The organism is Paenochrobactrum sp. BZR 201-1, from assembly GCF_044987585.2.
Classification (GTDB): Bacteria; Pseudomonadota; Alphaproteobacteria; order Rhizobiales; family Rhizobiaceae; genus Paenochrobactrum; species Paenochrobactrum pullorum.
The window spans coordinates 1-115,343 of record NZ_JBJDRZ020000018.1; the positions used below are offsets into that span (position 1 = coordinate 1).

General features: G+C 48.4%; 99 protein-coding genes and 1 pseudogene (1 of these 100 running past the window's edge). 44 read left to right on the top strand and 56 right to left on the bottom strand.

The annotated features are described in order from the left end of the window. A pseudogene (locus ACI0FR_RS11210) lies at nucleotides 1-151 on the top strand (DDE-type integrase/transposase/recombinase); the annotation flags it as partial. Here ACI0FR_RS11210 and ACI0FR_RS11215 read toward each other — a convergent pair. Then, the gene (locus tag ACI0FR_RS11215; protein WP_374832481.1) at nucleotides 142-864 is read right to left on the bottom strand and encodes an MFS transporter; all 723 of its coding nucleotides are present in this window, start codon (nucleotides 862-864) and stop codon (nucleotides 142-144) included. The pseudogene ACI0FR_RS11210 and the gene ACI0FR_RS11215 overlap by 10 nt on opposite strands. Nucleotides 865-996: 132 nt before the next feature. Between ACI0FR_RS11215 and ACI0FR_RS11220 the strand changes: the two genes are divergently transcribed. Then, nucleotides 997-1,905: a LysR family transcriptional regulator gene (locus ACI0FR_RS11220; protein ID WP_404907527.1), complete on the top strand. Its 909-nt coding sequence runs from the start codon at nucleotides 997-999 to the stop codon at nucleotides 1,903-1,905. Between the two features lie 17 nt (nucleotides 1,906-1,922). Here ACI0FR_RS11220 and ACI0FR_RS11225 read toward each other — a convergent pair whose 3' ends face one another. Continuing rightward, nucleotides 1,923-2,312: an amino acid-binding ACT domain-containing protein gene (locus tag ACI0FR_RS11225; RefSeq protein WP_374832725.1), complete on the bottom strand. Its 390-nt coding sequence runs from the start codon at nucleotides 2,310-2,312 to the stop codon at nucleotides 1,923-1,925. 1 nt (nucleotide 2,313) lies between these two features. Then, nucleotides 2,314-2,667 carry an antibiotic biosynthesis monooxygenase family protein gene (locus ACI0FR_RS11230; protein ID WP_374832485.1) on the bottom strand — a complete coding sequence of 118 codons (354 nt, stop codon included), beginning with the start codon at nucleotides 2,665-2,667 and terminating at the stop codon, nucleotides 2,314-2,316. Between the two features lie 71 nt (nucleotides 2,668-2,738). On the opposite strand from ACI0FR_RS11230, the gene ACI0FR_RS11235 reads away from it, so the two are divergent. After that, nucleotides 2,739-3,419 carry an ArsR/SmtB family transcription factor gene (locus ACI0FR_RS11235; protein WP_404907530.1) on the top strand — a complete coding sequence of 227 codons (681 nt, stop codon included), beginning with the start codon at nucleotides 2,739-2,741 and terminating at the stop codon, nucleotides 3,417-3,419. Between the two features lie 30 nt (nucleotides 3,420-3,449). Here ACI0FR_RS11235 and ACI0FR_RS11240 read toward each other — a convergent pair whose 3' ends face one another. The 11 genes from ACI0FR_RS11240 to ACI0FR_RS11290 all read right to left on the bottom strand — a co-directional run bounded on the left by ACI0FR_RS11240 (nucleotide 3,450) and on the right by ACI0FR_RS11290 (nucleotide 21,333). Further along, a complete protein-coding gene (locus ACI0FR_RS11240; protein WP_404907531.1) occupies nucleotides 3,450-6,935 on the bottom strand; it encodes an AAA family ATPase in 3,486 nt (1,161 codons plus the stop codon). Between the two features lie 3 nt (nucleotides 6,936-6,938). Next, nucleotides 6,939-8,207, bottom strand: a complete 1,269-nt coding sequence (locus ACI0FR_RS11245; RefSeq protein WP_404907533.1) for a metallophosphoesterase family protein — start codon at nucleotides 8,205-8,207, stop codon at nucleotides 6,939-6,941. A gap of 231 nt (nucleotides 8,208-8,438) precedes the next feature. Then, a complete protein-coding gene (locus ACI0FR_RS11250) occupies nucleotides 8,439-9,566 on the bottom strand; it encodes an LLM class flavin-dependent oxidoreductase (protein WP_374832493.1) in 1,128 nt (375 codons plus the stop codon). Between the two features lie 261 nt (nucleotides 9,567-9,827). Continuing rightward, a complete protein-coding gene (locus ACI0FR_RS11255) occupies nucleotides 9,828-12,164 on the bottom strand; it encodes a penicillin acylase family protein (RefSeq protein WP_404907535.1) in 2,337 nt (778 codons plus the stop codon). Between the two features lie 92 nt (nucleotides 12,165-12,256). After that, a complete protein-coding gene (locus tag ACI0FR_RS11260; protein ID WP_404907537.1) occupies nucleotides 12,257-13,390 on the bottom strand; it encodes a M20/M25/M40 family metallo-hydrolase in 1,134 nt (377 codons plus the stop codon). Next, nucleotides 13,387-14,568, bottom strand: a complete 1,182-nt coding sequence (locus tag ACI0FR_RS11265) for a M20 aminoacylase family protein (RefSeq protein ID WP_404907539.1) — start codon at nucleotides 14,566-14,568, stop codon at nucleotides 13,387-13,389. Before ACI0FR_RS11265 ends, ACI0FR_RS11260 begins: the two co-directional genes overlap by 4 nt. A 68-nt stretch (nucleotides 14,569-14,636) precedes the next feature. Then, on the bottom strand, nucleotides 14,637-16,283 hold the full coding sequence (locus ACI0FR_RS11270) for an ABC transporter ATP-binding protein (protein WP_404907541.1): 1,647 nt from the start codon (nucleotides 16,281-16,283) through the stop codon (nucleotides 14,637-14,639). Nucleotide 16,284: 1 nt separating this feature from the next. Next, complete coding sequence (locus tag ACI0FR_RS11275) at nucleotides 16,285-17,166, bottom strand: ABC transporter permease (RefSeq protein WP_374832503.1); 882 nt, start codon at nucleotides 17,164-17,166, stop codon at nucleotides 16,285-16,287. Next, complete coding sequence (locus tag ACI0FR_RS11280; protein ID WP_374832505.1) at nucleotides 17,166-18,107, bottom strand: ABC transporter permease; 942 nt, start codon at nucleotides 18,105-18,107, stop codon at nucleotides 17,166-17,168. The genes ACI0FR_RS11275 and ACI0FR_RS11280 overlap by 1 nt, the downstream gene beginning before the upstream one ends. Nucleotides 18,108-18,199: 92 nt before the next feature. Continuing rightward, nucleotides 18,200-19,807 carry an ABC transporter substrate-binding protein gene (locus ACI0FR_RS11285; protein WP_404907544.1) on the bottom strand — a complete coding sequence of 536 codons (1,608 nt, stop codon included), beginning with the start codon at nucleotides 19,805-19,807 and terminating at the stop codon, nucleotides 18,200-18,202. A 26-nt stretch (nucleotides 19,808-19,833) separates the two neighbouring features. Next, a complete protein-coding gene (locus tag ACI0FR_RS11290) occupies nucleotides 19,834-21,333 on the bottom strand; it encodes a M81 family metallopeptidase (RefSeq protein WP_404907546.1) in 1,500 nt (499 codons plus the stop codon). A gap of 136 nt (nucleotides 21,334-21,469) precedes the next feature. Here ACI0FR_RS11290 and ACI0FR_RS11295 point away from each other — a divergent pair, with 136 nt between their 5' ends. Further along, on the top strand, nucleotides 21,470-22,291 hold the full coding sequence (locus ACI0FR_RS11295; protein ID WP_404909767.1) for an IclR family transcriptional regulator: 822 nt from the start codon (nucleotides 21,470-21,472) through the stop codon (nucleotides 22,289-22,291). 66 nt (nucleotides 22,292-22,357) lie between these two features. Here ACI0FR_RS11295 and ACI0FR_RS11300 read toward each other — a convergent pair whose 3' ends face one another. The 11 genes from ACI0FR_RS11300 to ACI0FR_RS11350 form a co-directional block, all read right to left on the bottom strand. Further along, nucleotides 22,358-23,644 (bottom strand): acyl-CoA thioesterase/bile acid-CoA:amino acid N-acyltransferase family protein, encoded by a 1,287-nt coding sequence (locus ACI0FR_RS11300; protein WP_404907551.1) that lies wholly within the window; start codon nucleotides 23,642-23,644, stop codon nucleotides 22,358-22,360. An 11-nt stretch (nucleotides 23,645-23,655) separates the two neighbouring features. Next, complete coding sequence (locus tag ACI0FR_RS11305) at nucleotides 23,656-25,224, bottom strand: ABC transporter substrate-binding protein (RefSeq protein ID WP_374832515.1); 1,569 nt, start codon at nucleotides 25,222-25,224, stop codon at nucleotides 23,656-23,658. Further along, nucleotides 25,221-26,279: an ABC transporter ATP-binding protein gene (locus ACI0FR_RS11310; protein WP_374832517.1), complete on the bottom strand. Its 1,059-nt coding sequence runs from the start codon at nucleotides 26,277-26,279 to the stop codon at nucleotides 25,221-25,223. The genes ACI0FR_RS11305 and ACI0FR_RS11310 overlap by 4 nt, the downstream gene beginning before the upstream one ends. Then, nucleotides 26,276-27,280, bottom strand: a complete 1,005-nt coding sequence (locus ACI0FR_RS11315) for an ABC transporter ATP-binding protein (protein WP_374832519.1) — start codon at nucleotides 27,278-27,280, stop codon at nucleotides 26,276-26,278. Before ACI0FR_RS11315 ends, ACI0FR_RS11310 begins: the two co-directional genes overlap by 4 nt. Beyond that, nucleotides 27,277-28,176, bottom strand: a complete 900-nt coding sequence (locus tag ACI0FR_RS11320) for an ABC transporter permease (RefSeq protein ID WP_374832521.1) — start codon at nucleotides 28,174-28,176, stop codon at nucleotides 27,277-27,279. The genes ACI0FR_RS11315 and ACI0FR_RS11320 overlap by 4 nt, the downstream gene beginning before the upstream one ends. Next, nucleotides 28,173-29,153: an ABC transporter permease gene (locus ACI0FR_RS11325; protein ID WP_374832523.1), complete on the bottom strand. Its 981-nt coding sequence runs from the start codon at nucleotides 29,151-29,153 to the stop codon at nucleotides 28,173-28,175. The genes ACI0FR_RS11320 and ACI0FR_RS11325 overlap by 4 nt, the downstream gene beginning before the upstream one ends. Further along, nucleotides 29,150-30,607, bottom strand: a complete 1,458-nt coding sequence (locus ACI0FR_RS11330; protein WP_404907554.1) for an NAD(P)-binding domain-containing protein — start codon at nucleotides 30,605-30,607, stop codon at nucleotides 29,150-29,152. Before ACI0FR_RS11330 ends, ACI0FR_RS11325 begins: the two co-directional genes overlap by 4 nt. A gap of 2 nt (nucleotides 30,608-30,609) precedes the next feature. Then, entirely contained in the window at nucleotides 30,610-31,596 is a 987-nt protein-coding gene (locus ACI0FR_RS11335) for a LysR family transcriptional regulator (RefSeq protein ID WP_404907556.1), read from the bottom strand. Between the two features lie 63 nt (nucleotides 31,597-31,659). After that, entirely contained in the window at nucleotides 31,660-32,232 is a 573-nt protein-coding gene (locus tag ACI0FR_RS11340; protein WP_374832529.1) for a peroxidase-related enzyme, read from the bottom strand. Continuing rightward, nucleotides 32,232-32,726: a hypothetical protein gene (locus ACI0FR_RS11345; RefSeq protein WP_404907558.1), complete on the bottom strand. Its 495-nt coding sequence runs from the start codon at nucleotides 32,724-32,726 to the stop codon at nucleotides 32,232-32,234. Before ACI0FR_RS11345 ends, ACI0FR_RS11340 begins: the two co-directional genes overlap by 1 nt. 470 nt (nucleotides 32,727-33,196) lie before the next feature. Then, nucleotides 33,197-34,090: a LysR substrate-binding domain-containing protein gene (locus ACI0FR_RS11350; protein ID WP_374832533.1), complete on the bottom strand. Its 894-nt coding sequence runs from the start codon at nucleotides 34,088-34,090 to the stop codon at nucleotides 33,197-33,199. 189 nt (nucleotides 34,091-34,279) lie between these two features. Between ACI0FR_RS11350 and ACI0FR_RS11355 the strand changes: the two genes are divergently transcribed. The 8 genes from ACI0FR_RS11355 to ACI0FR_RS11390 all read left to right on the top strand — a co-directional run bounded on the left by ACI0FR_RS11355 (nucleotide 34,280) and on the right by ACI0FR_RS11390 (nucleotide 40,779). After that, complete coding sequence (locus ACI0FR_RS11355; protein ID WP_374832727.1) at nucleotides 34,280-34,975, top strand: ABC transporter permease; 696 nt, start codon at nucleotides 34,280-34,282, stop codon at nucleotides 34,973-34,975. Next, entirely contained in the window at nucleotides 34,972-35,715 is a 744-nt protein-coding gene (locus tag ACI0FR_RS11360) for an ABC transporter permease (RefSeq protein WP_404907562.1), read from the top strand. The genes ACI0FR_RS11355 and ACI0FR_RS11360 overlap by 4 nt, the downstream gene beginning before the upstream one ends. Then, on the top strand, nucleotides 35,705-36,487 hold the full coding sequence (locus ACI0FR_RS11365) for an ABC transporter ATP-binding protein (RefSeq protein ID WP_374832537.1): 783 nt from the start codon (nucleotides 35,705-35,707) through the stop codon (nucleotides 36,485-36,487). The genes ACI0FR_RS11360 and ACI0FR_RS11365 overlap by 11 nt, the downstream gene beginning before the upstream one ends. A gap of 62 nt (nucleotides 36,488-36,549) precedes the next feature. Then, nucleotides 36,550-37,389, top strand: a complete 840-nt coding sequence (locus tag ACI0FR_RS11370; RefSeq protein WP_374832539.1) for a lysine/arginine/ornithine ABC transporter substrate-binding protein — start codon at nucleotides 36,550-36,552, stop codon at nucleotides 37,387-37,389. Nucleotides 37,390-37,503: 114 nt separating this feature from the next. Then, nucleotides 37,504-38,628, top strand: a complete 1,125-nt coding sequence (locus ACI0FR_RS11375) for an NAD(P)/FAD-dependent oxidoreductase (RefSeq protein WP_404907565.1) — start codon at nucleotides 37,504-37,506, stop codon at nucleotides 38,626-38,628. After that, on the top strand, nucleotides 38,609-38,914 hold the full coding sequence (locus ACI0FR_RS11380; protein ID WP_374832543.1) for a (2Fe-2S)-binding protein: 306 nt from the start codon (nucleotides 38,609-38,611) through the stop codon (nucleotides 38,912-38,914). Before ACI0FR_RS11375 ends, ACI0FR_RS11380 begins: the two co-directional genes overlap by 20 nt. Next, the gene (locus tag ACI0FR_RS11385) at nucleotides 38,911-40,416 is read left to right on the top strand and encodes an FAD-dependent oxidoreductase (protein ID WP_404907567.1); all 1,506 of its coding nucleotides are present in this window, start codon (nucleotides 38,911-38,913) and stop codon (nucleotides 40,414-40,416) included. The genes ACI0FR_RS11380 and ACI0FR_RS11385 overlap by 4 nt, the downstream gene beginning before the upstream one ends. Nucleotides 40,417-40,434: 18 nt before the next feature. Beyond that, nucleotides 40,435-40,779 carry a RidA family protein gene (locus ACI0FR_RS11390; protein WP_374832547.1) on the top strand — a complete coding sequence of 115 codons (345 nt, stop codon included), beginning with the start codon at nucleotides 40,435-40,437 and terminating at the stop codon, nucleotides 40,777-40,779. 137 nt (nucleotides 40,780-40,916) lie between these two features. On the opposite strand, the gene phnN is transcribed toward ACI0FR_RS11390, so the two are convergent. Beyond that, nucleotides 40,917-41,489 carry a phosphonate metabolism protein/1,5-bisphosphokinase (PRPP-forming) PhnN gene (phnN, locus tag ACI0FR_RS11395; protein ID WP_404907569.1) on the bottom strand — a complete coding sequence of 191 codons (573 nt, stop codon included), beginning with the start codon at nucleotides 41,487-41,489 and terminating at the stop codon, nucleotides 40,917-40,919. A gap of 439 nt (nucleotides 41,490-41,928) precedes the next feature. Between phnN and ACI0FR_RS11400 the strand changes: the two genes are divergently transcribed. Beyond that, nucleotides 41,929-42,540 carry a hypothetical protein gene (locus ACI0FR_RS11400; protein ID WP_374832729.1) on the top strand — a complete coding sequence of 204 codons (612 nt, stop codon included), beginning with the start codon at nucleotides 41,929-41,931 and terminating at the stop codon, nucleotides 42,538-42,540. An 8-nt stretch (nucleotides 42,541-42,548) separates the two neighbouring features. On the opposite strand, the gene ACI0FR_RS11405 is transcribed toward ACI0FR_RS11400, so the two are convergent. Beyond that, nucleotides 42,549-43,970, bottom strand: coding sequence for a helix-turn-helix domain-containing protein (locus ACI0FR_RS11405; protein WP_374832551.1), 1,422 nt, complete (start codon nucleotides 43,968-43,970; stop codon nucleotides 42,549-42,551). A 129-nt stretch (nucleotides 43,971-44,099) separates the two neighbouring features. Here ACI0FR_RS11405 and ACI0FR_RS11410 point away from each other — a divergent pair, with 129 nt between their 5' ends. The 3 genes from ACI0FR_RS11410 to scpA are packed head-to-tail and all read left to right on the top strand — an operon-like array spanning nucleotide 44,100 to nucleotide 49,824. Then, nucleotides 44,100-45,632, top strand: coding sequence for an acyl-CoA carboxylase subunit beta (locus tag ACI0FR_RS11410; protein ID WP_404907571.1), 1,533 nt, complete (start codon nucleotides 44,100-44,102; stop codon nucleotides 45,630-45,632). 44 nt (nucleotides 45,633-45,676) lie between these two features. Next, on the top strand, nucleotides 45,677-47,680 hold the full coding sequence (locus tag ACI0FR_RS11415) for an acetyl-CoA carboxylase biotin carboxylase subunit (RefSeq protein WP_404907573.1): 2,004 nt from the start codon (nucleotides 45,677-45,679) through the stop codon (nucleotides 47,678-47,680). Beyond that, nucleotides 47,680-49,824, top strand: coding sequence for a methylmalonyl-CoA mutase (scpA, locus tag ACI0FR_RS11420; RefSeq protein ID WP_404907575.1), 2,145 nt, complete (start codon nucleotides 47,680-47,682; stop codon nucleotides 49,822-49,824). The genes ACI0FR_RS11415 and scpA overlap by 1 nt, the downstream gene beginning before the upstream one ends. Before the next feature lie 47 nt (nucleotides 49,825-49,871). On the opposite strand, the gene ACI0FR_RS11425 is transcribed toward scpA, so the two are convergent. The 8 genes from ACI0FR_RS11425 to dctP all read right to left on the bottom strand — a co-directional run bounded on the left by ACI0FR_RS11425 (nucleotide 49,872) and on the right by dctP (nucleotide 58,356). Then, entirely contained in the window at nucleotides 49,872-50,639 is a 768-nt protein-coding gene (locus tag ACI0FR_RS11425) for a TSUP family transporter (protein ID WP_374832559.1), read from the bottom strand. 166 nt (nucleotides 50,640-50,805) lie between these two features. Continuing rightward, on the bottom strand, nucleotides 50,806-52,434 hold the full coding sequence (locus ACI0FR_RS11430) for an NTP transferase domain-containing protein (RefSeq protein WP_404907576.1): 1,629 nt from the start codon (nucleotides 52,432-52,434) through the stop codon (nucleotides 50,806-50,808). A 4-nt stretch (nucleotides 52,435-52,438) separates the two neighbouring features. Continuing rightward, nucleotides 52,439-53,443, bottom strand: a complete 1,005-nt coding sequence (locus ACI0FR_RS11435; protein WP_404907577.1) for an XdhC family protein — start codon at nucleotides 53,441-53,443, stop codon at nucleotides 52,439-52,441. Nucleotides 53,444-53,475: 32 nt separating this feature from the next. Next, nucleotides 53,476-54,093 carry an SRPBCC family protein gene (locus tag ACI0FR_RS11440; RefSeq protein ID WP_404907579.1) on the bottom strand — a complete coding sequence of 206 codons (618 nt, stop codon included), beginning with the start codon at nucleotides 54,091-54,093 and terminating at the stop codon, nucleotides 53,476-53,478. 13 nt (nucleotides 54,094-54,106) lie between these two features. Then, the gene (locus ACI0FR_RS11445) at nucleotides 54,107-55,378 is read right to left on the bottom strand and encodes an ArgE/DapE family deacylase (protein ID WP_404907581.1); all 1,272 of its coding nucleotides are present in this window, start codon (nucleotides 55,376-55,378) and stop codon (nucleotides 54,107-54,109) included. A 68-nt stretch (nucleotides 55,379-55,446) separates the two neighbouring features. After that, nucleotides 55,447-56,760: a TRAP transporter large permease gene (locus ACI0FR_RS11450; RefSeq protein ID WP_374832569.1), complete on the bottom strand. Its 1,314-nt coding sequence runs from the start codon at nucleotides 56,758-56,760 to the stop codon at nucleotides 55,447-55,449. A gap of 1 nt (nucleotide 56,761) precedes the next feature. Further along, nucleotides 56,762-57,274 (bottom strand): TRAP transporter small permease, encoded by a 513-nt coding sequence (locus ACI0FR_RS11455; protein WP_404907583.1) that lies wholly within the window; start codon nucleotides 57,272-57,274, stop codon nucleotides 56,762-56,764. 71 nt (nucleotides 57,275-57,345) lie between these two features. Beyond that, nucleotides 57,346-58,356, bottom strand: a complete 1,011-nt coding sequence (gene dctP, locus ACI0FR_RS11460) for a TRAP transporter substrate-binding protein DctP (protein ID WP_404907585.1) — start codon at nucleotides 58,354-58,356, stop codon at nucleotides 57,346-57,348. 230 nt (nucleotides 58,357-58,586) lie between these two features. Here dctP and ACI0FR_RS11465 point away from each other — a divergent pair, with 230 nt between their 5' ends. Genes ACI0FR_RS11465 through ACI0FR_RS11475 form a run of 3 tightly spaced genes read left to right on the top strand, consistent with a single transcriptional unit; the run spans nucleotide 58,587 to nucleotide 62,292 of the window. Then, entirely contained in the window at nucleotides 58,587-59,456 is an 870-nt protein-coding gene (locus ACI0FR_RS11465) for an FAD binding domain-containing protein (RefSeq protein ID WP_374832575.1), read from the top strand. Next, the gene (locus ACI0FR_RS11470; protein ID WP_404907587.1) at nucleotides 59,453-59,956 is read left to right on the top strand and encodes a (2Fe-2S)-binding protein; all 504 of its coding nucleotides are present in this window, start codon (nucleotides 59,453-59,455) and stop codon (nucleotides 59,954-59,956) included. The genes ACI0FR_RS11465 and ACI0FR_RS11470 overlap by 4 nt, the downstream gene beginning before the upstream one ends. A 2-nt stretch (nucleotides 59,957-59,958) precedes the next feature. Further along, nucleotides 59,959-62,292 carry a xanthine dehydrogenase family protein molybdopterin-binding subunit gene (locus ACI0FR_RS11475; RefSeq protein ID WP_404907589.1) on the top strand — a complete coding sequence of 778 codons (2,334 nt, stop codon included), beginning with the start codon at nucleotides 59,959-59,961 and terminating at the stop codon, nucleotides 62,290-62,292. Between the two features lie 61 nt (nucleotides 62,293-62,353). Here ACI0FR_RS11475 and pyc read toward each other — a convergent pair whose 3' ends face one another. From pyc to ACI0FR_RS11505, 6 genes are all read right to left on the bottom strand, one after another. Further along, complete coding sequence (gene pyc, locus ACI0FR_RS11480) at nucleotides 62,354-65,809, bottom strand: pyruvate carboxylase (RefSeq protein ID WP_404907590.1); 3,456 nt, start codon at nucleotides 65,807-65,809, stop codon at nucleotides 62,354-62,356. Nucleotides 65,810-66,182: 373 nt separating this feature from the next. Next, a complete protein-coding gene (locus ACI0FR_RS11485) occupies nucleotides 66,183-67,361 on the bottom strand; it encodes a diaminopropionate ammonia-lyase (RefSeq protein ID WP_404907592.1) in 1,179 nt (392 codons plus the stop codon). A gap of 170 nt (nucleotides 67,362-67,531) precedes the next feature. Further along, the gene (locus ACI0FR_RS11490) at nucleotides 67,532-68,212 is read right to left on the bottom strand and encodes a GntR family transcriptional regulator (RefSeq protein WP_404907594.1); all 681 of its coding nucleotides are present in this window, start codon (nucleotides 68,210-68,212) and stop codon (nucleotides 67,532-67,534) included. Nucleotides 68,213-68,288: 76 nt separating this feature from the next. Further along, nucleotides 68,289-68,621, bottom strand: coding sequence for a cupin domain-containing protein (locus ACI0FR_RS11495; RefSeq protein ID WP_374832587.1), 333 nt, complete (start codon nucleotides 68,619-68,621; stop codon nucleotides 68,289-68,291). A gap of 92 nt (nucleotides 68,622-68,713) precedes the next feature. Beyond that, nucleotides 68,714-70,366, bottom strand: a complete 1,653-nt coding sequence (locus ACI0FR_RS11500) for a thiamine pyrophosphate-binding protein (RefSeq protein ID WP_374832589.1) — start codon at nucleotides 70,364-70,366, stop codon at nucleotides 68,714-68,716. Nucleotides 70,367-70,376: 10 nt separating this feature from the next. Beyond that, on the bottom strand, nucleotides 70,377-71,165 hold the full coding sequence (locus ACI0FR_RS11505; protein WP_404907597.1) for an SDR family oxidoreductase: 789 nt from the start codon (nucleotides 71,163-71,165) through the stop codon (nucleotides 70,377-70,379). Between the two features lie 135 nt (nucleotides 71,166-71,300). On the opposite strand from ACI0FR_RS11505, the gene ACI0FR_RS11510 reads away from it, so the two are divergent. After that, the gene (locus tag ACI0FR_RS11510) at nucleotides 71,301-72,749 is read left to right on the top strand and encodes an aldehyde dehydrogenase family protein (protein ID WP_374832593.1); all 1,449 of its coding nucleotides are present in this window, start codon (nucleotides 71,301-71,303) and stop codon (nucleotides 72,747-72,749) included. A 58-nt stretch (nucleotides 72,750-72,807) separates the two neighbouring features. On the opposite strand, the gene ACI0FR_RS11515 is transcribed toward ACI0FR_RS11510, so the two are convergent. From ACI0FR_RS11515 to ACI0FR_RS11525, 3 genes are all read right to left on the bottom strand, one after another. Next, entirely contained in the window at nucleotides 72,808-73,533 is a 726-nt protein-coding gene (locus ACI0FR_RS11515; RefSeq protein WP_404907598.1) for an ABC transporter ATP-binding protein, read from the bottom strand. Next, the gene (locus ACI0FR_RS11520) at nucleotides 73,533-74,321 is read right to left on the bottom strand and encodes an ABC transporter permease (protein WP_374832597.1); all 789 of its coding nucleotides are present in this window, start codon (nucleotides 74,319-74,321) and stop codon (nucleotides 73,533-73,535) included. The genes ACI0FR_RS11515 and ACI0FR_RS11520 overlap by 1 nt, the downstream gene beginning before the upstream one ends. A 134-nt stretch (nucleotides 74,322-74,455) precedes the next feature. Further along, nucleotides 74,456-75,358: a LysR family transcriptional regulator gene (locus ACI0FR_RS11525; protein WP_374832599.1), complete on the bottom strand. Its 903-nt coding sequence runs from the start codon at nucleotides 75,356-75,358 to the stop codon at nucleotides 74,456-74,458. Nucleotides 75,359-75,528: 170 nt separating this feature from the next. On the opposite strand from ACI0FR_RS11525, the gene ACI0FR_RS11530 reads away from it, so the two are divergent. Genes ACI0FR_RS11530 through ACI0FR_RS11555 form a run of 6 tightly spaced genes read left to right on the top strand, consistent with a single transcriptional unit; the run spans nucleotide 75,529 to nucleotide 82,891 of the window. After that, nucleotides 75,529-76,497, top strand: coding sequence for an ABC transporter permease (locus ACI0FR_RS11530; protein WP_374832601.1), 969 nt, complete (start codon nucleotides 75,529-75,531; stop codon nucleotides 76,495-76,497). After that, the gene (locus tag ACI0FR_RS11535; RefSeq protein ID WP_404907600.1) at nucleotides 76,497-77,396 is read left to right on the top strand and encodes an ABC transporter permease; all 900 of its coding nucleotides are present in this window, start codon (nucleotides 76,497-76,499) and stop codon (nucleotides 77,394-77,396) included. The genes ACI0FR_RS11530 and ACI0FR_RS11535 overlap by 1 nt, the downstream gene beginning before the upstream one ends. Continuing rightward, complete coding sequence (locus tag ACI0FR_RS11540) at nucleotides 77,393-78,403, top strand: ABC transporter ATP-binding protein (protein ID WP_404907602.1); 1,011 nt, start codon at nucleotides 77,393-77,395, stop codon at nucleotides 78,401-78,403. Before ACI0FR_RS11535 ends, ACI0FR_RS11540 begins: the two co-directional genes overlap by 4 nt. Further along, a complete protein-coding gene (locus ACI0FR_RS11545) occupies nucleotides 78,400-79,446 on the top strand; it encodes an ABC transporter ATP-binding protein (RefSeq protein WP_404907604.1) in 1,047 nt (348 codons plus the stop codon). The genes ACI0FR_RS11540 and ACI0FR_RS11545 overlap by 4 nt, the downstream gene beginning before the upstream one ends. Continuing rightward, nucleotides 79,443-81,026, top strand: coding sequence for an ABC transporter substrate-binding protein (locus ACI0FR_RS11550; protein WP_404907605.1), 1,584 nt, complete (start codon nucleotides 79,443-79,445; stop codon nucleotides 81,024-81,026). The genes ACI0FR_RS11545 and ACI0FR_RS11550 overlap by 4 nt, the downstream gene beginning before the upstream one ends. Beyond that, nucleotides 81,023-82,891 (top strand): CocE/NonD family hydrolase, encoded by a 1,869-nt coding sequence (locus tag ACI0FR_RS11555; protein WP_374832611.1) that lies wholly within the window; start codon nucleotides 81,023-81,025, stop codon nucleotides 82,889-82,891. The genes ACI0FR_RS11550 and ACI0FR_RS11555 overlap by 4 nt, the downstream gene beginning before the upstream one ends. Nucleotides 82,892-82,958: 67 nt before the next feature. On the opposite strand, the gene ACI0FR_RS11560 is transcribed toward ACI0FR_RS11555, so the two are convergent. Both ACI0FR_RS11560 and ACI0FR_RS11565 read right to left on the bottom strand, forming a co-directional pair. Continuing rightward, the gene (locus ACI0FR_RS11560) at nucleotides 82,959-83,408 is read right to left on the bottom strand and encodes a GFA family protein (RefSeq protein ID WP_374832613.1); all 450 of its coding nucleotides are present in this window, start codon (nucleotides 83,406-83,408) and stop codon (nucleotides 82,959-82,961) included. Nucleotides 83,409-83,507: 99 nt separating this feature from the next. After that, entirely contained in the window at nucleotides 83,508-84,068 is a 561-nt protein-coding gene (locus tag ACI0FR_RS11565; RefSeq protein WP_404907608.1) for an invasion associated locus B family protein, read from the bottom strand. Between the two features lie 450 nt (nucleotides 84,069-84,518). Between ACI0FR_RS11565 and ACI0FR_RS11570 the strand changes: the two genes are divergently transcribed. Together ACI0FR_RS11570 and ACI0FR_RS11575 are read left to right on the top strand one after the other, a co-directional pair. Beyond that, the gene (locus tag ACI0FR_RS11570) at nucleotides 84,519-85,127 is read left to right on the top strand and encodes a hypothetical protein (RefSeq protein ID WP_374832617.1); all 609 of its coding nucleotides are present in this window, start codon (nucleotides 84,519-84,521) and stop codon (nucleotides 85,125-85,127) included. Between the two features lie 113 nt (nucleotides 85,128-85,240). Continuing rightward, on the top strand, nucleotides 85,241-86,230 hold the full coding sequence (locus ACI0FR_RS11575) for a DMT family transporter (RefSeq protein WP_374832619.1): 990 nt from the start codon (nucleotides 85,241-85,243) through the stop codon (nucleotides 86,228-86,230). On the opposite strand, the gene ACI0FR_RS11580 is transcribed toward ACI0FR_RS11575, so the two are convergent. Then, entirely contained in the window at nucleotides 86,210-87,061 is an 852-nt protein-coding gene (locus tag ACI0FR_RS11580) for a sulfite exporter TauE/SafE family protein (protein ID WP_404907611.1), read from the bottom strand. The genes ACI0FR_RS11575 and ACI0FR_RS11580 overlap by 21 nt on opposite strands. Before the next feature lie 368 nt (nucleotides 87,062-87,429). Here ACI0FR_RS11580 and ACI0FR_RS11585 point away from each other — a divergent pair, with 368 nt between their 5' ends. From ACI0FR_RS11585 to ACI0FR_RS11595, 3 genes are read left to right on the top strand one after another with little or no spacing between them, the layout of a single operon-like run. Next, nucleotides 87,430-87,816, top strand: a complete 387-nt coding sequence (locus tag ACI0FR_RS11585; protein ID WP_374832623.1) for a response regulator transcription factor — start codon at nucleotides 87,430-87,432, stop codon at nucleotides 87,814-87,816. A gap of 1 nt (nucleotide 87,817) precedes the next feature. Continuing rightward, nucleotides 87,818-88,132, top strand: a complete 315-nt coding sequence (locus ACI0FR_RS11590; protein WP_374832625.1) for a hypothetical protein — start codon at nucleotides 87,818-87,820, stop codon at nucleotides 88,130-88,132. Further along, complete coding sequence (locus ACI0FR_RS11595) at nucleotides 88,132-90,843, top strand: ATP-binding protein (protein ID WP_404907614.1); 2,712 nt, start codon at nucleotides 88,132-88,134, stop codon at nucleotides 90,841-90,843. The genes ACI0FR_RS11590 and ACI0FR_RS11595 overlap by 1 nt, the downstream gene beginning before the upstream one ends. Nucleotides 90,844-90,846: 3 nt before the next feature. Here ACI0FR_RS11595 and ACI0FR_RS11600 read toward each other — a convergent pair whose 3' ends face one another. Next, the gene (locus ACI0FR_RS11600; RefSeq protein ID WP_374832629.1) at nucleotides 90,847-92,388 is read right to left on the bottom strand and encodes a helix-turn-helix domain-containing protein; all 1,542 of its coding nucleotides are present in this window, start codon (nucleotides 92,386-92,388) and stop codon (nucleotides 90,847-90,849) included. A gap of 178 nt (nucleotides 92,389-92,566) precedes the next feature. Here ACI0FR_RS11600 and ACI0FR_RS11605 point away from each other — a divergent pair, with 178 nt between their 5' ends. The 5 genes from ACI0FR_RS11605 to ACI0FR_RS11625 all read left to right on the top strand — a co-directional run bounded on the left by ACI0FR_RS11605 (nucleotide 92,567) and on the right by ACI0FR_RS11625 (nucleotide 97,723). Then, nucleotides 92,567-93,910: a substrate-binding protein gene (locus tag ACI0FR_RS11605; protein ID WP_374832631.1), complete on the top strand. Its 1,344-nt coding sequence runs from the start codon at nucleotides 92,567-92,569 to the stop codon at nucleotides 93,908-93,910. Between the two features lie 91 nt (nucleotides 93,911-94,001). Further along, nucleotides 94,002-95,030, top strand: coding sequence for a branched-chain amino acid ABC transporter permease (locus ACI0FR_RS11610; protein WP_374832633.1), 1,029 nt, complete (start codon nucleotides 94,002-94,004; stop codon nucleotides 95,028-95,030). Nucleotides 95,031-95,036: 6 nt separating this feature from the next. Further along, entirely contained in the window at nucleotides 95,037-96,176 is a 1,140-nt protein-coding gene (locus ACI0FR_RS11615) for a branched-chain amino acid ABC transporter permease (protein ID WP_404907616.1), read from the top strand. Between the two features lie 12 nt (nucleotides 96,177-96,188). Next, nucleotides 96,189-96,962, top strand: a complete 774-nt coding sequence (locus ACI0FR_RS11620) for an ABC transporter ATP-binding protein (protein WP_374832637.1) — start codon at nucleotides 96,189-96,191, stop codon at nucleotides 96,960-96,962. A gap of 11 nt (nucleotides 96,963-96,973) precedes the next feature. Beyond that, nucleotides 96,974-97,723: an ABC transporter ATP-binding protein gene (locus ACI0FR_RS11625; protein ID WP_374832731.1), complete on the top strand. Its 750-nt coding sequence runs from the start codon at nucleotides 96,974-96,976 to the stop codon at nucleotides 97,721-97,723. 68 nt (nucleotides 97,724-97,791) lie between these two features. Here the strand turns inward: ACI0FR_RS11625 and ACI0FR_RS11630 are convergent, their stop codons facing one another. The 7 genes from ACI0FR_RS11630 to ACI0FR_RS11660 form a co-directional block, all read right to left on the bottom strand. Continuing rightward, the gene (locus ACI0FR_RS11630) at nucleotides 97,792-99,564 is read right to left on the bottom strand and encodes an SLC13 family permease (RefSeq protein WP_374832639.1); all 1,773 of its coding nucleotides are present in this window, start codon (nucleotides 99,562-99,564) and stop codon (nucleotides 97,792-97,794) included. 181 nt (nucleotides 99,565-99,745) lie between these two features. Continuing rightward, nucleotides 99,746-100,429 (bottom strand): ABC transporter ATP-binding protein, encoded by a 684-nt coding sequence (locus ACI0FR_RS11635; RefSeq protein ID WP_374832641.1) that lies wholly within the window; start codon nucleotides 100,427-100,429, stop codon nucleotides 99,746-99,748. After that, complete coding sequence (locus ACI0FR_RS11640; RefSeq protein WP_374832643.1) at nucleotides 100,430-101,179, bottom strand: ABC transporter ATP-binding protein; 750 nt, start codon at nucleotides 101,177-101,179, stop codon at nucleotides 100,430-100,432. Next, nucleotides 101,172-102,152 (bottom strand): branched-chain amino acid ABC transporter permease, encoded by a 981-nt coding sequence (locus ACI0FR_RS11645; protein ID WP_374832645.1) that lies wholly within the window; start codon nucleotides 102,150-102,152, stop codon nucleotides 101,172-101,174. Before ACI0FR_RS11645 ends, ACI0FR_RS11640 begins: the two co-directional genes overlap by 8 nt. Before the next feature lie 9 nt (nucleotides 102,153-102,161). Continuing rightward, the gene (locus tag ACI0FR_RS11650; protein ID WP_374832647.1) at nucleotides 102,162-103,082 is read right to left on the bottom strand and encodes a branched-chain amino acid ABC transporter permease; all 921 of its coding nucleotides are present in this window, start codon (nucleotides 103,080-103,082) and stop codon (nucleotides 102,162-102,164) included. Between the two features lie 164 nt (nucleotides 103,083-103,246). Continuing rightward, nucleotides 103,247-104,383: an ABC transporter substrate-binding protein gene (locus tag ACI0FR_RS11655; RefSeq protein ID WP_404907620.1), complete on the bottom strand. Its 1,137-nt coding sequence runs from the start codon at nucleotides 104,381-104,383 to the stop codon at nucleotides 103,247-103,249. 54 nt (nucleotides 104,384-104,437) lie between these two features. Continuing rightward, complete coding sequence (locus ACI0FR_RS11660; protein ID WP_404907622.1) at nucleotides 104,438-105,283, bottom strand: alpha/beta hydrolase; 846 nt, start codon at nucleotides 105,281-105,283, stop codon at nucleotides 104,438-104,440. A 348-nt stretch (nucleotides 105,284-105,631) separates the two neighbouring features. Here ACI0FR_RS11660 and ACI0FR_RS11665 point away from each other — a divergent pair, with 348 nt between their 5' ends. From ACI0FR_RS11665 to repC, 5 genes are all read left to right on the top strand, one after another. Further along, nucleotides 105,632-106,009 (top strand): MarR family winged helix-turn-helix transcriptional regulator, encoded by a 378-nt coding sequence (locus ACI0FR_RS11665; protein ID WP_404909769.1) that lies wholly within the window; start codon nucleotides 105,632-105,634, stop codon nucleotides 106,007-106,009. 65 nt (nucleotides 106,010-106,074) lie between these two features. Continuing rightward, nucleotides 106,075-107,694 (top strand): AMP-binding protein, encoded by a 1,620-nt coding sequence (locus tag ACI0FR_RS11670; RefSeq protein WP_404907626.1) that lies wholly within the window; start codon nucleotides 106,075-106,077, stop codon nucleotides 107,692-107,694. Between the two features lie 407 nt (nucleotides 107,695-108,101). Then, entirely contained in the window at nucleotides 108,102-109,307 is a 1,206-nt protein-coding gene (gene repA, locus ACI0FR_RS11675) for a plasmid partitioning protein RepA (protein ID WP_374832657.1), read from the top strand. A 3-nt stretch (nucleotides 109,308-109,310) separates the two neighbouring features. After that, nucleotides 109,311-110,333 carry a plasmid partitioning protein RepB gene (gene repB / locus ACI0FR_RS11680; protein WP_404907628.1) on the top strand — a complete coding sequence of 341 codons (1,023 nt, stop codon included), beginning with the start codon at nucleotides 109,311-109,313 and terminating at the stop codon, nucleotides 110,331-110,333. Nucleotides 110,334-110,500: 167 nt separating this feature from the next. Then, nucleotides 110,501-111,700, top strand: a complete 1,200-nt coding sequence (gene repC / locus ACI0FR_RS11685) for a plasmid replication protein RepC (RefSeq protein WP_404907630.1) — start codon at nucleotides 110,501-110,503, stop codon at nucleotides 111,698-111,700. A gap of 70 nt (nucleotides 111,701-111,770) precedes the next feature. Here repC and ACI0FR_RS11690 read toward each other — a convergent pair whose 3' ends face one another. After that, nucleotides 111,771-112,715, bottom strand: coding sequence for a LysR family transcriptional regulator (locus tag ACI0FR_RS11690; protein ID WP_374832663.1), 945 nt, complete (start codon nucleotides 112,713-112,715; stop codon nucleotides 111,771-111,773). A gap of 319 nt (nucleotides 112,716-113,034) precedes the next feature. Here ACI0FR_RS11690 and ACI0FR_RS11695 point away from each other — a divergent pair, with 319 nt between their 5' ends. From ACI0FR_RS11695 to ACI0FR_RS11705, 3 genes are all read left to right on the top strand, one after another. Continuing rightward, entirely contained in the window at nucleotides 113,035-113,835 is an 801-nt protein-coding gene (locus ACI0FR_RS11695) for a transporter substrate-binding domain-containing protein (protein ID WP_374832665.1), read from the top strand. A gap of 136 nt (nucleotides 113,836-113,971) precedes the next feature. After that, the gene (locus tag ACI0FR_RS11700) at nucleotides 113,972-114,667 is read left to right on the top strand and encodes an ABC transporter permease (RefSeq protein WP_374832667.1); all 696 of its coding nucleotides are present in this window, start codon (nucleotides 113,972-113,974) and stop codon (nucleotides 114,665-114,667) included. Nucleotides 114,668-114,672: 5 nt separating this feature from the next. Beyond that, on the top strand, nucleotides 114,673-115,343 hold the 5' portion of the coding sequence (locus tag ACI0FR_RS11705) for an ABC transporter permease (protein WP_374832669.1). It continues 28 nt past the right edge of the window; the window shows 671 of its 699 coding nt (coding positions 1-671); its start codon is at nucleotides 114,673-114,675; its stop codon lies off the right edge, out of view.

Genomic DNA, 115,343 nt, shown 5'->3' on the forward strand with positions numbered 1-115,343 from the left:
TAAGCAGGGCAATTGCTCTTCGCAGACCACCTCCTGGCTTGATCCATCATTCGGATCGCGGCAGTCAATATTGCTCATATGACTATCAAACGTTATTGGGTAAGCACCACACCCTCATATCATGAGCGGTAAAGGTAATTGTTATGACAATGTCATGGCAAGCGAATAGGCCGCCAAAGTTGCTGCAAGCAGAACAGTTCCTGTCCAGTCAAAATTGCGTAGTGATGCTGATTGCTTGGGCGCATCAACTGAGGCAGGCAGATAAGCATGCACCAGAAAATATGCCAGCACGCATAGCGGGATATTGATCCAGAACATCGCCTGCCAACCAATACTGGCCAGCAAAAATGCACCCAAAGAAGGCCCAAGCGCAATGCCGAATGAAACCATGGTTGATAAAACGCCCATCGCAAAACCAGTGCGGTTTTTCGGGAAAACCTCCCCGACAAAAGCGAAAGACAAAGCTATCAAAATGGCTCCGCCAACGCCTTGAAGTGCACGGCCGACAATCAGCATTGGCAAATTTACAGAGAGAGCACAAATGGCAGAAGCCATCATAAAAATACCAAGCCCCCAAAGGTAAAGGCGCTTTTTGCCAAGCTGATCACCAAAACGACCAACACCGACGATTAAGGCCGTCACGACCAGCAGATAACTGACCACCACCCATTGAATGGCACCGAAAGTTGTATCAAATTCACTGACCAACTGCGGCAATGCAACATTGATAATATTCGTGCCTAATTGCGACAAGAGAATTGCCAGAGAAAGCCCCGTCAGTACCATGCCTGAACGTATCGGCTGAATTGGTGACTCGCTTGGTGGCTCGCTTGGCAAAATTCCTGTTTGAGAAATTTGTGTCATTATATTTTTTCCGTTTCAAAAGCCTTGGGAGAAGGCTCTTCTGGGAAAAAACATAAACCTGCAATTGAATTGTTTACAGTGCAATGATGGAATTATATAATTGCACCAAATGCAATCTGGATTATAATTCACATGTCGGACAAACGCCTTTCGCAAATCGATATGAATCTGCTCATCACGCTCGATGCCCTGCTGTCTGAAGGCAGCGTCGCAGGTGCGGCACAACGCATGAATCTCAGCGCACCGGCAATGAGTCGCCAGCTGACACGTATCCGCGAATTATTTGACGATCCCATTCTTGTGCGAGCCGGCCGTGGCCTTGTGCCAACACCAAGGGCAGAAGAATTGCGTGAACGTTTGCGCCAATTTGTGCTTAGCGCGGAAATGTTGGTGCGTGGTGAGGGCGACATTGACCCGCAGCAATTGGAGCGCACTTTTACAGTGCGTTCCAATGATGGTTTTGTCGGTGCTTATGGTGCCGCCATTGCCCAAGCCGTTTTTAAGGAAGCCGCCAAAGTCCGGCTTTATTTTGCCCCGCAGGGCAATGAAGATGTAGAAGCCTTGCGTGAAGGCAAGGTTGATCTTGATATTGGCGTTATTGGCGCAATGGGCCCTGAAGTGCGGTTGCAGGCTTTATTTCATGACCGGTTTATAGGTGTTGTGCGTCACGATCACCCAATAGCCAAGGCGGGCGCATCTTTAGAAAATTTTGTCGCTTATCCGCATGTATCCGTCTCGCGGCGCGGACGTTTTGATGGCCCAATCGACAAAGCACTGGCGACACATGGCATGAGCCGCACTGTCAGTCTGGCGGTTGCCAGCTTTTCCGAGAGTTTGGAGATTGTTCGCCGCAGTGATTATATCGCGGCGATGCCTGATCACCTCACTTATAATGCCAGACGCGATTTGTTTTCATTTCCTCTGCCGGTGGATGCGGATGCCCTTGCGATATCGCAAGCCTGGCATCCGCGCATTGACGCAGATCCGGCACATCGCTGGCTCAGAGCCCTCATCCGACGAATTTGCACGGTGCCGGTTTGAGAGAGTATCATTATACTTTAAACGGCAATCGCCCATTCGCGCGTGGCAATATCGGCCTTTTCAAAATCGTCACAAATGAGTATCAGGCGATTATAATGGTCTGAATATTGCGTTAAAATCTCAACGCTTTGTTGACGCAGCGCTCTGGCAATCGCACCTAACTGACCAGGCGTACCTTGTTTTAGCTTTCGGATTAACGGGCGTTTTATTGCAACAGCACGAATATTGGCAGCCTTTGCTGCTGCCCAGGCACCCTCACCGTCTTTAAACAGAAAATGAGCCGTTATTTTATCACCACTCTTAAAAACACCCCCACCCTCAAACGGAATAGCAGCACGTCCCATCGCTTCGCCAAGCCTTGCCAAACCATCGGGATCGTTGGTTAAATCAAACTCGATATCAAACACTTTATACAACCTTTTCATGAACTCTACGGCTGTCGGACGGCGCTTCATCCCGTTCATTCATGCCGTAATCACGCAAAACACATGCAACGCGTAGGCGGTAATGATTGAAAACATGATCACGCCCCGCTGCCTGCACCTGACGATGCAGCGAAAGGTTACGCCAGTTCTTAACCGCCTCTTCATCGCGCCAAAAAGACAAAGATAAAACCTTATCAGGTATAGTCAGACTCCGGAAACGCTCAATTGAAATAAAGCCCTCAATATCATTCAAAAGCGGGCGCAATTGTGCAGCCAAGTCCAGATATTCATTTTGTTTATCTTGCGACATCTCCACCTCAAAAATAACGGCAATCATGGATTTTCCTTTCTCGTTGTAAGTCAGTTTAGCCAATTGACCAATAAAGATGGTTCGATTAACGTCGAATTATGACCGAAGGCCCCAACATTGCCCGTATTGCTGCCCTTGTGGCTGATCCTGCCCGCAGTTCCATGCTGCTGGGGCTAATGGATGGGCGTGCGTTAACTGCGACAGAACTTGCGCACATTGCCGGCGTTACAAAGCAAACAGCAAGTAGCCATCTTGCCAAGTTGGTTGAAGGAGGCGTGGTCACTGTCGAAGCGCAAGGTCGCCATCGCTATTTCAGATTAACGGGTGAACATGTCGCTACCCTGCTTGAAGCTTTAATGGTTTTTACGCATGAAAATACTGCGCTAAAACCTGCTCGAACCATACGAACCGGCCCCAGTGATTTAAGTCTACGTAAGGCACGTATTTGTTATGATCACTTGGCTGGTGAAATGGGTGTCACACTCTATGATCATATGATTGCACAAAACTGGCTCAATGAAGATTTGACTATATCTCCAAAGGGCTGGGAAAAGCTTGCCATCATAGGCATCCATGAAAGCGCCCTGCCTCCGAGTAACAGGTCGCTATGCCGTGCTTGTCTGGACTGGAGCCAGCGGCGCCATCATCTGGCAGGCCGGATCGGAAAATCAATATTGGAGCGTTTGATTGCCCTGACATGGGCAAGGCGTTTGCCTCAATCCCGCATCATCAGCTTCTCGCCTGAAGGCGAAAGACGGTTTTTAGCTTGGTTACAATAAAACCTGCAAATACTGTTCACCAGATAATGCTCATCCTTGCAGATTATGCAAACTAACCGACGGACAAATATCTTTGGCTATTTCGCATAAATGACGGTGATGGGTCAGATATATTACCTGCCCCGCCTCAGCCATTTGGGAAAAAATTCGTAAAGTCTCTTCGGCGCGGAAATCATCAAAGCTTTCCATAATATCATCCGCAATAAATGGCAGCGCCGGACGCTCACGCACAAATTCATAGTAACCGGCCACTCGTAATGCCAGATAAAGCTGGAAGCGCGTACCTTTTGATAATTCCTGTGCTTCGCGTGAACTGCCATCGGCAGCGCGCGCGATCAAAATTTCACCCTCTTTACCCGGTTGAGTTGCAAGTCCTGAATAATCGCCACGGCTGATCGTACTGAAAGCTTCAGATGCTCGCTCCATCATCGAAGAGCGATGCTTGTCACGATAAGCTTTCAAACCTTCTTCAGCAGCGGCTATACCAATACGCAATTGCAGATAATTGCGCGCCCCCTCTTCAATTTCCAATAAAATGGTGCGACGCCGCTCTTCAATGGCAGCAATCTTGTTATCGCCGCCAACAGCTGCAATTTTATCTTCTGCTTGATTTTTAGCGAGATAAAGTTCCTGACAACGCCCATCAATGTCTTCACTTTTCGCTCTTAATTCCGTCAATTCTGCTTCAACGATATCACGCACCAACAACTCAAGTTGTTGTTCAGCAGCTTGTGCATTTTCACAACCAAGCATCGAAATCAGCTCGGATTCAGCATCCTCAATATAGGATTTAAGCTCCGCACGCTCTTGCACTTGTGCAAGCTTTTCCAATAATGCTTCCAGCGTCTCGACATGAAAGACTTTTGTTTTTTCAACCTTGGTCGCCAATAGAATAGCTTGGGAGGACGAAATTTCCCTCTCTCGCTGCGCCGCTTCTTCTAATGCTTCCAACAATTTTCGCCGACGTTCATCGGCATTCACGGCCGTTTTATTGGCTTCTTGCAATTGGTGCGCGAGATCGAGCGGTTCAAAATTTTCATCGTCAAATCCAGCCTGAAGGCTCAAATTTTGTACCTGCAAGCGGAATTGTTTTTGATCTTCTTCCATCTTGTCGATGCGGTCAGCAAGCGAAGATTGCTTTTCCAGCACGGCTTCCAGATCACGCATCAGCGGCAGTATTTCACGCACAAATGCCAGTTCAACCGGGTCACCATTCTGCTCCAACCAACAGGATGCACATGTCTCAAGCCATTGTTTTTGCCACGCCTGATCATCTTGCTGCGCTAGATTTAATGCCTGCACGCGGCGGTGTAACTCTTCTTCCGATTTGCTGCGCGCAAGTTGCAGTTTTTGCCACTCACTTTCGCGTTCAATCAGAACGGAGGCGCGCGCAATCAAATTTTGCAATGACAGATTTTCAGCGCTATCGAAGGAAAGTCCAGCCTGTGCCAGGACGTTTTTCATCCGCTCAACAGCTTCGATTTCTTCGTCATTCACAGCCTTTAGCTTGCGCTCCGCAGTCAATAGCTGCGTGTGGGTTTCCAAAGCCTGTTCTCTCTTTGCCAACCAATCATCAAGATTATCAATCGTTAAATATCCAACAAGCTGTGGCGACATTTTTTCAAGCAGAACATCCATCCATTGCTGAAGCGAGCCAAACTCTTTTCCCGCTGTTTGAAGTGTACTTTCTGCGCGTTTTAATTCGTCATCGGTAAGTTTATGATCATGGGTTAATTGCTGTAGCCTCGTCAAATCGCTGATCTGCGAAATCCGGCTTGATTGAACCTGATCATCTTGGCGTAAAACATGCTCAAACTTGTCCGCAGAGACCTGATCCAATTGCCGGCGATGGTTTGCCCATGCCTCTTCTCTTTCGCGCCGGATTGCAAGTGCCACATGATCATCGACCAAGCCCTGTGCGAGCCTCAGCGCATCTTTTTCACTTTGCAACTGCGCCAAACGACTATTCAAGCGGGCAACATCCTGTTTACATTGCTTGATATGATCTTTTTGCGCCGATATTTCTGCTTTATGGCGCTGCACAACTGCCCTATCAGGCACAATCATAACCGCTAAGTGCTCGGCTCCCTCGTCATAAGGGCGAAGCCGATCAAGACGCGATAGAAGCGCCGCTTGTAATTCGGCTAAATTTTCTTTTAAATTTTGCTGACGCACATGATGATCGGACAATCGTGATCGCGCCACCAAATCTTGCAATTCATGCAGCACCGAGCTATCAAATTCAAATGTCTGATCGTCATCCAAACCGTCTTTATGTTGTATCTTTAAAAGCTTTGCCTGCTGCTCGGCATTCACCAGTTCTGACTGTGCAGCTTTCAATGCAATATCAAGGCCGGAGCGCGCCTCAAGCAGAGTGCTGAATTGACCTGCGACACGAGCAGAAAGCACCAGATTTTGCGGGTTTTTCTCATTTTCACGATCTAAGCGTCGTAAAATTCCCTGCAATATGCCTTGCAATTCCCGCGCTTCCAAGCGTCGTTCAGGCAGATCTTTGACCGCGGTTAAAAAGCGCGCCCGTAAATCTTCCAGTGCCTCAAGGCGTCCTGTCAATTGCAGCGCATTCTCATCCACTTCGATTGCTTCGATCTGACTGCGCAAACGCTCCATTTCACCAGTTAAAGATTGCATCTGCACACGCAACTCAATCTCTTGCCGGTGCAATTGCTGCACATCTGCCGTCCAGTCTTGTGGTGGTTGCGGCAAATCTTGCAACGGTGCCAAACGTTCACGCAAACGTTTTAAGCTCGCCAATCGCGGCAAAGCATTAAGCTGTTTTTCGAGCGCTGCAATACGCAATCGGATCGTATTGCGCTCAGCATTCACCTCTTGATATTGATTGGTTGCCTGATCACGGTTTTTGATCAGTTGCGCAAAATCAGCAGCAAAAACATCAAATTGCTCACGCTCGGCTTTTAAATCAGCCAACTGTGCTTTCAATGCCTGCAATTGGCTGTTGCGACCACGAAATTTATAAAACAAATCCGCTTCACTGCGCAGTTCCGTCAGTCTATTGCTTAATTGTGCCAAGCCTGCACTGGCAGAGAAAAGCAACTCGCCCAGATCACCTTTACTGGCCAGAATATTCTCGCCGCCTTGCTCCAGCGTTTCATCATTCAATGAAAACATTGTACGGTAACTGTCGCGTTCAATTGCGCCAATATCAGCGCGTATCGCACTTTCCGGCAATGGCCGGCCTTGCGCGTCCAGCAAACTATTATTCGGCCGCTTGATACGGACAAACTCTTTTGTCTCACCATTAACCTCAAGCAACCCGCCAAGTTGCATCGTGTTATAGGGATGAATAAAATTATAAGAACTTTGCGCGCCTATACCGAAAATCAGATCCAGCAGACCGGAAAAAAGCGTTGATTTTCCTGCTTCATTCGGCCCGTAAATGATGTGAAAGTCCGGTTTTTTGTCTGTTTTTGTACCAAATTCAATCTGTTTATCAGTAAATTTGCCATAACGGGTGAGGTCAAAACGTTGTAATCGCATTTTTTAAGCCTCACTCTCATCAGATTGAAGCCGTGCGATAACATTTTCCGCACCCACTTTAACCAGACCATCAATGATGGCTTGAAACTCCCCCTCGTCCTGCCCGAATATGTCTCGACATTCCGGTGGCAATTGCGCTTTCAGTTCATCCGCCATTTTTTGTGCATTGAGCTGAAAAGAAGGCGTTGTTAAAATATCCTGCTTCACGAGTTGATAAAGATCATACAACGGGTCGCTATTATCCTTTGTATGATCTTTTAACGGCTGGCAGGCAACTTCCAGTTTTTCAACCCATGTCCTTCCAATAGAAGCCGCTTTCGCTTCCAATTCCGCCAACAGCAAATCCGCATCACGGCGTATGCGCCATGCTAAAGCCGTGTGGCCGGTCAAATACACACGAAACACGCCATGTTCAGCCTGTACTTGTGCCGTTTTTTTATGTAGCTCATCACCGATAAATTGAACCAGTTGTGGCCATTCAGACAAGTCACTAACATTGACATCTAACCGCTCAAACTGTGCAATACTGGTAACATGCTCAACAATTTCAACAGAGCGATCATTGTTGACGGTTACGAGGCTTACCGATTTTGCACCAGCCTCATTAATGTCACGTCCCTGCGGCATGCCGGGCATCACGATTGCACAAGCACCTTCAACAAGACTGCGCTTATGAATATGCCCTAAAGCCCAATATTGAAAACCGCTTTCCTGCAAATCCTTGATACTGCATGGCGCATAAAGATCATGACCTTCGCTTCCGGCCAAACTTGTATGTAAAAGCCCGATATTAAATGCGCCAATCTGCGGCTGCTTATATTTAGGAAGCAGACTATCCGGCGCATGAGCCTGCGCAAAACTCAAGCCATGAATGCAAATCGGAAAAGACGTTCCATCATGGTCAATTTCCACCATTTCCGCACGTCCGCCAAAGAGTTTTACACTCTCAGGCAGCACCAATTCTTTGGTGATACGCGACAAAGCATCATGATTGCCACGAATAATGAAAGTGCTGATTTGAGCATCATTCAGCCGTCTTAATTGTTCATGCAAAAAACGCGCGGTTTTCATCGATGTCTGATCGCCGTCATAAAGATCACCGGCAATCAGCAATGCATCTACTTGTTGTTCAAGACATAGATCAATTATGCGTACAAAAGCCTGCCGCGTTGCATTACCGATCAGTTCTGCCAATTCGCTATTGCGCAATGCAAGCGAGCGCAGCGGCGAATCCAAATGAATGTCGGCAGCATGTACAAAACGAAAAGTCACAACAATTCCAACACGTTCAAATTAATCAACGCCAGTGCAAAGATTGCGCCAGCGTCCCATTTTTTCTTATTCCTTTGGAGCAGAAAAAACACCATTTAGCAATGACGGCTTGTCGTTTGTCCAATCAGGCCAGCGGCTTTATTCCAAACCGCCAGCCTGACGGCTGAAATCACTTCAGACCTTTTCCTGCCCGTCACGATTAATATTGGAAGATTGATCTGTATCAGCCCATCAACCTGCTTTTTCGCTCGTTTCAACCGGAATAACCTTGCGGTGCTTTCCGTCAGGGCCTTGTGCCTTCAAACTGGCATGGCTTGGCGGATCACTTGGAATATGAGCCGGGCGGCGCGCCTCAAACTCTTTACGGAGCACCGGCACCACTTCCGTGCCCAAAAGTTCGATTTGCTCCAGCACCATTTCTTCCGGCAAACCAGCATGGTCCACAAGAAAAAGCTGACGCTGATAATGACCGGCATAATCGGCAAAGCTCAATGTCCGCTCAATCACCTGCTCCGGTGAGCCGACGGTCAGCGGGGTCATTTGCGTGAACTCTTCCAGCGAAGGGCCATGGCCATAGACCGGAGCCTTATCAAAGTAAGGACGGAATTTCGCAACCGCGTCCTGACTGTTTTTCTGCATAAACACATGACCACCCAGACCAACAATCGCCTGATCGGCACTGCCGTGGCCGTAATGTTCAAAACGCGAGCGATAAAGATTGATCATCTGCTCGGTATGTTCTTTGTTCCAGAAGATATTATTGGCGAAAAATCCATCGCCATAGAATGCAGCCTGTTCGGCAATTTCGGTGCTGCGGATAGAACCATGCCAGACAAATGGCGGCGTATCATCAAGCGGTGCCGGTGCCAGTGTAAAACCACGCAATGGCGTACGGAACTGACCTTCCCAATCCACAATCCTTTCCCGCCATAAACGGCGCAGCAAATGATAATTTTCAATGGCCATCGGAATACCCTGACGGATATCTTTGCCGAACCACGGATAAACCGGCCCCGTATTGCCGCGTCCCATCATCAGATCTACACGGCCATCGGCCAGATGCTGAAGTACTGAAAAATCTTCGGCAATTTTCACCGGATCATTGGTGGTAATCAGCGTTGTTGCGGTGGTCAGCTGAATCTTGCTGGTTTTAGCCGCAATCCAACCCAACATCGTTGTCGGCGATGAAGGCACAAATGGCGGATTATGATGTTCGCCGGTAGCGAACACATCCAAACCAACCTCTTCTGCCTTCAAAGCATATTTCATCATGGCCTTAAGGCGCTGATGCTCGGTTGGTGTATGATTGTTGGTTGGATCAGTTGTCAGATCACCGACAGTAAAAATTCCAAACTGCATAATAACACCCGTATAATTATAGCTGCGTCAACGCAGTCAAATATAAAGTAAGCGCCATAACGCTCTTGTCAGGTTCTATATAATGCAGTTGTCGGGGAATTAACCCATCAACGTTAGAGACAGATTGTCAACAAATCGGCATCGATGCAAAGCTTTTAAAATAAACATCGCCAATTAAGCGCCGCATGAACTATCAAAGTTTCAGGGGCAGCCTGAAAGATCATTTCAGCTGCCTCTGAATATCCGGAAATTATCTTTAATTTACTTGGAAACCAGCTTGATTTGCGTAGCAGTTACCTTTTCGACCGCAATTTGCGAATAAACAAGCGGAACATGTTTTGCCTGATGCCAGTTTTGTAACAGATCACCATAATGATCCGACATCGGCACACCAGATTGCCCCGGATTGTTCACAAATAAGCTATTATCCCATTCACCGACATCAATAACCATCCGAACCGAAGGACCGGATGTAACCGAAAAATCGCTCAAACGATAATTTGCCAAATTCAGCGTTGAACTAGAACCGCCTACAGGCACAGTTGCCATCGACCAATCTTTATCAGTCAATGATTGCAACGGATGACGCAGGCTTAAATTGTGGATTTTACCCCAGTTCCATTCATTGAGATCATTGCCCAGCAATTGGCGGCATTCTATCATCGCATCCGCCAGACTTTGCGCCAATTCTGTTGTGAGCTCATGTGTTACTTCGGCATTTTCCAGCCAAGCCACGACATTTTGCGAGTCAAACGGCATCAGCATGGCCATAATTTGTTCAGTCGCACCTGACTTTTGTGCAACCAGCTTGCCCAAATGCTTGCTGAACCAAACTTCAAAAAGTGCGGCTGCGCCCGAAGAAGCAGCCAAATTACCATCAAAATCATGCAAGATTTGCCATGCTTCATTGGCATTTTCTTCATTGAAAAATACTTGCAGACGTTTAATTGCACGCGCAGCTATCGGTGAAAAAGTCGACACCTGCAAATTGACGCAATCAGCCAATGAGATTGGTTTAGTGCGTGATAATTCACGATATAATGTATCCTGACGGCTGCTATCTGCCCATTCATAACCGATAGCCGGATTGTTGGCCGTCCATTCTGGCGGAATATTCAAAGCATTGGCTGTGGCGACGAAACCGCAGGACGGATTAACCGCAACAGGGCCAGCATCAGGCGCCAGATAACCATTCCACTCATATTGACCATTGCCAAGAACCGGCAGAAGGCCATCCCAATTGTCACGAATTGGTGTTGCTCCTGATGGTTTCCAGACAATTGTATTCGCCGTATCAGCATAAATATGATTGACCGACGGACAGCCCCATCCTTCAAGCGCCTTAAAATACTCCGGATAATTTTTGGCCTTCATCACCGAAAGGCTTGCCATATAAGGCGCCATACCGGCATCCATCCATACGGTTCGAAGGGCGAAGGCACGATTATTATCTTTATCCTGATAAAGAACTGGGCCATGACGGGTAAACTTAAATTCCACCTCCTGATCCGGATAACCCTTCACCGGAATGGTTTCTTTAATGGTGGTCATTTCTTCCCAACCATCAGCATATGCATATTGATCGGGCGCGTTTTCATGCGTGTCATAGACATAAATATCTTCTTGATCAGCACCGAAGATCGTCAGACCAAAGGCTGCGGTTCCGTTATGTCCCATGGAAATTCCAGGCACCATCGGTTCCCCTGCACCGATGACATCCAAGCCCGGCATAGTCAAATGAACCACATAACGGATCGACGGCAATACATGAGTGCGATGCGGATCAAGCGATAAAATCGGGCGACCAGTGCTGGTTTTATCCGCAGAAATTGCCCAATTGTTGGAGCCTTCTTCAAAAGGTGCACGATCAATTTCACCTGCAGGCGTCACAGCCGTCCAAAACCGTGCCTCATCAAGTGTTGCCTCAAGGCGCTCTTTGGAAAAATTAACCGGACTGACAGCCAGACGGAAATCACGTAATACCCTGTCTGTCACAACAGCCGGATCCAAGCCTTCAACCGGTTGCGGCACATTGCCAAGCACCAGTTGTTTGCGCAATAAATCAAGCTTCGCGCCAAGCTCTTTGCCGGCTGCGGCCATAATTTTTGCGCGCAATAATTCTGATGTCGCATTCATCACCAGCGAGTGACTGCGCACCCGCACGACATCTTCTGCTGCCCAATGATCGGGTTTGGTACCAAGCAGCTCAAATTCAGGCGGAAGCGCAATTTCACCGCTCAGACAGCCGTCAACATAAGCATTGATCCCTTTGGCAAAAGCTGTGCAGATTTCCTGTGAATCCTCACCGTAAGCCTGCCATTCAGGTTTCATATCTCCGCGATACAAAAACAAACGTGCGGCTTTATCCTGCTCCAGATAGCCGGGGCCAAAATCGCGCGCCAACAAACCAAGTCCGCGTTTTCGCGCCAGATCAACTTGCCATAAACGATCGCGTGCGGCATTCCATCCTTGTGCAAAAAACAAATCATGCAGATTTTCTGCTCTGATATGTGCAACACCCCAATGATCAATATTAATCGTGACGTCTTTTTCTAAACCCGTCACACGGGTTGCAGCTAAATTGATTGCCCCGGACATAGATATTCTCCAATTATTTCCAAGCAAGTCATTGTTCGAAATAGTAAAAAAACGGTTCGGATTTTCATAATCCGAACCGTTGTTATCAGACTTTATTCGAGGTTTAAAAACAAGCCCGCATGGAGACGCGCGCGTTCAACCAGACTATCTTCGAAAATATGCTCGCCCAATGTGTGTAACCCGGCACCACGCACACCGATGGAATCCAGTGTCGGCACGCCCAAAGCACCGGTGAAATTACCATCTGAGCCGCCGCCAAAGCTTTGATGGCTCATGGTGAACCCGATTTCTTTGGCAATTTCATTGGCAAAATGGAATAGCTTCATGTCCTGCGGTTGATCCGGTTCCCAAACCGGTCTTGTCACACCACGCGTAACAATCAATTCCACATCGTTTCGGGTGCCCGCCAAAGCCATGATACGGGCAACACCGTCATCGAGACTTTGCTGGGTTTTGGACATGCTCAATGCTTCAGCCTTGCAATTGGAAGAAACGCAGTTGACCCATTGTCCGGCGTGAATAACCCCGACCGAAAATGTGCAGTCGTCATTGGTCAGGTCTTCAATCTCCACGATCTTTTCAGCCATCAAACGTATGGCAGAACGGCCATCTTTCAAATAAGCACCGGCATGGTTCGGGCGACCGATCGTCTCCAAATTATAGCGTGCAATGGCATAACGACCAACAACTGCGCCGCCATCTTCACGCGCTGGCTCCGGCACCAATACATATTTATTTTTCAATGCCTCCTGTTCAATGAGATCACGCGTTGAAGGTGTTCCGACCTCTTCATCGGGTGTCAGCAAAAACGTCACCGGCAATTTGGTTGTTAATCCGCTTCTTGCAATCTGACGCATAGCTTCAAGTGCTACAAAATTACCGCCCTTCATATCCTGAATACCGGGACCGTAAATTTTGCCGCCTTCACGGCGATATGGGTTGATATCAATCACACCCAACGGGTGAACCGTATCCAGATGACCGGAAACCATAATGCCGGGCTTACCTTGATCGGAATGCGGAAATTTAGCCCGCAAAGAGCCGCCATACCCCATCCTTCCGGGAATAAATTCAATAGCCGCACCAGCAGCGGCAAAATCATAAGCTGCCGCTTCAACCATGCGATTAACCGCACTTGCATCGAAAGTCGGGCTTTCTGTTTCAATCCAAACCCGCAATCGGGCAATCATATCATCGAGATCAAATGTTAACTTACCGGCACTCATGCTGCTAATTCCTTGATGACTGGCAAACGTGTTTCGACAATGCGTGCATAGATGGAAGAGCCGATCGGCAAGGTTGCCGGATCGAGCATAAAGGCGGGATTATGCAAGGCTGCTTGTCCGGCATGCATCACATTGATGTAAGCGCCCGGCACTTGTGCCAGCATATCGGCAAAGTCTTCACTGCCCATAAATGCCGGACAATCATCGCTGACATTTTCCTCACCCAACACATCGCGTGCTGCCGCCAGATAAGCATCCGACAATTCATGATCGTTACGCAAAACATCAAAAACATTGCGAAGATCAACATCCACTTTAATACCGTAGCTAATTGCAACACCTGCGCAAAGTTCACGCATACGCTGCTCGGCAAGCGCGCAAACCTGCTTGTCAAAATAGCGGATTGTGCCGGTAATGGTGGCAACTTCCGGCACAATATTATAGGCACTGCCGGTATGAAACTGGGTGCAGGAAAGCACGCAAGCGTCCGTTGCCGAAATGTTGCGTGAAACAATGGTCTGCAATTGACCAATCAGATCAGCACCAATCACCAATACGTCACGCGCATTATGGGGCTGTGCTGCATGGCTGCCCTTGCCGGTCAGTTTAATGTCAAAAAAGCTGGCGCCAGCCATAGCCGCACCTTTACGAAGGGCGGCTTTGCCGAGTTGCCCCATTGGCTGATTATGCATACCGTAAATTTCATCGCATGGAAAACGTTGAAATAACCCTTCAGCAATCATACGACGCGCTCCGCCCAATCCCTCTTCGGCAGGCTGGAAAATAAAGACAACAGTACCTTCAAAATTGCGTGTTGCCGCCAAATATTGCGCAGCACCCAACAGCATTGTCGTGTGGCCATCATGGCCGCAAGCATGCATGCGCCCCGGATTTTGCGATGTATAAGAAACACCCGAAATTTCATCAATCGGCAATGCATCCATATCAGCACGCAAACCAATACGGCGATTGCTATGATGACGGCCTTTCAAAATACCGACAACGCCTGTCGCGGCAATATCGGTATGAACTTCATCAAAACCCCATTCTTCCAACAGTTTTTTGACCACACCTGCGGCATGTTGCTCTTCAAAACCGATTTGCGGATGGCGATGCAAATCCTCAAAAACCGCACGCATTTGGTCGGCTTTTTCTTCGATAAAAGGTATAATGCCCATAATTGCATTCCTGTCTGACAAAGGATGATAATTTCGATAAAGGCGCAGGATCCCCCTACGTCTTTACATCAGGCTGCAGGTCGTCCTGCTGCAAAATCCCAGAAACGTCCGGGCGCTGCCTCAATGAGGGAGCGTGTATATTCATGAGATGGACGACCAAGCACATCGGCGGCTTTGCCCTGCTCAACCACTTGACCACGCTGCATCACCAGCACTTCATCACAAATTTGTGCGGCGACCCGCAAATCATGGGTAATGAAAATAATGGCAATGCCCGTTTCTTTTTGCAGCTCCGCCAGCAAATCCAAGACTTGCGCCTGCACTGAAACATCCAGCGCCGAAACTGCTTCATCCGCCACCAGAATATCCGGCCTCAAGGCTACCGCCCGGGCAATGGCAATACGTTGGCGCTGACCACCGGAAAACTGATGCGGATAGCGCTTCAATGAATCTTCCGGCAGTGACACAATTTTCAACAGGCGCTTGGCTTCGCGGACTGCTTCATCATAAGGAACCCCGTAATTGAGCGGCCCTTCCGTCAAGCTTTGCTCGATTGTCCAGCGCGGATTGAGCGAACGGAACGGATCTTGAAACACCACTTGAAGCTTTTGGCGAAACGGTTTCATTTCGCGCCGGCCAAGATGTGCAATATTACGGCCATCAATGATAATTTCGCCTTCTGTCGGCTCAATCAACCGCATGATAGAACGGGCAACTGTTGTTTTGCCGGAACCGGATTCACCAACAATACCAAGTGTTTTTCCCGGTTGCAGATCAAAGCTGACATCACGAGAAGCTCGCGTTCCCGCTTTCATGCGAAACAGACCGCCAACCTTATAGGTCATGCCGAGATCACGTACCTTAATAACAGCTTCGCTTGTCACCTCTTCACGTGCTTCCCGCGGATTGAGGCTTGGCACCGAGGCAAGCAGATCTTTGGTATATTGTTGCTGCGGATTTGTTAAAACATCACGGATTGTCCCGTATTCAACAATTTCACCGCTTCGCATCACACAAACCCGATCAGCAATTTCGGCGACCACTCCCATATCATGGGTAATAAACAACACCGCCGTTCCGTGCTTTTCCTGCAATTCGGCAATCAGTGCCAGAATTTGCTTTTGTGTTGTTACATCCAATGCGGTTGTCGGTTCATCGGCAATCAGCACAGCAGGCTCCAGAATAAGCGCCATCGCGATCATGATACGTTGACGCTGGCCACCGGAAAGCTGGTGCGGATAGCTTTGATAAATACGCTCCACATCCGGCAGATGAACCTGCTCCATAATATTGATCACCTTCGCCCGCTTTTCGGCGGCCGAAAGATTGGTATGAACATCCAGCACTTCAGTGATCTGCTCACCGACCCTGATAACCGGATTAAGTGCTGTCATCGGCTCCTGAAAGATCATAGAAACGCGGGTCGCGCGCATTTTCTTCATCTCGGCAACCGATAGCTTCAAAAGATCGGTTCCATCCAGCTTGATCGCGCCACTTTTTACCAAAAGCGCGCCTTTCGGCAAAAGCCCCATCACGGTCAAGGATGTCACCGATTTGCCGGAACCGGATTCACCCACCAAACAAAGGGTTTCTCCTTTACGGATGTTAAAGCTCACACTGCCCAAAACAGGCGTGCCACTTGGAAGACCGATCATCAGATCTTCCACTTCCAGCACAACAGGCTCGCCGGAGAAATCACGATTTCTTAATTCCATGTCAGCCCTCCCGTTTTTTCAAACGCGGATCAAGCATATCGCGCGCGGTATCGCCCAACAGATTGATCGACAAAACACATAAAGTGAGCAGCAAACCCGGCCACAAAACAATAGATGGTTTGATGCGGAAAAACTGACGCCCTTCAGCCATAATATTGCCCCAGGTCGGAATTTCCGTGCTGATACCAGCGCCCAAAAAGGACAAAATCGCTTCAGTCAAAATCGCCGAGGCCACAATGTAAGTGCCCTGTACAATCAGCGGTGCCATAGTGTTTGGCAACAAATGACGAAACAAGATTTTCGGTGTACTGGAGCCAAGAGCAAGGGCGGCTTCCACATATGGCTCTTCGCGTGCTGTCAAAATGACCGCGCGCACCAAACGCACCACGCGCGGCACTTCCGGTATGGTAATAGCGACAATCACCGAACCGATTGAAGGGCCATTAAGCGCCACCAATGCGATAGCAATCAAAATGGACGGCATTGCCATCAAAGCATCCATCATGCGCATGATGATTGCATCTGCGGGGCGGAAAAACCCTGCAATCAGGCCGATAAAGGCACCTGCAATAATTGAAGCAACAGCTGCCAGAACACCAATCAAGAGCGATATGCGCCCGCCTAAAATCATACGGGAGAAAAGATCACGACCGTAATTATCCGTGCCGAGAATATACTCATCCGATGGCGGCTTAAGCCGCATCAAAGGGTTCATCGCCAGCGGGTCATGCGGTGCGATCCACGGCGAAATCAATGTTACAAAAATAATTGCAGCTAATAAGAAAGCGGCAATCAGCGGCCCGATACCAACGCGTGCGACGCGTGGCAACGAGAAAAAGCGCAGCATCCAATGCATGCCGGCTGATGTCTGTTCTGTACGCATCAATAACGGATCCTCGGGTCAAACAATGTGTATGAAAGGTCAATCAGCAGATTGACAAAAACATAAAGCGCGCTGGTTAAAAGGATCATCGCCTGAATAACCGGATAATCGCGTGCCAAAACGGCATCTACAGTCAAACGCCCAATACCCGGAATATTGAAGATGCTCTCCGTTACCACTACACCGGAAATCAACAGTGCAAAGCCGGTACCAACGATTGTGACGACTGGAACGGCTGCATTTTTCAAAGCATGCACAAAAAGAAGCCTGCGATCGCTTACACCTTTTGCCCGTGCGGTGCGGATATAATCCTCCCCCAGCACATCAAGCATGGCGGCACGGGTCATACGCGCAATCAACGCAATATAGATGGATGCAAGTGTCAGAGCCGGCAAAATAGCGCGCTCCAGAAAACCACCCAGCCCCGACGAAATCGGCCTGAACCCTTGCACCGGCAACCAGCCAAGATTGACCGAGAAAATCAATAGCAAGACATAACCGACCAAGAAAACGGGTACAGAAAAACCAAGGACTGAAAAGCTCATCACCAGATAATCAACCCATGTGCGGTGACGCCATGCAGCAATCACGCCCATTGGTATTGCAACTAGAATAGCAATGATGATGGTGAGGATGGCGATTGATATTGTTGGGCCAATACGCGATGAAACCATATCCAATACGGGAATACCAGAAATCAGCGATGTACCCAAATCGCCCTGGAAAATCTTGCCCATCCATGTGAAATATTGCGTCAAAATCGGCTCATTCAGCCCCATCGCTTCACGAATACGATCAAGCTGTTCGGTCGTTGCGGCATCGCCTGCCAAAATGGCAGCCGGGTCACCCGGGGTGAGACGCAGGAGAAGGAATACAAAAATCGATACCAGCAATAATACCGGTATGAGGGAGAGAATTCTTTTTAACAGATAAACAGCCATATGCGGATCCCGCTTGAGGCGAAGCCGGTTTAATCCGGCTTCGCATGGAACTGGAAATTATCGTTTTAAGAAAAACGAAACGCTAAGGCAGCTTATTCTTCCGCTTTCTTTAAATTCCAGAAAACCGGAACCGGTGCGCCAATCATGTCGACCACATTGGAGCGACGTGCCTGTGGCGGGTTATATTCACCGAGCGGAATATAGAGAACATTCGCAAATGTGTGATCTTGAATTTTCTCGATAATTGCTTTCTGTTCTTCCGGTGTTTTTGCTGCAATATACTCTTTTTTCAGCGCTTCGATCTTGTCATCCTGCGGCCAGCCAAACCAGCCCTGATCACCACGGCCATTGAGCATCACCGAATTCAAAGGTGTAGCAATTTCCGGAATCTGCCAATTGGTGAAGAACATGTTCCAACCACCCTTTGACGGCTCATCTTTGGAAGCGCGACGCCCGACCAAAGTCTGCCAATCCATCGGTTGCATATCCACTTTGAAACCAGCAGCGCGCAATTGCTGCGCAGCGACGACCGGCTGCGGGCTCAAACTGCTCACATCAGTCGGCTGCATCAAAACAACAGGCGTTCCATCATAACCGGCTTTTTCAAGAAGCTTTTTGGCTTCTTCAACATTACCGGCACCAACAAGGCTTTCAGAACCTATATCGGTTGCATTTGGTGTGCCGCATCCAAAAATTGCCCCGCATGTGTGGTAGTAATTAGGATCCGCCATCAAAGCAGCCAGAACAGGCTCTTGTGACATCGCCAATAAGGCTGCACGGCGAATATCGGGATTATCAAAAGGTGCATGTTTGAAATTCAAACGCCCCATTGTCTGATATCCAAGCGGATCACGCTGCTCGAGCACGACGCTGTCATCACCATCAAAGAGCGGCACCAGATCAACCGGCACCTGTTCGATATAATCGATCTCCCCGCTCATCAGTGCATTGGCCGCTGTTTGGGCGTCCGTCATTGTCACCCAACGTACCTTGTCGACATTGACAACTTTACCGCCTGCCATCCAGCTTGCCGGTTCTTCGCGCGGAACATAATCCTCAAACTTGGCATATGTGACACCGACGCCCGGCTGAAACTCTTCCGCCACAAATTTAAAAGGACCGGAACCGATATGTTCGGTAATGGCCGTATCGGCAGAGGTCGCAGCAATACGTGCAGGCATAATGAATGGCGGCAGTGCCGACTGCTTGGCCAATGTATCAAGGAAAGGTGCGAATGGTTCTTTCAGTGTCCAGACAATGGTTTTGTCATCACCAGCCTTCAAATTATCGGTGATATCCATCACCAGCTGACCACCGGAATCGCGCTTTGCCCAACGCTCCAAGGATGCAACCACATCTGCGGATGTCACCGGCGCACCATCATGGAACTTCAAACCGTCACGAAGGGTGAAAGTATAGATTTTCCCATCGTCTGAAACTTCCCAATCAGCCATCTGCGGCTGAGGTTTGAAGTTTTCATCGACAGCAACCAATACGTCATAAATCATATAGGCATGGTCGCGGGTAATATGCGCGGTCGTGATAACCGGATCAAGCATGCGCAAATCAGAATGCATAACAGCGGTCAGTGTTGTTTCCGACCATGCATGGCTCGCACTCAACGCAATAAAGGATGCGGCAAGACCATATTTAAACTTACGGAGAATAGGCCTAGATTGTGTTGGTTTAAAAAACTGCATCTATATGGTTCCCCTAAAGATTGTTATTATGACGTGAATTCTGCTCCCAGCGGCTCAAGGCGAAGGCCTGAACGTAGTTTTCTCCATGATAATTGTGCAGGACTGAGCGGCATGGCGCCCGGAGCTGTGCAAACCAGTAGTTTTTCTGCAATCGGCGCGAAATCTGCACGAAAATGCACCGAACTTTTATTGACCAAAATGGCCTGTTGTTCCGGCTCGATCCCGACCATGCGATAAAGTTCACGATCGGCCATCTGTGCCAGATTTGTGGTGACGACAATTCGGGTACCGCCCAGCCGCAAGCAGGCAGACAACCCCATATCCAGCCATGCCCCGCCGTAATAAGGGCCAGTTGCATGAGCTTTACCGTCTGATAATTTTTCGACAACAAAACGCGCTATGAAAGGCTCGTCACCTTCAATGCCCGATTTACCGCCGAGTGAAATTTCAATCTCTTCTCCTTCACCTGCTTCATGCGCAGCCTTTGCAGCAACTGCATCATGAATACAGCCAATGGCTGCTCGTTCCGCTCCGCATTGAACAAGTGCCCGCAACATGCCGGTTGTATCAGAACTGCCGCCCGCGCCCGGATTATCTTGCGTATCAGCAATCACAATAGGACGGCTGGCATTTTGAGCCAGTTCCATGGCTTTTTTAACGCCTTCCACCGGCTTATAGGCTGTACCTGCAAAAGCAGACTCGGCATCGACCAGTGCCTTGGCGATAATGTCTGCTTGTTGTTTGACGACTTGCTCATTCCAGCCATAAGCAAAAACGGAAGAACCGCATTCCGCAAAATCGGCTGCCGGAAAGCCCATAAAAAGCGAGGCCGTTTCCACGTCGCCAGGCAAATTGGCCGTCATGTTATAAAGATTTTTAGCAGGCTGTTCATCCGTACACTGCCATGCAATGGGTATCAGATAGTCGCCTTGCCGCATTGTTTTATGCCAGTTATTTTTGCCCTTCAGCATCAGTGCATCAAGCGCTTTTGCCGAACGATAACCTGTCTCGGCCATATCAATATGCGGATAGGTACGAAACCCCACCATCACATCCGCATGTTCAAACATTTTTTTGGTAATATTGCCATGAAGATCAAGCGCAACTGCAAGCGGTTCATGCGGACGCACCGCGCGTACACGCGCCAATAATTCGCCCTCACCATCATCAATATGCTCGGCAACCATTGCACCATGCAAATCAATGAAAATACCATCGAGATCGCCACAATCACGTAAGCCTTCGATAATTTCGGTCACGATCGTTTCATAGGCATCTTTTGTAACAGGCGCTGACGGAATAGCGCCCGCCCATAAAATCGGCACTACGTCCCAACTTGCCTCTTTGGCATATTTTAAAGCGCCAGCAATGCCGAGATTAATATCGACTGCATTTTTTAATATATCTTTCCCACGTGACAGCGGAATATATCCACCGCCCTGCTCAAACGCCGCCATATTTGCAGGATTAGCTGCAAATGTATTGGTTTCATGTAAGAAGCCGGCAACAGCAACGCGTTTGGACACGTATATTCCTCCGTTTTTTATAAGTGCCCCCTCAGGCACATGGTGTATCTCTTAGCGATACACTTGTATTGTTTTTAATCCTAAGTGATAATTTTGATACTTGTCAATCAATGAATCTGCATTAATGGTTTTGCACATGAACAGATTTAGAGACCTACGCGGTATATCGACATTCAGCCCCGAAGATGCGGATGCTTTCAAAGATGACCCATTGTTTTTGCGCTCGGTTGCAAGAACAGTGGCCGTTATGATGGCGTTTCAAAATGCCCGCCATCCTTTATCACTGTCTCAGGTGGCTGCTGAGGCAGGCATTGACCGCAGTGCAGCGCAACGCATTATTCACTCATTGATGAAACTCGACATGCTAAGCCGCGACCCTGAAGATCGCGGTTATCTGCCCGGCATGCGCGTGTTGGACATGACCCATGACCTCTTGCGCCTCAATCCCATGTTGCAACGGGCCAATCCGGTTCTATTGCAGCTTAGACGACGGGTCAGGGAGCGTGTGGATCTCTCGCTTTTTGATGATGTACGGGTGATTTATGCCTTGCGTATGCCATCCAAACACGAAACATTCAATGCGACCATCGTCGGCAATACAGTGCCGACCTATTGCACCGCGGGCGGCATCGCCGTGCTTGCCCGCTTGCCCGATGAAAAGATTGCAGACATTGTCGGCCGCTCTGACTTAACACCTTTTACCCAACATACTGTGCGTGATCTCGACGGTGTCATGCAGTATGTGAACGCAACACGAAAACGCGGTCATTCCATTTTATTGCGACAACTTTTAAACCACGAAATTGCTATGGGTGCAGCAATTACCGATGCCAAAGGAATACCCGTTGGCGCCATCCATGTGGCTGGTAATTTGCAGGAATGGACAGAAGAGGAATTCAGCAATAATTTCGGGCTGCTACTGCAAACAGCGGCCAAAACCATTTCCGAACACGCCTGAATGTCATGATTATTAACATTCAGGCCGTCTGTAACTTAAAAAAACGGCCTGAATGATTTTTTCCATTTAGTTTTTATCAGCCGTTGCTTGTTGCAGGAACTGTAATACTGCCTGCCATGAACCTTCATTGGCTTGTGCATTATGCTTGGCATCTCCGCCCATTGTCGTCAGATTGCCGTTGACCGGATGCGCGTGGACGATCTGTGTCGCAGGCACATAAGGAAACAGGATCGAATGGCCTGCTTCCGGCAGATTATACCATTCCACTGGAAAAGCATGTTGAGCGGCCAGCAAGCTCGATTGCACCAGCAGAGAATAATAATCTGACGGCCATGCGCCATCATCACCACCGGAAATCAGCATGACCGGGCCTGCAATTTTCTCAACCGGAATACGTGCAATACGCATTGCCTCCGGATCAGCCAATGCGGTGCGCATGGCAAGGCTGTTGCGGCGCGGCTGCTCGCCGTCATCATAAGGCTTCCAGCTGGCAAAACGGTTATTATCCCAGATATGGGTCAGCGGCTTGCCCTTATAAAGCCAGCATGGGCCGTCACGCCCCAAGGCAGGATCAGCTGCGGCCTGTCCGCCATGCACATAAGCACTTGGAACATAGCCAATAACAGCCGACACTTTTTCAGGAAAAGTTGCGCCCAACAACAGCACCAATTCGCCGCCGCGTGACTGGCCGCTGATCGCAACAAAATCATCCTTCGGTTTGACGGCTTCACGCAGCCAATCAAGACCTTTTTCAAAATATTCCAACGGGGTGTTGGAAATATATTTCGGCAAGCCTTCCGCACCAAAATAACCAAGTGCCAAAGCATGATAACCACGAGACGCATAAAGAGCTGCGCGTGGTTCATTAATGCCGCCGCCCGAGCCATTCATGATCATGACAGCAGGAGCTGGTTTGTCACCGGCCGCACGGTAAAGCGCGCCGACAAGGCCATTGACCCGTACCTCTTCGCGCGTGACACCGTCCGCCATTAATGTTTGAATGAGACGCGCATCAGCGCTTTCACCACCATCATATGCGCTGATTTTGGTTTCGAGCGGCTGCGAAAGATCTTTATTGAACTGCGGCAGCATGCCTTCGCGGCCATGATGCTGCGACCAGATCAGCCCCATCGCCGACACGCCCTGATAATCACCCGTAAGCGGTGCATCACGGGTGAGATCAACAGTGCCTTGCGCATCCGCTTCAAAAACGGCTTCGCTTGTCCAGTCAAAGCCTGCACGATTGGTCAGGCTCTGAACCGTGATTTTGGCCAGAGGCGTTGCGCCGGATATAATAATCCGGCGCTCCACATCAATCAGCGCAACCTCTGGTTCAACTGATATTTTCAACATTATGCTTTTCCTTAGTCAGCTTTGATTTTGCTGACCTGCATGGCAACGGTGCGGTCACTGTTCCAAGGCACAACATTGAGATCATCGCGCGCTGCCCAGATGTTTTTGTAGTGGAACAGCGGAATGATGCCGACATCTTTGGCCACGATTTTAACGGCGTCGCGAATGATTTCCTCACGTTTGGCATTGTCAAACTCTGAAGTGACATCAGCCAGTGCTTTGTCAAATTCAGCGCTGCTATAGTTACCCCAATTGGAAGCGCCCAAGCCTTTTTCTTTATCAGGTGTTGCCAGAATGGAGGTCATCGCATAGGTGCCTTCACCGGTACCATTGCCCCAACCAATCATGGTCATGGCATATTCGCCTTTATTGGCGCTGCCCGAGTAAACTGAAAAGGGTACAACTTCGACCTTTGTTTCAACGCCGACGCGTGTCCAGAACTGCGCCAAAGCCTGCGCGGTTTCAGGACCTTGCGGATAACGGTCGCTTGGCACGTGAATGGTCAGTTTGAAACCATCCGGATAGCCGGCTTCTGCCAATAATTCTTTGGCTTTTGCGGCATCGAACGGGATGTCTTTGGTGTCCGGATCATAGCCGAATGTACCTTCAGGCATCCACTGATTAGCCGCCGTTGCACCATTTTGCATGATGCGGCTGATGAGGCCATCACGATTGATTGCCACATTCAGTGCTTCACGCACTTTCTGGTTCAAAAGCGGATTTTCCTTCAAAGGATTACCGGCTTTGTCGGTGATATATTTTGAAGGCTCCGGATTAAAGCTTGGCTGCATGATCAGCGCGCGCAAGCCCGGATAAGCATAGACCTTAACGCCGTCTGATTTTTCCAGCTTGGCAATATCGGCAACTGATACTTTATCAATCACGTCCACATCTTTAGCAAGCAATGCAGCAGTACGTGCAGGGCCATTATTGATGAAGCGATAAGTGACATTTTCCCATTCAGGCTTGTCGCCCCAATAGGCATCATTGCGTTTCATCAACACGCGGTCACCCGGTGTGTAGCCTGCATAATTGTATGGCCCATTGGTCACCATCGCCTTGCCGCTGTTGTAATCTTCGGTGGTTGATTTTTCACCGACATGCTTACTGACGATATAAAGGCTGGAGAGTGTCACCGGTAGCAAAGGATCAGGCACAGTGGTCTTGATGATAAGGTGATGATCATCGACAATTTCCACTTTATCAACGGTGCGGATAAAACCTTTAACGGTTGCAACACTGCCCGGAACATCACGGGCGCGTTCATAGGAAAAAGCTACATCTTCCGCAACAATCGGCTGACCATCCGACCAAACGGCATTTTCATGCAATGTAAATTCCCATGTCAGCGGGTCGACATTGCGCCACGATTTAGCAACGCCTGGCTGCATATTGACCACGTCTTTACCGGTCAACGGATGCCAGAAATGCTGGGCAACAGAGTGATCACCCGCATGGTTGTTCAATTGCGGGTCAATCGAAGAAAGCGGATCGGCAAAACCGATGCGCAAATCTTCTGCCATTGCACTGGCAGAAAATAGAAAGGTCGTCATTGCAAGGGCACTGAACAAATTTTTCATGCGTTTAACTCCAGTTGAGCCATAGGACTAGGTGATTGGGGGGTATCATTGAGATGACAGGCGCTGACGTGCTTTTCGCCCACTGTTTGCAGTGCAGGACGCTCAACACGGCAACGGTCAAAAGCCATCGGACAGCGCGGATGGAAATGGCAGCCTTTCGGCGGGTTGATCGGGCTTGGAATTTCGCCCTTGATCGCCGAATAGGATTTGCTGCGCTGCGCCAGATCAGGCACTTCGGAAAGCAACATTTTGGTATAAGGATGGTTGGGACGGGCAAAGAATTCCTTCGCTGGTGCATCTTCCACCACCCGGCCCAGATACATTATCAATACACGGTCGCAAACATGGCGCACTGCACGCAAATCATGGCTGATAAATAGATAGGTCAAATCCAGTTCTTTGCGCAAATCCATAAACAGATTGAGGATTTGTGCCTGAATGGAAACATCCAGTGCAGCAATGGATTCATCACAAACCAAAAAACGCGGATTGAGCGACAATGCGCGCGCAATACTGATACGCTGACGCTGCCCGCCGGAAAACTGATGCGGAAAGCGCGTGCGAATAGCTGGATCAAGCCCGACACGCTGCAATTGCCGGCTGACATAATCATCAAATTCCGCGCGGCTGGTCAGACCATGCACCAGTGGTGCTTCGCCGATTGCTTTATCAATACGCTTGCGCGGATTGAGGCTTGCCTGCGGATCCTGAAAGATCATCTGCACATCAAGATGCGTTTTATTCTCGCGTGATGGTTCTTTGCCATAGACTTTGACCTCGCCGCTGCTCGGCCTCATCAAACCCGCAGCAATACGGCCAAGAGTGGATTTTCCAGAACCGGACTCACCCACCAGTCCAACAAATTCACCGGCGCGAATGGTTACATTCACCCCGTCCAACGCATGCACAACAGGACGCGGACGTGTGAGCCCCATCCGATCAGTCAAAGCAGAACCACCACCGCCAAAGCGTTTTTCAATATTCTGCATTTGCAGAACGATTGGTTGCTCGCTGCTGGAGATTTCAGGCGTTTTTGCATTCATGTTTTCACTCATGGCCGCAACTCCTGCATGCTGTTATTCATCGCAGGCACGCCACCAACCGGATGGAAGCAACGATAACGATGATGATCCGAGCCGGTAAATTCCGGCTGCACTTGGCAAGCCTCTGTCGCGTAGCCGCAACGTGCCGCAAATGCGCAACCCTTTGGCGGCTGGAACATATTCGGTGCCAAGCCCGGAATTTGCTGCAATCGTGTGCCCGGCTCCGCATTGCCCGGCAGACTACCGATCAGCCCGTGGGTATAAGGATGGCGCGGATCATCCAGCACATCGCCAACATTGCCGGTTTCAACAATGCGCCCAGCATACATGACAGATAATGTATCCGCTATGCCCGCAACGACAGACAAATCATGGGTAATCCAGATCAGCGCCATATTGGTGGCTTTAACGAGCCCTTGCACTTCAGCCAAAATTTGCGACTGGATCGACACATCAAGAGCCGTTGTCGGCTCATCGGCAATAATCAAATCCGGCTTGTTGAGCATTGCAATGGCGAGTGCCACACGCTGGCGCATACCGCCCGACAATTGATGCGGATAGGCATCCAGACGGCTTTCAGGGCTTGGAACCCCTGTAGCACCCAACACATCACGCGCACGAATACGGGCATCGGCATAAGAGATTTTCTCATGCGCCTGTAAGGCTTCGATCATTTGCTCCGAGATACGCAACACCGGATTGAGCGTCATCATCGGATCCTGAAACACCATCGCAATGCGGTTTCCCTGCAAATGCCGAAGTTGTTTTTTGGAATATTTGGTGATGTCCTCGCCTTTAAAGCGCACTTCACCCGAAACAATACGCCCCGGACGATCAACCAATCCCAGCACGGAAAAACCAGTGACCGACTTACCTGAACCCGATTCACCCACCAGCCCCATCGTTTGACCTGCGCGCAAGGTGAAAGAAACATCTTCCACTGCATGAAGAACACCGGTTTGTGTGTAAAATCGCGTGCACAGATTGCGTACATCCAGCAAGAGATCACTCATGATAAAGCCCTCGGATTAAACACATCACGCAGGCGGTCGGCCACGAGATTGATCGCCACAATAGAGATCAGCAATGCCAAACCTGGGAAAAAACTGATCCAGTAATCACCCGACAGCATATATTGAAAACCATTCGAAACGAGAAGACCAAGTGACGGCTCCGTCACCGGCACACCAAGCCCCAAAAAGCTTAGTGTTGCTTCCAAGGTAATGGCGCGCGCAATCTGCAATGTGCCAATAACCAGCAAGGGCGGCATGCAGTTTGGCAAAATATGACCAAGCAAAATTCTGATCGGCGAAAGACCGAGACCACGGGCAGATTCCACATAATCGCGCTGGCTTTCGACCATCGCCTGACCACGGGCGGTACGGGCATAATAAGCCCATTCAAGCAATACCAATGTGATCACCACATTGCCGACACCACGCCCAAAAAAGGCCAGCATCAACAGTGCCACCAAAATGGACGGAAGCGACATGACCAGATCAACAAGACGCATCAAAAGCGCATCGGTTTTGCCACCGGCATAGGCTGCAATCAGCCCGAGCACGATACCAATGACGCCGGCGATGGTAGCAGATCCGATGCCAACCACCAGACTGGTACGTAAGCCATATAGGATGGCGGAAAACAGATCGCGCCCCTGCCCGTCCGTGCCGAGCAGATAGGTGTAACCTTCATTCATGTTGGTTTCACCCGGCGCAAGACGCGCATCCATGACGTCGATTGCCATCATGTCATATGGGTCTTGCGGCGCGATAAAAGGCGCAAAAATAGCAGCCAGTGCAATCAGCACACAAAGCACAAGACCAAAGACTGCCAGCGGCGAGCGCAAGAACATCCGGATATTTTCCGCAACCGGAGAGCGTGGGGGTTTTGCGAGAGCCAAGGTCATGCCGCAGCCTCCGTTCTAACGCGAGGATCAAGCACACGGTAAAGAATATCGACTACAAGGTTGATCGTCACAAACAGCGTCACCACCACCATCAGATAGGCAACAACCACAGGGCGGTCGAGCGCATTGATACTGTCGAGAATGAGTTTACCGGCACCAGGCCACGAGAAAATATTTTCAGTTACCACTGCAAAAGCAACGGTCGAACCAAATTCAATGCCAAGCACAGTAACGAGAGGGATCATCACATTGCGCAAAATATGACGGCGCACGATACGAAAAGGCGACAGACCTTTGGCACGGGCAAACCGCACATAATCAAGCGATTTCACCTCGCGCACACCGGCATTGGTCAGGCGGATCACCAGCGACACTTTAAACATCGCCAGATTGATGGCAGGCAACAACATATGACGCAGACCATCAAGGGTCAGAAATGACCACTCAACACCGAAAAAGCGCACTGTTGTACCGCGTCCGCTGGCAGGCAACAGCCCAAGCGAAACACTGAATGTCATAATCAGCAGCAAGCCAACCCAAAACGTCGGCAAAGAAAAGCCTAAAATACTTCCCGTAGTGATTAATTTGGCAAATGGATTTTCAGGTTTCATTCCTGCGAAAAGACCAAGCGGAATACCGATGAACACCGCAAAAATCATGGCCAATACGGCCAGTTCCAAGGTGGCAGGCATGCGTTGCAAGATGAGGATCACGGCAGGCGTATTATAGACAAAACTATTGCCCAGATCGCCCTGCAACGCGCTTTTCAAAAACAGCCAATATTGCTGCCAGACCGGCAGGTCGAGGCCGAGACGTTCAATAAGCTCTGCACGATCAACTTGGGTTGCATCCGGTGCCAACAGAATATCTGCCGGATTACCGACCATATGCAGCCCAAGAAAAACAACTACCGACATAATCAGCAGCACAACAGCGGCCTGAGCTAATCGTTTGATGAGCCAGACAGTAAAATTCATGCCAGCTCCTCAAGATCAGTTTGATTATAATTATCTGCTTCCGTCCATTCGTCGCCGAAAACCTCCGGTTCGTCATAGCTGCGCGCATTGGCAAAATGCTGCTCAATATCCTCATGATAAAGCGTTGCAACAATGCCTTGTGACAAACGCAGCGCCCCTTCACTGATCGACGGAATATCGCCCGACACGCCGCCATGAGACATCATCGCCGGATAGCAGAAGCAATGAATGCGCGAGAGACCTTCGGCTTCAACACCCGATTTCGGCAAAAATTCGAATGCAGGCCCCAAATCAGGCGCTTCGATTAGCGAGCGGTCTTCATTGCCGCTGAGCGGCGCCAAGCGCTCTTCCCAAGTGCGGGCTTTGCTGGCAATTTCCGACAAAAACGCTTTTTGACGCCAATCAATCTGGAAACCGGTTGAAGCAATGACAAAATCAAACTGGCGACGGCCTTTCGGCGTGGTAATTTCAATCTTGTCACCTTCGACGGTAATTTTATCAAGCGATGCGCCTAGCTGGAAAAATGCGTTTTTATGACGGCTGACACGCAAAACACTGGCGCGCGGAGGCGGTACTTGTTCGGCACCGACATAGCTGTAAATGGCTAATTTTGCGCGGCCATCCAGATTCTGCATACCATAGACAGAGCCCGGATTACCCATACCCTTGCCGCGGTTGATGCGCGGAATATCCTTGCGGCGAATAAGCAGATCAACGCGTGCAGCGCCCGCCTCCAGCGCTGTTCCTGCACTATCCATTGCAGAGGCACCAGCACCGATCACGGCAATGTTTTTGCCTCTCAAAGTGCTATAATCATATTCATCCGAAGAATGAGCCCAAAAATGACGTGGCAGATTGCGGATAATGTCTGGCACATAAGGCCCGCCCAAACCATCACGCCCTGTGGCAAGCACCACATGACGCGCGAATATGGTGCGGCTGCCTTCCGGTGTTTCCATTTCCAAAACTGTGTAATCGACCTGCGGTTTGATGAGTGTAATGCGGTGACCATTACGCACCTCCACATCAAGTACATCACGAAACCAGCGCAGATAGTCCATCCATTGCAGACGCGGAATTTTATCCAGTTCTTCCCATTTGGTCTCGCCAAACTGCGCAGTAAACCAAGCACGGAAAGTAAGTGACGGAATGCCAAGAGCAGGGCCAGTCAGGCTTTTAGGCGAGCGCAAAGTTTCCATGCGGGCTGTTGTTGCCCAAGGACCTTCAAAACCTTTTGGCCGCGCGTCAAAAATAACGGCGCGGATGCCTAAATGTTTGAGCGATGCCGCCGCAGACAAACCCGCCATGCCGCCGCCAATCACCGCCACATCCAGCAATGTCTGACCTTCAACTTGTTTGACCGGCACCCACTCTTTGGCAGGGATCGTCAGATATTCGAGATCGCGGGCAACCAGTTGATCTAATTCTTCAAGGGATGATGGAAAATTTTTCATAATCAGTCCTCCAGCAATGCAAGCTGGGTAATCAGCGATTGATGTTCTTCAGGCGAATAATTTTTGAAACCGGGAACAAGTTTATGTGCGGCTTGTTCGAGGGCAGAAATCAGCTCCAAAGCCGTTTCACCCAGTTGCACGCCATTATGGCTGATGACGCCAAAGCAATAAGGAATATCAAGCTCCAACGGCAGCAATGTAATCCCGTCCATCGGTGTCCCCGCTGAGGTCACTGGCTCAACAATACCAACTGTGCCGCAAGGCCCGCCCGCACCGGCACGGATCAGTGCCAATGCATTCATGGTCGAGTTGGTACGAATACGACCACCCGTTTCAATTTTATGGCTTTTCAATGTCTGACGGATGCGGGCCGGAAGCCCCCGCACATTCGACATTTCCACCAATGTGCGGTTTTTAATAACCGAAAGTGGCAAGCCGCCGGTTTCTTTGGCCAACGGATCATCCGAACGCACAGCCAAAACGCAAGGCGCGCAGCCAAACCAATGGGTGGTCTGGTCACGATGTTGTAATGGCAATGATGTCGCGCCGATATCGGCATCATGGGACAGCACAGAGCTGCGTACCCGTTCCGGTGTGTCGGTTTGAATAGTGATGCGTTTACCACCTTCAACACCAATGGTCTGGTTCAACGACGCCCAAGCATGGGGCACCAAACCAAAAGCCAAAGCTGAAATGCAGGAAATACGCACCGGACGAGTTCTTAAATTCGCCACCTCCTGCGCCCGTTCCCAAACTTCGGCAACACCTGCCAATGCGCGTTCCACATCATCGCGCAGCAACATGCCTTGTTGCGTCAGTACCAGACGCTGGCCAACACGGACAAAAAGCTTTTGTCCCAGCTCGCGCTCCAGATCCTGAATGATGCGGCTGACGGAAGGCTGTGAAAGTTGCAATCTTTTGGCTGCAGCCGTTACGCTGCCCAAAGTTGCCACTTCCAGATAGGCCTCCAAAGCCTTTAAATTACGCATAAATTCTCCCTGTCTGCCGGTTTAGGGGCAGCGAATGCTCGAATAAAAACAGCGTTTAAATGTTTATTTGACCGGATCGCCCAACACATGCATCAGGCGGTTTGCCCAACCAAACATGGCTGTCGAGAGCACCAGATCAACGGCTTCTTCTTTGTTCAGGCCAGCATCCTGCAAACGCTGTGCGTCAGCACCATCTGTTTTGGGCGGGAATTGCGAAAGTTTCAGCGCAAAATCAAAAATCGCTTGGTTTTTCGGATCAAGCTTCGCTTTTTCACCTTCCAGGAAAAGCTTATCAGTCACGCTTTCATCACGGCTGAGCTGTGCATGACGTTGCGCATGAACGGCGGCACAATAAATGCACTGGTTGACGACAGAGGCACCAAGTGCGCCTAATTCACGTTCCGCGCGGCCCAAACCACCTTTGCCATACATCACCGTGTTAAAAAGCGGCGAGCGAACATTGAGGCTTTCCGGATCATGCGCAAGAACCAACACATAATCTGAAACTTTGGTGTTGGAAGGCGTTACTTTCAATGCATCAAGCTGTTCGGGCGAAGCTTCTGCCAGCACAACCGGCTTCACACGCGGACGCCATTCCGGCACGGTCTTGGTAAATTTATGAATAACTTCGCTCATTATGCCTGCTCCCCTTCGATCAATGATGCAAGACCTGCAGCCACACGGATCTGATAGGCAAGGAAAGCATTCAATTCACATAAGCGCACAATATCCGCATCCGCTATGCCGGCTTGTTGCAGCACGGAAATATCTTCGGCAGCAATAGCTTTGGTGTTATTGGCCACCTTATCCATGAAGGCCACGACCTTCTGCTCAACCAGCTCAGACGGCACATAATCAACCGCTGCAAGAGCGGCATGAGGTGAGCCAGCAGCAGCTTTGGCGTAAATATTGGCCAGATAAGGATTATTGTTTGCGGCGGCGATACGGGCTGCAAGCGCTGCGCGCAAAGCGTGCGACCATGCACCGCCATCGGCCGGTGTCAGCACAGCTAGCTGCGCCTGACGTGTCATTTCAAACACATCTTTACGCGCAGTCAGCGCCTCAAAAGGCGGTGTTTCAGCATCACCCGCAAGCCATAAGCTCACGATATCCAAAGCAGATTTGTTCATTTTATTCCCCTGACAGTGTTTTCGTATCCGTTTGCAAACCAATTACCAGCACTGCGTCCCGCTGCATGGTATTAGTTGTTTTATGGATAAAGCAACACTGTTTATTCATTTTTCAAATAACCTGTCATCGTCATAAGCGACTGTCAACTATTTTTAAAATTGACAGTTGATTTCATATATTCCTCAGACCTCAAACTGGCGGGGGAACGCTGGCGCGTACATTCATCCAAAAACGCACGGCAGCACAAATTGAACTTAACCGACAATCAGCAAAAAAGAGGGGTATGCACGCCTAAATATTGGGTGTGAAGCAAATCTTTTTCTCATAAAAACGTAATTTTAAGCAAAAAAATTTCTCATATAGCATTTACTCATATCGGAATCAGCTATGAATAAAGCAGGGGGACAAGCGTTTAATGCACCCGAAAACTAATCTTTTCCCATCATATAATAACAATTTCAAAGGCCGATCAAATATTCTGTCCTGCTATAATTTTGTCATGATAAGCTGCAAATTCCTGTTTAAAAGTTGCGCTCAAAGCGGAGGCGGTCTTATCTTCCGGCTCCAACACAAGAAAACCAGCTTCAATAAACTCGCTGAACGGACGCAGCACCACGCCGCGATCCTTAAACTCGCTTGCGGATGTCGGATCAATAATAGTGATACCTGCATCGGACGCCACAAGATTAAGTGCCGTATGAGAAAGCCGCGTTTCAATTGAAGCAGAACGCGGAATACTGGCAAGCGCCACCTCCACACGCATGGCAAATATAGTTCCTGGCTCCAGCGTTATCATACGTTCATAGGCCAGATCGGCAGGTTCGATAATCGCTTTTTCAGCCAGTCTGTGATGGGCCGGCATTGCCACAACAGCCGGATAGGAATAGTTGTCAATCGAAAAACCGGGGCGCTCAAGCGGACTGTCGGCATAGCCGATATCGGCCTGACCTGATGCCACTGCTTCAATCACCATCGACGACGGGATGGCATTAAGAGACGCTTGCACATTAGGTTTGTCACGTAAAAAACCCGCCAGAAAACGTGGCAAAATCCCGTTACCAAGCGCTGGCATGGCTGCTATACGCAAGCGACCTGCCGAATGCCGGCTGATTTCTTCTGCCACATGCGCAATACGTGACAAGCCAATAAAAGCACGTTCCACTTCTTTCATCAGTGTCACAGCTTCTTGTGTCGGTGTAATCTGATTGCCGCGGCGCTCAAATAATTTGAGCGCAGTCGCGCGTTCGAAATCTTTGATCAAACGGCTGACAGCAGGCTGCGTGATCGACATCAACTCAGCTGCAACTGTCATCTGTCCGGTTTTCATAACTGCTCTGAATGCTTCAACCTGACGTAAATTCACAGCCTGCCCCATAATATCTTGTTATTCTTGAGCATATATTTCGAATTTGACGCTATACTCTCTTCTATGCATTTTCTATAAAAAAGATAAAGCGAAGGGTATTTATCCAATTTGCTACCCAATTCGCTGATTGGGAGCCGTCGAAAAGGCATCTTAAGGGTGAACGGAATAGAAAATTATGTCCAGCTTATGGGCTTTGGTGAGAATGGCTGGGGTTTTGACATGCTCAAAGCTACAGGCGTCACTATAGCTGTTGCTTTAAGCGGGTTTTTTATCGGCAGTATTTTGGGATGTCTGGGTGCCGCGGCCAAATTTTCCGGTTTTCGCGCACTGCGTTATAGTGGCGAATTTTATACAACCGTTTTACGCGGCATTCCCGATCTTCTGGTGATTTATCTTTTCTATTTTGGCTCCAGTGCACTAATCACCAGTATCGGTTCTTTATTTGCCGTCGAAGGTTTTATCAGCGCGCCGATTTTTCTCATTGGTGCACTTGCAATCGGCATTGTTTCCGGAGCTTATCAAACAGAAGTTTTCCGCGGTGCCATTCTGGCGCTCAATAAGGGAGAAATCGAAGCCGCCAAAGCCTATGGTATGTCGTCTTTCTTGTGCTTCCGCCGCATTATTTTGCCGCAAGCCGCTCGTTTTGCCATTCCAGGTATCGGCAATGTCTGGCAGCTTGTTTTGAAAGAATCCGCACTCATATCAGTCATCGGCCTTGTCGAACTGATGCGTCAGGCGCAAATCGGCTCCGGTTCAACGCGTCAACCATTCAGCTTCTTTCTCACCGCTGCGGCTCTTTATCTGCTGATTACATTTGTCTCCGGCCTTATCTTTCGCTCTGCTGAAAAACGCGCCATGCGCGGCATAAGGAGAGCAGCATGACACTGCTTGACATCCCTTTTCTGTGGAACTCGTTCAAAACCCTTTTAACCGGTTTGCCTCTGACCTTGCAGCTCACGGTCTTGTCGGTAACGGCAGGTGCTGTTTTTGCCTTTTTGCTGGCAGTCATGCGTATCAGCGGCCAATGGTGGCTTGATCTGCCGGCGCGCGCTTATATTTTTGTCTTTCGCGGCACACCTCTTTTGGTGCAAATTTATATCATTTATTATGGCATGAGCCAGTTTCCAGCATTGCGCCAAAGCTTTCTCTGGCCGTATTTGCGGGAAGCTTACTGGTGTGCCGTTCTAGCATTGGCGCTCAATACCGCCGCCTATAGTGCTGAGATTGTCCGCGGCGGCCTGCTTTCCGTACCTGCCGGACAAATTGAAGCCGGTCGCGCTTATGGCATGTCTCATTGGCAGGTTTTCCGCCGTATTATCTGGCCGCAAAGCTTGCGCCAGATGCTGCCCGGATATTCCAATGAAGTGATCCTGATGATTAAATCCACCGCTCTTGCCTCGACTATCACCATGATGGAAGTGACAGGGCTTGCCGCCAAACTTATCTCTGCAAGTTATCGTCCGGTGGAAATCTTCATTTGTGCAGGTATTATCTATCTGACATTGAATTTCGTGGTCGCACGTATTTTTGCCGTCGTGGAATATATGACCTCTCCGGAACGTCGCACCCCTCGTTCACGTCCCTCCACCTTGCAAAACAACGGTGAACAACATGCTCAATAACACGTCTGTACCCGCCGTTGAGTTGAATGCCATTCGCAAAAACTATGGTGATCAGGAAGTTCTGCACGGGATTTCACTCAAAGCCTATGAAGGCGATGTCATCTCGATTTTAGGTTCATCGGGTTCAGGAAAATCGACACTGTTACGTTGCATCAATATGCTGGAAATCCCGTCTGCCGGCAGTGTCTCCATCAATGGTGAAGCCTATAAGTTGCATCATGAGATAGGCAAACCATCCCGCTTGAGCGATGCCAACCAATTGCGTCGTTTGCGTGCAGAAGCAGCAATGGTGTTTCAGTCCTTCAATCTCTGGTCACATTTAACCATTTTAGAAAATCTGATCGAAGCACCCGTTCACGTTCAAAAACGCAACCGTAAAGAGTGTATTGCCGAGGCTGAAAGCCTGCTTGAAAGGGTTGGCATTGCTGATAAGCGCAATCATTATCCGGCACATTTGTCGGGCGGTCAGCAACAACGTGCCGCCATTGCCCGCGCACTGGCCATGCGTCCGCATATCATGTTGTTTGACGAGCCCACGTCAGCGCTTGATCCTGAACTGGTTGGTGAAGTTTTGAAAGTCATGCGTGATCTGGCAGCCGAAGGGCGCACCATGTTGGTTGTAACCCATGAAATGAGCTTTGCGCGCGAGGTTTCCAACCGCGTTGTATTCCTTCATCAAGGCGTCATTGAAGAAGAAGGCTCCTCGCAGGAAGTCTTCAGCAATCCGCACTCTGAGCGTCTGCGCCAGTTTATCTCCCGCAGCGAATTATAAAATACGCATATCGTCTTCTTAACGTGCATATCATCATTAAGGGTCAATTTAGGGGTAAAAAAATGAATATGAAATCACTGGTCACAGCTTTTGCAGTATCCATGATTGCGCTGGGCGGTGCCAATGCTCAGGAAAAAACCGTGCGTATTGCTACTGAGGGCGCATATGCGCCGTGGAGCTTTTCCGGGCCAAACGGCACATTGATGGGTTTTGAAATGGATCTTATCAAAGATCTTTGCGCCCGCATGGACGTCAAATGTGAAGTCACCGCACAGAACTGGGATGGTCTTATTCCATCGCTGACCGCCGGAAAATATGATGCCATCATGGCTGCAATGAGCATTACGCCAAAGCGTGAAGAAGTTATTGCTTTCTCGGCACCTTATGCAGCGGCCATCAATAGTTTTGCAGCGCTTTCCGATAGCGACCTGGCCAAATTGCCGGGCACCGGAGAATCCATTTCCATCGATAGTGAACCGGAAAAAGCCAAAGCCCTGATTGAAGAAATCGGCTCCAAGCTCAATGGCAAACCAGTCGGTGTTCAGGGTTCAACAACCGCCTCATCTTTCATGGAAACCTACCTGAAAGATAAAGCGGATGTGCGCGAATATAAAACAACCGAAGAGCATAATTTTGATCTGATGAGCGGTCGTATTGATGCCGTGCTGGCCAATGCCACTGTTTTGGCCGCAGCACTTGAAAAAGACGACATGAAAGGTGCCGAGCTTTCCGGCCCGCTTTTCTCAGGCAAAATCTTCGGCATGATCGGTATTGGTCTGCGTAAAGATGATAGCGAACTTAAAGGTCAGTTTGATGAGGCCATCAAAGCAGCAATTGCTGACGGCACCATTAAAAACCTCTCCGAAAAATGGTTCAAAGTGGACGTCAGCCCACGCGAATAATTCAATAAAATAACCGGTACAGCAATAGCTGCACCGGTGCTCTGCCCTATGTCTTTAAAGCACGATTGCAGCATTGAACAATAAAGATCAGGCAGGCACGACGGGAAAATAAACATGGCATCAATTTCAGAACAAGAGGCCGTTGTCATTGGCGGCGGACTTGTCGGGGCATCTATTGCCTGGGGTTTGACACGTGCAGGTGTGCAAACTGTCGTGCTTGATGGCGAAGATCTGGCACTTCGTGCCTCCCGTGCCAATTTTGCACTTATCTGGGTGCAGGGCAAAGGTGTCGGCAAGCCTGATTATGCCCGCTGGTCACAACAAGCGGCCCAAAATTGGCCGCAACTTGCTTCCGATCTTTTGGCCACTACCGGCATTGATGTCAGTTTGAGCCAGAAAGGCGGTTTTTCTTTTGCTTTGTCCGATGCCGAACTTCAGCAATGGCACGATGAAGCCGCAAGAGTGGCGCGTGAAGTAGGCGAAGGTGCTCCTGATTATCAGGTTCTTGATCATGCGGCAACCCGCGCCATGTTACCGGCAATCGGGCCCGATGTTGTCGGTTCTGTTTATTCAACTGCCGATGGTCACGTCAATTCACTGCGCCTCTTGCGTGCACTTCATACTGCATTGCTCAAATCAGGTGTTGATTATCGTTCGCATCACGATGTTACGCAAATTACCCCCGACAAAAACGGGTTTATCCTCACCGGTATATGGGGGCAAATGCGAACGCGCAAACTCATATTAGCTGCTGGTGTCAACAATACCATGCTTGCACCGATGGTCGGCCTGCATGTGCCGCTTGTTCGCAGCAAAGGCCAAATTCTGGTTACAGAAAAATGTGCACCTTTTTTTGATTATACTGCAGCAACCATCCGGCAAGCTGATGAAGGCGGAGTGATGATCGGCGACAGTGAAGAAACCCACTCAGCCGCCCTCATGACCAATCAGGACATTTCTGCCGTTTTAGCCAATCGGGCAATCCGCATTTTTCCGCACTTGGCTGATGTCAATATTGTCAGAAGCTGGGCGGGCTTTCGGGTGAAATCCAAGGATGGCATGCCGATTTATCAACAATCAGAAACCTGCCCCGGTGCATTTGTCGTCACCTGCCATTCCGGCGTCACGCTAGCTTCCAATCATACATTGATCGTCGCGCCCCAAATTGCTGCCGGACGTCTGGATGATAATCTCAAACCATTTTCTGCACGGAGGTTTCATGTTTCAGTCACTGATTAAATCTGATGAAACCGTTTCCATTCAATTTGACGGCCAAATATTAAAAGTCACAAAGGGCATTAGTGTCGCAGCCGCATTGTTAAGCCAAGGCGTCAACCGCTTTCGTACCAGTGTTGTGGGCGGTGAACCGCGCGCTCCCTATTGCATGATGGGCGTTTGCTTTGAATGTCTGGTCACTATTGACGATGTGCAAAACCGTCAAAGCTGCATGACAGAAGTTTACGACGGCATGGTTGTCAAAAGCCAGCAAGGTGCACGTCGCATCGGGAGCGACACCCCATTATGAGCATCATCTCTTTAGATTCAGCAACTGATTTTCTGCCACTTTATGATCTGGTCATCATTGGCGCCGGCCCTGCGGGCATGAGTGCCGCAATTGAAGCCGGACACAGCGGTGCGCGCATTTTGGTGCTCGATGAAAATAATGCCGTCGGCGGCCAGATTTACCGTTCCATCACCAAAATCTCTGAAAAGACTCATCATTTCTTAGGCAAAGATTACTGGTCCGGACGCGAAATCGCCCATGAGTTTGCCAAAAGCTCGGTTCATTATGCAGCCGGTGCCACAGTATGGAGTTTGGAGCCTTACGGCAACGATGACGTTCGCTCAACAGCCATGATCGGTGTCTCATTTAAAGCTCAGGCACAGATGTTCAATGCCAAGAAAGTTATTCTGGCAACCGGTGCGATTGAAAGGCCTATGCCAATTACAGGCTGGACATTACCCGGTGTCATGACAATTGGCGCAGGACAGATCGCTTTAAAATCCGCAGGCATTGCCCCGAAAGGGCGAGTGGTTCTGGCCGGTTCAGGGCCTTTGCTTTATCTTTTCGCCGCACAATTGCTTGATGCAGGCGTCAAGATTACTGCCATTCTGGATACCACACCGCGCAGTAATCTTAAAACTGCCCTGCCCTATATCGGCGGATTTTTAGCCTCGCCTTATTTCGCCAAAGGGCTGTCGCTGCTTTTGAAAGTGCGCCGCAATATCCGCGTGGTCAACCATGTTGCAGCTTTACGCATTGAAGGCAAAGACAAAGCCGAACGCATCCGTTTTACCCACCATAAAACGCAAGAAACACTTGATATCGACTATGTGCTTTTGCACCACGGCGTTATCCCTAATATCAATCTGACCAGTGCTGCCGGTTGTGATTTGGAATGGAACGAAGATCAGCGCAGTTTTCAGCCAATGCTTGATGCCTTTCAACGCACCACAAAACCTGGTCTATTAATGGCCGGAGATGGTGCAGGTATTGGCGGCGCACAAGCTTCAAGTGTGGCAGGTCGTCTTGCTGCCATCACAATACTGGAAGACCTCGAACTTATCTCTCCGGAACAAGCAAAAGCCAAGAGATCGCTTTTACAAAAACAGCGCCAGAAATATCTGCGCGGACGCAAATTCCTTGATCTTTTTTATAAACCCGCCCAAGCTTTCCGCGTACCGGCCGACAATGACACGATTGTCTGTCGTTGCGAAGAAGTCAGCGCCGGAAAACTGCGTGATTTAATCGCGTTTGATATTGCAGGCCCAAACCAGCTCAAAACATTCGTGCGTTGCGGTATGGGGCCTTGTCAGGGACGTTTATGCGGCCAGACCGTCAGCGAAATGATCGCTGATGCACGCGATATCAGCCCTGCCGAGGTTGGCACTTATCGGCTGCGCGCCCCTGTCAAACCAGTAAGTCTAAGAGAAATTGCAGCGTTGCCCCAGCGCAGTGCTGCGGTGGTTGCCGTCACAGGCCACGAACCCGACGAACAACACCATCCCACCCCTTTACCACAGTAATTTGAAAGGACTATTTCAATGGCAACACGTCATTTACAAACACCAATCATGCATCGCGTTGTCGAGCATAATGGAATTGTTTATCTTGGTGGCACCACTTGCGATGATGAAAGCCTCGATATGGCTGGTCAGACCCGCGAAACGCTGGCAAAGATCGACAAATATCTGGCCGAAGCCGGTACCGACAAAACCAAACTTTTGTCTGCAACTATTTTCGTAACCGACCTTAATCTGAAACCTGAAATGGATAAGGTCTGGAAAGAATGGGTTGCACCGGAAAACCTACCAACCCGCGCCACAGTCGGCGTTGCTGATCTGGGCGATACCTGTCTGATCGAAATCGTTGTCACAGCGTATAAATAAGTTTTAAAAAAAATATGTGACGCCCGTGAGATCATAGGCGTCACATATTTTTCGGTTATCGCACTTCAAACTTTCACGGCCATATCAATCAAGCTGATAAGGCGGAGTCATCGATAATTTAACCATTAAAACGCATTTTATGATTTGTGTTTGACGTCTCTCAAATGACGTAAAAAAGCTTCAATAGCTGTCGTGACATCGTCTGAATTGTCGATTTTCACAACATCATCCGCAGCATTATCAAAAACAACTTCGCGCGACAGGCGCGCCGCTATTTCCTGCTCCGTTTCACGACCACGGCTGGCTAAACGATTAGCCAACACCTCAGGCCGCGCCGTTATCATCACAATCGAACGACGTGGATAAGCTGCACGAATATTATCAAGAACACGGCGCGAAACATTGGCAATCACAATGGCTCCCTCACCAATTTCCTGTTCCAGCGAGCGCGGCAAAGCATAATGCAAACCATGCGCCTGCCAATGCAACGCAAAAGCACCTTTTTCAAGTGCCTTTGCAAAGGCTGTTTCATCCATGCTGTCGTGATCTTCGGTCCCGGCCATTTGTGGACGCGTAATAATACGACGAACAAAATGAAAGCGATCATCATCTTTCAGCTCTTCACGGGCAGCATCCATAATGGTATCTTTGCCGGCACCGCTTGGACCTATAACCGCAATGAAACAACCTTTGGGATTCTCATTCTGCATTATTAATACAGGCCTCTTCTGCAACACAGCGCGGGAAATTTAGTTCTGCCAATTCGTGCGTGAATAGGTTTAATAGGTGGCAGTTTGAAAGTCGACCGGTGCAAGGATGATAAAAGCTTATTTCATTCATCATGGTTTAAATGCTGTATCAAAGCTTTTGCGTTAACGCGTTTGCATGCCTTACTAAAACCGTCTCAATAGCTAGGTCGCGGAAATCATCGGGCGCTTTATATTACTGCTGCTGATTATAATCAGACCTAATCAGCCTACAAATGTAATCAGCTCATGACACCAGCATGACAAATTCATGCAAAGCAATCGCTCAATATTACATTAATGACTGTTAATGACAAAAAAGTTATTTCAAACTTCGTCTTACCGTCATATTGTTTTGTTTTCATAAAACACATTGAATTATGAAATGAGAAGCAAAACAATAATGAAAAAAACTATGGTTCTCGTTGGCAATGCTCCGCTTGTCACGGGTCTATCCGATATGATCGACAGAACGAATTACGTAGTGCGCTTCAATGACGCTGCACATCCTGTCAATCTAGGGGGGACAAAAACTGACCTCTTGATGGTTGCAGCCACCAGCAAACCCATGCAAAAGCGTTTGCAGGAACCTCATTTCATTCAATCGCCGATTTTCAAAGCGGCAAAAGAAATACTGTTACCTTATCATCCAAGCATTATTGAAAAATATCATCCGCAGCCAAATATCCTATCACGCCTGAAAGGCAGACGTGAGGATTGGACACATCAAACTATTGATATTATTGGCCTTTATAAAGACATCCGTATCATGTCTCCACAATTTTACATGCAAGCTTGTGCGGAGCTCGGTATTGCTGAAAAAGATATGAAGAAACTTTTTCCTAGCACCGGATTTTTAGGCATATGGTATATGCTGCAAACTCATGATGCGAACGAATGGGACATCCGTATTTGCGGCTTCACATGGGAAGGCTGGAAGCGCCATGCATGGGATGCCGAGCGCCATTGGATTGAACAGAAAATGCAACAAGGGCGTCTTAGTTTTCTCCGCTGAAGCACCGCTCAAGATTTTGCAATCGAATATGGCAATGTCGCTCTACTATTATGATCGACATGAATTTTCTGCATCAAAGGCGGCACAGCCCGTTGCGGGCATTGCGTACGTTCACAAATGCGGCATGAAACGCCGATCGGTGTAAAGCTCGCACGCGCCGATAAATCCAGATCATCCGAATAAATAAATGTATGCGCGTAAGAAATCTCGCAACCAAAAGCCAAAGCATAACGCTGCTGCGGGCGGCTGAAACCGCCTGTACCCTTCGAAATTTGTGTCGCCAAGCAAAGATAACGCGCACCATCCGGCGTTTCCGCTAATTGGCGAATAATACGGTCATGGGTTTCAAAAGCTTCATGCACATTCCACAACGGACAGGCCGAACCAAAACGGGCAAATTGCAAACGCGCCGCGCTGTGGCGCTTGGTAATATTACCGGCGCGGTCCACACGGGCAAAAAACACCGGCACACCTTTTAAACCCGGCCGCTGCAAAGTGCTCAACCGATGGCAAATTTGCTCGAGACTGGCGCCAAAGCGCACTGACAATAATTCCAGATCATGGCGCAACTCTGCTGCCATACTATGAAAAAAACTATAGGGCAGCAAAAGCGCACCAGCGAAATAGTTCTGCAAGCCAATTTTGCAAATTTCAAAAGCTTCATGCGTGCGAAAATTTGCATTTTTTGCAATATTGTCGATCAGCTCGCTGGCATGAACCTGCGCAATCTGAAGCCCAAGCTGAAAATCACGGGTTGAAGGGGCGGCATAAGGGTTCATACACAAAGTGGAAGTCAGCGGATCAAACTGGCGCAGCACCTCCCCGCTATCCTTGTCACTCACCACATGAATTTGATGTTTTTGTTCTAAGAATTGGCAAAGCTGCGTATACCGGCGATCACTATTTTCAAGCTGCAATTCTTGCGATAATTTTTCAGCCTCAATATCGAGTGCATGAATATAATTATCGACGAAATGAAAAAAGTCGCGCACTTCTTCAAAAGGCGTGGTTTCAGCCAATGAAGCACTGCGTCCCAAACTGTCGCTCAAAGATGCCAACTGCTCACTATTGCGACGAAATCCCTGATGCGCACGGATCAACGCATGGGCCATATTGGGCGCACTTTGGCTGACGAGTTTTAATTCCTGTGCCGTCATATTGAGATTGTCAAAAATCGGATCATTCAGCGCTTCAGACAAAGCCGAAAGCAAACGATCACCTTCGCCAGAAGACAATTCAGAAATATTGATTTCGAATTTTTCAGCCAATGCTACCAAGACTGACGCCGAAACAGGACGCTGATTATTCTCAATCTGATTGAGATAGCTGGTTGAAATGCCAATACGCTCGGCAAACTTACTCTGCGTGGATTTATGCGCATCGCGCAATTCACGAATTTTACGCCCGATATAGAGTTTACCAATAGCCATTTGCAATTTCGCAATTTTGAGTTTGCATTTTTATAATTTACACATTGCCACATGTTTACCGGTTCTGTGAAGTCCTTTCTTGGGCTAATACATTCAAAGAAGTGCAATATTTTGCAATTGGGAGATGAAATGCGATCGATTTTAGAGCAACTCGAAACACGCCGTGCGCAAGCAAGGCTTGGCGGCGGGCAGAAGCGAATTGATGCCCAACATTCAAAAGGTAAGCTGACCGCCCGTGAGCGTATCGAAGTGCTGCTGGATGAAGGATCGTTTGAAGAATACGACATGTATGTCACCCACCGCGCGGTGGATTTCGGCATGGCCTCCCAGAAAATTGCCGGCGACGGCGTTGTTACCGGCTGGGGCACCATCAATGGTCGTCAGGTCTATGTCTTCAGTCAGGATTTTACCGTCCTGGGCGGCTCTTTGTCTGAAACCCACGCGCAGAAAATTTGCAAAATTATGGATATGGCGTTGCAAAACGGCGCACCGGTCATTGGATTAAACGATTCCGGCGGCGCTCGTATTCAAGAAGGCGTTGCTTCACTGGCAGGCTATGCCGAAGTGTTCAAGCGCAATGTTGATGCTTCCGGCGTTGTACCGCAAATATCCGTCATCATGGGGCCATGTGCCGGTGGTGCAGTTTATTCCCCTGCCATGACCGACTTTATCTTCATGGTGCGTGACAGTTCTTATATGTTTGTCACCGGCCCTGATGTGGTAAAGACCGTTACCAACGAAATTGTTACCGCTGAAGAGCTGGGCGGCGCACGCACCCACACCAGCAAATCCTCCGTTGCCGACGGCGCTTATGAAAACGACATCGAAGCACTAGAACAAGTGCGCATATTGTTTGACTATCTGCCACTCAATAATCTTGAAAGCACACCAAAGCGCCCGAGCTTTGATGATCCGGCACGTCTTGAACAACGCTTGGATACCCTCATTCCTGATGCTTCCAACAAGCCATATGATATGTGCGAGTTGATTTACTCAATCGCGGATGAAGGAGCGTTCTTCCAAATTCAGGAAGCTTTCGCCAAAAACATTCTCACCGGTTTTGTGCGCATTGATGGTCAAACCGTCGGCGTAGTTGCCAACCAACCGATGGTGCTGGCAGGCTGCCTTGATATTGATGCCTCGCGCAAAGCGGCACGTTTTGTGCGCTTCTGCGATGCGTTCAATATTCCAATCCTCACCCTTGTGGACGTGCCGGGCTTCTTGCCGGGCACCGCACAGGAATATGGCGGCGTGATCAAGCATGGCGCAAAATTGCTTTTTGCTTATTCACAAGCAACCGTCCCAATGGTCACGCTTATCACCCGCAAAGCCTATGGCGGTGCTTATGACGTGATGGCTTCCAAACATATCGGTGCCGACATCAATTACGCATGGCCAACGGCAGAAATTGCCGTGATGGGTGCAAAAGGTGCCACCGAAATTCTCTATCGCACGGAACTGAATGATCCGGAAAAAATCAGTGAGCGGACAGAGGAATATGAAACCCGTTTCGCCAATCCGTTTGTGGCAGCAGAACGCGGCTTTATTGATGAGGTGATTATGCCTCATTCATCGCGCCGCCGTATCGCCCGTGCCTTTGCTTCACTGCGTAATAAACGCACTGAACAGCGCTGGCGCAAGCACGATACTATTCCGCTGTGATTTTTCCCTCGGGCTTAAACCGTTCAACCGAAGCTGGATTTAATATGTTTAAAAAAATTCTTATTGCTAACCGAGGTGAAATTGCCTGTCGCGTGATCAAAACCGCGAAGAAAATGGGCATTGCCACAGTTGCTGTTTATTCTGATGCCGACCGTAACGCGCTTCATGTCTCAATGGCTGATGAAGCCGTGCATATCGGCCCTGCACCATCCAACCAGTCTTATATTGTCATCGACAAAATTCTCGATGCCATCCGTCAAACCGGCGCTGATGCGGTGCATCCGGGCTATGGCTTTTTGTCGGAAAATCCGGCTTTTGCCGCAGCTTTAGATAAGCTCGGCGTTGCTTTCATCGGCCCGCCAGAAGGCGCAATTTTAGCGATGGGTGATAAAATCACCTCGAAAAAACTGGCCGCTGAAGCTGGCGTTTCCACAGTTCCGGGGCATATGGGTTTGATTGAAAGCGCTGATGAAGCGGTGAAAATTGCCTCCAATATCGGCTATCCGGTGATGATCAAGGCCTCCGCCGGTGGTGGCGGCAAGGGCATGCGTATTGCCGAAAATGAAACGGAAGCACGTGAAGGCTTTCAGGCTGCCAAGAATGAGGCCAAAAACTCATTCGGTGACGACCGTATTTTCATTGAAAAATTTGTCACCCAGCCGCGCCATATCGAAATTCAGGTACTTGGCGACAAACACGGCAATATTATTTATTTGGGCGAACGTGAATGCTCCATTCAACGCCGCAACCAAAAAGTGGTGGAAGAAGCCCCGTCTCCTTTCTTGGATGAAGCAACACGCCGCGCCATGGGCGAACAGGCTGTAGCACTTGCCGCGGCCGTAGGTTATACTTCAGCCGGTACGGTTGAATTTATCGTTGATGGTTCACGTAATTTCTATTTCCTCGAAATGAACACCCGCTTGCAGGTGGAACATCCGGTCACGGAACTCATCACCGGCATTGACCTTGTCGAGCAAATGATCCGTGTTGCCGCCGGTGAAAAACTGGCAATTGCACAAAGCGAAGTCAAACTGAACGGCTGGGCGATTGAAAGCCGCCTTTACGCCGAAGATCCATATCGCAATTTCTTGCCGTCCATTGGCCGCCTCACACGTTATCGCCCGCCAGCGGAAGGTGAAAACACTGACGGCACCATTGTGCGCAATGATACCGGCGTTTATGAAGGTGGCGAAATTTCCATGTATTACGACCCGATGGTCGCAAAACTTTGTACATGGGCACCGGATCGTATCACCGCAATTGATGCGATGAGCGCTGCTTTAGACGAGTTTGAATTGGAAGGCATCGGCCACAATCTGCCGTTCCTGTCAGCCGTTATGCAGCATCCGCGCTTCCGTGACGGCAATATCACCACGGCTTTCATCGCCGAAGAATTTCCGGAAGGGTTCCAAGGTGTTAATGCGGATGTGAAAACCGCACAAAAACTGGCAGCTGTTGCCGCATTCATCAATAAAATCATGCAGGAACGCGCTGCCCAAATCAGCGGTCGTTTAAGCGACCACATGGCACCATTGGCCAAAGAATGGGTTGTCAGCTTAGGCCATCAATGCCTTGCTCTGACCATGGAAGACTATGAAGCCGGTTTGCGTATTCTGATCGGTGCCAATACTGTGTTGCATGTGGCAAGCGAATGGAAACCAGGCGATCAGCTTGGCATATTCAATGTAGACGGCGAAACAATGGGCGTTAAAGTTGACATTAACGGCAATGCTTTGCGTCTACGCTATCGCGGCATTGATGTTAAATGTTTTGTCCGTCGTCCGCGAGTGGCGGAGCTTGCCGAGCTGATGCCGGTCAAGCAAGCGCCGGATACATCCAAGATGCTATTGTGCCCGATGCCGGGTGTGATAACCTCCATTGCAGTCGCGGAGGGCGATCACGTAGAGGCAGGACAAGCATTGGCAATTGTTGAAGCAATGAAAATGGAAAATACCTTGCGCGCAGAAAAAAGCGGCGTGGTAAAGCGCATACTGGCATCTTCCGGCCAAAGTCTGGCTGTCGATGAGCTTATTCTGGAGTTCATTTAATGGCGGCGAAAGTAACAATGGCCGATTGGCAGAAACTGGCAGAAAAGGAGGTCAAACGATCTCCCGACACACTGACATGGCAGACACCGGAAGGCATTCCGGTGAAACCGCTTTATACCGCCGATGATCTGGAGCGTGTGCAACATCTGGATACACTGCCCGGTCTTGCGCCTTTTGTACGCGGCCCCCGCGCCACCATGTATGCCGGTCGTCCATGGACAATCCGCCAATATGCCGGTTTTTCCACCGCTGAAGCCTCCAATGCTTTTTATAAACGCAATCTTGCTGCCGGACAAAAAGGCTTGTCCGTTGCTTTCGATCTGGCAACCCATCGCGGCTATGACAGCGACCATCCCCGCGTTGTCGGCGATGTCGGTAAAGCAGGTGTGGCGATTGACAGTGTCGAGGATATGAAAATTCTCTTTGACGGTATTCCGCTCAAAGATATGTCTGTTTCCATGACCATGAATGGCGCGGTTATTCCGATTTTGGCCAATTTCATTGTCGCTGGCGAAGAACAAGGCTGCTCCCGCGCCGAGCTTTCCGGCACGATTCAGAATGATATTCTGAAAGAGTTTATGGTGCGCAACACCTATATCTATCCGCCGGAACCATCCATGCGGATTATTGCCGATATTATCGAATACACAGCCAAAGAAATGCCGCGCTTCAATTCGATCTCCATTTCCGGCTATCATATGCAGGAAGCGGGTTCGACACTGGTGCAGGAACTCGCTTTCACATTGGCCGACGGGCGCGAATATGTGCGCGCAGCCTTGAGAAAAGGCCTGAATGTCGATGATTTCGCGGGGCGCTTGTCGTTCTTCTTCGCCATCGGCATGAATTTCTTTATGGAAGCAGCCAAGCTTCGCGCCGCGCGCTTGCTGTGGACACGCATCATGGAAGAATTCGAGCCGAAAAAAGCCTCATCTATGATGCTGCGCACCCACTGCCAGACCTCCGGCGTGTCGTTGCAGGAACAAGACCCTTATAATAACGTTATCCGCACTGCTTATGAGGCGATGTCGGCAGCACTTGGCGGCACACAGTCGCTGCACACCAACGCGCTTGATGAAGCGATTGCCCTGCCAACGGAGTTTTCGGCTCGTATTGCGCGTAATACGCAGTTGATTTTGCAGCATGAAACCGGCGTCACCAATGTGGTGGATCCGCTGGCCGGTTCTTATTATGTCGAAAGCCTCACCCATGATCTGGCTGAAAAAGCTTGGGCGCTGATTGAAGAAGTGGAAGAGCTTGGCGGCATGACCAAAGCGGTTGCCACCGGCATGCCGAAACGCCTGATCGAAGAAGCGGCAACGCGGCGTCAAGCTGCTGTTGACCGCGGCGATGAAGTGATCGTCGGCGTCAATAAATACCGCCTCGAAAACGAAGACCAACTCGATATTCTCGAAATCGACAATACGGCGGTGCGTCTGGCGCAGATCGAGCGCATTGAAAAAATGAAACGCAATCGCGATGCCGCCAAGGTGGCAGCAGCCCTTACGGCATTAACGGAAGTTGCCCGCACCAAACAGGGTAATATTCTGGAAGCCGCGGTGGAAGCCGCGCGTGCGCGTGCCACAGTCGGCGAAATTTCCGATGCATTGCGTGTTGTTTATGGTGACCATGCCGCCATTCCGGAAGTTGTCAGCGATGTTTATGGGGATGCCTATGACGGCGATCCGGAATATCAAACACTTATCGAGCGCCTTGGCGAATTTTCCAAAGTTTTAAGCCAAAAGCCTAAAATTATGGTCGCGAAACTTGGTCAGGATGGCCATGACCGTGGCGCCAAAATCATTGCTTCTGCCTTTGGCGATATGGGTTTTGATGTGCTTGCTGGCCCACTCTTCCAAACACCGGAAGAAGCGGCAGATATGGCCGTGCAGCAGAAGGTGCATGTGGTTGGCATGTCGTCACTGGCAGCCGGTCACAAAACACTGGCGCCGCAACTCATTAAAGCGTTGAAAGAACGCGGTGCTGGTCAGGCGATTGTCGTGGTTGGCGGTGTTATTCCACGCCAAGACTATGATTACCTTTATGAAAATGGTGTTTCAGCCGTTTTTGGCCCCGGCACCAATGTGATGGAAGCAGCACGTACGGTGCTTGATCTTCTGGAAGGCAAACGTCCTAATACGCTGTAAGATCAAAAAGGCTCCCAGATAAATACGGGAGCCTTTTTCTATACGCACTAAATATCTGCAACAAGCGTGAAAATTGCCGGTATTGCCAATGATGCGCCGGACAAAAACAACAAAACAAATGCCAATCGCCGCAAGGCAACAGCCGAAAGCGGTGGGGGAAAACGACGCGCCAAAAATGTAAATAAGATCACGACCGGTATGGCCAAAAGGCTCCACCAAAAATCAATTGATGGCATTTCTCCTGCCGCCATTACAGTGCCAAGTCGCACCAGCGCATTCAGTCCAAAAACTGCCACCAGCGTTTCGCGGATAACCGCAAGTCTTAAAGGCTGTCGATATAGATGATAAACTAATGGTGGTCCTGCGGTTGAAAATAAACCACCCATTAATCCGGCTAATGAACCAAAGAAAATAAACGATCCCGCTGCAGACGGCTTTTCCAAAGGCGTTGGTTTCATAAGCAGCTGGATACTCGAAATAATAATAAAAATGCCAAGTACCAATTTCAGCCAAACAACCGAACTATCAAGTAAAAGCCCAAGCAGCCAGTAACCGATCAACAAAAACAAAAGGCTTGGGATTATAATCAGCGTAAATTCACGCTTGGCGATATTGCGCCAACCTTTTGCCAAAACTTGTGCAGCATTCACGACCGTTAAAAAACTCACCAATATCGCCGCTTCATTTATCGGCATTATGGCAGCCAATGCTATGCCGCCCATCATGATCAACCCCAACGCAAAGCCAGTGAGCGTCTGCATATAGGCCGCAAGACCTGCCAGCAGCAAAAGCGCTGCCATATTAGCCGGTTCCATAATGATATTGCTTTCAGATTATTATATATAAAGGTGAGTGAATTAAGCGACGCAAATAGCATCTCTCAAGCAGCACCAATATGCAATAAAAAGCAATCATTTAGCAAATAAACAATGGCTTCTTGGCGCATCTGACCTTAAAATAAACTTCAGCAAGGAAATCATTTCAAATAGTTGAAATCAATCGGTCAGCCCAATATCCACCGGCTTTTGCCAAAGCTTCCGCGGTATCGACATCACTCAAAGCGGCTTCGCCAATTTCGACATCAATCACTTCAACAGCACTTTTTTCAATCAGAGTTCGCGCACCACGATCCCCTTGCAATTTTGCAAGTTCTGCAAAAAGGCTGGAAGGAATAACCACCGGATTACCAGCCTCCCCATTACAAGTTGCGCGAACGACCGCACGATGACGGCTTTTGTCGAATGCCGCCAGCATTTCCCTTATATGCGTAGCTTTAATCTGCGGCATATCACCAAGCTGGATCATTAATCCCGTTGCAGAAGGCGGCAGATGATCAAGTGCTGCTTTGATTGAAGTTGATAGCCCTTGACTGTAATCGGGATTTATAATGGTTTTAATGGTTAGATGATGCAGCGCCATATCAATTTCTTCAGCCATATGGCCAAGCACAACAATGACCGGTCGCCCGCCACCGGCAATTGCCGCTTCTGCCGAGCGCCTGATAAGCGGCACACCATCAAAATGTGCCAGCAATTTATTGCGCATACCCATCCGGCTGGAGCGTCCGGCAGCCAAAACAGCAATTGCCACATCACCTTTAAAATCTGCTTTCAGCATTTCCCGCGGTGAAGGCCGGCTTGGAATTTCAGACAAAATACCGCCCACCCCCATTCTGGAGACCATTTGATGATCAACTTTTAAATCAGCCATCAAACGATCCAAAATCCAATCAAAACCATTTTCTTTCGGACTTCTGGAACATCCGGGAGCCCCCAGTACAGGTTTGCCATCCAGACTTGCCAATATCAGCAAATTACCAGGATCAACCGGCATACCGATGCGTTCGATCTTGCCTCCGGCAAGGCGAATAGCCTGCGGTACGATATCATCTGGATCACATACCGCGGAAGCCCCGAAAATAACGGCCATATCGGCATTTTTCAATGTGCCTTTGATCGCCTCTGCAACGAACGGCACTTGATGCTCAACGCGCATCTCGCTTACCAAATCGCCGCCATTAAGCTCCAGGCGCCTGGCGGTAACTTTGGCTGTTTTGTCAAGAATACTGATTTTGAGATTTGGCAATGTGGTTTGGATCAAGCCGACTTTTTTAGGAGAAAATGGTTTAACCGCAAATGCTCGCTGTCTGATGGCCAGACTTTGCACTTTTTGCATATGTAACTGATCGACTGCAAAGGGAATGATTTTAACCGTTGCAACCAGCATGTCGACAGTTGTGCGGGTAAAAGGCGCTAATGTTGCCAAGGTTATCGAGCTGTCAACGCGATTAATAGCATGAACCAGTTCTTCTGAAACGCAAAAAAGACCGGCTTTTTCCGCATAGAAATTAACCCGTCCCGTGGTTGCAAGTCCTGCACGGATATTTTCAAAAGACAAGCAATCTGCAATGCGTCGTGCCGCATCATCTTCACCAATATCAAGGGCTTCCAATTTGGCAGCCAGCACATCTGCATGCCCTGCCAATCTGATATGTTCAATATCGCTGCGCGTTAAAATCGAGCCTTTTTTGATCACCTTTTCATCGGCAATGATCGTATGAGCGAGAATAGCTCCCAATGCATCCTTTAATGACAAGCGACCAAACTGCATGGATTTATTCCGTTGAACGGTTGCGATAGGCGGCAATCACCTGCGCCAAAACTGCAATGGCAATTTCAGCAGGACCTTGCGCCTTGATATCAAGCCCGATCGGCGCATGGATCAATCCACAATCATTTTCCGAAAAGCCTGCCTGATAAAGTCGCTCAAGCCGTTTTACATGGGTTTTTCGGCTACCCAGAGCCCCAATATAAAATGCTTTCGCCTGTAATGCAGCGATCAATGCAGGGTCATCTATTTTCGGATCATGCGTCAAGGCAGCCACAGCCGTATGTTTATCTAATGCGTGTTTGCCGAAATAATCTTGCGGCCACTCCACATGCAAATCCGCATCGCCAAAACGTTGCTCTGTCGCAAAGGCCGATCTTGGATCAATGATAGTGACATCGAAATTGGTCAATTTGGCTGCGACCAGCAGGTTCTGGCTGATATGCACCGCACCGACCAAAACAAGTCGCGGATGTGGCGCATAAATATTGAGAAAATAATCTTGCCCCTCAAGGCTAAGTATACCGGACTTGCCAATACTCACATTTTCCATCAAAGGCTGCAATGAAACATCACCATCAAAAATATGCTGCTGAGCGCCATTTTGAATATTGGTCAGCAAATAACTTGCACGCCGGTTTTCCAATGCTTGAGAAATATCAGTAAAGACAGCCGTTAACGGTGTCACCAGAATTTTAATACGTCCGCCACATGAAAGGCCGACACGCCATGCGGTTTCATCGGCAATGCCAAATTCCAGCACACGAGATTTTCCATCTGTGATGACATCCAGTGCTTGACCGATGACTTCTGTCTCCACGCAGCCACCAGAAACAGAACCATAGAAATTAGCGTGATTATCAATCAACAAGTGACTACCGACAGGACACGGCGCCGAGCCCCATGTTTCAATGACAGTGGCAATGGCGGCAGGTCGGTTTTCCTTTAACCATTTCACAGCCATCAGAAGGGGCTGAAACAACACATCCTGTTGCGTCAGTTTTAAGTTCATTTAGCCCCTCCTCCCTTTTTATCGACACATTTTCAGGCACGCCCGAAAAGTGCGCCTAGCTTGTTTTTAAACACTGCCCATAAAACACTCAGCATATTCAGCTCTTTTGCCGGTGCATGTTTGCGTGGTGCAGCCGGCTTTGGTGACGGTGCAGCAACGCCCTCAGCGGCATCAAAACTTTCTGCTACCGGTTCTGCTCCGGCAGACAATTCACCTTCCAAATTATTGGCAAATTCTTTGCAGATTTGACCGGCAACCGCCTCAACAATGCCACCACGTGCAACCTGCGCCAAGGAGCCAGAGAGTGAATAATTTACATCCACCGAAACAACGGTGGTGTTTTCTCCCTCTTCAGTCAGCGCATAAGTCACCTCGCCTTTAGCGCGCGAAGAATGATTTTTATCAATCCCCACCCCAGTGATAACGCCAGTGAACCTTGCCTCATCCGGTACCACCTTGGCCTCGCCGCCAAAATCTGCCTTCACAGGGCCAAGTTTCACCGTAATGCGCCCTTTGGCAACACCATCCACCGGTGGCTCGGTTAGTTGTGCTCCCGGAATACAGGCCACTACCGCTGCCAAATCCTGAAACTTCTCCCACACAACTTTGCGGTTATGATTGACTTTAAAAACCTGTTTAATCTCAGCCATGATACTCCCCTTTTTAGTTTTCTGCCCCGCACCAATCATAAATGCAAAGCGCCATCACCTTGATAGATGTGATGTAATCCTCAATCGATACATATTCGTCATTAGCATGCATAACCGCCGTTGAGCCCGGTCCGAAGATTACTGTTGGTGTATCTGCATAAAGGTTGAGGAAACGTGTATCGGCAGCACCCTGACGCCCACTGATAACCGGCTGTTTTCCGGTCAGTTCAGTATAGTTTTTGCTCACCAGATCAACAATCGGATGATCGACCGGAATTTCGGATGCCTGCGCATCATAGCCGACAAAACGCACCACCGGCGGATGGTCTTTCATCCAAGGATCTTGTGCGGCCATTTCGTTGATTTTATCAACGAGACTTTGCTTCACCCCTTCATGATCTTCACCCGGAACCGTTCCGATACTACCTTTTAACAATGCGGTGTCAGGAAAAGCGCTTGGATAGTTACCGGCCTGAAAGCTGCCGATAATGCATGGCAGAGAATCCAGCGCATTCGGGTAAAGCGGATGGCGCACGATTGCCACGCGGTAATCTTCCAGCTCTTTAACGGCCTGCACAACTTTATTGCCCAGATCAATGCCGGAAATACCTTCATAGCGCTTTTGAATTCCCGCCGGTTTGCCCTGCACAGCAATTTCAAACCAGATGCGACCGATGCAAGCCGGCTGCACTGCCAGATCACTGGTTTCTCCCGAAATACCGGCATCCGCTTTATAGCCGCGCATTACCGTATCAAGCGTACCGTGGCCGGAAACCTCTTCATCAATCACCACGTTGATATAGACATCTCCTTTCAGTTTTACGCCCGCTTGTTTCAGATATTCGACAGCCAGAATATGGCTTGCCACACCGCTTTTCATGTCAGCGGCACCACGACCATAAATACGTCCATTGTCGATTTTTGCCGACCAAGGATTATCTGACCAGCCTTCACCATTGCCGACCGGAATAACATCCGTATGGCCATTGAGAAGCAATGAACGGCCTCCGCCGGTGCCTTTGAATGTCGCCACAATATTCGGACGGCCCTCGTAACCCATCGCGACAGGGCGATAACCGGGATGTTTTTTCAATTCCTCCCAATCGGTTTCCCACATATCGACCTCAAGGCCGATCTTGTTCATATAATCGGCGACATAAGCCTGAATAGCAGCCTCATCACCGGTAACAGAGGGGATCGCGATCATTTCTTGCAAGAATTTGACCGAGGCATCCTGATTATTTTCAATGGTTTCCAGAATTTTCTGACGGGTCGCAGAACTCATTTTATTCTCCGGTTGTTGAAGGCTTCACGCCCTTAAAAGACAAGATTTCCGATTTTATTTGATGATCATCAGTCCATCAGGCTTGGCAGCCAGAGCGCTATGTCAGGGATAAAGATCAGCAAAGCCATCAGGCTGATATTAATGAGAATGAACGGTACTGCCGCCATATAAATCTCGCCCATTGTGGTGCCTTCGGGCGCCACACCTTTCATAACGAAAAGCGATAATCCTGCTGGCGGAGTAATGGTGGCAAGTTCCAGATTGACCATCATCACCACAGCAAACCAAATCGGTTCCCAGCCCATGGCATGGATGATTGGCAGAAAAATCGGCATGGTGACCAGAACAATCGATGTCTGTTCAATAAACATACCGATCACCATCACAATCAGCATCATGATCAGCATCAGCACCAGCGGTGCGACCGGTAAAGTTGTTGCCCATTCGGTGATGGCCGTAGTTGCGCCGGAAAAACTCAATAACTGACTGAAGGCTGCCGAACCTGTCAAAATGATCAGGATCATCACTGTCAGCTGCAAAGCTGACGAAAGAGCGTTGCGGACGGTCTGCCAATTCAGTTTTCCATACATGAAAGACAGAATGAACGTCAGGAATGTTCCGATTGCAGCCGATTCAGTCGGTGTAGCGATACCGGTGAAGATAAAAACGATCGTCAGCACCACAATCGAAACCGGCGGAACGAGATAGAACAGCGTATTTTTCATTTTTACACGAAAAGGCACGATTTCTATTTCATAAGTCGGCGCATCTTGCGGACGTAAAGTAGCGCGCAAGACGATATAAAGGATATAAGCAATCGCCAGCAAAATGCCCGGCACAATGATGGCAACCAGCGTTTTGGCAATCGAAAATCCGCCAACACTCGCCAAAACAATCGCCAAAGTGCTTGGTGGAATGAGAATAGCTAAAGCACCACTGCCAAGCACCGGACCGATTGCTAGAGTACGCGCATAACCGCGGCGTTCCATTTCCGGTGTCAAGGTTGAGCCAAGCATTGCAACTGAACCCATCGCCACGCCAGTCAGTGTCGCCAGTACAGTTCCCGCACCAATAGTCAGCACTGCCAAACGACCGGCAATAAAGCCTAGCCACTGATCAAGCACCTCGATCATACGCGGTGCAATGCCTGAATGAAACATCACCGAGCCCATCAAAATGAACATCGGTACCGGCACCAGCATGAAGGTCGAGATTGAACTATCAATACTCAAAACTAACTGACTGAAGCCGGTTGTTCCGCCCCACATGAAAAACACGCCCAGCATATTGACGGTCATGAAGGCAAAAGCCACCGGCACACCCAGCATCATCAAGCCGGTGAGCCCCGCGAAAAAATATAACAGAAAAGTCCACCACTCCATTTTAGTGCTCCGCAGGTTTGGATGGTTGAATATTATCGGCGCGGATAAAACGGAGTGTGCGCAGGATAAATTCTACGCCCAGCAGGAAACATCCAACCGGAATGACCGCCAGATTGATGGCGCGCGGGATTTCAAGTTCAGCTGCCACCATAATACCGCGCTGAATGGAGCGGATAATGGCGTGATAGCCGTAATAAGCCATGATCAGACAGACGATGGCGCTAATGATCGAAGAAATGATCAGCATGGCACGACGCACCGGCGGCGAGACAATCGTCATCAGAATATCGACCGTAACATGACCGTCTTTGCGCAACACCCATGCAGCGCCTAAGAAGGTGATATAGACCATCATGATGCCACTGATCTGGTCGATGCCGTGGATGCCGTAATTAAAGAAGACACGCATCGCCACTTTGATAACCGTTGCCAGCATCATAGCAATCAATGTGAGACATGCGAGAAAGGCAAACAAATTCAAAATGAAGTCGTAGAATTTCTCAATTGTTTTCATAACAAACCTGCATTCGTTCGAATGGAGCTTTGCTCTTGGAAGGTCACTTCCAAGAGCAAAAACCTCAGACATCATTGTTCGAAGAGCTCTTTGACTTCAGAGATTTGTTTCTCGCTTAGAATAGAAGCGTAATAAGCCCAGAGCGAATCAACAGCGACCTTGTTCCAGCGCTCGGCTTCTTCGGGTGAAAGCTTCACCACTTCCATGCCGGCTTTTTGCATCAGGTCCGTTTGTTCATCGAGATTTTGTTGAAACCAGCCTTGTGTCCATTCTTGTGTTTCGGACATGGCCTGATCGAGAATGGCTTGAATTTCAGGCGACAATGCCTCGTATTTATCGAGGTTCATCACAATGTTTGCACCACTGCGATACATCGGCTGGTCGATCATGTATTTGGTGACGCTCTGCCAGCCATAACGGGTAAAACCATCGGCAACCGGCCAGCTGAAACCATCAACCGTACCGCGATCCATCGCCAGATAAATTTCACTCGGTGGCAAAGTGACAGATTCTGCGCCCGCATCTTTCAAGAAATGTCGGGTCAGCGGTGCTGAACGCAGCTTTTTCGACTTGATGTCGTCAATGGATTTTACCGGAAAATTGGTACTGATATAATGAACACCTACACCTAGATCTCCACTGGCGTGGCCGATATAACGTGCACCTTTGTTGGCATAAAGATCAACCAAATAGTTATGTAGTTTACTGCCCGGGCCATTATCCGGCACTTTATAAGGTGAAAGTTCGGTGATGTCTCCGCCCGGCACCACACCTGCCCAATAGTTTGGTGCACCATACCAGACATCAAAAACACCATTTACCAGCGCTTCCGGCTGATCAAAAGGCGGCAGAACATCATCTGCACCCATATATTGCACCCGCACTTTGCCTTCACCAATGCGGTTTACATTATCCATGAAATTTTTGCCGATATCGGCAGTTGGTGAAAAGCCGTGCGCCCATGCGCCGACCATTCTTAATGTTACAGTTGCTGCTTGCGCCTCTGTCATCCACGCCGTGCCACTCCACAGAAGCGCACCTGCCAAAGCTATCGATGTAACAGGGGTAATAAATTGCCTCATGACCGAAATCATGTCATTTCCTCCCTTGATTTCTCCCCGACCGCACTTCGCCAAAAATGCGGCTTACACTCAAATCCTCCTTTGAGCGCAAATGTATCGTAATGCGTTTACATCCAACTTGTCTACAAAGTTTTTTGTATTGCATACAATCTTTGCGTAGCTTACAAATAAATATGACGATATAAGCGGGTTTCCTGTTTCACAGGTTCCATCACTTTGGGAGGAGTGACATGCGCCCTTCGGGTTTTAGCTATCATCGCGCTGATGACCTTCAGCACGCCTATCAATTATTGGCCGAGTTTGGTGAAGATGGCCGCCCCTTATCAGGCGGGCAAAGTCTGGTACCAATGATGAATTTGCGTTTAGCAAGGCCAAATCATCTGGTTGATATCAACCGGCTACCGCTTAACCAGTTTGAATTACTGCCAAATTTTTTACGCATCGGTGCACTGGTGCGCCATCATGAATATGCAACCAATCCGCATATTGAAGCCTACTTTCCAGCATTTCAGGAAGCCGTTCACTGGATCGCTCATCCCACGATCCGCTTACATGGCTCGCTTGGCGGTAGTATTTCCCATGCTGATCCGACCGCAGAATTACCTGCCATGTGCGTTCTTTATGATGCGGAAATTATTTTAGGCTCGCTGCAAGGCGAACGCCGCGTTAAAGCACAAGATTTCTTTCATGGTGCCTATGTCACTGCCGTGGAACCGGGTGAAATGGTTATTGCAGTGGAGTTTCCATTGCCAAAAGAGCAACCATCCGGTGCTTTTAGCGAACTTGGCGAGCGCTTAGGCGATTTTGCCATTGCTTCTATCGGTGTCGCACTTACCCATAAGGCCGGCACTATCGCAACTGCGGCAATTGTCTGTGGCGGTGCCGAAATGGTTGCAACGCGAGGCCCTGCGATTGAAGCGCAATTAGTCGGAAAACGCTTGGATCAAGTCAATTTTGACACACTGGCTGCCGAGTTTTCCGGCCAGTTTAATCCGGCTGGCGATTTTACCGCTACTACTGCCTATCGCAAAAACCTGATCGGTGAATTGACAAAGCGCACATTGCAGCGCGCTTGCAACAAAGCATTGGAAGCAGCATGAGCGAACAATCAAAAATGAATGTAACTTTGACGGTTAACGGTAATACCCGCACGGTTTCAGTCGAACCCAGACATTTGCTGGCAGATGTTTTGCGCCATGAATTCAATCTTTCCGGTGTCCATATCGGATGTGCGCATGGCGCATGTGGTTGTTGCACTGTGCATCTTGATGGCTTGCCGCGTCTTTCCTGCCTGACCTTTGCTGTACAGTGTGACGGACGCGAAATCAAAACTGTCGAAAGCCTTGGCGGCATTGATGCCACCCATATTTTGCAACAGGCATTCAAAAGCGAGCATGGCCTGCAATGCGGCTATTGCACTCCTGGTTTTCTGATGACACTCGCGCCTTATGTCAGCCAACAAATTGAACTGGGCGAAATGCCGGAAGAAGCTGATATTCGTGAAGCTATGAGCGGCAATATCTGTCGCTGCACCGGTTATCACGGTATTGTGGCCGCGGTTAAAAAAGCGATTTCATCTCAATTGACGGAAAGGGCTTGAATATGAGACCTGAAAGCCCCCGCCATATCGGCGCACGCATTCAACGCTTTGAAGATACAAGGCTTTTGTCGGGCACGGCACGTTATATTGACGATATCAAAATGCCGGATATGCTGCATTTGCGTTTTGCACGTGCGCAATCCGCCCATGCCAAAATTGTGGAAATCGATCAATTTGCGCTGGAAGACATCGGTTTTAAAACCTGGGTTTTTACCGGTGAAGACACCCGCCATTTGTCGATGAAAGCCCATCAGGATTATCCTGAAATGCAATATTCAGAGCAGCCTTTGCTGGCTCTTGATAAAGTACGCTATGTCGGTGAACCGGTGGCAGCTGTACTGGCTGAGGACCCTTATCATGCAGAAGATGCGGCAGAGCAACTTTTCATCGATTATGAACCGCTGGCCATTGTCGCTTCCATGAAGGATGCGCTTGACCCGAATATTCCGCCAATTTTTGATAATTGGACAAAAAACACCTTTGTCGAACGGCAAATGAAAGGTGGCGATCTGGAGGCGGCAAAAGCTGCTGCCCATTATACCATCAAACGTCGTTATATCAATAAAAGACAAGCCGGCGTACCAATGGAAGGCCGCGGTGTTGTCGCTTATATGGATCCGGCAACGCGGTTTTTAACCGTCTGGTCGTCCACTCAAATGCCACATCTGGTGCGCACTTATATTTCAGAAGAATTGGGCTTGCCGGAATCGCGCATCCGCGTTGTTGCGCCCGATGTCGGTGGTGGGTTTGGTGTCAAAGGGCAAGTCTTCCCCGATGAGGTACTGATCGCTTGGATTGCAATGCAGGTTGACCGTCCGGTCAAATGGATCGAAGATCGCCGCGAACATCTGATTTCCAGTATTCATGCCCGCGATCATGATCATACATTGGAAGCTTATGTCTCTGAAGATGGTCGCTTATTAGGTTTGAAGGCTGATATCAGTGTCGATGTCGGTGCCTATTCGACATTTCCGTTTACCGCTGCCGGTGATCCGGGAATGGCTGCAAAAGTCATGCCGGGGCCTTATGATTTTCAAGCTTATGAGGCCACATTCCGTGCGCTCGCCAGCAATAAATGTCCGCTCGGCACCTATCGCGGTGTGGCGCGCCCGTCTGCCGTGTTCTCACAAGAGCGCTTGATGGATGATATTGCCAAAGAAATTGGCATGGATCCGTTTGAATTTCGCCTGAAAAATATCATCCGCGAATTTCCATATAAAAACGTGCTCGGCTTTACCTATGATCCGGGGTCTTATGAGCAATCCATCCTGCAAATCAGGGAATTGTTGAAAGACGATATTGCAGCGGCTGAAGCATCAAAAAGCTCCAAAACCACCCGTATTGGCGTCGGTATTGCCACATTTTTAGAGCAAACCGCGCATGGAACACCCGATTTTGCCCGTCGTCGTACACCCATTGAAACCGGTTATATTGCAGCGCATGTACAAATGGCACCGGATGGCACAGTGACCATCAATTTAGGGCTGCAAAGTCATGGCCAAGGGTTGGAAACCACCATGGCGCAGGTCGCAGCCGACGCCTTGGGCGTGCGGCCGGAAGATGTTTTTGTCAAACATGGAGACACAATGGGTTCACCCTACTCGGTCGGCACATGGGGCAGTCGCGGCGGGCCTTTGGGCGGCGGTGCCGTCCATATGGCCTCCTTACAAATTGCCAATAAACTTAAGGCCATTGCGGCTCATTTTCTGCAAGCAAGCAGTGATGACATTGAGCTACGGGATAATTTGGCCTTTTTACGCAGTGATCCGGGGCGCAATGTGCCGCTCAAAACCATCGCGCGTGCAGCAATACGCAATGTCGACCAATTGCCGGAAGGTATCTTGCCAGGCTTGGATGCCGAATATGCACTTGATGGGCCAACGGACGGAACCTATGCCAATGCCACCCATGCGGCCGTGGTTGAAATTGACGTACCAACCGGAAAAATGAAACTGAAGCGCTTTGTTGTGGTGGAAGATTGCGGCACCATTCTCAACCCATTGGTGGTGGACGGACAGGTGCGTGGCGGCGTGGTGCAAGGCATCGGTTCAGCAATGTTCGAGCATTTTGTCTATGACGAAGAAGGGCAGCCCTTAACCACCAGCTTTGCTGACTATCTGATGCCGATTGCACCGGAAATTCCAAATATCGAAGTGCATCACATTGAAACGCCAACGCCGTTAACACCGCTGGGTGCCAAAGGTTTGGGTGAAGGCGGAGCTATTGGCCCCCCTGCTGCAATTGCCAATGCAGTGGCCAATGCGCTTAATGTTTATGTGCCATTTACACCTCTCAATGCCAGCGACATCTGGGAATTAACAGCAAATATGCGTTAAATTAAACGAAAAACCCCGACATTTCTGTCGGGGTTTTTTATGATTACAACTCCAGAAAAACTTATTCGTAAGTAATCAGCAGGTCTTTTGCATCCACCTGCTCACCAGCGCGTACCAGCACTTCAGCCAATTTGCCATCACGTTCGGCATGAATCGCGGTTTCCATTTTCATCGCTTCCAATGACAATAACACATCGCCTGCTTTAACCGCTTGACCGCTTGAGACAGCCACGGTCGAAATCACACCCGGCATCGGTGCGCCGATATGTTTGTCATTTGCCATGTCCGCTTTACGCTTCACACCACCCGCTGCACCCTTGGCACGGTTTGGCACTTTAACACGGCGCGGTTGACCATTAAGTTCAAAGAACACAGTGACCATGCCCTTTTCATCTGTTTCACTCATTGCCTGATTGACGACGACAAGGGTTTTGCCCTTTTCCAGATCAACAAACACTTCCTGCTCGGATGCCAGACCATAGAAATAAACCGGTGTCGGTAAAACGCTGGTTGGGCCATAATTTTCCTGTGCTGCCGCATAATCGGCAAACACTTTCGGATACATCAGCGATGAAGCAAATTCCTGATCGGAAATTGTGCGCCCGACTACCGTTTCAACACTTGCCCGCTCGGCTTCCAGATCGGCTGGCGCCAATAATGAACCCGGGCGCACTGTGAATGGCTTTTCGCCCTTCAGAATTTTCTTCTGAAGCGCTTCAGGCCAACCAGCAGGCGGTTGCCCCAAATCACCGCGCATCATCGACACAACGGAATCAGGGAAAGAAATATCCTTGTCCGGATTTTCAACATCCTTAATCGTCAAATCTTGACTCACCATCATCAAAGCCATATCGCCCACCACTTTGGAGGATGGTGTGACTTTAACAATATCACCAAACATCTGGTTCACATCTGCATAAGTTTGCGCCACTTCATGCCAGCGGCTTTCAAGCCCTAATGAGCGCGCCTGTTCTTTCAAATTGGTGAACTGACCGCCCGGCATCTCATGCAGGTAAACTTCCGATGCGGGACCTTTCAGATCACTTTCAAAGGCTGCATATTGATTGCGTACCCCTTCCCAATAAAAAGAGATTTTGCGGATGGCGTCGGCATCAAGACCGGTATCGCGTTCATCGCCGTGCAATGCTTCGACAATGGAACCCAAACACGGCTGCGATGTATTGCCGGAAAGGGCATCCATCGCCGCATCCACCGCATCAACACCAGCATCCACTGCCGCCAAAACGGTGGCAGCAGAAATGCCGGATGTATCGTGGGTGTGGAAATGTAACGGCAGATCGGTCGCTTCACGCAGCGCTTTAAACAATTGTTTGGCAGCTGCCGGCTTCAACAGGCCAGCCATATCCTTGATTGCAATAATATTGGCACCGGCTTTTTCCACCTCACGCGCCAGATCAACATAATATTTCAGATCATATTGCGGGCGGGCACTGTTTAAAATATCGCCGGTATAGCAGATGGCGGCTTCGCAAAGTTTGCCTTCTTCCCGAATTGCATCCATCGAAACGCGCATATTTTCAACCCAATTGAGGCTGTCGAAAACGCGGAAAAGGTCAACGCCGCCGCGCGCTGCTTCGCGCACGAAATATTTGACCACATTATCCGGATAGCTCTTATAACCAACGCCATTGGCACCGCGCAGCAACATTTGCAGCAGAATATTAGGTGCATTTTCACGCACCATTGCCAGACGCTCCCACGGATCTTCGGTCAAGAAACGCATCGACACATCAAAAGTCGCGCCGCCCCAGCATTCCAGCGAGAAAAGATTAGGCAGTGCCCGTGCGTAAGTGTCGGCAATGCGTGCAATATCATAGGTACGAAGACGCGTTGCCAACAACGACTGATGACCATCACGCATGGTGGTATCGGTTACCAGCACCCGTTTTTGCTCACGCATCCATTGGGCAAATTTTTCTGCGCCCAACTGATCCAGCAATTGTTTGGTGCCATCGACAATCTTTTTGTCCGGCGTATAAGGAATTTTTGGTGCGGCTGTTGCGACAGGCTGGGCGCGGCCACGCGTTTCCGGATGACCGTTCACCGTCACATCAGCAATATAAGTCAACAATTTAGTCGCACGATCCTGACGCTTCATATGGGTGAAAAGCTCAGGTGTCGTATCAATGAAACGGGTTGTATAATCATTCGCCAGAAAGCTGGGATGATTGATAATCGCTTCCACAAACGTCAGATTGGTGGCAACTCCGCGAATACGAAATTCACGCAACGCTCTATCCATCCGACGTATCGCTTCAATCGGTGTGGAGCCGGAAGCTGTCACCTTCACCAAAAGCGGGTCATAATAACGGGTAATATATGCACCTGAATAAGCGGTACCGCCATCCAGACGAATGCCGAAACCGGAAGCTGAACGATAGGCTTGAATACGCCCATAATCCGGAATGAAATTCTGCTCTGGATCTTCGGTGGTAATACGGCATTGCAGCGCATGACCGTGCAAATGAATGTCTTTTTGCGCAGGCACACCTGACTCCGGCGTGCCAATCGCAAAGCCTTCAAGAATATGAATTTGCGCTTTGACAATATCAATACCGGTGACTTCTTCCGTCACCGTATGTTCGACCTGAATGCGCGGATTAACCTCAATGAAATAAAACTCATTGCTGTCGACATCCATCAAAAATTCGACAGTACCAGCGCCGATATAATCAGTCGCTTTGGCAATTTTCAGCGCATAAGACGCCACTTCCTGACGTTTTTCATCGCTCAAATAAGGTGCTGGTGCACGTTCGACCACTTTTTGGTTGCGGCGCTGAATGGAACAATCGCGCTCAAAAAGATGCACCGCATTGCCATGGGTATCACCCAAAATCTGCACTTCCACATGGCGCGCCCGTTCCAGCAGTTTTTCCAAGTAAACTTCATCTTTACCGAAAGCCGCCTTGGCTTCGCGCTTGGCTTCCACCACTTCGCGTTCCAGATCTTTTTCAGAACGGATAGCGCGCATACCGCGGCCACCGCCACCCCACGAGGCTTTCAGCATCACCGGATAGCCGATTTGGGCTGCCAGCTTTTTCACTTCCTCGATATCATCAGGAAGCGGATCAGTGGCGGGCACCACTGGCACACCCACTTCCAAAGCCAAATTACGCGCGGAAACCTTATTGCCCAGACGGCGCATGGTCTCAGCCTTAGGGCCGATAAAAATAATGCCGTTTTTATCACAGGCATCGACAAATTCAGGGCTCTCGGAAAGCAGGCCATAGCCGGGATGAATGGCATCAGCGCCGGATAATTTGGCGACACGAATGATTTCATCAATGGAAAGATAGCTTTCAATCGGCCCCAGATCACGCTCCAAATGGGGTCCGCGACCGACCTGATAACTCTCATCCGCTTTAAAGCGATGAAGGGAAAGTTTATCTTCTTCAGCCCATATGGCTACCGTTTTAAGCCCCAGTTCGTTGGCCGCGCGAAATACGCGGATAGCAATCTCGGAACGATTAGCGACAAGAATCTTCCTGATGGACAAGATAAAATCTCCCGTATTATATCTGGTGGAATTTACTGCAAGCGTAACTCTCAATTCTCATTTTGATACTTTGTCTGAACTAATTAAGACGGAATATCAATAAGATAGTTGCTTGGATATGTTAGACGAAAAAATGCAAAACGAAATTTTCGTTCGTTTCGGTTGAATTTTTTATTCCAATGACATTGTGTTATGACATTCATCTGGAAGATTATTCAATTTTTTCAATGGGTAAGTAATGCTGACCTGTTTTTGTATTATATCTGAGTAAAGTACGCTTCGTTCCATTCAGAGAACGACTGTATAAATTTTGTTATAAATTTTTATCATTCAACTCCGGACGGCAAAGCTGCCGTCCGGAATTTTATACCGGTCAGCTTGCCAGCAAACGTTGATAAAGTGCCTCGTCAGTCGCCCCTTCTGTGCCGATCAACAGCACACGGGAATCATTGTTAAGCCCAAGTTTTGCCATTAGTGCCGGATCATCAGTTGCCGTTAAAAGTCCGGCCAAACCGGAGGCACCTGATTCACCAATTTTAAGGGATGGATCACTGCCAAACGGATGTGCCAATTGTTTCAAGGCTGTCACTGCTATGTCTTCATCGACAGTCAGATAATAATCAGCGGCTTTTTCAAGCACTTCCCATGCGGACAGTGATGGTTCATAGCATTCAAGCATCGCCATGATAGTTTCGTCACCCGGTTCCATTGCCAATGAATGACCAGCCTCGGCACTGCGCTGCAGACAATTTGCGCGTTGTGGTTCCACGACAATGAGTTTTGGTCGCTTATTCCCCATCTTATCGAGGTAAAAGCCGGCAACGACCGCAGCCAAACCACCTACACCAGCCTGAATGAAAATATGGGTGTAATCTTCATCTGATTGATCCCAGATTTCGTTAAGCATCAGCGTATAGCCTTGCATCACCAACCCTGGAATTTCAGTATAACCGGCACGCGAAAAGTCGGAAATAACCATCCAACCGTTTTCTTCCGCCATTTTAAAAGATTGGGCCACGGAATCGTCGTAATTACCTTTGGTGCGGATAATTTCTGCACCAAAACGGGCAATAGCGTCTTCACGACCTTGGGTGACATTTTCATGCAGGAAAATGACACAGCGACAGCCGTATTTTTCTGCGCCCGATGCAACCGAGCGGCCGTGGTTGCCGTCTGTAGCACAGCATATCGTCAATTGGCTCGCAACCACTTTACACTCATCACTGGTGAGTTCTGATGGCGCAATTTTACGGCCCAGTTTTTCTTCAACATAAGCATGAACTACACGCGCTACCGCATAAGCACCGCCAAGTGCCTTAAAACTTGAAAGACCGTAACGGCCGCCCTCATCTTTAAATGAAATAGTGTTCAGGCCAAGTTTTTGTGCCAGATTTTTCAACTCAACCAACGGTGTTGGCTGATAATCCGGAAATGCACTTAAAAATGATTTGACCTCTTCAACGCCGGCAATACCAGCGATCAGCGATTGCGCATGATCAAGTTTTTGACCCTTTTGTGCCGATTTATTCTCTACCAGACGAACGTCCGTCATCGCGCTCACTCCCATGCGAATAGATCTATACCGGAAATATTCCGGCCGGTTGAAAGTCGGGAAATATTTTTCGTCAGAACAAAGCAGCACTAATTAAAAAGCCACTCTTGCCCCGAAATAAAGTCAATTCTGCTTTTTTATAAAAGCATCATGACGGTCAAATGACAGCATCAGTCTGTGTGGCTTAGGACACTGCTTTCGAGTGCTACCACAACATCTGCCGCGCCACCTGCAATCAGCTCCACATGCTCGCGCATCAGTCTGTCAGCCAATTCGCCATCACCATTTTCAATGGCTTGCAGCAAACGGCTGTGATCATCACAGCTTTCCTGCATGCGCCGCGGATGAGTTACATAACGACGATAAGGATTAAGGCGTTTGCCCAGTTTAAAAGCTTCTTGATAGAGAAACTGGTTTTGTGAACAACGCCAAATGACATCATGAAATGCATTATTCGCCAAAATAAAGCCGGTCTGGTCATCCTCACCAGCCTTTTCACGGCAAATATTATTTTCCATGCGCAGAACTTCAATATCTGTTCTGGTCATACGGCGGGCACATAAACGAGCTGCCAATCCTTCCATTTCCGCAAGCACCTGAAACATTTCGACAACGCTGCGCGTTGTCAGTTCCATCACGGTTGCACCCTGATTACGTTTGATTTCCACCAACCCGCTGGAAGCCAGATGACGCAGTGCTTCACGCACGGGCGTGCGTGAAACTTCGAACCTTTTGGCCAACGCCTGCTCATCAAGCCTTGTGCCCGGCAAAAGACGACCGCTTAAAATATCATCTTCCAATATCTGGACTAAATTGGCTGGTGAAGAGGTTTGATCCAAAGTTACATTCATTCTTTTGCCATCTGCGCTTTATCGGTTTTCGTATCAGGAAATCAGAACCGGCGTTCATGTTCCAACGAAAATATTGTTATTGTTTAACTGTGATGACGATGCTGACGCATTCTTCATCTTGCTCGTTAATCGTATAATGAGGATCAAACGGTTCGAACAGAACGGCCTGACCTTTTGTTAAAGTAAAGCGCTCTTTACCTGTATCAAAGGTTAAAGCACCCGACGCAATATAAAAGACTTGCGACACGTCGTCATGGTGATGCAGCTCTCCTCCACCGCCTTTCGGCGCTTTAGAAACCTGTATGCAGAAATTGGAGCCCGCAAAAGGCACAATATCCAATACGTTCAAACCGCCAAAATGGTTGGGCGGCGTAATGCCGTGTTTATCGCCATCTTTCCAGATTTTCATTCATTCCTCCAGTTTATCAGTCATGTCACAATCGGCAAGGTTCAAACTGTGCTGCTTTTTCAAAGAAAGCGCAGCACAGCTCAGACTTTAGATTAAGAAATATATTCCATATAAGGGCTAATGACGCTGCGTACCGGCACCTGAATGATTGCTGGCTTGCCGCTGGCAACGGCTTGTTTCACTGCTTCGCCGATCTCGTCGGCTGTTTTGGCGTGATAGCCTTGACCACCCAAAGCTTCAGCCAGTTTTGCCCAATCACGTCTCGGCAACGCCATTTCATAGGTTTCACCATATGACATCTCCTGCGGCAAAGCGATGGCTGCCCAGGATTCATCATCCAGAACCACAATGATGAAAGCACGGCCATAGCGCTCCGCCGTATCAAGCTCTGTCACATGGAAACCGACACCGCCATCGCCGACAAAAACAATAGACGGCGCTTGCGGGTCGGCAAAGCTGGCACCAGCGCCATAAGGAACTTCCGCTCCCAATGTACCCGATTGACCCGCTCGCAAATAACGCCCCGGCGCTTTGATTTTTAATCGTGCATCCGCCCAGAAATCTACATTGCCATGTGAGGTGGTATAAATCGTATTATCCGGTGCGGCTTTAGTCACCGCATCAATCGCATTGATTGGATGCAATCCTTGCGCATTATCTTCACCCGCTTGCGCTTTAAACTCGTCATTCCATTTGGCAATCAGCGCATCGCGCCAGCCTGCATCAAAGGCACCAGTCGCTGCTTCTGCCAAAGCATAAATAAAATGATAGGCGGAAGCATTAATGGCCACATCCGCACGGCGGTTGCGGTGTAAAATGGTCTGGTCGCCTGCGACCTGAATAATTTTCGTATCTTTACCAACGCCTGAGCCAAATTCGAGGTCGAATTCAAAATGATGGCCAACAAGAATAACACAATCGGAGGCAGCCAGTGCCTGACGCATAGCGCTGTTGCAAGGCGTATAGGCAGGGCCGGCCCACAGATCATGATTTTCATCCACCGAACCACGCGCCAAACGCATGGTGAAGAACGGCAGTTGATGTTTTTCAATTGCCTCTTGCAAACGCTCGCTCGGATTGAAAAACACATCATCGCCAAGGATCAATACCGGACGTTTTGCGGCACTGAATATTTTTTCAAAAGCCGCAATATCACCGGCGCAATTGCCCGGGCGCCCCGGTTTAACTGGTGTCTGTGTTGCAATGGTTGCCGGATCCGCATCAATCAATTGATGCAAAATGTCGGTCGGCACTTCTAAAAACACCGGCCCCGGGCGACCTGCCCAAATATGGCGCCAAGCCATGTCCAGATATTCGGGCAAGCGTTTAGCTTCTGTGCAGCGTGCTGCCCATTTTGTCACCGCCTGCATGGCAGGCAGCACATTAAAGGTCATGCCTGCACCTTTATCGGCGCTGGTCGTTGCTGATTGTGCACCGATAATTAAAAGCGGTGTACCTGCCAGATTGGAAACAATTGCAGGTGTTATAGTATTGGTCACACCAGGCCCAAGCGTTACCATTGCAACACCAACTTCACCCTTCACACGGGTATTAGCCTCGGCCATATAGCAAGCAGCTGCTTCATGGCGCGCATGTACCAATTGAACGCCGGTTTTGGCGCAAGCCCGATAAACCGGATTGATCGGTCCCCCGGATACGGAGAAAATATTCTTAACACCGGCTGCGTGTAACCATTTGACAATAGCCCCACCGCCATCAAGCTGTATTTGCTTATCAAGCATCATTCTCTCTCCCTTAATATGCGCGTGATTTTCCGCCATCGAGTGCAATGGCCGTGCCGGTGATAAAGCCGCCGCGTTTTGAAGACAGGAAGGCGACCATCGCGCCAAAATCTTCCGGATCGCCAAATTTGCCGACGGGCACTTCACCGAGCCATAGTTTTTCGGCGTCACCACGGCTGAGCTGATCGCGCTCCATGCTGGACGTCACCAGATACTCCATCCGGTCGGTTGCAAAAGGCCCCGGACAAAGGCAATTGACCGTAATACCTTCATGAGCAAATTCGATCGACAAAGATTTGGCCATGCCAACCACCGCCAGTCGGATCGAATCCGACAAAACCATATTCGGCTGAACTATTTTCACACCCACTGTGGTGACAAAAATGATGCGCCCAAACTGGCTCTTCTGCATATGAGGCAGAATTTCATGGCAAAGATCGACCATCGGAAGCAGGCTTTCATTAAGCGCCTCTTCCCAGCCTTCACGTTTCACACCCAAAAAAGGTGCCGATTCCGGCCCGCCTGTATTCGCGACAAAAATATCAATACCGCCAAGCGCATCGACTGCGGATCTAACTCCGCTTTGCAAAGTGTCACGCTTGGATAAATCAATTTCCACTGCGACAGCCTTTGCCGCACCTGCTGCTTTCAGTTCTTCAACAAAACCTTGCATACCAGCCAGATTGCGCCCTGCAACAGCCAATGACACCCCCTCACGCGCCAAAGCAATAGCAGCAGCGCGGCCAAGACCACGTGATGCTGCTGTTATCAGAGCGCGCTTGCCCTGAAGTCCCAGTTCCATTCTCCACCTCCCAGAGTTGTCTAACATGACACATACACATGTGCAGATTAAATGTCGACAATATTTTATAATTTGTATACATATTGGTTTATCGTGTATCAATCATACACATAAAACAAACTGGAGGAGTTTGAATTGCGCGATATTCCGTTATTAATAGGTGGCAAAGAAATTCATGAAGGTTCCGATGGCATCGGGGAGAGCCGCGATCCTTCGACCGGAAAACTTATCGGCCGTTTTGTTCGTGCCGGTGAAAATGAAGTGAATGCAGCTGTGGAAGCTGCCCGCAATGCTTTTGATCAAGGGCCCTGGGCACGTATGCGCCCGTTTGAACGCGGCCGTATTTTGCATAAAATCGGCGAGCTGATTCTCGAGCGCCGTGACGCAATTGCAAAATTGGAAAGCCAGGACAGCGGCAAACCTTTACGCGACGCTTATTGGGAAGTTGATTGTGCCGCACGTTTCTTTGAATATTATGCAGGCGTTGCCGATAAACAGCACGGCTCTTCCATTCCCTTAGGCCCTGACTGGTCTGATTGGACGGTGAAAGATGCTATCGGCGTTTCATTGCATATTATTCCATGGAACTATCCGTTCCAGCTGATTGCCCGTGGTGTTGCACCCGCGCTCACCGCTGGTTGCTCGGTCATTATCAAACCTGCAACCGAGACACCTTTATCGGCCTATGAATTTGTCAAAATCTGTCAGGAGGCCGGTCTGCCGGATGGTCAGGTTAACCTTATCAATGGCCGTGGTTCGCTGATTGGTGACGCGCTGGCAAGCCACAAAGGTATTGATCAGATCACTTTCACGGGTTCGGTGCCAACGGGCGAACGTGTGTTGAAAGCTGCCGCTTCGCACGCTATTCCATGCAATATGGAATTGGGCGGTAAATCTCCGCAGATTGTGTTCGGTGATGCCGATCTTGAAAAAACCATTCCCTTAATTGCAGGCGGCTTCCTCACCCATGCAGGACAAGTTTGCAATGCCGGTACTCGATTGTTGGTAGAACGCTCAGCCCATGACCGTGTGGTCGAAAAACTACACGCACATATCTGCGCCATGAATATCGGCAGTGCGGTTGATGATCCGGATATGGGGCCGGTGATTAACCAATCACATCGCGATTCCATTCAAAGCTATTATGATGTGGCAGCCAAGGACGGCGAGATTTTGTGGGGTGCTGATCTGCCCAAAGCGCCAGAACTCAGCGATGGTGCATTTGTGCGTCCTGCTTTAGTTGTAGGTGCAAGCAACATGACGCGCATTGCGCGCGAAGAAATCTTTGGCCCTATTTTGACGGTCATACCGTTTGATACGGAAGAAGACGCCATCCGCATCGCTAATGATTCCGATTTTGGCTTGGTGGCAGGTGTACACACCACGAATATCAACCGTGCTTTGGGAGTTGGACAGCATCTGCGCGCAGGTCAGGTCTGGGTCAATTCCTTTGGCGTCGGTCTTGATGTGGAATTTCCTTTTGGCGGTTATAAACTTTCAGGCTTTGGTCGTGAAAAAGGCTTGGAAGCACTAGGCGCATATCAGCAGATCAAAAATATCTGCATTCATCATCCGCTTGGCTAAACCATAATATTTGCAAGATAAAAAAAGCTCCGGTCATATTGGCCGGAGCTTTTTCATTTTATCCTTTCCATTCGGCAGTCGGCATAAAAGCTTTGACCCCGCCTTTATCAAGATGCAAAACCACATTGCACATGTTTTTGATCAGCTTATGATTATGGCTGGCAATTACGATAATACCGGCTTTTTCTGCCATCGCATTCATACGCTTTTTGGCTTTTTCCTGAAAAGACGCGTCCCCCGCGCCGATCCATTCGTCCATCAATAAAATTTCCGGATCCATTGCGGTGGCGGCAGCAAAAGCAAGGCGCGCAGACATACCCTGACTGTAAGATTTAAGCGGCATGTCGATAAAATCACCAAGCTCGGAAAACTCGATGATTTCGTCAATTTTCTCAGCGATCTGCTGATTATTCCAGCCATTGATCAGGCAGCGCAATTCAATATTACGACGTCCGGACGCACCGGCACGAAAGCCTAAACGGATATTGAATAAAGCATCCACCCGTCCATTAATATCAACTTCGCCTTCGCTCGGTTCATAAATTCCGTAAAGCAGCTTCAAAAGGGTGGTTTTACCCGCACCATTTGAGCCAACCAGCCCCAAACGGTCTCCGGCCTTCAAACTGAAAGTGACATTTTTGAGCGCCTGCACATAGTTTTTACCGTTTTGATTAACAATAGTTCCGCCTGTTGCCGCCTGCGTATGCTGCGATTTAGGTGCCAGTGACAACCGCTTTTGCATCCGGTAATTCAGCCCGAGATTTTTTACGTCAATTGATATCATCAGAGCATAAACACAATTTCTTTGCGATATCTGCCGATGAGATAAAGCGCAATCAGCCAAAAGATAATGCCGACAGATACACAAAAACCGAAGGCAAAAGACGGAAAATCACTATTGAGAACAGGGCCACGAACAATTTCGAGGAACCAAGTAAACGGATTATAAGAATATACCAGATCACGGATGCCGTCGCCGCCGGTATAAGTCCAGAAAATTGGTGTCAGAAACAAACCCAGTCGCATGAGATTAGCGACCACAAATTGCAAATCAGGGAACCAACAACCGGCAAAAGCAACAACCGTAATAACGGCTGGTGTCACCAATATGATGATAAAAATTCCTAATAATGACCAGAGCATGCGGACATCGACACCGATATCGGAAAAAAACAGCAATGCCAGACAACCAGCGCCTGCATAAAGTGCTCTGATCAGCATTTGCATGGTCATACGGAGAATATAAATCGAAATCGGCAGCGGCGTACCTGTAATAAAACTTTCTTCCCTCTGAAAAAGGGTGATTGCTCTACTGATAACATCAGAACAATATAGCCAAACAAAAAGGCCAATGGCCACATAAGCGGTGTGATGTTCGATATTGCCACCTCTACCAAAAATAACGATAAAGGTTCCTGCCAGCAAAAGATAATTCAGAAGCATCCATAAAGGGCCTAAGGTTGTCCGGCGATAATAATCGCCGATATCTTCTTTGGCCAATGCAACCCAGACATTGCGCATAGATAGTCCGCGCTTAATGTCAGCGAGCGCTTGCATAAATATATTGATCATAAGAAGCGCTTGTCACCCGTTCTTCATGCGTCCTGCATTATTTATTTTCATCCGGCTTCTCATATGAAAACCACTCAAAACCAGTATTGTCATTCTTAATCAAGCCGCAAGTATTTATTTATAACCACTTGTTACTAAAAACGAGTTGCAATTTTCTGTAACCGCCCAGTGGTAAATTCCACAAACTCGGCACCAATCTCGGAAATACTCGGTCTTTCAGGATAAATAAACGCAAAATGATGTGGAATATCTGGTATGAAACGACGCACCTCGATATCGAGGTCAAGGCATTCTTGCACCAGCAGCGAATTTACAATTGAAACGCCGATACCTTGTGCGGAAAAGCCGCAGGCAGAACTCACCGAATGTGCCTCCAGGCGCACATGTGGTTTGACGCCATGCGCCGAAAAAGCCAATTCCAGATCATGACGTGGTGCACGTCGCCAGCCTAGCAATACCAACGGTTCATCGCGCAGATCTTCCGGCCGGATCAGTTTGAGTTTAGCCAGTTTGTGATTTTTGGCCATCACACAAACCGAATGCCCCAAAATAGTTTCCGAACGCACAAATCCTTGTTCGATGGCGGGAAGGCGCATAAAACCTATATCTGCGGTTTTTTCCTCCATGAACCGATGGATGACATCATAAGTACCATGTAATATCTCAAAACGTATTTCAGGGTGGATTTTTAGAAAATCTGCAATAATTTCCGGTAAAATACGCCTGCAAATACCCGGCGGCACAGCAACCCGCAACAAGGCATTGGAATATCGGCCGGAACGGATTTTTTGCGCAGCCTCGTTTAAAATATGAATACGCTCCATAACGTCGGAGACGTAACTTTCAAGCAAGTGATTGATCCGCGAAGGCACAAGGCGCGCCCCTTCCCGCACGAAAAGATCAATTTCCAAATCTTCTTCCAATTGAGTGATGCGACGGCTGATTGCCGACTGTGAAATTCCCAATAATTCGGATGCAGCCTGCGTCGAACCAGTAGTCATCACAGCGCGATAGGCTTCAAGATCTTTAAATTTCATAACCGACCCGCTTGCTCACAACATTTATATCTATGCGTTATATGCATATATATTCGCGTTTATTTCATAATATTGCAAGTGATTTGTCCTTGTGTCAAATTATTCTAATTCCAAACTGGAGGTGGATGGGTGGATCTTTTATTAGTTCAATATGATCGGGCGGATGCGCTATGACTGCGTTTATTATCCGCCGCCTTTTTCAGGCACTGATCGTTTTATTTATTACATCTGTGATTGTCTTTGCCGGTGTTTACGCCATTGGCGACCCGCTGGAAATTTTGCTTCCCGCCGATGCCACTATGGCAGAACGGGCACAAGTCACACAGTCTTTAGGGTTAGACAAACCATTGATCGTTCAATACGGCCATTTCTTGTGGAATGCCCTGCATGGCGATCTTGGTACATCTTTTGTTTATAACCAACCTTCTGTCAGCGTTATTTTACAGCGCTTGCCCGCCACATTAGAGTTGGCCTTTTGTGCACTGATTATGGCGCTTGTTTTTGGCATTCCTCTTGGCCTTCTCTCAGGTCTAAAAAGCGGCAGTGCCACTGATGAAACCATCATGACTGGTTCGATTCTTGGTTTCAGCCTACCCAATTTCTGGCAAGGCATGATGCTGATCATGATTTTCTCAGTTTATCTTGGTTGGTTGCCATCCACCGGACGCGGCCAGATCGGTACTATTTTTGGCATTGAAACAAGCCTTGCAACATGGAACGGCATTCAGCATCTGATCTTGCCGGCCATCAATTTGTCACTGGCCAAAATCTCATTGGTGATCCGCCTCACCCGTACCGGTGTGCAGGAAACCATGCCGCTTGATTTTGTTAAATTTGCGCGTGCACGTGGCCTGTCACCTTTCCGCATCATCAGCGTGCATGTGTTGAAAAACATTCTCATCCCGATCATCACCGTAATCGGTATCGAGTTTGGCTCACTCATTGCTTTTGCTGTTGTCACCGAAACCATTTTCGCGTGGCCGGGTGTCGGCAAGCTGATTATCGACAGTATAAATGCGCTCGATCGCCCTGTGGTTGTAGCCTATATTCTGGTCGTCGTTTCCATGTTCATCATCATTAATCTGGTCGTCGACATTTTATATTCGCTCCTCGATCCACGTATCAGGAGTAAACGCTAATGCTGCGTCTTATTCATTCCGCTTTCGGTGATGGTATTATCACCACTGCAATCACCGGTATTTTCGGCAGCATTAAAGCCACACTGGCACTCATAATTTGCATTTTGCTGGTTTTTTGCGCGATTTTTGCGCCGTTTCTCGCACCGCAAAATCCTTATGATCTGATGCAGATCGATATTTTCGACGCCAAACTGCCGCCAATGTCGGTCGGTTATAATGGTATGACCTATTGGCTCGGCACTGATGCTCAAGGGCGCGACATGCTTTCGGCCATGCTTTATGGTCTGCGCACCAGCTTGAGCGTTGGCCTGACAGCGGGTTTGCTTTCACTCTTTATCGGTTCGGCGCTTGGTCTCCTGGCGGCCTATAGCGGCGGTCGTCTGGATGCATTTATCATGCGTTTTGTTGATCTGATGCTTGGTTTTCCAACTATTTTGGTGGCTTTGCTCATTTTGGCCGTGCTTGGTCAAGGCACTTGGAAAGTCATCATGGCGCTGGTTTTTGTGCAATGGGCTTATTTTGCCCGTGCAGCCCGTGCGGCGGCATTGGTCGAAGTCAATAAAGACTATGTCGAAGCTGCGCGCTGTTTAGGGCTTGGAAGAAGCCGCATTTTGTTTGCGCATTTATTGCCGAACTGTATGCCGCCTTTAATCGTCATCGGCACCATCCAGATCGCCAGCGCCATTGCCGCAGAAGCGACACTCAGCTTTTTAGGGATTGGTCTGCCGATCACCGAACCTTCCCTCGGCCTGCTCATTTCCAACGGTTATCAGGTACTTCTCGCCGGTCTTTACTGGATCAGCGTTTTCCCCGGCCTGTTGCTGCTCACACTGGTTTTTTCCATCAATATCGTAGGCGACCGCCTGCGTGAGGTTCTCAATCCGAGGTTGGCACAATGACGGACACGCAAAATTTGAATCGCGAAATCGTCCTTGATGTCCGTGATCTGCAAACCCATTTTTTCACACCAGCGGGTGTGGTCAAATCTGTTGACGGGGTCAGTCTGACGGTTCGGCGTGGTGAAATTCTGGGGTTGGTGGGTGAATCCGGTTCCGGCAAATCCATCACTGGTTTTTCCATCATCGGTTTGGTCGATAAGCCAGGGCGCAATGTCGGTGGTTCCATTCTCTTCAAGGATGAAGAACTGCTCAATGCTTCTCCTAAGCAGTTGCAGCATTTGCGCGGCAATCGCATTGCGATGATTTTCCAAGACCCGATGATGACCCTTAATCCGGTGTTGTCGGTCAAAACCCATATGATTGAAACCGTGCTTGCGCATGATAATGTCAGTCGCCAAGAAGCATTGCGACGCTCCATTGAAGCACTCAGCATGGTGGGTATTTCACAACCGGAACTGCGCATTGAAAGTTATCCGCATGAGTTTTCTGGTGGTATGCGCCAACGCGTAGCGATTGCAATCGCGCTATTGCACAAACCTGACCTCATCATCGCCGATGAACCAACAACCGCTTTGGATGTCACCATCCAGAGCCAGATCTTGTCGGAAGTGCAAACGCTTTGCCGCGAGCTCGGCATGGGCCTGATTTGGATCAGCCATGATCTGGGTGTTGTTGCAGGTCTCGCTGACCGTGTGGCGGTTATGTATGCCGGACGCATTGTCGAACAAGGTTTGGTTGACGACGTGCTGGATCGACCAAAACATCCTTATACCGCAGGGCTTATCGGATCGGCACCAGCGGCCAATGAACGTGGCGCACGCCTCACCCAAATTCGCGGGGTCGCGCCCCACCCGCTCAAACGTCCGGAAGGTTGTGCATTCCGCACACGTTGCGATTACGCCACGGATGCCTGTCTGGCCGAGCCTGCGGTCACAACCGATGATCATGGCCATCGCTGGCGTTGTTTCCATCCGCTTTCGCCCTTTGCAGGGGAGCAAACCCTATGAGTGAAATTTTTGCTGAAGCCAAAAATGTCTCCAAACGTTTCTTCACTGAACCCGACTTTGCAGAAAAAATTGCCGCCAAACTAGGCGTGCAATCCGAGCCACGTGTTGTTCATGCGCTGGATGGTGTTGATCTGCAAATCCGCAAAGGTGAAGTGGTTGGTTTGGTGGGTGAATCCGGCTGCGGAAAGTCTACCCTTGGCCGTGTCATTGCCGGAATGTTGCCTGCAACCGAAGGTGACGTGTTCATCAAAGGTGCAGAGCGCAATAAATTACGCGGCAAAGCGGCAAAAAATGCTCGTCTCAACACGCAGATCATCTTTCAAGATCCAATGTCATCGCTTAATCCGCGCAAGCGCGTTGTTGATATTATCGGTGAAGCGCCGGTCGCGCATGGCCTGATCAAGAGAAATGAAAAAGAAAAACTTGTCAAAGAACTTCTGGAAACAGTCGGCCTTGATCCCTCAATGGCCAATCGCTATCCGCACCAGTTTTCCGGTGGTCAGCGCCAGCGTATCGGCATTGCCCGTGCTTTGGCAGTCAAACCGGAATTTCTGATCTGCGATGAAAGTATCGCAGCGCTTGATATTTCCATTCAGGCTCAGGTGATCAATCTGTTTATGGATCTGCGCAAAAGCTTTGATCTGACCTATCTCTTCATCAGCCATGATTTGAGCGTTGTAAATCATATCGCCGACCGTGTGGTGATCATGTATCTGGGACGCATTGTCGAGGCAGGCACTGCCGAGACAATTTTTGAAAATCCCAATCATCCTTATACAGCAGCCTTGCTGGCCGAGGTGCCGCGCATTGACCGCCGCCACCGCGCATTCAGTCCGGTAAAAGGTGAAATTCCTTCACCGATGAACCCGCCAGCGGGCTGCCATTTCCATCCGCGTTGCCCTTATGCAATGGACCGCTGCCGCCTAGAGCGACCAGTTTTGCGCAATTTGGAAAACGGACACCAAAGTGCTTGTCACTTAAACGATCTAGAACAAAGACCACTCTTCGACAATACGGGGCATAAAAGGGAGAACCTGTCATGACGTTTTTGAAATCTGTGACCACTGCTGCTTTTGCGGCGGCAATGCTGGCCACCACCTCACTTTCAGCCTTTGCTGATAATGTGGTTATCGGACGCGCCAACGAACCATCGGCAATTGATCCGCAATTTTCGCGCACCGGCAACAATCAGATGACTGCCGACAACATGTTTGAAACATTGTTGTTTACAGACGCCAATTTGCAGATGCACCCGCACCTGGCCACTGAGTGGAAAAACCTTGACCCGCTGACATGGGAAATTAGTTTGCGTCAAGGCGTTACATTCCACGATGGTTCACCTTTCACCGCTGATGATGTGATTTTCTCACTCGACCGTACTGACAAAGTGCCAAATAGTCCGGCACCCTTCACCGACACTGTCAGCTCGATCGCCAAAGTGGAAAAGATCGACGATCACACCATTCGTGTGACCACCAAACGCCCTAATCCGGCTTTGATGGAGCAAATCGGCCGTGTTTTTTTGGTTTCCAAGAAAGCTGCCGAAAATGCGACCCTTGAAGACTTCAATTCTGGTAAAGCTGCAATTGGTACTGGCCCTTACAAATTTGTTGAATGGAAACCGGCTGAATCTTTGAAGCTCGTTGCCTATGACGGTTATTGGGGTGAAAAACCGGATTACGACACAGTTGAATTCCGTTTTATTGCCAATGATGCCGCACGCACTGCCGCTCTTCTTTCCGGTTCCGTTGATCTGATCGACGCTGTTTCACCAGCAGATGTTGCACGTCTTGAAGGCGAAAAGAGCATTAAAGTTTATCCGATTGAATCCGGTCGTCTGGTTTATCTTGCTCTTAGCATGCGTGATGACACAGCACCGGGTGTCGTTGATGCGAGCGGCAAACCCATCGAGCCAAATCCGTTCCGTGATGTTCGCGTTCGTAAAGCTATTTCATCAATGATCGACCGCAATCTGATGGTTGATCGTATTTTGAACGGCTCCGGCGTCGCCTCGGCGCAGATTGTCCCATCCGTGCTGGGTGGCTATGTCAAAGACTTGCAACCAACCAAAGCAGATGCAGCTGAAGCCAAAAAACTCTTGAAAGAAGCTGGTTTCCCTGAAGGTTTCGGCATTACGCTTTACTCATCAAACAACCGCTTTCCGGGTGATGGCGACATTGCGCAGGCAATGGGTCAGATGCTGGCGCGCGGAGGCCTCAAGGTCAACGGCGTGCAAACACAGCCATATAACGTTTATGCGGCAGCGGCCACCAAGGGCGAATATGGCGCGTATATTTTCTCGCTTGGCGCCTCCACTCCAAATGCAGAAGGCAGCCTGCGTTCGCTCTTACAGACCTACAGCAAAGATGCCGGCACAGGTGGTTTTAACCGCATGCGTTATTCCAACCCAGAATTTGATGCGATGCTGACTTCGGCCATGGAAGAATTCGACCATGAAACACGTATGAAGAAGCTGGAAGATGCCACCAAAATTGCCATGGAAGATCAGGCTATTGTGCCGCTCTACTTCCAGAAAATTTACTGGGCGTCGCGTGATGGCATTGATTTCACCCCGAACTTAGCTGAACGAACCATTGGACAGGATGTGCGGAAGCAAAAATGACCTTTACACCTAATGAATTGACGGCGGCGACTTTGGTCGCCGACGATGTCATCGTGCACCGCAACGTTATGGTTGCGATGCGAGATGGCGTTCATCTGGCAACCGATATTTACCGTCCTGCCAAGGACGGTAAACCGGTGGAAACACCTTTACCCGTTATTCTGGAACGTACGCCCTATGACAAAGCAGGCACCCCACGCACAGAATTATCGGTAAAAAAGCCGACCCCCATGTCGCGTCAGGATCTGGCGATCCATATGGTGCGTCTTGGTTATATTGCGGTCTGGCAAGATTGCCGTGGGCGCTATGAAAGTGAAGGCCATTTCACCAAATATCTGTCTGAAGGCGAAGACGGCTTCGACACGATGGAATGGATTGCGGCGCAACCTTGGATGAATGGCCGTATCGGCACGCAAGGTCTTTCCTATAATGCCCATACACAAATGGCGATGGCCTGTCTCAATCCTCCCGGACTTGCTGCCATGTCTGTCGATTCCGGCGGTTTTTCCAATGCTTATACCTGCGGCATTCGCCAAGGCGGCGCATTTGAATTAAAACAAGCCACATGGGCATATCACCGCGCACAAGAAGCAACCGATGATCGCACTGCGGCCGCTGTGGCTAATGAAAGCCTACATGACTGGTTTGCCCAGATGCCGTGGACAAAAGGCCGTTCACCGGTACGTTGGAACGGCGAATATGAAGATTACCTCGTTGAGCAATGGCAAAACGGTACTTTCAACGATTTTTGGAAAAAAGTCGGCATTTATGCTGCCGGTTACTATGACACTTTCCCGAAAGTGCCAATCATTTTCATGTCAAGCTGGTATGACGCCTATGTCACCACAACACTTGAAAATTACACCGCGCTGAAAGGCGACGCAGAACGCCCATTAAGCCTCATCATGGGACCCTGGACACATGGCAATCGCTCACGGCAAGTCTTTGGTGATGTGGATTTTGGTGCTGCAGCCGTTTTTGACGGCCAGATTGATGAAGACTGGCTGACTTACCGTGAAAAATGGTTTGCACATTATTTAAAAGATGAAACCGATCCAAAACAGGCCGGACGCGTTCATTTGTTCTTAATGGGCGGCGGTTCTGGCAAGAAAACAGAAGCTGGTCATCTTGATCATGGTGGACACTGGATCGAAAGCACCGACTGGCCATTGCCGGAAGCAAAACCGCTTGATCTTTATCTCCATGCAGATATGAGCCTGCAAATATCGGCGCCGCAGGCGGAAAATGCCGCAATCAGTTATGATTTTGACCCGCGCAATCCGGTGCCGACCATTGGCGGCTCGCTCACATCCGGCGAACCGATTTTTACCGGCGGCGGCTTCAATCAAGTTGAATCGGAAGCCTTTTATGGCTGCACCCATCCGGGTCTGCCACTGACAGCCCGTCATGATGTCCTAAGCTTCGAAACCGACATTTTGCCTGAAGATACCAGCATTGCGGGCCCCGTTGAAATTGAGCTGTGGGTCACGACGGATGCTTTGGACACGGATTTCACCGCCAAATTGGTTGATGTTTATCCACCATCTGAAGACTATCCGCGTGGCTACGCGCTCAATATTACGGATGGTATTTTCCGCGTACGTTACCGCAATGGTTTCGACAAGCCTGAGCCGGTAGCCAAAGATGAAGTATTTAAAATCACCATTTCGCCTTTCGCAACAGCCAATATGTTCAAAAAAGGTCATCGCATTCGCTTGGATATTTCATCATCGAACTTCCCTAAATATGATGTCAATCCAAACACCGGTGAACCGGAAGGCACCAGTCGCCGCAAGAAAACAGCCGTCAATACGGTTTTCATGCATAAAGGGCGCGCTTCCAAATTAAAGCTGCAAAAGCTTTGATATCAGTATTAAATACCAAAATGCCCCTGACATTCAGGGGCATTTTTATTATCTATGCCGATGATTTTTAATCGGTGACTTCTGTCGCAATAAATTTCAATATGCCTGCATATTGCACCGGCTTTTTGCCATCTACTGTTTTCCGGTCTGAAGGATGAGAAACACCATCATTGACGGGAACTTCATCAAAATCAAACGGGCTGATGCCTTCAAGACAGGCAACATTCACGCCATATTGATGTGGATTTGACCGGCGCTGATGATGAGTGTAAATCCCGCAAACCGAGCAGAAATAGTGTTTCGCATTTTTGGTATTAAATTGATAAAGGGTGAGCTTGTCCTCCCCTTCTAAAATCTTAATATCCGGCAATTCAGCCGAGACGGCAATAGCGCCGCGCATACGACAATAAGAACATGTGCAACGACGCGCTGTATGTAATCCATCCGATAAACGAACATGAAATTTCACCGTACCGCAATGACATTGGCCTGAAATTTCAACGATGTCCTTATTCATTTTTCCACCCGATTTTGCATGTCTCAACCTGTTGAGCAAAAAAATAGCATAAAAAAAGACAGAATATTCTGTCTTTTTTTAAGAACCCGTTGAATGTTTTTACTTCAACAATTCTTTAACACGGATGAGTGCCGCCGAAAAACCATCAAGCGAAATACTTAATTTAACCTCACCACCATTTACTGCTTCTGCAATCAGGTTTAAAGTTTTGCCTGCATTCAACGCTTTTAACTGCGCATCACCAAAATTCAGCGGCACAATACAACCGGCCGGCAGACATGTTGAAAATTGTTGAGAAGCTCCGGGCTTCGCTTCATCAATCTGCAAAGCCACTCCTTTGCTCAGTTGCAAACCAAATGGCAGCACCAGTGCCCCCGAAGTACCATCCGCTGTTGGCTGCAATTCAACCGCCAGAACGCGGGAACCTTTATTATCCTGTTGCTGCTGCGATACGGAACAATGCGGTTTTGTTTTTACATCATTCGCTGCCTGCAATCGGCATTGCACCGCCCAGTCACCATGGGTTTCCGACAAAGAGCTCGCTCCACCGGGTAAAAGCGACGACGCATTATCTTGTGCATATGCAGAAAATGTACCAGCGCAGGAAACAAGCAAAGCGGCTGTTAATGTCAGATATTTTGGCATGCTAGAATATGACATAAATTGATCCTATATATGCTATTATTAAAATGATCCGCACATATAAAACACATGCGTCTTTTTACTGTAATTGATTGCCATTCACAGTTCTTTTGTCAATCCAGATTAATCATTATGAAGAAATAACAATATATTTTTGAAATCTTACTCATTTTCTGAAATATAAATATAAATTTCTACTAGCTTACATCATTGTTATCTGTAAATTAGCAGGTTTATTAAATAATATAATCATAAATACAATTCATAATTATTGGATGGCATTCATAATCAGACGAATCTCATGCTAAAGGCTACTTTATTCTGCGATCAGCATTGGGTAACTTATTAAGCTTAACACAATCGCTACCTCCAATTTAATGCTTGTTGCGTCATATATAAGGAAAGTATATCGTTTAGCGAACCATCTACATTAAACTTGTCTACTTTTATCAAATATTCAGGTGCTTTTTGGCTTCCGGTCTTCAAACCGCGATTACTGCGGCCGATACATTTACGCATATGCGTATTATCAATGGCATGGGCATCAGCCTGTGCCTGTCGCGTATTCTGATTTTTTTATCACGTTTCATCCAGCATCCGACCAAACATAAAATATCAAAAATCCATATGGGTTGGGTTTTAGTCATACTGCTCTGGATCATCCAGTTTTGGTGGGATTACCTTTTTGACAGCTCAACAAAAGTCTATGATGTCTATACCTATGTTGTTGATCTGTCATATGTCTTCGGGCTATTTTTCATTTGTGTGACTTTGACGCCTGATGATGTCAACGAATATGGCGGTTATGAAGAATATTTCTTCTCGCGGAAAAAATGGCTTTTCACATTTTTCATTATCTTGAATATCATTCAATATCTTAATGACATTCGCAATAATATTGTATCCGATAATATGGAAGATCTGATCAAAGAATTGACTTTGCTGGCATTCAGCACGCTTTGCATCCTCTTCGCTATGCGTGTTAAAACCAAAAAATTTCAGTTTTTCCTGATTTTCCTTTTAATGCTTGGAATTGTTGCCGATTTTACCCTACAATTTTTGGAATTGGATTCTTGAACGAAACCAGATAGCCTGCATCCCATATCACTGCCAATTGATTGACGGTGATTTGTGTGTTTCCCTGCATATTTTCGCTTTCAAGCAAATATCCAATAAGTTGGCATTAAAAATTGAATAATAACAAGCATTTCGCCGTTCACTCTGCGGATGGATCCGCTCCTGTTTCCGCTCAGACCATACAGGTTCCAGGCGGTCAGACAGAACGCAACCATAAAATCGGTATTGTGTTGGTGATTGGTGCCACCGCCATTTTTGCCATGCAGGATGCAATTACCAAACATCTTGTCGCTGATTATCCGATTACTTTTATTATTATGGTACGCTATTGGGTGTTTTTCGCTGTCGGGACAGTGATGGCAGCCCGCGCTGATAGTGGTTTCAAACAAACAGTAAAAACCAAAAAACCTGTCATTCAAATTGCACGCGGCCTTATTCTGGTTTTTGAAATTGCTATGGTTGGCTTAGCCTTTAAAACCATGGGGCTTGCAGAGGTCATCGCGCTGTTTCAATCTTATCCGTTGTTTGTCACAGCATTGGCAGCTATTTTTTTAGGTGAAAAAGTCGGCTGGCGCCGATGGTTAGCTTTAGCTGTTGGTTTTGGCGGGATCCTCGTTATCCTGCGCCCAGGCAGTGGTGTGATGGAATTTGGTGCCGTTTACACCATTCTTGGTGCAATCGCCTATGCACTTTATCAGATTTTAACCCGCGTTTCAGGCACAAGTGACAGTGCCATAACATCATTCTTTTATGTAGGCGCAGTCGGTGCGGTTCTCATGACGCTCGGTCTGCCGCTCTTTTGGATCAGCATGGCACCGGTTGACCTCTTATGGCTCGGACTTCTGTGCATCATGGCGATGACCGCGCATTTCTTTTTAATTAAAGCGCTGACGCTGGCACCTGCAACCTTGCTGCAGCCGTTCAATTATTTGCAACTGGTCTGGTCAATAATCGTCGGTTGGATTGTCTTCCGCGATATGCCCGATATCTGGACCTTTGTCGGTGGTTTTATTGTGGTCGGCAGCGGATTATTTGTGTTCTACCGCGAGCAAAAGCGCGCGGCAGAACGTAAAAAACAGTTTTTAAAAGAAAATACTGTATAAAAAGCGCAGACAAATAGCTGTCAGAAACAGTCCGAATGCCATTTCCAGCTTGCGGCGGGAAAGGCGGTGCGCCAATTTTGCACCAATCGGTGCCATATAAATACTGGTCGGAATGAAGAGCAAAAAGCCGACCAGTGATACATAACCAAGTGTCAGTGGCGGCTGCAATGCTGCAACATCCGGATAAAGTGCAGCTGTCGGCCAACCGGCAAAAATATAGCCCAACGCGCCCGGAATAGAGATCAGAACACCCACACCGGCAGAGGTTGCAACGGCTTCATGAATGGGGCGTTTGTAAAAGGTCATAAACAATGTGGAGAGCTGACCGCCGCCGATCCCCATCAAAGAAGCGAGCACGCCTATAACGGCACCAACAAATTTAACAACAATCTTGCTTGGATAGGTTGTGCCCAGATACCAATTGTCTTTGGCAAACAACAAACGAATTGCCGTAAAACCTGCCACCATCACGAAAATAATTTTAAACAAATCAGCCGGTGCAAAACGTGCGATCATCGAACCAATGATAACACCTGCCAGAATGGGGACGACCCAGCTACGTAGCAAAGCCATATCAATGGCACCCCGCTCCTTATGACTATAATAAGAACGGATCGAAGTTGGCACGATAATAGCGAGCGAAGTACCAATGCATAATTGCATCCGCACATCTTCCGGCACGCCTAAATAACGAAACAATTCATAGAGAATGGGTACCGCAACCGTGCCGCCGCCAACACCAAATAGACCGGCAAGCATACCAGTAATGCCCCCGGCGACCAGCAGGCCGATTACCAGCCAAACCAGTTCATATGTATCAATACCCGTCATTCTCTCATGTCCGTTATTTTCAAGGATTATTGGTTGTTTATTTTCCAAACAGGCTGCAACATTTCATACTGAGCATGTTTTGCAAGCCTTGGCTGAGGGTTTTAAACCACAAAGAAAGCAAACTGGCGGATTTCAACCGTTATTAGACCATTGAATAGGCTGTTTATCGCGTTGACGCATATTAAACTGTTGGAATCACATCCATGGCCTCACAGCCTGATGAGGTTTCTTTTAAACGGCTTGTGCCGCCGAAATTTTTCAGCTTCAATAGCGACAAAAGCATAAAGATAAAAAGTCACCAGCGCCTTATAAAACCATCAATAAAAGGGAACAGCGCTGATCAAGACTTAAAAATTGGGAGTTAAGTGGTGTTGGATATTCTTATTGCAGAAGATGAACCCGCAATATTAGAGTCCCTTGAATTTATCCTGCAGCGAAACGGCTGGAGTGTTGCAGCCGTTCATGACGGGGAAGCTGCATTAGAGGCACTTGTTCGTCTGCAACCACGCTTGTTGTTGCTGGATATCATGCTGCCGCGAAAAAACGGCATGGATGTTTTAAAAGCAATCCGTGCCCAACCGGATATTTATCAAACCAATGTGCTGGTTTTGACCGCCCGCGGCCAACGTTATGACCGCAAAATGGCCGCAGATTTAAATGCGGATGGTTTTATAACCAAACCTTATTCCAACAGTGAAGTTATAGCCGAGGTCAATCGCCTTTTATCTATGCCGCAAACAATTAAAGCGGGCTGATATGGCAAATAGCCGTTTACCACAGAGCGAAAATGAAAAAAAACGCGACAATGCGCTGTTTTTGCTACCGCTTTTCGGTGCAGTTTTTTCACTGCCACCGATGATGAATTTGTTTAACCACAAAGTTCTGATCTTTGGAATGCCTCTGGCTTTTCTATATTTACTTGGCGTCTGGACAATAATGGTCATCATGGCCTTTATCATCTCGCGTAAACGCAGCAAAATTATAGCGCCCGCTCATGATGCATCACCACAAATCCCTCCTGCCAAAACGTCACCAACACCCGTTCTAACCAGTGATGAAAGTAGGCTTTAATGTTGCTGTCACCGAATTTCGTTATTCTGACAGCTATTGCCTATGTCGGGCTTTTATTTCTGCTTGCTTATATTTCAGACCAACGCGCGCAACGTGGCAATGTTGGTTTTCTGCGATCACCGTTTATTTATACGCTTTCCATCTCGGTTTATTGCACCAGCTGGACATTTTACGGTGCAGTCGGCACAGCCGCCCGCAGCGGGCTTGAATATATGGCCATTTATATGGGGCCGACTTTGGTTTTTGTCGGCTGGTGGTTTTTGCTGCGCAAACTCATCCGCATCAGCCATGCGCAACGCATCACTTCCGTAGCGGATCTATTATCATCGCGTTTTGGTAAATCCAGCCCCCTTGCCGTGCTTGTTACCCTCATCGCAGTCATTACCATCACCCCTTATATTGCCCTGCAACTCAAAGCCATTACCGGTTCCATCCAAGTCATTTCTATCGCCAAAAGTGGCGGCGGATTGGACGAAGTAAAACTTGCACTTGGCGTTGCCATCGGTATGGCACTTTTCACCATTTTATTCGGCACTCGTAATGTCGATGCCCGCGAGCAACATCACGGCGTAGTTGCAGCCATCGCTTTTGAAGCCATTGTCAAACTGATAGCACTCATTGCCGTCGGCATTTTTGTTGTTTTCAGCCTCGGTGGCGGTATGGAGCAAATTTACACCCAAGCGGCCGAAGCAGGCATTAATATTCATGAACGTGAAAGCTTTGGCAGCCGCTGGGTAACAGTGTTGTTTTTATCTGCCTGCGCCGTTATCTGTTTGCCGCGCCAATTTCAGATTACAGTCGTTGAAAACTCCAATGAAGAGCATTTGCGCACCGCAGGATGGGCATTTCCGGCTTATTTGCTGGCGATGAGTATTTTCACCATGCCGATAGCGCTTTATGGTCTTTCAACTATGCCAGCCGGTTCCAATCCGGATATGTTCGTGTTGACGCTGCCAATGTCGACCGGCAATGACGGCTTGGCGCTTTTTGCCTTTATCGGCGGCTTTTCCAGCGCCACTTCGATGATTATCGTCGCTTCCATTGCGCTTTCCATCATGGTTTCCAACCATGTTATTTTGCCTATTGCGCTACGCCATTCCGATAATCTGGAAGCGGCAGGTGAACGCGGTATTGCAAGACTTTTGCTGCGTACAAGACGCATTTCTATTGCTGCACTTTTGTGTCTTGGCTTTTTATATTTCTGGCTGACCTCCAATTCCGATGCTTTGGCACCGATCGGGCTCATTTCTTTCGCCGGTGTGGCACAATTGTTGCCTGCGATGGTGGCAGCCCTTTATTGGCATGCAGCCACAGTCAAAGGTGCCTTTTCCGGTATTCTGATCGGTTTTATCATCTGGGCATGGACATCCTTTTTGCCAAGTTTCGGCACGACCAGCGAAGTGGTTGCGCAAATTGTCGAATTTGGACCGTGGGGCTTATCCATACTGCGCCCCGAAGCACTCTTCGGCATGGAAGGCTATGACCCGCTGGTGCATTCAGTGTTTTGGAGCATGTTTTTTAATATCTCCACCCTGTTTTCCGTTTCCATGCTGACCAATCAAAGCGTGATGGAGCATATTCAGGCAACGCTCTTTGTTGATGTTTTCAAGCCTGGTCAGACAGCGCAATCGCATATTATTCAAGGCTCGGTTTCAACGGACGAATTGTTTTTCGTGGCTGAACGTGTCCAAGGTTGGTCACGTGCTAAAAATTTCTTCGATGTTCATAATATCCCGCGCGGGCATGGCCGCGAGCGTTTTAATGCCTCGCCCGAATTTATTGCCGAGCTGGAGCGAAGCCTTGCTAGTTCTATTGGTTCTGCATCCGCCCATCTCTTGCTCAGCAAAATTGTGGCTGGCGATATTATCACGCTGGAAGAAGTGATGCGTATCGCCGATGAAACCCAGCAAGTGATCGAATATTCACACGAATTGGAAGAAAAATCGCAGGAACTGCGTGAAACCGCGCAAAAACTGACCGAAGCCAATGCGCTTTTGCATGAATTGCACCGACAAAAGGATGATTTTTTGTCCCAAGTCAGCCATGAAGTGCGCACACCGATGACGTCGATCCGCTCATTTTCCGAAATTTTACTCACCGATGATCAGCTTGATGAAAGCCACAAAAAGCGCTTTATCAATACGATTCACCGCGAAAGTATGCGTTTGACTAAATTGCTTGATGAAATTCTCGATCTCAATGCATTGGAACATGGCGAGCGCAATTGGGAAAATATTGAAGCCAATGCCGCTGAAGTTTTAGAACGGGCTGTTGAGGTTTGTGAAGCACTGGCCCAACAGCGCTCCATGCTGGTTGAAAGCGGGGAACGCGTCAAAGAGGCTTGGGTTCATACCGATCCTGATCGACTTTCACAGGTTTTCATTAACATTATTGCCAATGCGATTGCTCATAATGATGCAGTTTTCCCGATAGTGAAAATCAGGTCATATCATGCAAATGACCAGTATCACGTTGAAATCTCTGATAACGGCACCGGAATACCGGAGGAGTTCAAGCGCAGCATTTTCGACAAGTTCGTGCGCGGTTCATCGCGCGAAAATGCACATGGAAACCATGGTCTTGGCTTGGGGTTGAATATCAGCCACCGTATCATCACTAAGATGAACGGCTCACTCGAGCTTGTCGATAGTGGGCAAACTGATGTCTGTTTCCGCATCAGCCTGCCTTTATGCCAACCGGTCAGTGGCTGAAATTCAAGGTGCTGATGCCGGTTCCTGCCGGTGCCCGCAATCATACCGGATACAAAGGCGGCACGAAGGGCCAATCGGCACTGGTTTAGCGCTGAGTTCCAGACCCTTGCCGTAAATCGTTCTGTCGGCATGCAAAATATCGCAAGCCAGCATGACCGAAAATACCAATGGTCGCTCACCAAAGGCAGACACGCGTTTCGGCACGGCCTTGGCTATCAACAAATATTTGTTTCCATTGGTAAATTCTGAAATTTGTCTGATAGCACTGTTAGAGGCAAAAGCATCATAGACCGGCCAAAGCAAACAGCCATGCCCCGAAACCGGCAATGTGAAACCAGGCAGCGGAAAACGTTTACTCAACCGTCCGGCCATATCGGCACGCAAAAAGCCGAATGGCACACCTTCCTGGCCTTTTCGCCGCAATGTCACCAATCTATGAGCCACCTGCTCGAAGCTTGCGTTATAAATTTGCGATAATAAATCAATGTCATAGAGATGTTCTTCTGCATCTTTGAAAAACATCTCATAAGGCATCATAATCGCACCAGCGATATATGACGACAAAGCATGCTCGGCGATGGAGCGCGCTTCCGGCGACGAGAGGTTGAAAAGGTCAGCCTGCGCCGCAATCAAACTTTGGGTTAATTTGGCCGCATAAAGATTGGCCATCTGAAATTGCCGTGTTGCGGCAGTTGTATTGCCGCGAAACCAAAGCGTATCATTGGCAGTATCAAACCAATGTCCCCAACTGACATTTTGCTTTTCCGCCCATTTCTTGCAGCGGATTTTCAGCTTTTTTTCCAGTGCGATAGTCAAGGTTGTTTCTGAAAATTCACCGTGGATTTCAATTTCACGCCTCAATTCAACAGCCGCCTCTTCGAGGCTTGGATAGTAATTTTCCCAACCAATAATAGCTTCCTCAACCTCCTGCAAAGGCGTAATTGCTTTGCGCCGTGCGGTCGATTCATCAAAATATGAGGCCAAATTGCGAACAGTGCTGGTAAGACTGCCACCTTCACTATTAATCATACCGGTAAAGCGGTACCGGTCTGTGGCATTTAAATCCGGCATGGTGAACAAGATTTCCGCGCTTGAACGGATAGCGGCGATACGGTTCAGCACTTCATGCAGCGTTTCCGACAAAAACGGATCGGAACGCAATCGGCTGGCATAGGCTTCCATATCTTCATTAGCATCCGTATAAGCCTGATAAAGCAATTGAATTGCCTTTGCCGCTTCCGGATAACGGGCAACAAAATCTGTCATTTCGATCGTGTTCAAGTCAATTTTGCTTAAAACCGGATCGGTGGCAATTTCCTGCAAAGCCAAAATTTGCCGTTGCTCGCTGCGACCGGATAAATGCTCCACATCCAGATTGAGACGCTCTGCCAAACGCAATAATAATGCGCCACCAATCGCACGCTTGTTGCTCTCGATAAGATTTAAGTAACTGGCTGAAATGCCAACGGCTTTTGCCAGACTTGCCTGTGATTGTCCGGTGGCTTTTCTTTGTTTTCTGATCTGTATGCCGATAGGTGCGCGCATGATAGCTCCGACAGGATAAAACAGACATGTAAATTATTGACAAAATAATATTTACAAAAACTATAATATTTACAAATTCATATAGCAATATCAATTTGTTATTGAAGTATATTTCTTTTGAACGACACTGATCCTTGGGAACAATAAGCATAAAAACTATGCTCGAGGAGGAGCTCATATGTCATTTCGTATCAACAGGCGTACTGTCATCAAGGGTGCAGGTGCTGGTCTTGTGACCTCACTCGGCACACCACTGGTTTTCAGCAAAGGCGCTTGGGCCGAGGAATTTTGTAATAATCCCGGAAGCGGCAACCCTGTTTTCGGTTTTATCGTACCACAAACCGGTTCTTACGCCGAAGAAGGTTTGGAACAGCTGAAAGCCTATGAGCTGGCCGTTAAACATATCAATGGTGAAGGTGACGGTGGCGCACTCAATACGCTTAAACCACTATCCTTGAAAGGTAATGGTATTTTAGGCAAAAAAGTCGAATTTGTAACGGGTGACACCCAAACAAACACCGACGCCGCACGCGATGGCGCACGTCGTATGATCGAGCGTGATAAAGCCATCATGGTGACGGGCTCCGTGACATCGGGTGAAGCCATCGCCGTGCAGAGCCTTTGTCAGGAAAAAGGCGTGATTTACATGTCCGGCCTGACCCACTCCAATGATACAACCGGTAAAGACAAACGTCGTTACGGCTTCCGTCACTTCTTTAACGCCTATCAGTCCGGTGTCGCGATTGCGCCTTTCTTGGCTGAAGCATATGGCCGCGAACGCCGCGCCTATCACCTGACCGCCGACTATACATGGGGCTGGACACAGGAAGAATCCATTAAAGCCGCAACAGAAGCCCTTGGTTGGGAAACCGTTGCAACCGTGCGCACACCACTTGGATTGGGTGACTATTCACAATATCTGACACCGGTGATGAACTCCGGTGCGGACGTGCTGATCCTCAACCACTATGGCCATGATATGGTCAACTCACTGCCGCAGGCAGTGCAATTTGGCCTGCGTGACCGCCAAGCAAACGGCAAAAACTTTGAAATCGTTGTGCCGATGTTCTCCGAATTGATGGCTGTTGGTGCCGGCGAAGCCGTAAAAGGCATCTTCGGTACGTCCAACTGGCATTGGGCGCTTGATGATGAAGGCACCAAAGCATTCACCAAAGCCTATGGTGAAGCCTATGGTTCACCGCCATCACAGTCCGCACATACAGGCTATGTTCAGGCTATTCTTTACGCTGATGCCTGTGAACGCGCCGGCACATTCTATCCGCCGGAAGTTATCAAAGCGCTGGAAGATTTTGAATTTGACGGTATGGGCAACGGCCCTACACTTTATCGCGGCAGCGATCACCAGTGCTTCAAGGATGTACTTGTGGTGCGCGGTAATGAAAACCCGACCAGCAAATTCGACGTTCTCAATGTGGTCGGCAAGGCCGCACGCGCCGATGTGACTTATGACCCAAGTATTTTTGGCGGTGAATTGGGCCCATACGACCCGAAAACCTGCTGATCATTAAAAACGGGCATTTTATCCGGCGCAGGTTTGCGCCGGATGATTCATCACTTTCACCTTTTTAAGGTTCTAACCCGCAGGAACAGATATGAACGCGTTATTTGCGCAATTGCTCAATGGTCTGGATAAAGGCGGTGCATACGCTCTTATCGCCCTTGGCCTTACGCTGGTCTTTGGTACGCTGGGCGTGGTGAACTTCGCTCACGGCGCTTTATTTATGCTTGGCTGCTTTTGTGCAGTGATGTTTCGCTATCTCATCACGATGGAAGTCGTCACCACAGACCCGACGAAACTCTCACCTTGGGGCGCACCGGTAGAAATCCGTACGCCGCTAGTGCAAAACTGGCTCGGCGATTTCGGTGCGGTACTTGTCGATTATTCTGTCCCCATTTCCATCCTACTGGCCGTTCCGGTGATGTTGATTATAGGTATCGTCTTGGAACGCGGCCTGATCAAACATTTTTACAAACGCAGCCATGCCGAGCAAATTCTCGTCACTTTCGGACTGGCGATTGTTCTGCAAGAAATCATCAAAAGCTTTTTCGGTGCCAATCCAGTACCCCAGCCGGTTCCGTCGGATTTACGCGGTGCGGCTGATATCGGTTCATGGATAGGCATGCAGGCGCACACCCTCACCTATCCGTGGTGGCGTCTTGTTTATCTTGTCTTCTCTTTAGCCGTTATCGGCGGCGTCTTTGCATTCTTGCAATTCACCACTTTCGGCATGGTCGTGCGTGCTGGTATGGCAGATCGTGAAACAGTCGGGCTTCTCGGCATTGATATCGACCGGCGCTTTACCGTGGTTTTCGGGCTTGCGGCCGTAGTGGCCGGTGTTGCCGGCGTTATGTACACACCACTATTACCGCCTAACTATCATATCGGCATGGACTTCCTTGTCCTCAGCTTCGTGGTCGTTGTGGTGGGTGGTATGGGTTCGCTGCCAGGCGCTGTTATTGCCGGTTTCCTGCTCGGTATCTTACAATCTTTTGCTTCGATGACCGAGATTAAATCAATTATTCCAGGCATTGACCAAGTCATTATCTATCTGGTGGCTGTGGTTATTCTGCTGGTACGTCCGCGTGGTCTAATGGGACGCCGCGGTGTGATGGAGACCTGATCAACCATGTTTTCACTATCCAGAAAAGACACACTTACACTTGCAATTTTTGCGCTGGTTGTGATTGCCATGCCTTTATGGCTTGCCCCCATCGGGGCAGCCTATCCGGGTTTGATGCAAAAATTCGCCATCTACGCCATCTTTGCTATCGGCTTTAACATCCTCTTTGGTCTCACTGGCTATTTGAGCTTTGGTCATGCAGTATTTTTGGGCGTCGGCTCTTACACCGCGGTGTGGTCATTCAAACTATTATCCATGGATATTATTCCCGCCACACTGCTCGCAGTGGTGATGGCTGGTCTATTTGCCCTGATTATCGGTTTTTTCAGCCTGCGCAGATCCGGCATTTACTTCTCCATCCTGACACTCGCCTTTGCGCAGATGAGCTATAGTCTGGCTTATTCTGTGCTGACCCCCATCACCAATGGTGAAACCGGCCTGTTGCTCGCTCGTAATGATCCACGGGTTTTAGATAAAGTGATCGGCAGCGCCACCAGCGGTGCAGGTCTGCCGACGCCAACCTTGTTCGGCATGGAAATCAACGGTTATTTCGGCTTCTATATTTCCGCTTGCTTGCTGATTTTGGCCTTTTATTTGTCGCAAAAAATCTTTGCCTCACCTTTTGGCATGGCGTTGCGCGGCATCAAATCCAACCAAACCCGCATGGTTTATACCGGTTTCAACACCAAGCCTTATATGCTTTCTGCCTTCGTTATTTCGGGTATGTTTGCAGGTCTTGCCGGTGCTCTTCTCGCGGTTACCGATCCGATTGCTGGTGCCGAGCGCATGAAATGGACAGAATCCGGCAATGTCGTTTTGATGACTATTTTAGGTGGTGTCGGAACGCTCACCGGCCCTGTGATTGGTGCATGGCTGATCAAATATTTCGAAAATATTTTCTCGGCCATCAATATCAACACGCTGCATAAAGCTTTTTCCTTCCTGCCTGACGGCTTGGAAAATGTGGTCGTTACCGTGCTTTCCAAATTCGTCGGTGAAGGCTGGCACCTGACCCTCGGCCTGATCTTTGTGCTGATCGTCGTGTTCCTGCCGGGCGGTTTGGTTGAGGGCTACCAACGCTTGTTAAAAAAGCTTAAGCCCAGCCCCAAAACCGCTAAAGCCCTTCATCCCCAACCCGCAGAATAGGATTATGTTGTCATGAGTGAGACACCAGGTAATATTGTTCTGCACGCAGCAGATGTGTTTAAAAACTTTGGCGGTTTGCAGGCTTTGTCAGACATTGACCTACAAATCGAAGAAGGCAAAACCCATGCCATCATCGGCCCCAACGGGGCCGGTAAATCAACCCTGCTCAATGTGATCATCGGGCGCATTCCGCCAAGCAGTGGTGCAGTCGTCTTTGACGGCACCATTCTGACCGGGAAAAAGCCGCATGAAATCAATCAGCTCGGTATTTCCCGCGTTTTTCAAACGCCAGAGATCTTTGCCGATCTTGATGTTTTGCAAAATGTCATGGCACCGGCCTTTGCCCGTCGCGATGGTGCATTTAAAGTCAATATGTTTCGTTCTGTCGCTAAAGAAGCCGAAATTCGCGATGAAGCAGAGGCTCTGCTCAACGATATCGGCCTTTATAATCACCGCGAAAGCTTGGCCGGTGTTTTATCCCGTGGTGACAAAAGACGATTGGAGCTTGCCATGTGCTTAATCCAACGTCCACGCTTATTGCTCTTGGATGAGCCGACCGCCGGCATGTCGCGTCACGATACCAACACCACGATTGAGCTGCTCAAGAAAATCAAAATGACCGGCATGACCAAGGTTATCATCGAGCATGATATGCATGTGGTATTTTCTTTGGCCGATAAAATTTCAGTGCTGGCACAAGGTAAAATCATCGCCACAGGCTTGCCGGAAGCGATTAGAGACGATCCGCGCGTGAAAATGGCCTATTTGGGAGGGATTGAAGAATGAGTGCTGTCTCAATGAAAAAAGAGGCTATTTCTGCCGCCAATAATACCGATCCTTCACAGGAATTTTTCGCCATCCGGGATCTTCACGCCTATTATGGTGAGAGTTACATCGTTCAAGGCGTCAATCTCGACATTAAAAAGGGTGAAATTCTGGCGCTACTCGGCCGAAATGGTGCTGGTAAAACCTCTACCATGCGCGCAATTGCACGCTTGGCCGAGCCGGAAGCCCGTGCTGGCGAAATCTGGCTTGAAGGCCAACCGCTGCACACCATGAAATCCTATCAGGCCGCACAGGCCGGTATTCAATTAGTGCCGGAAGATCGCCGGATCATACAGGGCATGACGGTCGAAGAAAATCTGATTTTGGCGCAAATTGCGCCAAACAAAGGCTGGAGCCTGGAGCAAATTTACGCGCATTTTCCGCGCCTTGCCGAACGACGCAATCAAGAAGGTATCACCATGTCGGGTGGCGAGCAGCAAATGCTTGCCGTTGCGCGCGCCCTTGCACGCGATGTAAAATTGTTGCTGCTGGATGAACCTTATGAAGGCTTGGCACCAGTGATCGTCAAAGAGATCGAGAATATCGTCTACGATATTAAAGAGCGCGGCATTACGACCATTATCGTTGAGCAAAATGCTGTTGCTGCACTTCGTCTTTCTGATCGCGCAGTCATTCTGGATTCCGGCGAGCTGGTCTTTAGCGGCAGCGCCAAAGAACTGCTTGATAATCCTGAGCTTCGTAACGAATATCTGGCAATCTAAGCCTCTTAAATATTAAAAAGCCCGTATGAAATGACTTTCATGCGGGCTTTTTAATGGATTTTTTAACCTCAAGTCAGCGGCCAGAAGAAAATCAACGCTGGCACTGCAACCAGAGCAATAATTGCCGAAAGCGGCAGCCCTAAACGCGGATAATCACTAAATTTATAACCACCCGGGCTCATAACAAGCATATTACACTGATGACCAATCGGTGTTAGAAAATCGCAACCAGCGCCAATGGCAACAGCCATGAGAAAAGCTTCCGGCTTATAGCCTAAACCCGCCGCAAAGCTGGTGGCTATTGGTGCCATCACAAGCACAGTTGCAGCATTATTGAGAAACGGTGTTACAGCCATAGCAGTCAGCAAAATCATCGCCAATGCGCCTGATGGCGGCAGATAGGTAGCGACCATCGACAACCCTTCAGCGATTAAATCGGTGCTGCCTGTCGTGCGCAAAGCATCACTGACCGGAATGAGGGCGGCCAGCATGATGAGAATAGGGCCATCAATTGCCGAATAAATCTCGTTAATCGGAATAACTTTGAACAAGATCATCGCCACCGCTGCGGCAAAGAACGCAATAGAAACCGGCAACAGCCCTAAAACAGTCGTCATAATGGCGACAATCAAAATGGCGAGCGGCACCAAACCACGGCGCACACTGCCGAGCAAAATCGTACGTTTGGCGAGCGGCAGACAACTGAATTCACGTAACAATGGCGGCAAAATATTTGCTCGCCCCTGTAAGACGATCACATCACCAAAACGGAACTCAACCTCGCCTAAACGCTGGGTAATACGTTCTTCCTGACGACTGACAGCCAAAAGGTTGACATCATAGCGGCTGTAAAGGTCGAGATTGCGTGCAGACAAACCAATCAGCGGCGAGTTTTTACCGATAACCGCTTCAATTGCCTCAATCTCTTCAGAGCCCTCAGTATCATTCGGGTTACGGTCTTCCGCTATTTGCAGCTTGCCATTGCTGATAACCGCATCCAGCGCTTTGGAATCCCCTTCCAGCAGAACCACATCGCCCTCCAAAACGGTGCGATCAGGCAGGGGCGTAATGCGCCGACCATCGCGAATAATCGCGGTAATCATCGCATTGCCTTCTGCAGGCTTGATCAGCTCAACGATTGTTTTGCCAACAACACTCGAATTTTTAGCAATTTTAGCTTCCGAAGCATAGTTTCTGATCTCTAATGCATCCGTTGCAGAAACATTTTCTTTTTTGCGCTCCGGAATGAGCTTATAGAAAAAGGCCAAATACAAAATACCAACCACGGCCAATGTAGCCCCGACCGGGGTAAAATCAAACATGGTGAAGCTTTCGCCCACCATTTCAGCACGTAAACGCGACACAACAATATTTGGCGATGTCCCGATTTGGGTCATCAAACCGCCAAGCAATGCACCAAAAGCCATTGGCATCAGGAACACGGAAGCTGACACATTGGAGCGGCGGGCAAATTGGAAAGCGACAGGTATCATAATCGCTAAAGCGCCTACATTTTTAATGAAGGCCGACAAAACCGTCACAACGCCAACTAAAATAATCAGCTGAATGCGCACAGATGAAACTTTCGGGAAAAATTTCTGTACCGCTGCTTCCATCAAACCGGAGCGCGCCACGCCTGCCGAAACGATTAAAGCACTGCCGACAATGATAACAATTTCATCGCTGAAACCGCTAAAAGCCTTGTCATATGGCACAACCCCCACCGCAATGCCAAGCAGTAACGCACAGACCGCCACCAGATCATAGCGAAACTTGCCCCAGAAAAAGGCTGCCATCATCAAGGCAATTGTGCCCGTGGCCAGGATTTGGGGTAATGTCATCAATAAAAATCCCTGTATCAGCCTGAACGGCAGAGAAGAATCATCCTCAGTATTAATGAAATTAGAAAGATTTTCTGAAAAAGGAAGGACACAACCGTATATTTAGATAAACGATAAGATACTTTGCCAACGCTGGCTCGAATAAAACCACGATTTAAAATCTTATATTATCAATGGCTTATTAAACACCAAGATAACGCTGCTGCACATCCGCATCAAGATTTTCCGGTGTACCCTGCCAAACGGTTACACCTTTTTCCAAAATCACGCACTGATCTGCGACCGGCAATAATTCCGCCAAGGTTTTATCCACGACAATGATGGATTGACCGGTGTTTTTTAATGCACGGATGGCTTTCCAAATCTCCTGACGGATAACTGGTGCCAAACCTTCCGTTGCTTCATCCAACACGATCAGCTCTGGATTAGTCATCAAAGCGCGACCAATAGCCAACATTTGCTGCTCGCCACCGGATAATGTTTGAGCGGACTGCTGTCCGCGTTCTTCAAGGCGCGGGAAAAGCTTACCAACCGCTTCGATCGTCCATTCGCCATGACGTGCTGAAGCCAGCAGATTTTCATTCACCGTAAGATTAGGAAAACACCGCCGTCCTTCCGGCACAAGCCCAAGGCCAAGACGGGCAATTTTGTAAGGTTTTTGCCTGGTGATATCGGTGCCATTGAAAACCACTTTGCCACGCTTGGCCGGATTAAGCCCGAAAACAGAGCTGATCGTGGTCGTTTTCCCCATGCCATTACGCCCCATCAGCGCCAGCACCTCACCTTTGGCAATGGAGAGATCCACACCGAACAAAGCCTGAGAAGCACCATAAAATGTCTCAAGCTGATCTATTTGCAGCAACATTTAATGCCCCTCCCCCAAATAAGCTTCACGCACCAGCGGATTATTACGTATTTCACTGACACTGCCTGTTGCAATCACACGGCCATAAACCAGCACCGAAATGCGATCTGCGAGCGCGAAAACAGCGTCCATATCATGCTCAACCAGCAAAATAGGCGCTTCATCACGCAGTTTATCAAGAAAACCAGTCAAAGCGAGTGAGCCTTCCGGCCCCATTCCAGCCATCGGTTCATCCAAAAGCAAAGCTTTTGCCTGCAAGGCCAGCACAATCGCGATTTCCAATTGCCGTCTTTCGCCATGCGATAATTCGGCACTGACCACCAAACGACGTTCATAAAGCCCGACACGTTGCAAAATGTCTTCGGCTTCATCCACCAGCGCATGATCAGTGACAGCCGATTTCCAAAAACGAAAGCTTGAACCTTGCTTTGCTTGCAGCGCCAGAGTGACATTGCGAAGGGCTGAATATTCCGGCATCAAAGATGAGATTTGAAATGTTCGACCCAAGCCGCATTGAGCACGCTCTGCAACCGAAAGATCGGAAATTTCAGCACCGTTGAAGTGAATTGTCCCGCTGTTCTGACGCAAAGTGCCCGCAATTTGATGAATCAGCGTTGATTTGCCCGCTCCATTGGGCCCAATCAGCGCATGAATCTCACCTTTGCGTAAGTCAACGCTGACATCATCAGTGGCTTTGAGAGCGCCAAACGACTTGTTTAAATTCTGAATTGAGAGAATTGGTTCAGCCATGACGTGCCTTCCCCGTAATAAGTCCGATCAAACCGCCGCGTGCAAACATCACCACGCCCAGTAAAATCAGTCCTAAGAAAAACTGCCAATGTTCCACCGTACTGCCTAAAGCAAATTCAAACAGCACATAAAGCACCGCACCGGCAAAAGGACCGAACAAACGCCCTGTTCCGCCTAAAACAATCAGCACAATCAACTCACCCGACATATGCCACGAAAACATCGTCGGGCTGACAAAGCGGTTCAGATCGGCAAAAAGCGCTCCTGCAAGAGCGGTAATCATGGCAGACAATACAAATGCTGTAAGACGGATCTGGAACGGTTTGATACCGATGGAAGCCAATCGTGTTTCATTTTGGCGTGCACCTTGCAAGGCGGCACCAAAACGCGAATTTGTCAGCCGCCAAAACCCGTAAATCACTGCGATCAAAACGCCATAAGCAATTAAAAACAAATTGAGCGGCGCAAATGTATTGATGCCGAAGAACGTATTACGTACCGGTATGGATAGTCCGTCTTCGCCACCATAGGCTGGCCATGAAATGGCGAAATAATAAACCATTTGCGCAAAAGCGAGCGTAATCATGATGAAATACACGCCGGAGGTGCGTAAACTGATCGTACCGATCACCAGCGCTGTCAGGCCTGCTACCAGCATCGCGACAATCCAGATCACCAGCATCTGGTTGGTTGCGCCAATGGCAAATGGCCATTCCATAAATGAGGTGCTAGACATCACATGCGTGGCGAAAATACCCGCCACATAGCCGCCGATACCAAAAAACGCCGCATGACCAAAGGAAACCAGACCGCCAAGGCCAAGCGCCAGATTCAAGCCCGTCGCGGCCAATGCCAAAATGGCAATTCGCGTGGTGAGGTTCACATAAAACGGCTCGCCGATTATATGTGCAATCACGGCTACAAGCGGCAAAGCAACAAGTAAGAAAAGATTGAGAAGAGTTTCTGTTTTCATCACACTTCCCTATCGCTCTGTCGCAAACAGGCCTTTTGGCCTGAAAGTCAGAATAATCGCCATAACGATATAAATCAGCATCGAAGCAAGCGCCGTACCCGTTGTAGAAGCTTGTGACGGCGGAATGAACAAGGCAAAGAGTTTTGGCAGCAAGAAACGCCCCATTGTGTCCACCACGCCCACCAAAATGGCCGCATAAAGCGCACCTTTTATCGAACCAATGCCGCCAATCACAATCACCACAAAGGCAAGAATAAGCACTGGCTCTCCCATGCCGACTTGCACTGATTGCAAAGCCCCCACCAGCGCACCGGCAAAACCAGCAAGTGCTGCACCAAGTGCAAAAACAATCGTGTTCAGCTTGGCTATATCTACGCCCAATGCGCTGATCATTTCACGATCCGCTTCACCTGCACGAATACGCATACCAAGACGCGTTTTATTAATAAGCAGAAAAAGCCCAAGCGCCACCAAAATACCAGCGCCGATAATTGCCAAGCGATAAAGCTGATAATGCGCGCCACCCGGCAATATAACCGAGCCTTGCAACAGCGGCGGTATGTCGAGATAAAGTGGAAATGAGCCGAAAACATAGCGCGTTGCATCAGAAAAAATCAAAATCAGCGCGAAAGTTGCCAAAACCTGATCCAAATGATCGCGCCCGTAAAGCCTGCGCACAATGGTTATTTCCATCAGCGCGCCGGCAGCGGCAGCGCCTGCCAGACTTGCCATCAGCCCGATCCAGAATGAGCCGGTATAGGCTGCAACTGCTGCACAAGCAAAAGCGCCAATCATGAAAAGCGAGCCATGAGCCAAATTGATAATGCCCATCACACCGAAAATAAGGGTCAGTCCTGCCGCCATCAAAAAGAGCATAACGCCAAATTGCAGGCCATTGAGGAGCTGTTCAATAATAAGAGCCAGCGACACACGATCATCCTGTGGTTAAATGTGGGAAGGCTGTTTAAGCGCCTGCCGTAAAACCTGATATATCAATACGTTAAACAATCAGGTGGTCAAGGCATGCGATTGAGTAAGAACTCAATCCGCACGCCTTGATGGCTTGGATTTAAACGCTTGAGACCACAGCGTTTTTACATTTTACACTCGGAAGCGTAAGCATCCTGATGATCGGTAAAGGATGTCGCAATGATCTTATTGGTCAGGACACCGTCTTCCTTAATCACTTCGCGGATGTAAATATCCTGAATCGGGTGATTATTATTACCGAATTTAAACTTGCCGCGAACACTGTCAAAATCTGCTTCCTTAAGCGCCGCGCGGAAAGCCTCCTTGTCTTTGATGCTGGCTTTTGCAGCCGCAGACAAAATCAAATTGGCGGCATCATAACCTTGGGTTGCGTAAAGCGACGGGATTCGCCCAAACTCGGTTTTAAAAGCTTCGACATATTTCTTGTTGGCTTCATTATCGAGGTCTTTTGACCAATGCGACGAGTTTTTCACGCCCAGAGCTGCATCGCCAATCGCTGCCAACACGTCCTGATCGAAAGAAAAACCTGGTCCCATCACCGGTATATCAACACCGGACTGTGAATATTGCTTCATAAAAGCAATGCCCATGCCTCCGGGCAAAAAGAAATAGACCGAATCTGCACCTGAGGCACGAATTTCGGCAATTTCCGCCGCATAATCAGTCTGGCCAACTTTGGTGTAAACTTCGCCAGCCAATTCACCCTTGAAGAAACGCTTGAAACCCGTCAGAGCATCGGTGCCTGCAGGATAATTTGGCGCGAGGATGAAAGCCTTTTTATAGCCTGCATCATTGGCGTAATTGCCAACGGCTTCATGCAAATTATCGTTCTGATAGGCCGCATTGAAATAGTTCGGGTTGCATTTTTCACCAGCCAGTGCCGAAGGTCCGGCATTGGTGGAGATGTAGATCTTATCCTGCGCCACAACACCCGGTACTACAGCCATTGCCAAATTTGACCAGACGATACCGGTGAGAATGTCCACCTTGTCGCTCTGGATCATTTTATCGGCAATTTGCACCGCCAATTCCGGCTTTTGCGCGTCATCTTCAACAACGATTTCAATATCCTTATTGCCGGCTTGTTTTAAAGCCAGCAAGAAGCCGTCGCGAATATCAACGCCAAGCCCTGCCCCGCCACCCGACAAAGTGGTAATCATGCCCACTTTAATCGGTTCGGCCAAAGCTGTGCCTGAAAGCAGCATGCTAAGCCCTAGAAAAGCTGATGTAAGTTTTTTCATATTTTTCCCCTCAACATTTATTTTATAGTTCGTTATTAATTTGCTAGCATAAATTCAGGCAATTTCCAGAAGCGTTTTTGTCAAAATATGCTCCGGATCACTTAAACCGTCTATTATATTTAAGTGGTGCTTATCGGCTTCCTTAACAAAACTTGTCTCGCAATCAAATCCGCTCCAGATATTGGCATGTAAAGCACTTTGCCGGATGAATTCAGGCAGTTCTGCCCCACCAACCCATGCTGTCAGCTTGATATCTTTGACAGGTTCCAGCAAAGCGGGGCTTTGAGCATAGGCTTGTTGATCATCAAGCCGCAAAACATCATTCATTTCCGTTTTTATCAGTGGCCGCAGGTCACTTAAACCTGAAATCGAAACCGTATGCTTGATACGCTGCATGATTTTAGCATCAAGCGGAGAAGTTTTAGTGCTCATGCGGCTGACAATCTGACCACCAGCGGAATGGCCGGTCAGATAAATTGGCCCGTCTATTTTAGCACCGGCATGTTCGATCGCACGAGCCGCCTCATTAACAATATCTCCAATCCCCACATCAGGGCACAGAGTGTAAGAAATTACGGCTACCGCAAAACCATGCGCAAGAGCACCTGCCGCCAAATATGACGAGCAGGATTTATCAAGTTTCATCCAATATCCGCCGTGAACATAAACGACCAAGCCTTTATTTTGCTGATCTCTTTCAGCAATCGGATAAAACAGATCGTATTTATTGCGAGGCAAATTCCCATAAACAATATCAGAGTTCAAACGTCCTTCGCTTAATGCTTTCTCACGAAATTTAAGCGATTTTTGCTGCCACAGCGGCGGATAATCAGCCGAATTAGTGACTGCCAAAACATTGGAATACGCCAGATCCCAATCGATCTTTGCGATATCATTCAAACTTCGCACCTCCTTGTGTGTTCAGTTGAATTATGCTGCCGGTTTCTCTTTAAGATGAATATATCTGGCAACTGCACTATTGTCGTCACAAGATGAAAATAATTTCAAGCTTGAAGTTTCAAGCTTGAAATTATTTTGTTTGGTGTCAGGATAGAGAAGTAAATAAGATATCCGTTTTTGGGAGGAAACAATGTCTTATATAAAAATGAAACCTAGACCGGATGAACGTCTCTAATGCCAGATAGCAAGGTTTCAACATTAAAAATAGCAAGTGCTAACCGTTTGACTTCAAAGCAAAACTTACGCGTTTGGCTTAAAGTTTTAAAAACAACCAAGCATATTGAAACTATGATTCGCGAAAAGCTTCGTGATGAATTCGATACAACTTTGCCACGGTTTGATGTCATGTCGGCTCTTTATCGCTTCGATGACGGCTTGCGCATGTCTGAACTTTCCGCCGCTTTACGAGTTTCAAACGGCAATGTAACAGGCATTATTGAACGACTGGTTGCCGATGGTTCCGTCACCCGAGAAACAGTTTCTGGCGATAAACGTGCGACTATCGTACGTTTAACCAAAGCTGGCAGAACTTCCTTTGAAACATTGGCTGCTGCGCATGAAAAGTGGATTGATGATGTTTTAAAGGTTATCGAACCTGAGCAAAGCGCTACACTTTTAACAATAATGGATAAAATTGACCACTCCCGTGGTTTTACTGAAGGCTGATCCTCCCGCAGCCTGCTTATTATTTGATTCTAATAACAAATATAATGCATAGCAGGGGAATAAACATGCTTGGTCCTTCCGCGCATATTGATGAATTTTCACGCAATAATTTGCCGCCTTTTCAGGAATGGCCTGAGTTGCACATGTACAACTTTCAATATCCGGATTACCTCAATGCGGGCGTCGAATTAACAGATGCGATGGTTGCTAAAGGTTTCGGTGATAAAACAGCCCTTATCGGCAATGGCAGGCGCCGCACTTATAAAGAATTATCTGATTGGACCAACCGCATAGCCCATGTTTTGGTTAATGATTACGGGCTCGTACCAGGCAATCGTGTTCTCATCCGTTCATCCAATAATCCTGCCATGGTGGCATGCTGGCTCGCTGCCACTAAAGCCGGTGCTGTTGTTATTAACACTATGCCAATGTTGCGCGCTGGTGAACTAACAAAAATTGTCAATAAAGCAGAGGTTACACTGGCGCTTTGCGATAGACGCCTGATGGATGATATGCTCCTTTGCGCTCAGAACAGCACTTATCTCAAACGTGTTGTCGCCTTTGACGGCTCAGCAAACCATGATGCAGAATTGGATCATGCCGCACTGGATAAACCCGTTCAATTTGAAGCGGTCAAAACAGGGCGTGATGACGTTGCATTACTTGGTTTCACATCCGGAACGACCGGTGAACCAAAAGCGACTATGCATTTCCATCGTGATTTGTTAATGATTGCCGATGGCTATGCCAAAGAAGTGCTCAATGTTCAGCCGGAAGACATATTTGTTGGTTCGCCTCCCCTCGCTTTTACATTCGGCTTAGGTGGATTGGCGATTTTCCCACTCCGCTTTGGCGCGACAGCCGCCTTGTTAGAGCAAGCAAGCCCGCCAAATATGGTCAAATTGATCGAGGCCTATAAAGCTACAATCAGCTTTACCGCGCCTACAGCCTATCGTGTCATGCTGCAAGCTATGGAAGAAGGTGCCGATCTGTCGTCATTGCGTGTTGCAGTTGCTGCTGGTGAGACCTTACCAGCCCCTATTTATGATGCATGGATAAAGGCAACTGGCAAACCATTGCTCGATGGCATTGGTGCCACCGAAATGCTCCATATTTTTATTAGTAACCGCTTGGACGATTCAAGCCCGGCTTCTACGGGCAAACCCGTTAGCGGTTATGAAGCAAAAATTGTTAATGACAAAATGCAGGAAGTTCCACGCAATACAATCGGCCGCCTTGCGGTGCGCGGCCCCACTGGCTGTCGCTATTTAGCTGATAAGCGCCAACTTGATTATGTTTGCGATGGATGGAACCTCACCGGCGATGCATTCTATCAAGACGATGCCGGTTATTTCCATTTCGCAGCCCGTAATGATGATATGATTATCTCCGCCGGATATAATATTGCAGGTCCTGAAGTGGAGGCTGCCCTGCTCGCACATCCGGACGTTAGCGAATGCGCTGTTATTGGCGCTGACGATGAGGAACGCGGACAGCGTGTTCAAGCTTACGTCGTTTTACAAAAAGATTCTCAACAATCCGAGGCTATGATCAAGTGCCTTCAAGAGCATGTCAAACAACTCATTGCTCCTTATAAATACCCACGGCGAATAATATTTGTAGAAAGCCTCCCGAAAACGCCAACCGGAAAAATCCAACGTTATCTCTTAAAATCCGTGCAATAATAATTGAAAATGAAATTGTTGTACGCGAACAACTATCAACGATGGTGGTTGTACGCGTACAACAGAATTGCAAATGTAATTTAAAATTGTCAGTCCGGTGTCACCATTTGTTACGCAGACATAATTACTCATGGGGCCGCATCTTTCGATAAAGGGTTGCCGTGCAACCAGCGGACAAACAATTATCAAAAAAATCATATCTATAAAAATCCTTGTAACTGTTTGATTCTTGGTAGATAACGTGTCATTCTCCGTTCACCACGGCTTCTAGTTTAGCGTTCTTTGGCTGGTATCGGTATGGTAAGCAATCTCTTAATGAGTGATTGCTCTCTGATTAGAATCGGGTCATAATAATCAGCGCTTATATTAATCCATTTCGGAAAAAAGCGCTGATCAACGAGGTGGGTATGTCTATCAACAATGAAACAGAACGTCCGGTTGGCGAAAGTCTGCGTTCTTTGATTGCTGCTGATGCCGCTGAATTATCGCGGCAGTTACAAGCGCATCAGTTGAGAACATTTCCCCCGACAGCACAAAAAAGCATCCGTCTGTTTACACCGCATGAAGCTGCCGAATTCATCGGCATTCATGAGGGCTATTTGCGTCAGATCGTTGCTGAAGGTCACGGGCCTGAACCATTGCCCAATGGTCGGCGCATGTATTCCATTTACGACATCGAAGAGTTGCGCCGCGTTTTAGATGAGGGCTCGGGTAAGAGCTCGCCTAAATATATCCGTCATCGTCGTGATGGCGAAAAGCTGCAGATCATCTCTGTAATGAATTTCAAGGGTGGCAGTGCGAAAACAACCAGCACCGCGCATCTAGCACAATATTTGGCTTTACGCGGTTATCGTGTGCTGGCGATTGATCTTGATCCGCAAGCCAGCTTATCAGCTATGTTCGGTCATCAGCCTGAAATCGATGTTGACCACAATGAAACAATTTATGCGGCTATCCGCTATGACAAGCATCGCCGCCACATCACTGAGATCGTTCGTTCCACCTATACACCCGGATTGCATATCATTCCGGGTAATCTGGAATTGATGGAATTTGAGCATGAAACGCCTAAAATTCTAGCCGACCGTCAACAAGAGACAATGTTCTTCTCCCGTATTGGTGAATGTCTGGCAGAAATTGAAAGTGTTTATGATGTCATCATTATTGACTGTCCGCCTCAACTTGGCTTTTTGACCTTGTCAGCTTTATGCGCGGCTACATCTGTTTTGATTACCGTTCATCCGCAAATGCTTGATGTGATGTCCATGTCGCAGTTTTTGCATATGACTTCCGATCTCCTCAATGTTGTTGAGCGGGCAGGGGGCAATACTGAATATGATTGGATGCGCTATCTGATCACGCGCTTTGAACCCAATGATGGTCCGCAAAGCCAAATGGCCGGTTTCATGCGTTCTATCTTCGGTAATCGTGTATTGGAGCATGCGATGGTCAAATCAACTGCAATTTCCGATGCCGGCCTGACAAAGCAAACGCTTTATGAGGTTGACCGCGCACAATTTACGCGTGGTACTTATGACCGCGCGCTTGAATCTCTGACACTGGTTAATGGAGAGATTGAAGAAATGATCCGTAAAACATGGGGGCGCAAGTAATCCATGGCACGCAAAAACCTGTTTGATGTCAAAGTAACCCAACCAACCGAAGCCAATGAGCCGGTTGAACAAAGAACACGTCCATTAGGACGACCTTTGATGGGACTTGGTGAAAACATCAAGCCATCCAGCCCTGTCGGTGCGATTTCACAATCATTGGAAAATATGAATGTGCGCGCCAACCGTGCGGATGAAATTGAAAAACAACTTGCCGAAGGCCAGACAATCGTTGAGCTTGATCCGGAATTACTGGAAAGTTCCTTCGTTGTTGATCGTTTAGGCGTTGAACTGGAAGATCAGCAGGCTTTGATCGACCAAATCAAAGAACATGGGCAGCAAGTGCCTATTTTGGTACGTCCACACCCTGAGAAGCCAGGCTTTTATCAGGTTGCATATGGCCATCGACGCTTATCCGCCATTAAAACAATCGGCGGTAAAATTAAAGCTGTTGTACGCGATCTCAGTGATGATCAGCTCGTTGTCAGTCAGGGGCAGGAAAACAATGCCCGTACTGATTTAAGCTTCATTGAGCGTTGCTTTTTCAGCTGGCAACTCGAACAACGCGGTTTTTCGCGTGACATCATCATGTCATCGCTTGGCGTTGATAAAGCAGCCCTTTCACGCATGATTTCACTGGTTGAGCGTTTACCGGCCGAATTTATCAAAGCAATTGGTGCAGCTCCGTCCTTTGGCCGCCAAAGATGGGCCGAACTTGCCGATTTATTGAATGAAAAACCACGCTTCAACAAAGCAAAACAGTTGATTGAACAGCAAGATTTCATTTTGTTGCGCAGTGATGACCGTTTTACTCGTCTTTACGAAACTTTAAAAACAACAAAACCACAGGAAAAGCTCACTCGCGTATGGACTTCTCCAACAGGTATTAAACCGCTGAAAATTACGGAAACAAATACAAAGGTAACCTTTACCTTTGACCGTAAGGCAGCAGATGATTTTGCGAGTTTTGTTGAAGAGCGTATGGATGCGCTTTTTGATGAATATCGTGCAACGAAAATGTCAGATTAACAGGAGACATAAACAGCAAAAGAAAAAGGCCCCCTTAACGTCGCCGTCGTGGAAGCCCTTCTCGTGTGTGGTAACTTGAGAATCGCACTTCCCCGAATCACTGTCAAGCTTTTTGAGCGTCTTTTTGGCGGCCTGATTTCTTTTGCCTGATTTTAGGTGAGGAAAACATGGATTCTAATCTTGCATCGACACCATTTGGTGCTCGGCCGATGTCGTTTGCTCTTTTTTCTACACAAAAGCAAACACATCGAATCACTGAAAATACAGCTATTGATAAGTGGAAACTTTATCGCTGGCTCTGTGAAGGTAAGTCATTATTCAAAATAGGGGATCGCACCCTTGCTGTGCTTAATGCTTTATTGTCGTTTTATCCATCCAACGAATTGAGCACGGACAACAGCCTCATTGTCTTTCCATCCAACTGTCAATTATCGCTGCGTGCTCATGGCATGGCAGATGCAACATTACGCCGTCATTTAGCCAGCCTGTTGGAATGTGGTTTAATTATTCGCAAAGATAGTCCAAACGGCAAACGCTATGCTCATAAAGATAATAAGGGCGAGATAGCCAGTGCCTATGGTTTCTCACTTGCACCTTTGCTTGCGCGCGCTACCGAAATTGAAGAAGCTGCAAAAACTATTCGTGCACATCAGGCAGAAAATCGCCTCATGCGTGAGCGTTTAACGCTCCAACGTCGTGACATCACCAAACTTATCGAAATGGCTGAACAAAGTGCTCTTAACGGCCCGTGGGGAGCAATCTATAATAAATTTCGCGATATTATCAGCACCATCCCACGTCGTGCTAAAACCGCTTGTTTAGCGCAAATTGTCAAGCAGATGGACGCTTTGCGGGAAGAAATCGATAATACACTGAATTTACAGATAAAATCAGTAAAACTGAGCGGCAATGAAGCCCAAACTGAGCGGCAGCATAAGAGTTCTGAATCTGAATCTATAATAAAATTTGAAGCAGAAAATAATGCAACAATTGAACCAACTCCAGTTCAATTCAAGAAACAAATTGTACAAAACTATCCGCTAGATCTTATTTTACGTGCTTGCCCTGACATTAACGCTTATTCTGCTTGTGAAATTAAGCATTGGAATAGTTTTATTGCTATTACGAGACAGGTCAAAGGCTATTTAGGCATCAGCCAATCAGCTTTTTCAGATGCAATATCCGTCTTTGGTGAACAAAATACAGCAATTATCATTGCTTGTATGTTGCAACGTATTGATCAAATTCAATCTGCTGGCGGATATTTACGAAACTTGACCAATAAAGCGGCAACGACAAATTTTTCTATCGGTCCTATGCTCATGAGTTTGCTTAGAAATGAAAAACAAAAAGATCATATAAACTAAAACACCTGACGCTTTAATAAGACATAATCGAACATAAGTTGCACATGAACAACTTGTGAACCTATTGATTTTACATCTTTTTTGCAGAGGCATAGAGATTTTTAGGAGAGAAGATGCCGGTTTGAGAAAATTGTTCTTGTACGTAGCGCGCAAAAATTTGCACCGCAGGACGTGTATTATGCCGCTTTAATGTAAGACAGGTGACATCAGCAGTTGGCAGTGCTTCTTCTATTGCCAAAACGACAGTTCTGCTGCCGTCATAAGCATAGCTTGTACCTGGAATTGCATTATGGATTGTATAACCATGCCCGTGACCAACAAGCCCGCGAATGAGTTCATAAGAACTTGAGCGATAAATGATTTTCGGTTCTATCTGGCAGCTGTGAAAAAGGCGCAAAAAATAATCGCGCGAGAGTGGCAGATCCAGCAGAATAAGCGGTTCATATTGAAATTCGTAGATGCTGACTTTGTCACGATAAGCCAGTGGATGATTTTCAGATACAACAATATAAGGTGGCAATCTAGTCAAAGGACTGGAATTGATCTCATCGGGTAGGGCATAGGTATAAGCAATTGCAATTTCGATTTCACCAGCCAAAAGCCCTTCGGTCAGTTCCTGCTGATTTCCTTCTTCCATCCGTACATTAATACCGGGATAAAGCTTGCTGAAATCCGCCAACAGGCTTGGCATAAACCGTGTAGCAAGCGTTAGAAAGCAACCAACTGTTATTTCGCCAGCTAATTCATGCGACAGACTTTGTGTGCTTAAATTAAAATCATAAGCATGTTTTAATAATTGACGCGCTTCATTTACAAATTTGCGGCCTGCCACAGTTAAAGAAATACCTTTGGCGTGATGACGCAAAAATATCTCCATACCAATTTGCTGTTCGGCCTGAGAGATTGCTGCTGAAATAGAAGGCTGTGAAACATTCAAATGTTTTGCGGCCTCTGTAATGCTGAGGGCATCAGCAGCTGTGACAATATATTGTAAGCTTCGCAAAGAAAGCAGCATGGTGCAAATACCGTTGTTATTATTTGATTGCACACTAGTGAAGCCTATAATTTCTTATGATGAAAGTGAAAAATTGCATAGGAAAAAACTATGTAAAAGAAAGTTTAAAAATATTTTACAAATGCAATGAATTCTTTCATGATGGCTTTCAGGTCTGGAAATGAAATTTTTGAAGATAAAAATTATCCGACCGGCATAAAGAGTAAAAAACAGGGAACGGCTTTTTAAAAGCTAATAAAATAAATATAACATATTGTATTTAATACACTTTTTGATCTTCATAAAAAGCTGATCATCATATTTCGGGGAGGAAATATAAGTGTCTCATACTCTATCAAAACGGTTTATGCCCTATTTGATCGCTTTCGGGCTTGGATGCACAACTTATGCAGCCAATGCACAAGAAAAACTGGTCTTGGGCAATGAGGGGGCTTATCCTCCTTTCAGTATGGTTGACGCAAGCGGCAGGCTCACAGGTGTCGAGCCGGAACTGGCGCGTGAAATGTGCAAGCGCATGAATGTTGAATGCGAATTCGTCGTTATGGACTTCAAAGCGCTCATTCCGGCAATCCTGCAAAAGAAGCTTGATTTAGTTGCCAGCCAAACCAAACCATTACCTGAACGTGTCGACAAGGTTTTATTTGGCCGTCCAATCCTTTTTAATCCCGATAGCTATGTTATCCCGAAAGACAAAGATTATCAATTTACCAAAGAAGGCTTGAAAGGCCTTAAAATCGGGTTACAGCGCGGTTCCGCACAAGCCAAATATGTGCAGGAAACATTCGGCGATGCGGTTGAAATTGTTTCATTCGACAATCCCGATCAAATCCGCCTTGATCTTGCCAGCGGACGTCTGGATTTAAGTTTGGGGCCTAAAATCAGCTGGACAAATGAGTTTTTAAGTAAACCGGAAGGTGAGAATTGGAAATTTGCCGGCGGCGATCTGTGGACTGGCGGAGGAGAGAAGGGCTCAAGTTGGCTGGCACGCAAAGACAGTCAGGAACTGCTTGACCGGGTCAATGCAACGCTTGATGAAATCATCAAAGATTGCACCTTCACGGAAATTCGCAAAAAATTTATGCCGGTTGAATTGCTGCCGGAAGAGGCTGCGTGCCGTTAAAACCTGATGTTTTTTATATCAGGTAAATGTTTAAAGATGGCAGCTGCGTCATAAGCCTCCTGAGGCAGATTACCTTTTGCCGTCTTTAACAATATTCATTCCATGTAACTGATGAAGGCCTGAAAAGGATTGCTTTATGCAGATTTTAGGTTTCAGCCAGCAAATGCTCACCGGCGCGATGGTGTCGCTGCAAGTGGCTGTTTGTGCTTTTGTAATGGCATTGACGATTGGTGCGGTGGCTTCTGTTTTGACCTTGAAACAGAAAACTGTTTTTGGGGCATTCTGGATTATCTATGCCTCGATTTTTACCGGTGTTCCTTCACTTCTGGTCGCTTTTTTCTTTTATTATGCCGGCTCCGACATCATTGCCGCTATAACCGGCTTGTTTGGGGCGGAAATACGGATTGACCTGACGCCGTTTATCGCCGCGATTTTGGCGCTCGGTATGGTTTATGGCGCTTATATTGCGGATTTGTTGCGTTCGGCCATTCGCAACGTGCCCAAAGGCCAGTTTGAAGCAGCTGAAGTTTTGCAAGTCAGCAAGCGTTTTTTTGTACCCTTAATCATTGTGCCGCAAGTGATCCGCATTGCACTGCCTGCTTTGACCAATATGTGGATTGTGGTGCTGAAAGATACAGCCTTAATCTCGCTAATCGGGCTTAAAGAGATCATGGCTTATGCCAAGCTTGCCTCTGGTGTCACCAAGGAACCTTTTGTCTTTTATCTAATAGCATCGCTGTTTTTCCTGCTGATGACCAGTCTGACCTATTATGTTTCCAAACATATGCAGCATTGGTCCGATCGCGGTGCAGCCGTTTACGGGAAGGATTAAAGGTCATGTATTTTGATCCCGTTCTTGCCTGGAATAGCCTGCCGTTTTTGCTGACCGCCACTGCCCGAACGCTGTCCGTGCTTATTCCGGTACTGATTCTAGGCGCGATTTTAGCCGTTTATCTGGCGGTTATCCGTGTCGAAAATCGCAAAGGCTCAGGCTTTATTGCAGTTTACGTCAATTTTTTCCGTGGTGTCCCAAGCCTTGTTGTTCTTTACATGATCTATAGCGGTCTACCGCAATTCTCGGTCATCCGCGATACATGGCTCTGGACGATTTTCTCGCAAGCCTATCTCTGCGCTTTGATGGGGCTGACCTTGACCCATTCGGCCTATATGACCGAGATTGTTCGTGGGGGACTGGCGGTTGTTCCTAAAGGTTTGACCGAAGCCTCAGCCGTACTGGGACTTTCTGAGCGCCAGACTTTCTTTCGTTTGAGATTACCATTGGCCATCCGCTATTCTTTGCGTGCTTATCAGAATGAAATTCTGATTATGATCAAAAGTACTGCTGCGTTAAGTGCGATTACCATCGTGGATCTGACGGCTGCTGCTAACTCGATCTTTGATTATACCTATGATCCGTTTACGCCGCTTTTGACGGCTGCTGCGATCTATTGGTGCCTGACCAATATGGTGCGGTTATTGTTCAGCACTGTCGATAAAAACCTCAATCG

Bases quoted from the DNA above. Each gene is read 5' to 3' on its own strand.
- ACI0FR_RS11215 (WP_374832481.1), bottom strand. From the start codon at position 864: ATGACACAAATTTCTCAAACAGGAATTTTGCCAAGCGAGCCACCAAGC.
- ACI0FR_RS11220 (WP_404907527.1), top strand. From the start codon at position 997: ATGTCGGACAAACGCCTTTCGCAAATCGATATGAATCTGCTCATCACG.
- ACI0FR_RS11230 (WP_374832485.1), bottom strand. From the start codon at position 2,667: ATGATTGCCGTTATTTTTGAGGTGGAGATGTCGCAAGATAAACAAAAT.
- ACI0FR_RS11235 (WP_404907530.1), top strand. From the start codon at position 2,739: ATGACCGAAGGCCCCAACATTGCCCGTATTGCTGCCCTTGTGGCTGAT.
- ACI0FR_RS11240 (WP_404907531.1), bottom strand. From the start codon at position 6,935: ATGCGATTACAACGTTTTGACCTCACCCGTTATGGCAAATTTACTGAT.
- ACI0FR_RS11250 (WP_374832493.1), bottom strand. From the start codon at position 9,566: ATGCAGTTTGGAATTTTTACTGTCGGTGATCTGACAACTGATCCAACC.
- ACI0FR_RS11255 (WP_404907535.1), bottom strand. From the start codon at position 12,164: ATGTCCGGGGCAATCAATTTAGCTGCAACCCGTGTGACGGGTTTAGAA.
- ACI0FR_RS11260 (WP_404907537.1), bottom strand. From the start codon at position 13,390: ATGAGTGCCGGTAAGTTAACATTTGATCTCGATGATATGATTGCCCGA.
- ACI0FR_RS11265 (WP_404907539.1), bottom strand. From the start codon at position 14,568: ATGGGCATTATACCTTTTATCGAAGAAAAAGCCGACCAAATGCGTGCG.
- ACI0FR_RS11270 (WP_404907541.1), bottom strand. From the start codon at position 16,283: ATGGAATTAAGAAATCGTGATTTCTCCGGCGAGCCTGTTGTGCTGGAA.
- ACI0FR_RS11275 (WP_374832503.1), bottom strand. From the start codon at position 17,166: ATGCGTACAGAACAGACATCAGCCGGCATGCATTGGATGCTGCGCTTT.
- ACI0FR_RS11280 (WP_374832505.1), bottom strand. From the start codon at position 18,107: ATGGCTGTTTATCTGTTAAAAAGAATTCTCTCCCTCATACCGGTATTA.
- ACI0FR_RS11285 (WP_404907544.1), bottom strand. From the start codon at position 19,807: ATGCAGTTTTTTAAACCAACACAATCTAGGCCTATTCTCCGTAAGTTT.
- ACI0FR_RS11295 (WP_404909767.1), top strand. From the start codon at position 21,470: ATGAACAGATTTAGAGACCTACGCGGTATATCGACATTCAGCCCCGAA.
- ACI0FR_RS11300 (WP_404907551.1), bottom strand. From the start codon at position 23,644: ATGTTGAAAATATCAGTTGAACCAGAGGTTGCGCTGATTGATGTGGAG.
- ACI0FR_RS11305 (WP_374832515.1), bottom strand. From the start codon at position 25,224: ATGAAAAATTTGTTCAGTGCCCTTGCAATGACGACCTTTCTATTTTCT.
- ACI0FR_RS11310 (WP_374832517.1), bottom strand. From the start codon at position 26,279: ATGAGTGAAAACATGAATGCAAAAACGCCTGAAATCTCCAGCAGCGAG.
- ACI0FR_RS11315 (WP_374832519.1), bottom strand. From the start codon at position 27,280: ATGAGTGATCTCTTGCTGGATGTACGCAATCTGTGCACGCGATTTTAC.
- ACI0FR_RS11320 (WP_374832521.1), bottom strand. From the start codon at position 28,176: ATGACCTTGGCTCTCGCAAAACCCCCACGCTCTCCGGTTGCGGAAAAT.
- ACI0FR_RS11325 (WP_374832523.1), bottom strand. From the start codon at position 29,153: ATGAATTTTACTGTCTGGCTCATCAAACGATTAGCTCAGGCCGCTGTT.
- ACI0FR_RS11330 (WP_404907554.1), bottom strand. From the start codon at position 30,607: ATGAAAAATTTTCCATCATCCCTTGAAGAATTAGATCAACTGGTTGCC.
- ACI0FR_RS11335 (WP_404907556.1), bottom strand. From the start codon at position 31,596: ATGCGTAATTTAAAGGCTTTGGAGGCCTATCTGGAAGTGGCAACTTTG.
- ACI0FR_RS11340 (WP_374832529.1), bottom strand. From the start codon at position 32,232: ATGAGCGAAGTTATTCATAAATTTACCAAGACCGTGCCGGAATGGCGT.
- ACI0FR_RS11345 (WP_404907558.1), bottom strand. From the start codon at position 32,726: ATGAACAAATCTGCTTTGGATATCGTGAGCTTATGGCTTGCGGGTGAT.
- ACI0FR_RS11355 (WP_374832727.1), top strand. From the start codon at position 34,280: ATGGGCTTTGGTGAGAATGGCTGGGGTTTTGACATGCTCAAAGCTACA.
- ACI0FR_RS11360 (WP_404907562.1), top strand. From the start codon at position 34,972: ATGACACTGCTTGACATCCCTTTTCTGTGGAACTCGTTCAAAACCCTT.
- ACI0FR_RS11365 (WP_374832537.1), top strand. From the start codon at position 35,705: ATGCTCAATAACACGTCTGTACCCGCCGTTGAGTTGAATGCCATTCGC.
- ACI0FR_RS11370 (WP_374832539.1), top strand. From the start codon at position 36,550: ATGAATATGAAATCACTGGTCACAGCTTTTGCAGTATCCATGATTGCG.
- ACI0FR_RS11375 (WP_404907565.1), top strand. From the start codon at position 37,504: ATGGCATCAATTTCAGAACAAGAGGCCGTTGTCATTGGCGGCGGACTT.
- ACI0FR_RS11380 (WP_374832543.1), top strand. From the start codon at position 38,609: ATGTTTCAGTCACTGATTAAATCTGATGAAACCGTTTCCATTCAATTT.
- ACI0FR_RS11385 (WP_404907567.1), top strand. From the start codon at position 38,911: ATGAGCATCATCTCTTTAGATTCAGCAACTGATTTTCTGCCACTTTAT.
- ACI0FR_RS11390 (WP_374832547.1), top strand. From the start codon at position 40,435: ATGGCAACACGTCATTTACAAACACCAATCATGCATCGCGTTGTCGAG.
- phnN (WP_404907569.1), bottom strand. From the start codon at position 41,489: ATGCAGAATGAGAATCCCAAAGGTTGTTTCATTGCGGTTATAGGTCCA.
- ACI0FR_RS11400 (WP_374832729.1), top strand. From the start codon at position 41,929: ATGAAAAAAACTATGGTTCTCGTTGGCAATGCTCCGCTTGTCACGGGT.
- ACI0FR_RS11405 (WP_374832551.1), bottom strand. From the start codon at position 43,970: ATGGCTATTGGTAAACTCTATATCGGGCGTAAAATTCGTGAATTGCGC.
- ACI0FR_RS11410 (WP_404907571.1), top strand. From the start codon at position 44,100: ATGCGATCGATTTTAGAGCAACTCGAAACACGCCGTGCGCAAGCAAGG.
- ACI0FR_RS11415 (WP_404907573.1), top strand. From the start codon at position 45,677: ATGTTTAAAAAAATTCTTATTGCTAACCGAGGTGAAATTGCCTGTCGC.
- scpA (WP_404907575.1), top strand. From the start codon at position 47,680: ATGGCGGCGAAAGTAACAATGGCCGATTGGCAGAAACTGGCAGAAAAG.
- ACI0FR_RS11425 (WP_374832559.1), bottom strand. From the start codon at position 50,639: ATGGAACCGGCTAATATGGCAGCGCTTTTGCTGCTGGCAGGTCTTGCG.
- ACI0FR_RS11430 (WP_404907576.1), bottom strand. From the start codon at position 52,434: ATGCAGTTTGGTCGCTTGTCATTAAAGGATGCATTGGGAGCTATTCTC.
- ACI0FR_RS11435 (WP_404907577.1), bottom strand. From the start codon at position 53,443: ATGAACTTAAAACTGACGCAACAGGATGTGTTGTTTCAGCCCCTTCTG.
- ACI0FR_RS11440 (WP_404907579.1), bottom strand. From the start codon at position 54,093: ATGGCTGAGATTAAACAGGTTTTTAAAGTCAATCATAACCGCAAAGTT.
- ACI0FR_RS11445 (WP_404907581.1), bottom strand. From the start codon at position 55,378: ATGAGTTCTGCGACCCGTCAGAAAATTCTGGAAACCATTGAAAATAAT.
- ACI0FR_RS11450 (WP_374832569.1), bottom strand. From the start codon at position 56,760: ATGGAGTGGTGGACTTTTCTGTTATATTTTTTCGCGGGGCTCACCGGC.
- ACI0FR_RS11455 (WP_404907583.1), bottom strand. From the start codon at position 57,274: ATGAAAACAATTGAGAAATTCTACGACTTCATTTTGAATTTGTTTGCC.
- dctP (WP_404907585.1), bottom strand. From the start codon at position 58,356: ATGAGGCAATTTATTACCCCTGTTACATCGATAGCTTTGGCAGGTGCG.
- ACI0FR_RS11465 (WP_374832575.1), top strand. From the start codon at position 58,587: ATGCGCCCTTCGGGTTTTAGCTATCATCGCGCTGATGACCTTCAGCAC.
- ACI0FR_RS11470 (WP_404907587.1), top strand. From the start codon at position 59,453: ATGAGCGAACAATCAAAAATGAATGTAACTTTGACGGTTAACGGTAAT.
- ACI0FR_RS11475 (WP_404907589.1), top strand. From the start codon at position 59,959: ATGAGACCTGAAAGCCCCCGCCATATCGGCGCACGCATTCAACGCTTT.
- ACI0FR_RS11485 (WP_404907592.1), bottom strand. From the start codon at position 67,361: ATGACGGACGTTCGTCTGGTAGAGAATAAATCGGCACAAAAGGGTCAA.
- ACI0FR_RS11490 (WP_404907594.1), bottom strand. From the start codon at position 68,212: ATGAATGTAACTTTGGATCAAACCTCTTCACCAGCCAATTTAGTCCAG.
- ACI0FR_RS11495 (WP_374832587.1), bottom strand. From the start codon at position 68,621: ATGAAAATCTGGAAAGATGGCGATAAACACGGCATTACGCCGCCCAAC.
- ACI0FR_RS11500 (WP_374832589.1), bottom strand. From the start codon at position 70,366: ATGATGCTTGATAAGCAAATACAGCTTGATGGCGGTGGGGCTATTGTC.
- ACI0FR_RS11505 (WP_404907597.1), bottom strand. From the start codon at position 71,165: ATGGAACTGGGACTTCAGGGCAAGCGCGCTCTGATAACAGCAGCATCA.
- ACI0FR_RS11515 (WP_404907598.1), bottom strand. From the start codon at position 73,533: ATGATATCAATTGACGTAAAAAATCTCGGGCTGAATTACCGGATGCAA.
- ACI0FR_RS11520 (WP_374832597.1), bottom strand. From the start codon at position 74,321: ATGATCAATATATTTATGCAAGCGCTCGCTGACATTAAGCGCGGACTA.
- ACI0FR_RS11525 (WP_374832599.1), bottom strand. From the start codon at position 75,358: ATGAAATTTAAAGATCTTGAAGCCTATCGCGCTGTGATGACTACTGGT.
- ACI0FR_RS11530 (WP_374832601.1), top strand. From the start codon at position 75,529: ATGACTGCGTTTATTATCCGCCGCCTTTTTCAGGCACTGATCGTTTTA.
- ACI0FR_RS11535 (WP_404907600.1), top strand. From the start codon at position 76,497: ATGCTGCGTCTTATTCATTCCGCTTTCGGTGATGGTATTATCACCACT.
- ACI0FR_RS11540 (WP_404907602.1), top strand. From the start codon at position 77,393: ATGACGGACACGCAAAATTTGAATCGCGAAATCGTCCTTGATGTCCGT.
- ACI0FR_RS11545 (WP_404907604.1), top strand. From the start codon at position 78,400: ATGAGTGAAATTTTTGCTGAAGCCAAAAATGTCTCCAAACGTTTCTTC.
- ACI0FR_RS11550 (WP_404907605.1), top strand. From the start codon at position 79,443: ATGACGTTTTTGAAATCTGTGACCACTGCTGCTTTTGCGGCGGCAATG.
- ACI0FR_RS11555 (WP_374832611.1), top strand. From the start codon at position 81,023: ATGACCTTTACACCTAATGAATTGACGGCGGCGACTTTGGTCGCCGAC.
- ACI0FR_RS11560 (WP_374832613.1), bottom strand. From the start codon at position 83,408: ATGAATAAGGACATCGTTGAAATTTCAGGCCAATGTCATTGCGGTACG.
- ACI0FR_RS11565 (WP_404907608.1), bottom strand. From the start codon at position 84,068: ATGTCATATTCTAGCATGCCAAAATATCTGACATTAACAGCCGCTTTG.
- ACI0FR_RS11580 (WP_404907611.1), bottom strand. From the start codon at position 87,061: ATGACGGGTATTGATACATATGAACTGGTTTGGCTGGTAATCGGCCTG.
- ACI0FR_RS11590 (WP_374832625.1), top strand. From the start codon at position 87,818: ATGGCAAATAGCCGTTTACCACAGAGCGAAAATGAAAAAAAACGCGAC.
- ACI0FR_RS11595 (WP_404907614.1), top strand. From the start codon at position 88,132: ATGTTGCTGTCACCGAATTTCGTTATTCTGACAGCTATTGCCTATGTC.
- ACI0FR_RS11600 (WP_374832629.1), bottom strand. From the start codon at position 92,388: ATGCGCGCACCTATCGGCATACAGATCAGAAAACAAAGAAAAGCCACC.
- ACI0FR_RS11605 (WP_374832631.1), top strand. From the start codon at position 92,567: ATGTCATTTCGTATCAACAGGCGTACTGTCATCAAGGGTGCAGGTGCT.
- ACI0FR_RS11610 (WP_374832633.1), top strand. From the start codon at position 94,002: ATGAACGCGTTATTTGCGCAATTGCTCAATGGTCTGGATAAAGGCGGT.
- ACI0FR_RS11615 (WP_404907616.1), top strand. From the start codon at position 95,037: ATGTTTTCACTATCCAGAAAAGACACACTTACACTTGCAATTTTTGCG.
- ACI0FR_RS11620 (WP_374832637.1), top strand. From the start codon at position 96,189: ATGAGTGAGACACCAGGTAATATTGTTCTGCACGCAGCAGATGTGTTT.
- ACI0FR_RS11625 (WP_374832731.1), top strand. From the start codon at position 96,974: ATGAAAAAAGAGGCTATTTCTGCCGCCAATAATACCGATCCTTCACAG.
- ACI0FR_RS11630 (WP_374832639.1), bottom strand. From the start codon at position 99,564: ATGACATTACCCCAAATCCTGGCCACGGGCACAATTGCCTTGATGATG.
- ACI0FR_RS11635 (WP_374832641.1), bottom strand. From the start codon at position 100,429: ATGTTGCTGCAAATAGATCAGCTTGAGACATTTTATGGTGCTTCTCAG.
- ACI0FR_RS11640 (WP_374832643.1), bottom strand. From the start codon at position 101,179: ATGGCTGAACCAATTCTCTCAATTCAGAATTTAAACAAGTCGTTTGGC.
- ACI0FR_RS11645 (WP_374832645.1), bottom strand. From the start codon at position 102,152: ATGAAAACAGAAACTCTTCTCAATCTTTTCTTACTTGTTGCTTTGCCG.
- ACI0FR_RS11655 (WP_404907620.1), bottom strand. From the start codon at position 104,383: ATGAAAAAACTTACATCAGCTTTTCTAGGGCTTAGCATGCTGCTTTCA.
- ACI0FR_RS11665 (WP_404909769.1), top strand. From the start codon at position 105,632: ATGATTCGCGAAAAGCTTCGTGATGAATTCGATACAACTTTGCCACGG.
- ACI0FR_RS11670 (WP_404907626.1), top strand. From the start codon at position 106,075: ATGCTTGGTCCTTCCGCGCATATTGATGAATTTTCACGCAATAATTTG.
- repA (WP_374832657.1), top strand. From the start codon at position 108,102: ATGTCTATCAACAATGAAACAGAACGTCCGGTTGGCGAAAGTCTGCGT.
- repB (WP_404907628.1), top strand. From the start codon at position 109,311: ATGGCACGCAAAAACCTGTTTGATGTCAAAGTAACCCAACCAACCGAA.
- repC (WP_404907630.1), top strand. From the start codon at position 110,501: ATGGATTCTAATCTTGCATCGACACCATTTGGTGCTCGGCCGATGTCG.
- ACI0FR_RS11690 (WP_374832663.1), bottom strand. From the start codon at position 112,715: ATGCTGCTTTCTTTGCGAAGCTTACAATATATTGTCACAGCTGCTGAT.
- ACI0FR_RS11700 (WP_374832667.1), top strand. From the start codon at position 113,972: ATGCAGATTTTAGGTTTCAGCCAGCAAATGCTCACCGGCGCGATGGTG.